The sequence below is a fragment of the Sphingomonas yantingensis genome, from assembly GCF_014199325.1.
In the GTDB taxonomy this organism is placed as follows: domain Bacteria; phylum Pseudomonadota; class Alphaproteobacteria; order Sphingomonadales; family Sphingomonadaceae; genus Sphingomonas; species Sphingomonas yantingensis.
In genome coordinates this window covers 394,545-506,959 of record NZ_JACIJJ010000002.1, presented here as the reverse complement: position 1 = coordinate 506,959, position 112,415 = coordinate 394,545, and the positions used below count along the sequence as shown (strand labels likewise).

The following is a 112,415-nucleotide window of genomic DNA, read 5'->3' as shown; positions in this document are numbered from 1 at the left end:
TCGCCCATCTCGCCCTCGATCTCCGCACGCGGCACCAGCGCGGCGACCGAGTCTACCACCAGCACGTCGATCGCGTTCGAGCGGACCAGCGTGTCGACGATCTCCAACGCCTGCTCGCCGGTATCGGGCTGCGAGACGATCAGTTCGTCGATGTTGACGCCCAGCTTCTTGGCATAGACGGGGTCAAGCGCGTGCTCGGCATCGACGAACGCGGCTGTGCCACCCATCTTCTGCGCCTCGGCGATGCAGTGCAGCGCCAGCGTCGTCTTGCCCGAGCTTTCCGGCCCATAGACCTCGATCACGCGACCGCGCGGCAGACCGCCAACGCCGAGCGCGATGTCGAGCCCGAGCGACCCGGTCGAGATCGCCTCGACCTGCATCGTCTCCTTCTGCCCCAGCCGCATCGCCGATCCCTTGCCGAAAGCCCGGTCGATCTGCGCCAATGCGGCGTCGAGCGCCTTCTGCCGGTCCGTATTCGCGGTTGCCATGTCGTTCCCGATCACCTTGAGCTGCGCTGCCATTTTCCGCTTTCCTCGCTAGAGCAACCGCGCGCGGCGTTCAACGCGCTGATCTCCCTGTACCCGATTCGTTCGATGAGAACAAGAGTGGAACGGGAACCGTATGCCGCCGGCCGCGTAACGATTCCCCGCGCATTTGGCCCGATGCACCCAAAAGCGCTTTCATGTGTTGGCTCATGCTGCATCGCACCATCATGCGAATACTCAAAGGAACGAACGCCGTGCGCTTCCTCCACAGTCCCGCGCGGTTCCTTCTGCATTACCTGGCCGAGCGACCGTGGAGCTTTCTGCTCCTCGGCATGATCGTCGTGGCGGCAAGCGCGGGGTCGATCGGCACCCAATATGCGATGAAGCTGCTCGTCGATGCCATGACGATGCGGTCGGCGCTCAACCTCGTCTACGCCAGCCTCGCGCTGTTCATCGGCCTGGTCGTCGCCGAAAGCCTGCTTCAGCGGGCGGCGGCGTTCCTGCTTGGGCACCTGACCGTCAAGTCGGGTATCCAGATCCGGCTCGACATGTTCGACTATCTGACCGGGCACCAGATGCCCTTCTTTCAGCAGCAGCGCGCGGGCTCGCTCGGCCACCGGATCGGGTCGCTGGCGGGCAATTTCGGCGCGCTCGTCCACCGGCTGGTGATGGAGGTGACGCCGCCGATCGTCGCCTTCGTAGGCGCGCTCATCATCTTCTTCACGATCGATGCGCGGATGGCGGCGGTGCTGGGCCTCATTTTCCTCGCCGTCACCGCGATACTCGTGCGGCATGGGCTGAAGGGCCACGTCCACCACCGCGCCTTCGCGCAGAAGGCGGGCGTCGTCGGCGGCGAGCTGGTCGATCTGATCGGCAATATCTGGGTGCTCAAGGCCTTTGCCGCGCGCCGGCGCGAGCTCGATCGCCTCGGCGGCATCCTAGAGGACGAGGCGAAGGCACAGCGCAAGGGCTGGTTCTTCGTCGAGCGGGTGCGCGGGCTCTACGACATCGCGATGGCGGCGATGGTCGCGGGGACGCTGATCTGGGCGATCGGCCGCTGGTCGGCGGGCGCGGTGACGACGGGCGACGTCGTCGTCATCACGACACTGACCTTCCGGATGCTCCACGGCGCGCGCGACCTTGCCATGGCGCTGATCGATACCAGCCAGCAGTTCAGCTATCTGGACGAGACGCTGGAAATCGTCGGCGTGCCCCATACGCTGACCGATGCCCCCGATGCGCCCGCGCTGGTGCCGGGCGCGGGCACGGTGCGGTTCGAGGGAGTGAGCTTCGGCTATGACAAGGCACGCCCGATCCTCCACGACCTGAGCTTCGACGTGCCTGCCGGGCAGAAGGTCGGCATCGTCGGCCCGTCGGGCGCGGGCAAGTCGTCGATCCTCCAGCTCGTCCAGCGCTTCTACGACGCGCAGGCGGGTCGCGTGCTGATCGATGGTCAGCCGGCGGCGGGCGTCACGCAAGAAAGCCTCAACCAGGCGATCGCGATGGTGCCGCAGGAGGTGCTGCTCTTCCACCGCAGCGTCATGGAGAATATCCGCTTTGCCCGCCCGGACGCCAGCGACGCCGACGTGCAGCGTGCGGCGGAGGCGGCGGGCTGCGCCGAATTCATCGCCGACCTTCCACAAGGTTACGACAGCATCGTCGGCGAGCGCGGCACCTCGCTCTCGGGCGGGCAGCGCCAGCGGATCGGCATCGCGCGCGCGTTCCTGAAGGACGCGCGGATCGTGCTGCTCGACGAGGCGACCAGCGCCCTCGACACCGAATCGGAACTGGCGGTGCAGGCGGGGCTGGAGCGGCTGATGGTCGGGCGCACCGTCCTCGCCGTCGCGCACCGGCTGTCGACCATCGCCGAGTTCGACCGCGTGCTGGTGGTCGAGCGCGGCCGCATCGTCGAGGACGGCGCGCCGCAGCACCTGCTGATGCGCGAGGACGGCGAGTTCCGCCGCCTGTGGACGATGCAGGCGCAGGGCCTGGAACTCGACGACAAGCCGCAGCCGCGGCTGCGGCTGATCGGCGGCAATGCGGTAATGGGGCTCAACGACCGGGTACAGGCGGCATGGCGGCGGGCGTCGGGGAAGGGGTGAGGCCGATCTCACTTCCTGGCCGGGCGCTTCCGCGATACAATAAGGGCGATCAGAACGACGGACTCATGCCATGGCCTCAATCGTCATCGCGCTTTTTCTCGCTGCAATGCTTGTCTTGGTGGCCGTCCGTGCGGAAAGTCGATTTGCCCCTGCACCGATGATCCCGATGCAATGGGGATTTTCCGGAGCGGTGAACTGGTGGGCGCCGCGGCGGATCGGGTTGGCGCTGATCCCCGCGATTGCTGTCCTGGCTCTCTTCGGTCTGCTGATGGCCGACCGGCACCTCGAACCCAAGCCGGGTCAGGCCGGCATGGTCCTGCCGACATTTGTTGCCATCGGCGTGACGATGCTGGCGATCCAGCAGCTTCACCTATGGCTGGCGGGCCGCACGCTCAGGCGTTGACCACCAGCTCCCGTGCCGCCGGGTGCCCCAGGAACAGCCCTGGGCTCGCCGTGAGCCCGTACGCCCCGGCGAGAAACACCGCGATCACGTCGCCGACCTCGATCGGGGGCAACCCCACCTTGTCGCCCAGCCGGTCGAGCGGGGTGCAGAGGCTGCCGACCACCGAAACCTCGGCAAGCTCGCCCGTCATCCGCCCCGCGACCGCGATCGGGTAATTGCGACGCACGACCGTCCCGAAATTGCCGCTGGCGGCGAGTTGATGGTGCATCCCCCCGTCGACAACGACGAAGCGTTCGCCCTGGCTTTCCTTCACGTCGACGACGCGGGTCAGGTAAACCCCGCATTCGCCCACGATCCAGCGGCCGAGTTCGATCGCATATTGCGTCTCGCCCACGCCGTCGCGGTCCAGCGTTTCGGCCAGCGCCGCGCCGACCGCCTCCACATCGACGGGCTCGTCGCCCGTGAAATAGGGGATGCCGAAGCCGCCGCCCAGATTGACGTGTGGCGCCGCCGCCCCCGCCTCGTCCGCCAGCCTTCGCGCGAGGGCCACGGTCGCGGCCTGCGTCTCGATGATCGCCGCGGCCGACAGCGCCTGCGACCCGGCATAGATGTGGAAACCGCGCCAGTCGGCGCCGCTGGCGACGATCTCGCGCACCAGCGCCGGCACGCGAGCGGCATCGACGCCGAAGGGCGACGCCCTCCCGCCCATCTTCATTCCCGACCCTTTGAGGTCGAAGTCGGGATTGACCCGCACCGCCAGCCGTGGTCGCTTGCCCAGCCGCTCGCCGATCGCCAGCGCCCGCCGCGCCTCCCCCTCGGACTCGAGGTTGAGCGTCGCGCCCTCGCGGATCGCCAGTTCGAGCTCGTCGTCGCGCTTGCCCGGTCCGGCGAAGCTGACGAGCGCGGCATCCTTGACCGCCAGCGCCTTGACCAGTTCCCCGCCCGAGGCCAGGTCGAACCCGTCGACCAGCGGCGCGATCGCCGCCAGCACCTGAGGGTGCGGATTGGCCTTGATCGCATAGTGAATGTCGAGCCGCGCCGGCATCGCCGCGCGCAACCGGGCTAGCCGCGCGCGCACCTCGCCCATGTCATAGACGAACAGCGGCGTGTCGCCGGCCTCGGCGATCCAGTGCTCGGCGTCCTGCCCCGCGATCGTCAGCGTCTCGCGCCCGGCGAAATGCGGCGGGATCGGCCCCATCGGCTTCATGACAGCACCTCCGCCTTCAGCCCCGATCGGTCGAGCTTGCCATTGGCGTTGCGCGGGAGCGCCTCACGCCACACGTAACGATGCGGCTGCATGAAGCCGGGCAGCTCGCGCTTCAGCCGGTTGCGCAGCCGTGCCTCCACCTCCACGGCGTCGCCCTTTGCGCTCACGACAACGACGATCGCCTGTCCCAGTCGCTCGTCGGGCACGCCCATCGCCACGGCCTCTCCCGCCTCGCCGCCGGCCAGCACCGCTTCCTCGACCTCGGTCGGGCTGATGCGGTTGCCGCTCGACTTTATCATCTCGTCGTCGCGCCCGACGAAGCGGAGCAGCCCTTCGCGGTCGGCAACGACGGTATCCCCCGACCACACCGCCATACCCGGATAGGCGGAGAAGGCCGGCGCCGGCTTGAAGCGGATCGACGTCCGCTCCGGGTCCTGCCAATAGCCTTGCGCGACCAGCGGCCCGGCATGGACGAGTTCGCCCGGCTCGTCGGCGTCCGCGCGGCTGCCGTCGGGGCGGACCACCGACACCTCGGCAAAGGGGATCGCGCGGCCGATCGAGTCCGGGTGCGCGTCGACCAGATCGGGATCGAGGTAGGTCGACCGGAACGCCTCGGTCAGGCCGTACATCGGGAACAGTCGCGCCGCCGGGAACCGCTCGCGCAAGCCCCGCACCAGCCGCGGCGTCAGCGCGCCGCCCGAATTGGTGAGCCGCTTCAGCCGCGCCGCCGTGTCGGCCGGCCAGTCGGCGTCGAGCAGCTGCACCCAGAGCGGCGGCACGCCGGCAAGGCTCGTCGCCTCGAACCGGTCGATTGCCTTGATGACGTCGCGCGCGGTCAGATAGTCGAGCGGGATCACCGATCCCCCCGCCGCCCAGGTCGAAAGCAGCTGGTTCTGGCCATAGTCGAAGCTCAAGGGCAGCACCCCCAACACGCGGTCGGCGGGCGTCACGTCCAGATAATGCGCCACGCTGATCGCGCCGAGCCAGAGGTTGGCGTGGCTCAGCATCACCCCCTTGGGCCGCCCCGTCGAGCCCGAGGTATAGAGGATCGCGGCCAGCGCCTGCGGATTGGCATCCGATGGCGCAAGGCCGCCGCCCGCGAGCGGCAGTTCGCTCTCCTCGATCGTCCGGCACGCTGCGAGGACGTCCCCCGCCTCCAGCGTCGCCAGCCGCGGGCCACCCGCGATCAGCAACCGCGCGCCGCTATCGGACAGGATGTGCGCGACCTGCGCACGCTTCAGCAGCGGGTTGACCGGGACATGCACCAGCCCCGCCCGCACCGCCGCCAGCGGCAAGACACAGGCCGCGCGCGTCTTCGCAAGCCAGCTCGCCACCCGGTCGCCGGGCGACAGGCCCTTTGCCGCCAGCCACGCCGCCGCCGCACCGACCGCGCCCTCCAGCTCGGCATAGGTCCAGCTGCCACCCTTGTCGTTGAGCGCGGGCGCGTCTGCCGCGCCCATCATCGTCAGATGGTCGAGCGGGCGCGGATCGGGGTTTAACGGGATGCTCATCGGTGCTGGCCATAAGCCTGCACGGTAAACAAGCCGATTACGAGGGGCCGCGTGCGCGCCGACTGCGCTCTTTTCACCAATCTGGAGGCAGTCGCGCGCGATGCGGGCGACGCGCTGACCCGCGCCCGCCAGCCGCGCCTGTACGATCGCCTCGACTGGTTCGCGCGGACCGCGGCGCATTGCCCGCCCCCCGGCACGCCGCTGGTGGCCCGCGCGCGGGATGCGAAGGGCACGGCATGGCTGTTCCTCTCCCGCCGCGGCGCGCGGGCACAGGCGCTGGCAAGCTGGTACACGCTCGCCTTCGACGCTGTGACGACGGGCGAGGCCCCGGTCGCCGCCCTTTCCGGCGCGCTCAAGGGTATCGGCCATGTCGAACTGTCGCCGGTCGAGGCGCCCGATGCGCTGGCGGGCGCCTTTCGCGCCGCGGGCTGGCGCTTGTCGGTCACGCCGATGAGCGTCAACTGGCGCATCGTCCCCGGCCCCGACTTCGCCGCCTTCTGGGCCGCGCGTCCCGGCAAGCTGCGCTCGACCGTCGAACGCAAGGGCAAAAAGGCAAAGCTCGACATCGCCATCCACCGCGCGTTCGCGCCGGAAGCCTGGACCGCGTATGAGGAAATCTACGCCGCAAGCTGGAAAGGCGAGGAAGGTTCATGGCCGTTCCTGCGCGCGATGGCCGAAAACGAGGGTGCGGCGGGCACGCTCCGCCTCGGCATCGCGTCGAAGGGCGGGCAACCGCTCGCCGCGCAGCTCTGGACCGTCGAGCACGGCCGCGCGACGATCCACAAGCTGGCGTACCGCGAGGATGCGAAGGCGCTGTCGCCGGGCTCGATCCTGAGCCACGCGATGTTCCGCCATGTGATCGAGCACGACCGCCCCGCGCTCATCGACTACGGCACCGGCGATCAGCCGTACAAGGCCGACTGGATGGACACGCCCCACCCGCTCTGGCGGATCGAGGCGTCGAACCCGCGCCACCCGATCGGCCTCGCGATGATCGGTCGGCGTGCAATGGGGGCGCTTGTCCGCGGCACGGCGGGCCGCTACGCGCGCGCAAAACGATCTGGGGATAGTGCATGATTTCCGAACAGCATGGTGAGATCGAGGCGACCGTCCGCGCGGTCCTGCGCGACGTGCTCGGCCTGTCCGACGCACAGGTCGAGGGCTTCGATCCGACGACGCCGCTGTTCGGCGCGCTGCCCGAACTCGACTCGATGGCGGTCGCCGGCGTGCTGACCGAATTGGAAGACCGGCTCGGCATCGTCATCGACGACGACGACATCGACGGCGATACGCTGGAAACCTTCGGTTCGCTCACCCGCTTCGCGGTGGGCAAGGTCTCGTCCTGATCGACGACTATGCCTGGGGCGGCGGGCGCGAGCCGATGCTGCGCTTCGGGCCGCAGTCGCGCGAGGTCGTGCTGGCCGCGATGCCGCCGTTCGAGGAGGCCAACCGCTTGCGCGCCTTCTTCGTCACGCTGCTTCGCGCGCTCGGCGACCACGGCATCGGCGCGGCGCTGCCCGACATACCGGGCCAGGGCGAGAGCCTGCGCCCGACCGAGGATGCCGCGCTCGACGACTGGCGCGATGCCTTCGCCGCCGCGGAGGAAAAGCTGACGCGCGAGGGTGCGCGCGTCCACATCGCCGCAATGCGCGGCGGCACGCTCTACGACGGGCGCGCCAATTGCCAGTCGCGCTGGCACTTCGCCCCCGTCACCGGGGCCGCGCTCGTCCGCGACATGGTCCGCGCGCGACAGGCGGCGGCGAAGGAATCGGGCGAGGCGTTCGATGCAAAGGCGATTGCCGGCGACGGCCCGCCGGTCGAGCTCGCCGGCAACCTGATCGCGCGCGCGATGCTGACCGACCTGCAGGGCGCGGTGCCCTATGCCGGGCCGGGGCTGCGCACGCTCCGCCTCGACACCGACGCCGCGCCCGCCGATCGGAAGATCGTCGCCCGCCCGCTCTGGCGCCGGGCCGAGCCCGACAACAACCCCGCGATGGCGCGCGAGCTCGCCGCCGACCTCGCCGACTGGGTGAAGCAGTGCGCGAGCTGATCGCCTTTCCCTGTGCGGGCGACGCGCTGGTCGGCACGCTCGATCGCGCGCCGTCGACACGCGGTCTGCTGATCGTGTCGGGGGGCAACGAGCTACGCATCGGCGCGCACCGCGGCATGGCGCTGATGGCGCAGCGGCTGGCCGCGGCGGGGCATCCCGTCTTTCGCTTCGACCGGCGCGGGATCGGCGATTCGACGGGCGTGAACCGCGGTTTCGAGGAAAGCGGCCCCGACATCGCCGCTGCGGTCGCCGCATTCCGAACGGCGGTCCCCGCCCTCACCCGGATCGTCGCGTTCGGCAATTGTGATGCGGCAAGCGCGCTTGCACTTCAGGACATAAGCGGGATCGACGCACTCGTCCTGGCTAACCCCTGGGTGATCGAGCCGACCGCCGACGCGCTGCCCCCCGCCAGCGCGATCCGTGCGCGCTATGCCGAGCGGCTGCGCGATCCAAGGGCGTGGGCGCGGTTGCTCACAGGCGGCGTGAACCTGAGGAAGCTCGCCGGCGGCCTGTCGAAGATCAGCGGCGGCGAAGCGGCAGCGCCCGAGGGCTTGGCCGCGCGCGTCGCCGCGGGTCTAGCGGACAAGCGCGCGACGATCCTGATCGCAAAACGCGACAATACCGCCATCGCCTTTGCCGAGGCATGGCAGACGCCGGCCTACGCCGCCCTTCGCGACCGGATCGAGCCTGAAATCCTCGATACCGACAGCCACAGCTTTCACCGTTCGGACGACAAGGCGTGGCTGCAAGCGCGATTGCTAGCGGCGCTGAACGGCTAGCGCACCACACCCGTCGTCCCAGCGAAGGTTGGGATCGCTGAGGGATAGCGCGCCTAAAAGGTCAGCGGCCCAGCCTTCGCTGGGGCGACGTAGCTGGCATTGGCGCACGCTGTTTCGCGAAGCGGGGCGGCAGCGCCAACGGCCGGTGCCGCCGCCCCCTCACCTCACCGGCAGTAGCAGCGCTTCGCCGCGTGCCACTTGCGCTTCACGACCTTTCGCGCGGGCGCGCGATAGGTGACGTATTCCTCCGTCACTGTCGTCGTCGTGACCGGCACCGAATTGACCGTCACCACCGTCGTCTGGGCCGGCGGATAATACCAGCCGCCCGCGACATAGCCGCCGCCGGTGGTCGTCACCGTCGTCCCGCCCGGTGCATAGGTGGTGTAGCCGCCGCCGTGATGGCGCACAGTGCGCACCTCGCGCTCGTCATAGCCGCGGTCGTCGTAATAGCCGTCGTCGCCCGGCACCGCCTGCACCACCTCGCGCGGCGGGGCGTAGGGTGCGCCGCGGCCGTCATAGCCTGGCGGAGGCGGCGGCGGACCGCGGCGATCGTCCTCGGCCCGGTCGATGGCTGCGCCCGCAACCGCGCCGACCCCGCCGCCGATCAGCGCGCCGGGCAGGCGATTGCCGCGGCCGGCGATCGCCGCGCCCGCGACCGCACCCGCCGCACCGCCGATCACGGCACCGCCGACACCGTTGTCGCGGCGGCGTTCGGCATAATCGCGATCGTAATAGCCCTGATCGTACAGGTCGGGGCGGTAATCGTCGTCATAATCGTAATAGGCATCGCCGCCGCGATCCCAATCGACCCCGCGCACGCTGTCATAGACGCGCCCGTAATTGTCGATCATCACCGCATCGTCGTAATAGCGATACCAGCCATAGCCCGGCTGCGGCGCCGAAAGCCCATAGGCACCGAAGTCGGAGATGAAGAAGCTCGGCGCGATCCAGTATTGCGGCAGCGTCCAGCCGCGATACGCCTGGCGATACGCGCCCCATCCGCCCGGCGCGCGCCAGCCGCCGACCCAGCGATTGTTGAAGCGATAGCCCCAGCGCTTGCCGTTATTCCAGTGACCGCCGCCGGCCCACTGGCCGCCCGGCCGCTGCCAGTTGCCGCCGGGACGGACCATCGGGCGATGCTGCCAGCCGCCGGGGCGCATCATCGGCCGCTGCATCCCGCCGCCCATATGCCCGCTGCGGACGGCGACCTGCGCCCCGGCCATCGAAAGCGGCGTGGCGGCGGTCGTCGCCGCCAGCGCCAGGATCAGCATCGTTCGCATCGGCCCCGCGGCCTCCCTGTTAAGTCGCCATGTTCCTGCGCTGAACGGCGCAGATGGTTCATGGTTTCTTAACCCATCGCGAAACGAGTCGCGAATCCGGGGGGCGGCGCGAACTGTCCCGCTGCGGGTCAGGTCAGGCGGCGATCCGCGGGCCGAGCAGCGCCATCAGCGCCTCGCACCCCTCTGCATCCTCCGCATCGAAGCGCGCGGGCTTGGGGCTGTCCAGATCGAGCACGCCGATCAGCCGCCCGTCGACGACGATCGGCACCACGAGTTCGGAACGGCTGGCGGCGTCGCAGGCGATATGGCCGGGAAAGGCGTGCACGTCCTCGACCAGCTGCGTCTCACGGGTTTCGGCGGCCGTCCCGCACACGCCCTTGCCCAGCGGAATGCGGATGCACGCCGCCTTGCCCTGGAACGGTCCCAGCACGAGCTCGCTGCCGACCATGCGATAGAAGCCCGACCAGTTGAGATCGGGCAGATACTGGCCGATCAGCGCGGCGGCATTGGCCATGTTGGCGATCGCGTCGGGCTCGCCCGCGGTCAGCGCGTCGAGCGCGGCGTGAAGGTCGCGGTAAAGCTCGGCCTTGCTGCCGGCGGCGATGTCGAAACTGTACATGCCCCGCCAGATAGGCGCGGGCGATGCCATGCGAAAGCGTCAGTTAATCCAGTGCGCCGCCGCGTCGGCATAGCGGTCCTGCTGCGCATATGCGACCGCGGCCGGCTGGATCGCATCCGCATTGTCGGCCGAGCGCAGGTTCGCGCCCTCCTCCGGCAGCATCGTGCCCGAATTGTAGCTGTAAAGCGTCTCGCCCGTCGCGAATGCCCCCAGTGCATAGCCAGCGGGCACGCCGAGAATGACGCCCGGCATCGCGACCATCATGAGCAGGCGAAGCGTGCGGATCATGTGACCATCTCCCTCGATGATCGCACAACCGTCCGCTTTCGTACCGGTTCCCCGCGCGTTACTTCAACAGCGTCGGCGCGGTCTCGGCCAGCTTCGCCTTGATCTTGCCGGCGAACATCGCGAGCATCGGCGGCAGCGCGAGTTCGGCGCGCACCCGCCCCTCCAGCAGTTCGATCTTCGCGCCCACCCGCTGGCCCATCGCCTGGAGCGTGAAGGTCATTAGCCGGTCGTTCTCCCAGTGATGCTCGCACACCTCGCCGCCGGGGATCATCGAGCCAAGCTTGCCGATGCCGCGGTCGATGCGGCCGTGCAGGTCGTCGTTGGAGAGGTTGTGGGGGACCTCGACGGTGACGGGTTCGCTCATCATCCTACTCCGTGGCAAACAATTGCGCGTCGTCGGCAAACGCCTTGAACTCCAGCGCGTTGCCGCTGGGGTCGCGAAAGAACATCGTCGCCTGCTCGCCCGGCTGCCCCTCGAAGCGGATATGCGGCGCGATGCCGAAGGAAATGCCCGCCGCCTCCACCCGTGCCGCCAGCGCCTGCCAGTCGGGCATCGTCAGGACGATTCCGAAATGCGGGACGGGCACGTCGTGACCGTCGACGGGGTTAGTGACGCCCGCGGGCCTCGCCGCCGGGTCGAGATGCGCGACGATCTGATGCCCCTGAAAGTCGAAGTCGATCCACCGATCGCTCGACCGCCCCTCCCGGCAGCCCAGCACGTCGCCGTAAAAGGCGCGCGCGGCGGCGAGGTCGTGGACGGGAAAGGCGAGGTGGAAGGGGCGCAGGCTCGTCATCCCCCGCCCATGCCACAGCGGATGCGCAAAGGGGAGGCCGCGCGCGCGACCTCTCCTGCCCTGTCGCCCTTGGCGGACCTCAGTAACGGGGGACCGCGACCAGCGCGGCGATCTCCGGCTCGACCGTTACCGTCCCGCGGCGCAGGACCACGCCGTCCTCGGCCATTTCCTTGATGAAGTCGCTCTCGGCATCGGCGACCTCGCGCTCGAACTCGGCAATGACCTCCGCCCGGTCGGCCGGCGTGCTCGCGCCCTCCAAATCGTTCTTCAGTTCGCGACGCGCCTCGGACAGGTCGGTCTTGTAATCGAGATAGTGCGAGTTGCTGTCGTCGAACACACCCTCATACTTGTCGCCCGCAAACGCGGCGGGGGCAGTGGTGATCGCGGCAAGTGCGGCAGCGGCGGTAAAGATCGGCTTGAACATCGTCTCGGCTCCTCTTTCGTTCGAGGGGCAGAACGGGAAGCGAGCGGACGGCGTTCCTTTATCGAGGGTTCAGGTTAGATGCGACCGGGATTGGGGCGCAGGCACGAAACCGCTTTTTGTCAACCCCTTACGGCGAACCCTCACCTCAAGATGTGCGCGCGGCCGATCGATCAACCGTGCCGCGCCCCCGTTCGTCCGATGACTACCTAACCCTTGTACAGTGCGTCCAGCCGCTCCCCATACGCCGCCTTCAGCACATGGCGGCGGATCTTGAGACTCGGTGTGAGCTGCTCGTTCTCGATCGCGAAGGGCGCGTCGGCGATGATGAAGCGGCGGACGCGCTCGATCTGCGACAGGTCCTTGTTCACTCGCTCGACCGCCGCCGACAGCGCCGCGCGATAGTCGGGATTGCGCGACAACGCGGCGAAGTCGCAGCTCGCCCCGCCCTTCGCGCAGAATTCCTGCGTCCATTCAGGGTCGGGGACGAGCACCGCGACCATGTACGGCTTGCGGTCGCCATAGACCATCGCCTGCACGATCTCCGACTGGAGCGTCAGCATACCCTCAATCTTCTGCGGCGCGACGTTGTCGCCCTTGTCGTTGACGATAATGTCCTTCTTGCGGTCGGTGATCTTGATCCGGCCCTTGTCGTCGATCAGGCCGATATCGCCGGTGTGCAGCCACCCGTCCTTGAGCACCCGCGCCGTCTCGGCCTCGTTGCGCCAATAGCCGTGCATGACCAGTTCGCCGCGAACCAGGATCTCGCCATCCTCGGCGATCCGCACCTCGGTGTTCGCCAGCGGCGGGCCGACCGTGTCCATCTTGAGCCCCGCCGAGGGGCGGTTGCACGAGATGACGGGCGCCGCTTCGGTCTGGCCATAGCCTTGCAGAAAGGTGAGGCCCAATGCCTGAAAGAAATTGCCGACTTCCGGATTGAGCGGCGCGCCGCCCGACACCATCGCCTTCATCCGCCCGCCGAACCGCTTGGCGATCTTGGGCTTCAGCAGCCGCGCGACCGCAAGGCTGGCGGGCATGTCGAGGAGCGCCGTGCGCCCGCTCGCCGCGCGCCGGCCCTCGATCGCGACCGCGCGGTCGAGCAGCCAGTTCGGTACCTTGCCCTGCTTTTCGATCGTCTTGGAAATGCGCTGGCGCAGCACCTCGAACAGGCGGGGGACGACGACCATGATCGTCGGCCGCGTCTCCTCGATGTTGGACGCCAGCTTGTCGAGGCCCTCGCTGTAATAGATCTCCGCGCCCAGCCCGATCGGGAAATGCTGCCCGCCGGTATGCTCATAGGCGTGGCTGAGCGGCAGGAAGGACAGGAACACCTCGTCCTCCCACCCGAAATCCTCCGAGATGACGGTGCAGCAGCCATTGACGTTGTGCAGGATCGCGCCGTGGTGCTGCATCACCCCCCGCGGGCTACCGCCGGTGCCGCTGGTGTAGATGATGCAGGCAAGGTCCTCGCGCTTGAAGAACGCATGCGCCGCCATCGTATCGGGTTCGGTCGGGTGTGCGGCGATCAGCGCCTGATACTGGTGATATTCGAGCGCGCCCTGCTGCCCGCCGCGCAGCTCGTCGATGCCGATCACGATCTGCGCCGTGCCGGTGCGGATCGCGGCCGGCAGCAGCGTCTTGGCCAGCCGCGCGTTCGATACGATGATCGCGCGCGCGCCCGAATTCTCGATGATGTGCTGGTGATCGCGCTCGGTATTGGTGGTGTAGGTCGGCACCGTGACGCAGCCCGCCGCCATGATGGCAAGGTCGCTGATGCACCATTCCGGCCGGTTCTCGCTCACCAGCATCACCCGGTCGCCGCGCTCCAGCCCCAGCTTCTTCAGCGCGGTCGCCAGCGCCGCGACCTGGCGCGCCGCCTCGGCCCAGCTCGTCGACACCCATTTCCCATTGCTCTTCGCCCACAGGAACGGGCGGTCGCCGCGCTCCTTGGCGCGCACGAAGAACATCGTGACGAGATTGGGGAAATGTTCGAGCTTGCGCGCCATTCGTCGTCCTTCTCCTGCCCGCACGCGCATCATCGTCGCGCGCTGTGGCGTGACCCAGCCTTCTAGTGCGATCGTTCGCCGGGGCAAACCCTCGGGTGGTTGGACAGGCGCCTATGCTCGGCTATCGCCAGGGATCAACGGTTCTGGAGCCCCCTGGATGCGCATCGCCGCTTTAATTGCAGCCGCCACGCTGTCGGCCTGTGCCCCCGCCCCGCGCGCGGCCAGCCCTGCGCAGACGGCCGCTCCCGCCGCGCGCGAAATGTTCGTCGTCGCCGCGAACCCACTGGCGGCGGAGGCGGGGATGGCGGTGCTGCGCAAGGGCGGCAGCGCAGTCGATGCGGCGGTGGCGGTGCAGGCGATGCTGTCGCTGGTTGAGCCGCAAAGTTCGGGCATCGGTGGCGGCGCGTTCATGACCTATCTCGACGCCGCCGCCGGCAAGGTGCGCGTCTATGACGGGCGGGAGGTCGCGCCCGCCGGCGCCACCCCGTCGATGTTCATCGGCAACGACGGCAGGCCCCTGCCCTTCGGCCAAGCGGTCGTGTCGGGCCGCGCGACGGGCGTGCCGGGCGCGGTCGCGATGCTCGCCCTTGCCCACCGTCAGCATGGCCGGCTGCCCTGGGCCGCGCTGTTCGGCGATGCCGAGCGGACCGCGCGCGAGGGGTTCACCGTCTCCCCCCGCCTCGGCAGGTTCCTCGGCGGCAGCTTCCCACAGCTCCAGTCGCCCGACGCCCGCGCCTATTTCACCAAGCCCGGCGGCGGCCTCGTCGGTCCCGGCGACCGGCTGACCAATCCGCTCTACGCCGACTTTCTCACCCGCCTCGCCGCGCAAGGCCCCGACGCGCTCTACAAGGGCCAAACCGCCGCGCGGATCGTGCAGAAGACGCGCGCCGCCCCGCTGGAGGGGACGATGACGCTCGCCGACCTCGCCGCCTACCGGCCGGTCGAGCGCGAGGCCTTGTGCGACGCCTGGGCCGGCTACCGCGCCTGCGTCCCGCCGCCGCCCTCGTCGGGCGTGGGCATGCTGATGCTGCTCAAGCTCCTCGAACGCACCGACATCGCCGCGCGCGGGCCGACCGACCCGCAGGCGTGGTTCGCATTTGCCGAGGCGAGCCGAGTGATGTTCGCCGACCGCGATCGCTATGTCGGCGATCCGGCGTTCGTGCGCGTGCCGGTCAAGGGCCTGCTCGATCCTGCCTATCTCGACGCGCGCGCGAAGCTGATCGGCGAGCGGGCGGGCAATCCGACCTTCGGCAGCCCTCCCGGCGCGCCCGCGCGCGGTGCCGACGCGACGAAGGAACCGGCGGGCACCACCCACTTCATCGTCGGCGACGCGGCGGGCAACGTCGTGTCGATGACGACGACAGTCGAATCGATCTTCGGCACCGGGCGGATGGTCGACGGCTTCTTCCTCAACAACCAGCTCACCGATTTCAGCTTCTCACCGATCGAACCGGACGGCGCTCCCGCCGCCAATGCGGTCGCAGCAGGCAAGCGGCCGCGATCGTCGATGACACCGATGATCCTGCTCGACGCGCAGGGCCGCTTCGCCGGCGCGATCGGGTCGGCGGGGGGCAATGCGATCCTGCCCTATGTCGGCAAGTCGCTGATCGCGTCGGTGTGGTGGAAGCTCCCGATGCAGCAGGCGCTGGCGCTCCCCAACCTCGTCGCGCGCGGACAATCGATCAGCGGCGAGGTCGGCAAGTTCGCGCCCGGCGTGGTCGGGGGTCTGGCGGCCCGGGGCATGACGCTGAAGCCCGGCCAGGGCGAGGATTCGGGCGTCCACGCGGTGCTGGTGCGCGACGGCCGGATCGACGGCGGCTACGATCCCCGGCGCGAGGGGCGGGTGCTGATCGAGGCTTCCGGAAAGTAAGAAGAAGCGGGACCCCGGCTCGGAGGCCGGGGTGACGATATTTGGAAAGGTGGCAACCCACCGAAACCGTCATCCCGCACTTGATCCGGGATCTCGCTTCTTCCTTCTTCTACCCCCTCAATAAGGCGGCGCGACCTTCGCCCGCTGCGCCATCGCCGCCTCGACCCACCATTCGAGGTCGGCGGCGAACCGCGGGAAGCTCCTCGTCAGCGCCGCACCGCCTTCGCCCAGTGGCTGCGCCCCTTCGTCAAGCGCCGCGCCGATCTGCCCGACGCCGATCGTGCTCGACGTGACGACCATCCCCATTTCCGACAGCATCCCGTGCCACGCTGTCGCCGCACGCGCACCGCCCAGCCTTCCGGCCGAATAGCTGGCGATCGCCGCGGGCCGCCAATACCATTCCTCGAGGAAATGGTCGGTCAGGTTCTTGAGGCCGGGCTGCACGCCCCAGTTGTATTCGCCGGTGACGAACACGAAGCCGTCGGCGGCGACGATCTTGTCCGCCAGCGCCTGCATCGCCGCGGGCGCCTCGCCCTTTGCATATTCCTTGTACATCCGGTCGAGCATCGGCAGCCCGGCAGCTTGCGCGTCGATCAGTTCGACATCGTGCCCGCGCGCGGCGAACCCCGCCACCAGATAGTCGGCCAGCCGGATGCCCATCCGGTCCCGCCGGTAGGATCCATAGAAAACCAGCAGCTTCGCCACGCTCACATTCTCCAAAAATGAAAGAGGCTGCCGGACCCTTTCCCAAGGGCCCGGCAGCCTCCGACATGGTCAGCGGCCGGATGTTCCGACGCGGGAGACCATGCGGGCCGCGCGGCTTGGCGTCAGCGCCGGCGTTGATTGGGAAGGAATATTCCCCGCCGGCGGGCCGACAAGCCTTAGCGGCGCGTCTCCCGAACGAACTGAACCGACCTCACTGCTGAACCATGAGACATCGGATCACCTCCTTTCGCTGGTTGAAGAACGAGTGTGGCATCTGCCACCCCCGATACATGAGTCATGCGGGGCCGCAGAACAAGTCTTGTAATCACGCTTCGATTTTACGAAGCTTGAGTTTCCGGCCTGTGCCGGGCGGCTTGCCAGCGCGCCGCCCCTCGGCCAATCATCCCGCCCGTGCCGCCGCCCCCGCCCCCGATCCGCCTCGTCATCTTCGACTTCGACGGGACGCTGTCCGATAGCGGGCACTGGTTTCTCGGCATCGTCGATCACCTTGCCCAGCGATACCGCTTCCGCACGGTCGAGGCGGGGGAGGTCGAGGCCTTGCGCGGTCTGCCGACGCGCGACGTCATCCGCCACCTGCGCATTCCCGCATGGAAGCTGCCCTTCATCGCCCGCTACGTCCGCACGCTCTTTGCGCTGCACACGCACGAGGTTCATCTGTTCGACGGCGTGACCGACATGCTCGAACGGCTGGAGGCGGCGGGGGTGCAGCTGGCGCTGGTGAGCTCGAATGCGGAGATCAACGCGCGCCGCATCCTCGGCCCCGACAATGCCCGGCGGTTCACGATCTGGGAATGCGCCTCCTCGCTCTACGGCAAGGCGCCGCGGTTCCGCCGGGTGCTGAAGGCGGCCGGCGTCAGCGCCGCGCAGGCACTCGCGATCGGCGACGAGACCCGCGATATCGAGGCGGCGCAGCGTTGCGGCATCCGATCGGGCGCGGTTCATTGGGGCTATGCGCACCGCGAGGCGCTGGCGGCGGTCAGCCCGGATTTCGGCTTCGAAAGCCCCGATGCGGTGGTCCGGCTGCTGCTCGGTCACGCGTAGGTCGCCTCGACGCTCACCGGGAAGGTGACCGACCGCGCGATAAAGCAGACCTTGTGAATCTCGCCATGGAGCCGGTCGGCGCGGTCCGCATCGCCCGGATCGGCCAGCGTGATCGTCGGCCGCAGCACCGCGGCGACGAAGCGGCCCGCCCCCGACGCCTCGCTCTCGCCGATCCCCAGCGGTTCGTCGCGATAGCCGGTGACGGTGATCCCCGCATCGCTGGCCAGGTGCAGGAACCACAGCATGTGGCACGCCGACAGCGCCGACAGCAGCATATCCTCGGGATTGTGCAGCCCCGGATCGCCGCCGAGCGCGGGGTCGTTGGAGCAATGGATGACGGGCTTGCCGGGCGTGGTCACGCGCCACGTGCGGTCATAGGCGCGATAGCCGCTGGTGCCCGCCCCCCGGTTGCCGGTCCATTCGATTGCCGCCGTGAAATCGTGCCGCTTCGCCAACCCTGCTCCCCTCAGATTTCGGGCAGCACCTGATCCGCGATCCCCCACCCCTTCAGCAAGCGGCTTTCGGCCCGCTCGATCAATTCGTCGGTATCCCTCAGCGTCCATCGCCCGGCGGTGTCGAGGCGCTTGAACTCGCTCCACGCGACCGGCGCCGCCACGGGCGCGCCGGGTCGCGCACGCACCACGTAGGGGAGCACCGCTGTCGCCCCCCGCTGATTGCGCAGCCAGTCGATGAAGATGCGGCCCTTGCGCTTCGCCTTGGTCGCGGTCGCGACGAAGCGGTCGGGGTCGTCGGCGGCGAGCGCGCGGGCGAAGCGGTCGGCGAACGACTTGACCGCGGGCCACTCGGCGTGCGGAGTCAGCGGCACGATCACGTGCACGCCCTTGCCCCCCGACAGCATCGGAAAACTGGTCAGCCCCATGTCGGCAAGGACGGTCTTGATCTGCTCGGCCGCGCGTTTCACGTCGTCGAAGTCCAGCCCCTCGTCGGGATCGAGGTCGAAGACGAGGCGGTCGGGCTTCTCCACATCCTCGACCCGCGCGCCCCAGCCGTGAAACTCGATCGTCCCCATCTGGACGCAGGCGAGCATCCCTGCAGCATCCTCGACATAGAGATAGGGTTCGGTGCCGCCGTCCTTCTCGCGGATGTCGACGTGGTGCACCTGCTCGCCGAAACTGCCGGCATCGTGCTTCTGGAAAAAGCATTGCTTCGCCCGCCCCTGCGGACAGCGGACCAGGCTGATCGGGCGCCGGCCCAGCCAGGGCAGCATGACGCCTGCCATCGCCCCGTAATAATCGGCCAGCTCGCCCTTGGTAATGCCGTCGCCCGGAAACACCACGCGCTCGCGGCTGCTGATCTTCACGGTGGAGGCCGGCGGCGGGGCGGTAGGCGTTTCGGCGACCACAGCCTTTGCCGGCTTATCGCCGCGCAGGCCAATGAAGCTGGCGTGCCGGACGACGTTTTCGGCGGTGAACTCGGCAAACGCGACTTCCGCCACCAGCGTCGGCCGCACCCACATCGCGCCCTTGGCCGCGGCGCGGGGCACCTCGACCGGCGCGGTCTTGCGGGCCAGCTTCTCCAGCCTGTTCACCAGCGTCGCTTGCGTATCGGCGTCGAACCCCGTGCCGACCTTGCCCGCATAGCGCAGCTTGCCGTCCTCGTTGAGCCCGAGCAGCAGCGAGCGCAGCCCCCGCCCCTTCGCGCTCGACGGCAGCCAGCCGATAATCACGAACTCCTGCCGGTGCGTGCATTTGACCTTGAGCCACGCCTTCGTCCGGCCCGCGCGATAAGGGGCGTCGATCCGCTTGGAGACGATGCCCTCCAGCCCCTCGGCGCACATCGCGTCGAACAGCTTCTCGCCGCTCCCCACGACATGCTCGGCGAACTGGAGGCCAAGCTCGCCGGGTGGCAGCAGCGCGGCGAGCCGCTGCTTGCGCTCGACCAGCGGGAGGGGTCGCAGATCCTCGCCCGCCGCCAGCAGGTCGAAGGCGAAGAGCACCATCTCGCCGCCGTTCGAAATCGCGTCCTGAAGCGTCGAGAAATCGGGCTTACCGTCCTTCATCGCGACGATCTCGCCGTCGATCAGCGCGGGGCCTTGGATCGCCGCAGCCGCCTCGGCGATGCCGGGGAACCTGTCCGTCCAGTCGAGGCCGGAGCGCGTGAACACCCGCGCCGCGCCGCCGCCCACCGCGACCAGCGCGCGATAGCCGTCATATTTGACCTCGTGCAGCCAGCCATTGCCCGCCGGCACCGCGTCGACCAGCGTCGCCAGTTGAACGTCCTGCGCCTTCGGCCGGGTGCCCTTTCGCGGCCGGGCGGCCTTGCGCGCCGGTCGCTTGCCCTCGGCGATCTCGTCCATCGTCCGGCCGGTGTCGATGCTGGTCAGCGCGGCTTCGACCAGCGTGTCGGCCCCGCCCGCATGCGCATCGTCGATCTTACGCAGCAGCCAGTTCTCGCGCGTCTCCTTGCCCCGCGGTTTCAGCCGGATCAGCAGCCACTCCCCCTTCATCCGCTCGCCGTCGAGAACAAAGTGGAGATGGCCCTTGTCGAGGTCCTTCGCCGACTTGCCCTCGATCGGCGCCCAGGTACCGCGGTCCCACAGCATCACGGTGCCGCCGCCATATTCCTTGGCGGGGATCGTCCCCTCGAACCCGGCATAGTCGAGCGGGTGATCCTCGGTCCGCACCGCCAGCCGCTTCTCGCCGGGGTCGAGGCTAGGACCCCGCGTCACCGCCCAGCTTTTCAGCACGCCGTCGATTTCGAGGCGGAAGTCCCAGTGGAGGCGGGTCGCGTCGTGCTTCTGGACAACGAAGGCGTTGCCGTGCCCGGGCGCGAGCGTGCCCGCGGGTTCGGCAGTGCGCGTGAAGTCGCGCTTGGCGTTGTAGGTCGCTAGGAGGTCGGAGCGCTTGGCCACTAAGCCCTCCCGTCACCCTCACCCTCACCCCGGACTCGTTCCGGGGTCCACTGACCCGCAAGCGCCGCGGTCGGCTTTCTTGGCGGCACTGTGAACCACGGAACAAGTCCGGGGTGACGGACGGAAGTCACGCCCGCTTCCTCGCCGCCGGCTTCCTTGCGGGCGTCGCCTTGGTCGCGGCCTTCTTCGCCGGCGCCTTCTTCGTCTCGGGCTTCTTCGCCGCCCCCTCGCCCGGCTTCTCTAGGCTCTTCTTCAGCGCCGCCATTAGGTCGACGACGTTCGACCCGCGCCGCTCGGCAGCGCTGCCATCATCCTCGATGATCCGGCCGCCGCCCTTCGCCTTCTTCTTGCGCTCGATCAGACCCTTCAACGCATCGACATAGCGGTCGTGGAACACCTTTGGATCGAACTTCCCCGCCTTCTTGCCGATCAGCGTTTCGGCCAGGTCGAGCAGGTCGGCGTCAGGCTCGTCGTCGGGAATGTCGCGGAAATAGCCCTGCGCCTTGTGCACTTCGTCGGCGTAGCGCAGCGTTTCCAGGACCATGCCGCGGCCGCAGGGCTTTAGGCTCACGACATATTCGCGCCCGCGCATGGCGAGCTGCCCCAGCCCCACCTTCTTCGTGCGGCGCAGCGCCTCGCGCAGCACGATGAACGCCTCCTCGGCCAGATCGTCGGCAGGGACGACGAAATAGGGCTTTTCGTAATAGAGCACGTCGATCTCGTCGGCATCGACGAACTGGGTGAGCTCCAGCGTCTTCTTCGATTCGAGCTTCACCGCCTCGATCTCTTCGGAGTCGAGCAGCACGTAGCTGCCCTTCTCGAACTCGTATCCCTTCATGATGTCCTCGGCATCGACGGGGCCGACGCCAGTGACGGCCTTTTCGTAATGGATGGGCTTGCCGGTGGGTTCGTGGATCTGCCGGAAGCTGACGCTCGCGCCGCTCCTCGTCGCCGAATAGATCTCGACCGGGATCGACACCAGCGCCAACCGGATCTGTCCCTGCCAATAGGCGCGCGCGGCCATCGCCATTCCCCTTTGTTGCGGAGCCGATTCAAAGCATGAGGCGGGGACTCGTTCCTCGACAGTCAACGCCCCCACGCTTATGTCGCGGGCATGGCCGGCCAAGACCCTTTCACCCTGTTCGACACCTGGTTTGCCGAGGCACGCGAACAGGAAATCAACGATTCGAACGCGATGGCGCTCGCCACCGCCGATGCCGAGGGGCGTCCGTCGGTACGCATGGTGCTGCTCAAGGGGCACGGCCCCGACGGCTTCGTCTTCTACACCAACCGCGAGAGCCGCAAGGCGAGCGAGCTGGCCGAGAACCGCGACGTCGCTCTCCTTTTCCACTGGAAGTCGCTGCGCCGCCAGATCCGCATCGAGGGCACCGTCGGCCTCGCCACCGATGCCGAAAGCGACGCCTATTTCGCGACGCGCAGCCGCGATTCGCAGCTCGGTGCCTGGGCCAGCGACCAGTCGCGCGCCCTCGACGCGCGCGAGACGTTCGAGGCGCGGTTCGAGGCGATGAAGGCGCGGTTCGAGGGCGGCGACGTGCCCCGCCCGCCGCACTGGGGCGGCTATCGCGTCACCCCGCGCGTCATCGAATTCTGGCAGGACCGTGCGCATCGTTTGCACGAACGGCGCGTCTTCACCCGCACCGATGACGGCTGGACCGAAGGCACGCTTTTCCCGTGACCGAAACCGAAAAGCGCCGCATCCTCCTTAATAACGTCGCCGCGCGCGCGGCGCTGGCGAGTGTCGCGACGGCGATCTTCCTCATCTGCCTCAAGGGCTATGCAGCGCTCACGACCAGTTCGGTCGCGTTGCTCGGCAGCCTTGCGGACTCGGGCCTCGACCTGCTCGCCTCGCTCGTCACGCTCTATGGCGTGCGGCTGGCGGCGACGCCCGCCGATCACGACCACCGCTTCGGCCATGGCAAGGCGGAGGCGCTGGCGGCGCTGTTCCAGGTGGCGCTCGTCACCGCCTCGGCGCTGGCGATCGGCTGGCGCGGGGTGAGTGCGCTCGGCGATCCGGCGCCAGTCGCCGATGTCGAGCTTGGCATCGCCGTCTCGGGCGCGGCGATCGTCGCGACGATCATGCTCGTCGCCTATCAGAAGCGGATCATCGCCGCGACAGGATCGGTCGCGGTGCAGGCCGACAGCCTTCATTATCAGGGCGACGTGCTGCTCAACCTGTCGGTGATCGCCGCGCTGGTGCTCGACCGCTATGTCGGGCTGCCGGGCGTCGATCCGCTGTTCGGCATCGCCATCGCCGGCTGGCTGGGCTTCGGCGCGTTCAAGGCGTCGGCTCAGGCGATCGACCAGCTGATGGACAAGGAATGGCCCGAGGACGACCGCCAGCGCTACATCGCGGTCGCCGTCGCCAACCCCGACGTGCGCGGCATCCACGACTTTCGCACCCGCCGATCGGGCACCCGCGACTTCGCGCAGTTCCACATGAACGTCGACCGCGACATCACCGTGGCCGAGGCACACGACGTGGTCGAGGCGGTCGAAATGGCGCTCCACAAGGCCTTCCCGAAGGTCGAGGTCCTCATCCACCTCGATCCCGAGGGGCATAGCGATACCGACGACCCGCTGGTGGAGGAGGACGTGACCCCCCATTGGTTCAGGAAGCGCCTGTGACGACGATCCCCTTCGCCCAGATCGACGCCTTCGCCGACCGCGCGTTCGCAGGCAATCCGGCGGCGGTGATGCCGCTCGACACTTGGCTCGATGACGCGGTGCTGCAAGCGATCGCGGCGGAGAACAACCTCGCCGAGACCGCGTTCGTTATTCGCGATGCGAGCGGCGCGGCGGATTACGAATTGCGCTGGTTCACCCCCGCGGTCGAGGTCGCGTTGTGCGGTCATGCGACGCTGGCGAGCGGGCATCACCTGTTGACCCGTGACGGGGCCAAGCGCGTGACGTTCCGCACCCGTCGCGCAGGTATCCTCGAGGTGGCGCGCGAGGGCGAAGGCTACGCAATGGCGCTCCCCGCCTACCCACCCTTAGCGGCCGACGTGCCCGGCCTGCTCGATGCGCTGGGCACGACGCAGGGTGAGGTGCTGCACCATCCGAATGGCTACGATCTTGTCGTGCTGGCGGACGAAGCGGCGGTCCGGGCGCTCACCCCCGACTATCGCGCGCTCGCCGCGATCGGCGACACGCTCAACATCGTCACCGCGCCCGGCACCGACACCGATGTGGTCAGCCGCGTCTTCGCCCCCGCCGCGGGGATCGACGAGGACCCGGTGACGGGCTCCGCCCACTCGGTCCTCACCCCCTATTGGGCGGCACGCCTCGGCCGCCCCCGCTTCACCGCGTTCCAGGCGAGCGCACGCGGCGGGCAGGTCGATTGCGAGCTGGCCGGCGACCGCGTGATCCTGCGCGGGCAGTGCGTGACGGTGATCGAGGGGGTGTTCCGCCTCTAGCCCTAACGCGGCGTCGGGATGCCCTGCCACAAGATCCAGGGCAGCATATAGTCTACATACTCGGCCTCGCCGACCCGGCCGTCGTCGTTACGGTCCATCTTGGCGAGCCATTTCCGTTCAGCGGCCGGATCAGCCTGTCCCGCCGGCGGCGCCGGGGGCAACGTCGCGTCGCGCGCCGCATCTCTTGGCTCGAGCGCCGACAATTCGCGCGGATCGAGATCGCCCGAGCGATCGGTGTCTTCGGCGCGAAACGCGTCGCGAAGGAACGTCGCCGCCTCGTTCATGTCGACCTTGCGCATGGTGGGGGCAGTCGACGGCATGTCCTGGGCAAGCATGGCAAGCAGTGCGAACGCAGCGATCATCATCATTCCTCTGGCAAGCGGGCGGCGCACCGGACGGTCCGCTGCGCCGTCGCTACCATCGGCAGACGATCCTGCGCCGACGAGCTCCGAAGGATGGGGTACCAGCGGCTGGTACCCCTCCGACTCCGCGAGCAGCCGTGCCGCTGCCAGCGACGACGAGACGCCCAGCTTGGTCCGCGCCATCTTGAGCCGCTTTTCGACCGCGTGGGGCGAGATGCCGAGGTCGAGCGCCATTTCCTTCGCCGTCTGCGGGACCAGCCGCCGGCGCAGGCAGACCTTTTCGTTTTCGGTCAGGCGTCGAAGCGCCGCTTCGGGCGCCGCTGCCAGCGCCCCGTCGCTCACCGCCGCACCAGCGTACCCACGCCCTGCCGGGTGAAGATCTCCAGCAGCATCGCGTGCGGCACGCGGCCGTCGAGGATGACGGCGGCGTCCACCCCCGCCTCGACCGCTGCGACGCACGTCTCGACCTTGGGGATCATCCCGCCGGAGATTGTGCCGTCGGCGGTCAGCTCGGCGATGCGGGCGGGATCGAGGTCGCTCTGGAGCTCGCCCGACTTGTCGAGCACGCCCGCCACGTCGGTCAGCAAGAAGAACCGCGCCGCACCAAGCGCGCCCGCGATCGCGCCAGCCATCGTATCTGCGTTGATGTTGTACGTGTGGCCGTCCACCCCCAGCGCCACGGGCGCCACGACGGGGATGACGTTCTGGCTCGCCAGCATCGTCAGGATCGAGGGATCGACCGCGACCGGATCGCCGACGAAGCCAAGGTCCACGTGCCGCTCGATCCCCGAATTGCGGTCGGGTTCGGTCCGCTGCACCTTCTCGGCGACGACGAGGCGGGCGTCCTTGCCCGAAATGCCGATCGCGCGACCGCCGGCCGCGTCGATCCAGGCGACGATTTCCTTGTTGATCTTGCCCGCCAGCACCATCTCCGCGACTTCGGCGGTGGCGGCATCGGTGACGCGCAGGCCGCCGACGAACTGGGACTCGACGCCGAGGCGCTTGAGCATCGCGCCGATCTGCGGCCCGCCACCATGGACGACGACGGGGTTGATGCCCACCGCCTTCAGCAAGACCACATCCTCGGCGAAGTCGCGCGCGAGTTCGGCGTCGCCCATCGCATGGCCGCCGTACTTGATGACGAACGTCTTCCCGGCATAACGCTGGAGGTAGGGCAGCGCCTCGGTCAGCGTCTCCGCCTTGGCGAGGAGCGCGGCGGGCGGGCGATAGTCGGTCATGCCAGCGCCTCCTTGCCGTCGAGCTTTCGGCCCAGCCCGACGAAGACATAGATCAATGCGGGCACGAGGACGATCGACAGCGTCACCTTGGCGATCATCTGTCCGACGATCAGCTGGCCAACCGGGAACACGCCGTAGAACGCCACGGTGACGAAGATGAAAGTGTCGAGCACCTGGCTCAGCACGCTCGAAATCCCCGCGCGCAGCCACAGGAGCTTGCCCCCCTGCCGCTTCAGCGCGTCGAAAATCGTGACGTTCAGGATCTGCGACAGGCCGTATGCGGCGATGCCGCCCGCCCAGATGCGCCACGTGCTGCTCATCATCAGCGTGAACGCCTCGATCCGCGCGGGCTCCATGCTGGGTGCCGAGGGGAGCTGCACGACGATCCACGACAACGCCATCGACACGAGCAGCGGCACGAAGCCGATCAGCACCAGCCGGTTGGCGACCGCGCGCCCGTGCAGCTCGGCGACGGACGACGACACGACGACCAGCAGCAGGAAGGCGAAGATCCCCGCCTCCACGGCGAGCGGCCCCAGCGCAACCTGCTTGTTGCCGAGCACGCCGGCGATGCAGACCATGCCGCCATAGAAGATGGCGAGCGCGAAGAGCGAGCGGGAGATCGGCGCGGGCGTGGCGGAGTCCATCGGCGGCGGTTAGCGGAAGGCGCCCGCGGGGGAAAGGCCCAGCCCCACCCCGCACATAGGCACTGGAAACGAAGCCCATGCTGTGCCACCTCGCACGGCCATGCGTCCGGGCCGCGATCGGCCTGCCATGGAAAGCCCATCATCTTGCTGACCCGTTTCCTGATCGGCCTTGCCGGTATCGCCGTCATCCTCGGCTTCGCCTTTGCGCTGTCGACCAATCGCCGCGCCATCCGGCTGCGCGTGGTCGGATCGGCGTTCGCGCTTCAGGCGGGCATCGCCTTTCTCGTCCTCTACGTCCCCGCGGGCCAGGCGGCGATCCGGACGATGGCGACCGGCGTCACCGCATTGCTGGGCTATGCCAAGGCGGGCACCGACTTCATCTTCGGCCCGCTCGCCAGCCCGACCATGGGGGGGCAGAGCTTCGCCATCTCGGCGCTTCCGGTCATCATCTTCTTCGCCAGCCTCGTCTCGGTGCTCTACCACCTTCGCATCATGCAGTTCGTGATCCGCTGGGTCGGCGGCGCGATCGAGAAGGTGATTGGCATCAGCAAGGTCGAGTCGCTGTGCGCGGCGGCCAACATCTTCGTCGGCCAGTCCGAGTCGCCGCTGGTCATCCGCCCCTATCTCGCCAGCCTCACCCCCAGCCAGCTCTTCGCGGTGATGTCGGTCGGCATGGCGGGCGTCGCAGGCACGATCCTCGCCGCGTACGCCTCGTTCCTGGGGCCGCAATCGCTGCCCTATCTGCTCGCCGCCAGCTTCATGGCCGCGCCGGGTGGCATCCTGATGGCCAAGATCATCATGCCCGACGTCGCGCCCGAGCCCGTGCTCCAGGCCGAGGGCGTCGAGGAAGCCGCCGTCCTCGCCGTAGCCGAACCCGATCCGGAGGACGAGCGGGCCGCCAACATCATCATGGCCGCCGCCATGGGTGCGCAGACCGGCGTCAAGATCGCCGTCGCGGTCGGCGCGATGGTGCTCGCCTTCGTCGCGCTCGTCGCGATGGCGAACGGCCTGCTCGGCGTCGTCGGCGGCTGGTTCGGACACCCAGAGCTGAGCTTCCAGATGCTGATCGGCAGCGTCTTTCAGCCGGTGATGTTCCTCCTCAACATTCCCTGGGACGAGGCGGGGCGCGCCGGCGGCCTGTTCGGGACCAAGCTCGTCCTCAACGAATTCGTCGCCTTCATCGAACTGGGCAAGATGAACGACGTGCTGAGCGTGCGGACGCATGCGATCATCACCTTTGCCCTCTGCGGTTTCGCCAATTTCAGCTCGATCGCGATCCAGATGGCCGCGACCGGCAGCCTGGCGCCCAATCAGCGGCCGATGATCGCCCGGCTGGGCGTGCGTGCGCTGCTGGCCGGCAGCCTCGCCAACCTCATGTCGGCGGCGCTGGCGGGGTTGATCCTTCCCTGAAGAAACCCACCGCAACGTTCGTGACATAAATGCGACACAAATCGGCTAATCACCCCAAAGGGTCAAAAAACTAGTTACAAGCGCATCTTTGGTACGCAACTTCTCTCAACCGGGCACTTTTCGATCCGGTCGCCAAGGCCGCCACGAGCGCGGCCAGCCGAAAAGAGGGAACATAGATGCGAACGATGAGCCGAATTGCGCGGGCGTTGCTGCATTCCGGGAGCGCCCTTCCCCTGACCGGCGCCGCGATCGTCGCGGCCGCCGCCATCGCCGCCCCTGCCCATGCGCAGGACTATCAGAACGTCACCGCCTCGGGCCGTATCATCTCGACCGACGGCAAACCCGTCGCCGGCGCGACGGTGACGATCCGCTCGAACGAGCAGGGCTTCTCGCGCACCGCCACGACCAATGCGTCGGGCGCCTATCGCATTCCGCAGGTACCGACCGGCCCCTATACCTTCACCATCACCGCCGACGGGTTCGACACCTTCACCGATGAAAGCGTGGTCCTGTCCACCGACGCGGCGGGCAACCAGTTCGCGCTGGCGCCTGCGGGCACGGGCGGCAATCGCGGCAACACCACCGCCGAAGCGGGCGAGGATGGCGAGATCGTCGTGACCGCCGGCCGCGTGAAGGTCGCCGATTTCGAGCGAACGACGACCGGCGCAGTTATCGACATCGGCGATCTGGCCACCCGCGTCCCGGTCCAGCGTTCGCTGCGCGACGTCATCCTGCTGGCCCCCGGCACGACGCAGGGATCGTCCTCGCAGAACACCCGTTTCGCCAACCAGGCGCAGATCGGCGGCTCGTCCTTCAGCGAGAACGCCTATTACATCAATGGCCTGAACGTCACCGAATTCCGCCAGGGCTTCTCGCCGTCGAACGTGCCGTTCGACTTCTACCAGACGATCGAGGTCAAGACCGGCGGCTTCCAGGCCGAGTTCGGCCGCGCAACGGGCGGCGTCGTCAACGCCATCACCAAGTCGGGCGGCAACGAGTTTTCGGGCAGCGTCCTGTTCAACTGGGAACCGGATGCGCTCCGCTCGAATGCGCCGAACACCTACGAAGCGGACAATGACGGCGACCGCTCCGAGCGGCTCGACATGGTCGCCACGCTGTCGGGGCCGATCATCAAGGACAAGCTGTTCTTCTTCGCGCTCTACAACAACCGCAAGGTAACCTCGTTCGACGGCAGCGCGAACAGCGGCACCGGCACGTTCCAGAGCACGGACGACCCGTTCTACGCCTTCAAGGTCGATGCCGTGCCGTTCGACGGGCAGCGGCTCGAATTCACCTATTTCAACAGCACGTCGACGACGACGTCGCGCTTCTACGAGTACAATCCCGACGACAACACGTTCGGGGCATATCTCGACGAGTCGCGTAACCGCACCGGCGGTGAAAACTATGTCGGTCGATATACCGGCACGTTCACCGACTGGTTCACCCTGTCGGCGGCTTACGGCGTCAACAAGAACCAGAACACGACGATTCCGGCCGACACGACGCGGCCGTTCGTCCAGGACACGCGCAGCGGTACGCCGATCTTCCTGGCGGGCAGCAATCCGGTTTCGTCGTTGACGACGAACGAGGATAAGCGCGAATTCTATCGCGTCGACGCCGACCTTTATTTCAGCCTGCTCGGCTCCCACCATATCCGGTTCGGTTATGACCAGGAAAATCTGACCTCGACGCAGATTTCGACGCCGACCGGCGACGGCTCTTACGAACTGTTCACTTCGACTGGCGCGAACGACATCTCGAACCTGGCCGCGGGTACGCAATATGCCCAGCGCCGCTATTTCGAGAATGGCGGTGTGTTCAAGACCAAGAACGAGGCGTTCTACATCCAGGACAACTGGACGCTGTTCAACGACCGCGTGAACCTCCAGCTCGGCATCCGTAACGACCGCTTCCTCAACCGGACCGCCGACGGCCTGCCCTTCTACGAATCGGGCGATCAGTGGGGGCCGCGCCTCGGCGTATCGTTCGACGTGTTCGGGGACAAGCGGACGAAGCTCTACGCCAATTTCGGCCGCTACTTCCTGCCGATCCCGACCAATACCAATATCCGCCTGGCGGGTGCCGAGCTCGACTATAGCTCCTATTTCATCCTGAACGGCATCAACGACGGCGTGCCGGTCCTCGGCGCACCGGTGAACGGCGTCGACAATGCCGTCGCCTGCCCCGACGGCACGGGCAACAACTGCACGCTGATCGCCGACGGGACTGCCGCCGATCCGTCGACGGTGGTCGCGCAGAACCTAAAGCCACAGAGCCTCGACGAGTACATCATCGGCGCCGAGCAGCGATTGGGCGATCGCTGGCGCGTGGGCATCAACTACACCCACCGCAAGCTCAACCGTTCGCTGGAGGACAGCGCGATCGATCTCGCCGTGCGCGACCTGTGCGCGGCAGAGGGGATCGCGGGCTGCGAGAACATCTGGATCGGCTTCCACCAATATGTGTTGCTCAACCCGGGCGAGGATGCACAGATCCTGCTCGACACGCCGCTACCGGGCGAGACCGAGCGACGCACCGTGACGCTGACCGCCGACCAGCTCGGCTATCCGGCGGCGCGGCGGACCTACGACGCGGTCACGTTCGAGTTCGAGCGCGAATATGACGGCGTCTGGTCGCTCCAGGGCTCGTACACCTGGGCCAACCTCAAGGGGAATCTCGAGGGCGGCGTGAAGTCCGACATCGGCCAGACCGACAGCGGCTTGACCCAGGACTTCGACAGCCCGGGCCTGACCGTCGGCTCCTACGGCTTCCTGCCGGGGCATCGTCGCCACACGTTCAAGCTGTTCGGCAGCTACACGATCAGCGACGCCTTCACGATCGGTGCCAACGCCTTCATCCAGTCGCCGCGCAAGTTCGGCTGCATCGGCGTCGTGCCCGATACCGTCGATCCGGTCGCGGCGCTCTATGGCGCGGCGGGCAATTTCTGTAACGGCCAGCAGGTCGACCGCGGCACCGCCTTCCAGAGCGACTGGCGCAAGGAGATCAACCTGACCGCACAGGTTCGCGTGCCCGTCGACGGGGTCGATGCCTCGGTCCGGTTCGACGTGTTCAACGTCTTCAATTCGAAGTCGGCGCTCGAGTTCGACGAGTTCGGCGAGGCGGGCAACGGCTCGCCCAACCCGAACTATCGTGCGCCGCTCGGCTACCAGACGCCGCGTTCGGCCCGCATCCAGTTGCGCGTGGGCTTCTAAGGCGTCGTTACGGGGAGGCGGGCGCCCTGAACGCCCGCCTCCTTCTTTTCAGGCGACGCTCAACGTCAGTGCGCCGTCGCCCTCGTCGACATGGACCGTCTGCCCGTCCTTCACGTCGCCGCGCAGGATGAGGTCGGCGAGCGGATCCTGCAGATAACGCTGCACCGCACGCTTCAGCGGCCGTGCGCCGTAAACGGGATCGTATCCGACCCGCCCCAGCCACTCCCGCGCCGCATCGGTCAGCTCGATCGCAATCTTGCGATCCGCCAGCAGCTTTGCGACGCGTGCCACCTGGATATCGACGATCGGTGCCATGTGGTCGGCCGCCAGCCGGTGGAACAGGATGATCTCGTCCAGCCGGTTGAGGAACTCGGGCCGGAAGTGGCTGCGCACCACGTCCATCACCTGCGGCTCGACGCTTTCGACGTTTTCGCCGTCGCCCAGGGCCGTCAGATACTGGCTGCCGAGGTTCGAGGTCAGGATGACGATCGTGTTCGAGAAGTCGACCGTGCGCCCCTGCCCGTCGGTCAGCCGCCCGTCGTCGAGCAGCTGGAGCAGCACGTTGAACACGTCGCCATGCGCCTTTTCCACCTCGTCGAACAGTACCACCTGATAGGGGCGGCGCCGGACGGCTTCGGTCAGGACGCCGCCCTCCTCGTACCCGACATAGCCCGGCGGCGCGCCGATCAGCCGGGCGACGGCGTGCTTCTCCATGAACTCGCTCATGTCGATCCGGACCATCGCGTTGGGATCGTCGAACAGGAACTCGGCGAGCGCCTTGGTCAGCTCGGTCTTGCCGACGCCCGTGGGGCCGAGGAACAGGAACGAGCCCAGCGGCCGGTTCGGATCCTGCAAGCCCGCGCGTGAACGTCGCACGGCAGTCGCGACCGCACGCACGGCGTCGGCCTGGCCGATCACGCGGCGACCAAGCTGCGCCTCCATTTGAAGCAACTTCTCGCGCTCGCCGGTCAACATCCGCTCGACGGGGATGCCCGTCCAGCGGCCGACCACCGCGGCGATGTCATCGGCGGTGACTTCCTCGCGCAGCATCGCGCTTTCGGATGCCTGCTCGGCCTCCGCCATCCGCTTCTCGAGCGCGGGGATGGTGCCGTAGGAAAGCTCCGCCATCTTCGCGAGGTCGCCCTCGCGCTGCGCCTGTTCGAGCGCGGTGCGCGCGGCATCCAGCTCGCCCTTCAGCGAGGTCGCGGACTGGAGCTTCACCTTTTCTGCCTGCCACCGCTCGGTCAGCTCGGCCGACTGCGCCTCCAGATCGTCGAGTTCCCCGTTCAGCCGCTCCAGCCGGTCGCGCGAACCCGCGTCGCTTTCCTTGCGCAGCGCCTCCGCCTCGATCTTGAGCTGGATGATGCGGCGGTCGAGGTTCTCGATCTCCTCGGGCTTCGATTCGACCTCCATCCGCAAGCGGCTGGCGGCCTCGTCCATCAGGTCGATCGCCTTGTCGGGCAGGAAGCGGTCGGTGATGTAGCGGTTGGAGAGCGTCGAGGCGGCGACGATCGCGCCGTCGGTGATCCGGACGCCGTGATGCAGCTCGTACTTCTCCTTCAATCCGCGCAGGATCGAGATCGTGTCCTCGACGGTGGGCTCGCCGACGAACACGGGCTGGAACCGCCGCTGGAGCGCAGGGTCCTTTTCGACATATTTGCGATACTCGTCGAGCGTCGTCGCACCGATGCAGTGCAGCTCGCCGCGGGCGAGCGCGGGCTTGAGCAGATTGCCCGCATCCATCGCCCCCTCCGACTTGCCCGCGCCGATCAGCGTGTGCATCTCGTCGATGAAGAGGATGATGTCGCCCTCGCCCGCCTTCACCTCGTCGAGCACACCCTTCAGCCGCTCCTCGAACTCGCCGCGATATTTCGCGCCCGCGATCAGCGACCCCATGTCGAGCGACATGAGCGTGCGATCCTTGAGCGTGTCGGGCACGTCGCCGTTTGCGATGCGCAGCGCGAGGCCCTCGGCGATCGCGGTCTTGCCGACGCCGGGTTCGCCGATCAGGACGGGGTTGTTCTTGGTCCGCCGCGCGAGAATCTGAATCGTGCGGCGGATCTCCTCGTCGCGGCCGATCACGGGATCGAGCTTGCCGTCCTTAGCCGCCTGCGTCAGGTCGCGCGCGAACTTCTTGAGCGCGTCATAGCGGTCCTCGGCCCCCGCGGTATCGGCGGTGCGCCCGCCGCGAAGCTGGTTGATCGCGGCATTGAGCGCCTCGGCCTTCACCCCCGCCGCCGCCAGTGCGCGACCCGCGGCGGTGTTCTGCGCCAGCACCAGCGCCAGCAGCAGGCGCTCGACGGTCACGAAACTGTCGCCCGCCTTTTGCGCGACCTGTTCGGCCTGGTCGAGGACGCGCACGGCGTCGTTGTCGAGGCCCGGCGTCGACTGTGCCCCCGACCCGCTGACGCTCGGCACCTTGGCGAGCGCCGCGTCGGTCTCGGCGAGCGCCCGCCGCGCATCGCCGCCCGCCGCGCCGATCAGGCCTGAGGCCATGCCCTGCTCATCTTCGAGCAGCGCCTTCAACAGATGCTCCGGGCTGATCCGCTGGTGGCTGTTGCGGATCGCGACGGTCTGCGCCGATTGCAGGAAGCCCTTGGCGCGGTCGGTGAATTTTTCGAGGTTCATGTTGTCCCCTGTCGGATGATGGCAAAGAGATAGTGTTGCCTTTCGGCCACACAAGCCATGTCACACTCTGATCTTCGTTCGGTCACGCGTGCGTCATCGCTTCGGCACCGTCGTGACATGCCAAAGCGCTAGCGCCGCCCGTCGAACCCGACCGCCATCGTAGCGGCGGGTGCGGGGGAAACCATCATGAAGCGTTGCGCTGCCTTGCTTGCCGGCACCATATTCGCACTGCCCGTCGTCGCTCATGCCGACGATCGCGTCGCCGCGGCGTCGACCGCCGCCGAGGATCCGACGACCGAAGACCCGCAGGACGACATCATCATCATCGGCAAGGGCGAGACGCGGCAGGTCCAGCAGCTCTCGGAACGCGACTTCGCGCTGCTGACGCCGGGCACCAGCCCGCTCAAGGCGATCGAGAAGCTGCCGAGCGTCAATTTCCAGGCGGCCGATCCCTTCGGCGCGTACGAATGGTCGCAGCGCGTGTCGATCCGCGGGTTCAACCAGAACCAGATCGGCTTTACGCTCGACGGCATCCCGCTGGGCGACGGCAGCTATGGCAACACCAACGGCCTGCACGTCAGCCGCGCGATCTCGTCCGAGAATATCGGCCTGACGCAGGTGTCGCAGGGCGCGGGCGCGATCGGGACGCAGGCGACGAACAACCTCGGCGGCACGATCGAGTTCTTCTCGCGCGATCCCAGCGACACGCCGCTCGTCACCGCCAACGGCACCTATGGCAGCGAGAACACCGTCCGCGGCTTCTTCCGGTTCGACACCGGATCGCTCGGCGACAACGGCCCGCGCGCGTACTTCTCCTACGGCTATCTCGACATGGACAAGTGGAAGGGCGTGGGGTCCCAGCGCCAGCACCAGGCCAATTTCAAGGCGGTCGCCCCGGTCGCGCCCAATGCCGAGCTGTTCGGCACCTTCAACTTCTCCGACCGGCGCGAGAACGACTATCAGGACCTGTCGCTCGAGATGATCGGGCGGCTGGGCTATGACTGGGACAATATCTCGGGCGACTATCCCCTCGCCATCCGCCTTGCCGACATTGCCGCCAATCGCGGCGACACGGGCCAGCCGCGGTTCAATCCGGCGGCGGGGACGACCTATCCCGCGCCGTTCGCGACCATCGACGACGCCTATTACGATGCCGCGGGCCTTCGCGTCGATTATCTCGCCTCGGTCGGCATCCGCAGCACCGGTGACGCGCCGCTTCGCTACACGCTGACCGGCTATTACCATAACAATCGTGGTCAGGGTGTCTGGTACACCCCCTATGTCTTTTCCGCGCCCACCGGCGTGCCGATCTCGATCCGCACGACCGAATACGACATCAAGCGAAAGGGTGTGTTCGGGTCGGTGACGGGCGATCTGGGCTTCAACGAACTGACGGTCGGCGGCTGGTACGAGCGCAACGACTTCCGCCAGGCGCGTCGCTTCTACGCGCTGTCGAGCCGGCTCTATCCGACGCGCGACAGCCTCGACTTCCAGGCATTGCCGTTCGCGACGCAGTGGGACTTCGACTACACGACCGAGACGGTGCAGTATTACGTCCGCGACAAGCTCACGCTCGGCGCGCTCACCGTCAATCTCGGCTGGAAGGGGTTCGAGGTCACGAACGAGGCCGATCCGAACGTGCGCGGCGGCTTTGCCGCCGGGCGGATCAAGGTGCGCGACTGGTTCCAGCCGCACGCCGGCGTCGCCCTCGCGCTCGATGACAATGCCGAGCTGTTCGGCGGGTTCACGCAGGTAAAGCGCGCCTTCACCGCTTCCGCCACCACCGGCCCGTTCGCGACGACACAGGCCGGGTTCGACAATCTGGGCGGCCTGAAGCCCGAGGAATCGGACACGTACGAGGTCGGCGGGCGGCTGCGCGGGCGCGGCTTCAACCTCAGCCTTGCCGGCTACCTCGTCGACTTCCGCAACCGCCTGATCGCGCAGTCGGTGGGCGCGGGGATCCAAGGCAATCCGGCGATCCTCCAGAATGTCGGCTCGGTCCGGTCGCTGGGGTTCGAGGCGGCGGCGGAAGTGAAGCTGCCGATGGGGTTCGGCGCATTCGCGTCGTACAGCTATACCGACTCGACCTATCAGGACGACGTCTTCAACCGCGCCGGCGCATTGATCGCCCGCACCGCCGACAAGCAGGTCGTCGATACGCCCCAGCATCTGGTGAAGGGCGAGGTCACCTATGACGGCGAGATGTTCTTCGGCCGGGTCGGCGCAAACTACATGTCGCGCCGCTACTTTACGTACGAGAACGACCAGTTCGTCGACGGCCGCGTGCTGGTCGACGCGTCGATCGGCGTGCGCGTCCGCCTCGACGGCGATCGCGGGTTCGAGGTGCAGGGGAATGCCACCAACCTGTTCAACGAGCGGTACGTCGCGACGATCGGCTCCAACGGCTTCGGCAATCGCGGCGACAACCAGACGCTCCTCGCCGGCGCGCCGCAGCAGTTCTTCGTGACGCTGAAGACGGGGTTCTGACGTAGCTATCGGCACCCCGGCAATAACCGGGGTGCCGATAACCGCTTACTGCGCCGGTGCCGCCTGCCCCGCCGGCCGGTCGGCCTTGGGCGCGGTCGGCGCGAAGAGCTGGCCGAAGCTCGAATCCTTGTACCAGCGCGGCGCCTCCGGCGCGTCCGCCAGCGCACGGGCGATGTTGTAGTTCACCCGCGCGAACTTGGCGCCCGCATTCCAGTTGATCGGCAGCGTCACTTGGTCGCTCGGCTTGTGGTAATGCGTCGCGAGGAAGTCCTTGAACGCCTTTTCCCCGCCATTGGCGAAGCCGGTGACGAGGAACACCGACGGCACCCCTTCGGTCACGAAGCGATAATGGTCGGAGCGGGTGAACAGATTCTCCTCCGGCATCGGATCGGGCGACAGCTTGATGCCCATGTCGCCGGTCGCCTTGGCGACGACCGGCCCCATCGTCGAATGCTCGGCCCCGAACGCGACGACGTCGGTGAAGTCGTAGAGCAGCACCGGCATGTCGAGATTTACGACGCTCGTCACCTTGGCACCGGGCAGCGGATGCTTTGCGAGATATTGCGAGCCGAGCAGCCCGTCCTCCTCCGCCGTCACCGCCGCGAAGATGACCGTGCGCTTTGGCTTGGGATTGGACTTGGTAAAGGCGCGCGCCGCCTCCAGCATCGTCGCGACGCCGGCGGCATTGTCCATCGCGCCGTTGAAGATCTTGTCCTCGCCCTTGGCCTTGGGATCGACGCCCACGTGATCGAGATGGGCCATCAACAGCACCGCCTCGCCCTTCAGCGCCGGATCGCTGCCGGGGATCATCGCGACGACATTGGGGCTGGTGAACCGCTCGGCGGTCGAGGTGGCCTCGAACTTCACGGTGGGCTTCAGCGCGAACGCCTTGACCTTATCGCCCTTGTCGATCGCGGCCAGCGTCTCTGCATAGCTTTGCGGCGCGCCGGCAAACAACGCCTCGGCAGCAGTGCCGCGGACGATGCCCGACGCCTTGACGCCCGCGGCGGTGCGATAGGGTTCGCCGTTCTCGGTCGCCCAGCTCATATAGGGATCGTCGCCGTGGTCGGCGATCTCCTTCCACGGAAAGCGCTTGGCTGTCTCGCTGTCCAGCACGGTGATGACGCCCACCGCGCCGTGCTCCTCGGCAATCTTGGCCTTGCGGTTGTTGAGCGCGGCGGCGACATCGCTCGGCAGGCCCTTGGGCACGCCGTAGAACATCACGACCGTCTTGCCCTTCACGTCGACACCCGCATAATCATCCAGCCCGCGTGCCTGGTCGACCACGCCGCGACCGACGAACACCGTCTGCGTCTCGACCGGCACCTTGCCCGAGCCGTAGAGCGTCGCCATCGCATCGGCCTTGTGCGGAAAGACCTTGCCGCCGATGGTCAGCCGGCGCGGCGCCTTTGGATCGGCGGTGACGGTGACGAACGGCACCTGCTGATACCACTGGCCATTGTTGGCCGGCGTCAGCCCCAGTTCGGCGAAGCGGTCGGCGACGTACTTCGCCGCCGCGTCATAACCGGGCTTGCCCGCATCGCGTCCCTGCCGCGCGTCGTCGGCAAGCCACGTCACATCGGCCTTTACCCGGTCGGCGGAGAAATCCGCCGCGGTCTGCGCCAGCGCCGAGGTCGAGAGCAGTCCGGCGCCAAGAATGGCGGCAAAGGTCATGCGCATGCGGTGTGAAGTCCCGGAAAGAAGTTGCAGCAGCGACGATAGCAGCGGCACGAGCCGCCGCAAGGGCCGCTCAATCGGCGCGGACCGCGTTCCAGTTGAACAGGAAATTGCGGTGCTCGGCCCAGGTCTGGCCCTCCACCCGGTCCCCGCGCAGGCAGGCAGCAGAGTGATACGGGCCGGCGCCGTCGGTCGTACGGAAACTGACACAGGTGCGGCCGCGATCGGTCTTCCATCGGCCGGCCTGAATCTCACTGTCGTAGAAGGTGCCCGTCACCCCGCCATCGGGCGCGAGGGTCAGGACCATCGTCTTGGTATAGGGCTTGGCCGGATCGGTCGACAGGTCGACGGTCCAGCGGCCAGCCAGCGGGTTCGGCGCCTGTGCCGCCGCCGGTACGCCCATCAGTGCCAGTGCCAGCATCGACCGCATCGCCCGCCCTCCCCGTTTTGGCGAAGGCTAGCGCGGATCAGAGCAGCAGCCAATCCGCCGCATCACGCCCCACTGCGCCGCCACCGCGCCGGCGGGTCAGCTCGGTCTGCGCGGTGAAGCGGACGTCCTCATCGCGGTCGGTCAGGAACTTGGCCAGCGATTCATTGTCGATCTCGCGCCATTCCTTGCCGCGATCGGGGCCATAGCGGACGCGCGGCAACAGGCCGGGCTCCTTCGACCACTGGACAAGCTGCGCGACGCTCGCCTCGTTCAGCATGTCGCGCAGGTGGTGCGCGGTGACATAGCTGTCGGGAAACGCCCGGTGAGCGGGGAGGCCGCGCTCGTGGATCAGGCCGTCGGGCTTGCGCCAGTAGCGCAGCGACTGGTTGGAAAAGCTCGGGGAATCGGGCCAGAGCCGGAGCGCGCACTTCCAGGTGCAGATCCAGTCGGCCCCGCGCGTCAGCGACGCGGTGCAGAATTGCTGCTCGAAGCTCGCCCGGTGCGCGGCGAGCGCGACACGGCGCGGCCAGGGGTCGAGGATCGGGCGGGCAAGGTCGTGGAAGAAGGGCGCATCGGCGACCTGTTCCTCAAGGATGTGATGCACCGCCTGTGTGATCGGCGGGATGGGGCGGCCCGGATTGACGAACCGCGCGCCCCCCTCGCCCATCAGTTCCCAGCGCCCGTCCTCACCCAGCGCCACGTCCTGCCACCCGATCTCGACCACCGCATGCGCGGGCGGCGCATTGCCGGTGGTCTCGAGATCGATAACGCGAACGATGCTGGGCTGCGGCTTGGGAGGCATGATGCCTATGTGGCGATCCGTGCTTGGAAAAGCGAGGGACGGAAGCGTCGACGGGCAATCGACGCTCCCATGTCAGTTCCTCAGTGCCCCGCCTGCGGCCCGCGCTCCAGCCCGCTGGCGGCAAGCTGCGCGTCGATCATGCCCATCAGGCGATCAAGACCCGCTTGGTCCTTCGCCTCGGCCCGCGCGACGAGCACGTCCTGCGTGTTCGAGGCGCGCAGCAGCCACCAGCCGTCGGGCGTATTGACGCGGGCGCCGTCGGTGTCGTTGACCTCCGCGCCCTCGTGCTTCAGCCGCTCGAGCACTTCGGTCACGACCGCGAACTTGCGGCTCTCATCGACCTGAAAACGCATCTCGGGCGTGTTCACCATCGCCGGCATTTCGCCGCGCAGCTCGGTGATCGACTTGCCGATGACGTGCGCCGACCGGATCAGTTGGATCGCGGCATAGAGCGCGTCGTCGAAGCCGTAGTAATTGTGCGCGAAGAAGATGTGCCCCGACATCTCGCCGGCCAGCGGCGAGCCGGTTTCCTTCATCTTGGTCTTGATGAGGCTGTGGCCGGTCTTCCACATCAAGGGGTGGCCGCCAAGCTCGGCGATCCGGTCGTAGAGCGCCTGGCTCGCCTTCACATCGGCGATGATCGTCGCGCCGGGCACTTCGCGCAGCACAGGTTCCGCCAGAATGGACAGAAGCTGATCGCCCCAGATCACCCGGCCCTGCCCGTCGATCGCGCCTATCCGGTCGCCGTCACCGTCGAAGGCCAGTCCGAAATCGAGCTGCTTCTCGGCGACGAGCGCCTTCAGATCGACGAGGTTCTTTTCCTCGGTGGGATCGGGATGATGATTGGGAAAATTGCCGTCCACATCGGTGTAGAGCGTGTGATGCTCACCCGGAATGAGTTGCACCAGCTTTTCGATGATCGGGCCGGCGGCGCCGTTGCCCGCATCCCAGCCGATCTTGTACGTGCCGCCCGAATAGCCCGCCATCAGCCGGCCGACATAATCGTCGACGATATCGTGATCGCTGACCGTCCCCTCGCCCTCTTCCCAGTCGCCCTCGGCCGCCAGCTTGCCGATATCCTGAATATCGGCGCCGAAAAACGGCTTGTGCTGCAGCACCATCTTGAAGCCGTTGTAATCGGCGGGATTATGGCTGCCGGTTATCTGGATGCCGCCATCTACCTCTAGCGTCGCTTCGGCGTAGTAGAGCATCGGCGTGGGGCCGAGGCCGACGCGCACCACGTCGACGCCCGATGCCGTCAGGCCGGCTACCAGCGCGGTTTCCATGTCGATCGAGCTCATCCGCCCGTCGCGCCCGACGACGACGCGCGTGCCGCCCGCGCGGCGCACGCGGGTACCGAACCCGCGCCCGATCGCCTCCGCATCGGCGGGATGCAGTGTTTTTCCGACGATCCCGCGGATGTCGTATTCGCGAAGCGAAGTCGGGTCGAAGTTGTGCGTCATGTCGGTCCCCCAGATTCAGGCGTAGCGCCGATAATCCTCGTAGGATGCGAAAGTTGCATTCTTTCGCAGGTGCAACAAAAATCGGTCAGCGCGTACGCAGCAGGATATCCCGCGCGGCATTGATGCGCCGCGTGAGGTCGGCCGAGCCGCCCTTGTCAGGATGTACTGCGGTCACCAGCCGGCGATGCGCGGCGCGGATCGCCTCGGCATCCGCGCCGGCATCGACGCCGAGCACCGCCCGCGCCTCCGCCTCCGACAAGGCGGGGCGGCGGGGCGGCTTGCCCTTTTTGAGCAGCCACCAGATCGCCGCCATGAGGGCGAGCGCAAAAAGAAGCTTGCCCATCAGGCGGAGACGGGCAGCGCGGCGGTATCAGGCAGGGCGAGGCCGGCCATCATCTCGCGCAGTTCCTGCCGCGCGGCGACGTGGCTCAGCGCCATCTCGCCGAACTCGCGCGAGTCGAGCATCGTCAGCCCCTGCGGAAACAACTCGCGATAGATGACGCGCTCGGAAAGGCCGGGGACGACACGGAACCCGACGCGGCGCGACAGTTGCTGGATCGCCTCCGACACGCGGCGCATGTTGCGCGCCTCGATATGCTGAAGGCGGTTGCGCAGGACTACCCAGTCGATCGTCGCGCCATCGGCACGCGCCCGCTTCTTGCGCGATTCCCAGATGAGCTCGGAATAGAAGCTTGGCCGCGTCACCCTGAAATCGTCGGGATCGACCTGACCGATCAGGTCGAAGTCGACGAAGCTGTCGTTCATGGGGGTGACGAGCGTGTCGGCGTTGGTGACCGCGATCCGCGCGAACGGATCGTCGCGGCCCGGCGTGTCGATGACGAGGAAGTCGGACCCGGCGCTCATTTCGCCGAGCAGCTCGTCGAACCGCGCCTGGCTTTCCCCGTCATGCGTCGCGTGGCGCGGCATCGGCAGGTCGCGCCCCATCCGCTTCATCGTCGCGGCGCGGTTGTCGAGATAGCGCCCCAGCGTCCGCTGGCGATGGTCGAGGTCGAGCGCGGCCACGCGCGCGCCCTTCGCGGCGAGCGCGATGGCGACGTGGACGGCGGTGGTGGACTTGCCCGTGCCGCCCTTTTCGTTGGCAAAGACAATGACGTGCAAGCCGTCGGCGTGGCTGGCCAAGACGCGTACTTCCCCTGTTGATCGGCCACGTCCCCCCACATAGAACGCGCGCCCCAAGGGTCATTATCGCAAGGGACCGGCCGTGCAAACCATCCGTGACAAGGCCGCGCTCGCCGCCCTCATCGACTCGTGGAAATCGGCGGGGGATCGGATCGCGCTCGTGCCGACGATGGGCGCGCTCCACGCCGGCCACATGGCGCTGGTGGCCGAGGCGCGGCGGCGCGCACCCCGAGTCGCGGTGTCGATCTTCGTCAACCCGATGCAGTTCGGGGCCGGCGAGGATCTCGAGCGCTATCCGCGCCGCGAACAGGCGGACAGCCGGATGCTGGCCGACGCCGGCGTCGACCTGCTGTGGCTGCCGCCGGTGGAGGCGATGTACCCGGCGGGCTTTTCGACCACGGTATCAATCGCGGGCGTCAGCGACGGCCTCGACGGCGCGGCGCGGCCGGGCCATTTCGACGGCGTGGCGACGGTCGTCACCAAGCTGTTCAATCAGGTGCGCGCCGACGTCGCGCTGTTCGGCGAAAAGGATTTCCAGCAACTGGCGGTCATCCGCCGGATGGTCGCCGACCTGGACATGGGGATCGAGATCGTCGGCGTGCCGACGCAGCGCGACGACGACGGCCTCGCCCTCTCCTCGCGCAACCTCTATCTCGCGCCCGAGGATCGCGCGGCCGCGGTTGCGCTGCCGCGTGCGCTCGGCGTGGCGGCCGGGGCGATCGGAAAGGGCGGCGATCCGGCGGCCGCGCTGGCACAGGCGCGGGCGGCACTCGCGGCGGCGGGCTTCGCCGTGGACTATGTGACGCTGGTCGATGCCGAAACGCTGTCCGAAGCGATCGAGCCCGGCCGGCCGATGCGCCTGCTGGCCGCCGCAAAGATCGGCTCGACCCGCCTGATCGACAACATTCCGGTCATCACCCGATAGTATGAGCGGCGTTAACCATTTGTTGGGCCTTCGCATCGCATCCTGACCTTGCCCGAAAAGGGGGCAAAAGGGGTGAATGCGACATGGGCAACAGTCTCAAGAGCGCGCAATTCCTGATCGAGAGCAGGATGCGCGAAGCCGCGCGCGGCGATGCCGACGCGCTCTACGACCTCGGAATGGTCTACGCGAGCGGCGCGCAGGGCGCGATCGTCGACCTGATCGAGGCACATAAATGGTTCAACCTTGCCGCCATGTCGGGCAGCAGCGCCGCCCAGGCGTGCCGCGCCGAAGTGGCCGACGAGATGAGCGCGCCCGAAATCGCCGCCGCGCAAAAGGCGGCACGCGCCTGGCTTCAGACCGGCCGCGCGAACTGATCCGACCCGAGGGCAGCAGTTGACGCTGCCCCGCGACGCTTTCCAAACATCTTCCGTCACCCCGGACTTGATCCGGGGTCCCGCTTCTTCCTTCTTCCAAGGCAGCGGGACCCCGGATCAAGTCCAGGGTGACGTGTCGCGTTGCAAAACATCTGATTCCTTTCGCGCGAGTCCACACCGCCGGCTCGAGCCGGTAACCGCCAACTCGCCGGCATAAAGCACAGCATAGCGGGTCCGCATCATATCGCGCCCGAGCTTCAGGCGGCCGCGCGAACTGATCCGATCCGAGGGCAGCGGTTGACGCTACCCCGCGACGCTTTCCAAACATCGTCAGTCATCCCGGAGTTGATCCGGGGTGACGCTTCTTCCTTCTTCCAAGGCAGCATCACACCGGTTCAAGTCCGCGGTGACGATTGTCCTTTGGTCGCTTGCCGTCACGCCGCCAGCACGAGCCGGTCGCGCCCCGCCCGCTTGGCGGCATAGAGCGCGGCGTCGGCGATGCGCATGACGTCGGCGCGGCTGTCCTCACCGCCGATCGCGGCGATCCCCGCGCTGACCGTCGTCCAGACATGGCTGCCGTCCTCCAGCACCAACGCTGCGCCCGCGAACTCGGCGCGCAGCCGCTCGCAGATCGCTTGTGCCTCTTCGCGGCCTGCGCCGGGCAGGACGAGGCCGAATTCCTCGCCGCCCAACCGTGCGACCAGATCCTTCGCGCGCGTCACGCCCTGAGCGATCTGTGCGAAGCGCGCGAGCACGCGGTCGCCTGCATCATGGCCGAAGGCATCATTGACCCGCTTGAAATGGTCGATATCGAAGATCGCGATGCACGCCTTCGCCCGCTCGTCCCGCGCCACGCGCTCGAGAACGAGGTCGAGCGCGTCGTTGAACAGCCGCCGGTTGGCGAGGCCGGTGAGCGGGTCGGTGCGCGCCGCGCGCTGCAACTCGGCCTCCACCGACTTGCGCTTGGAAATGTCGCGGATCGCACAAACGAGCTCGATCGTCGTGCCCGCCGGCCCGCCCTCGATCGCGCGCATTCGCATCTCGATCCAGCGCTGGGCGCCCTCGGCATCGGGTCGGGTCTCAACCTCCACCACCTGCGAGGTTCCGGGATCGCGCAGCGCGTCAAGATGCGCGCGCGCCGCCGCGGGGCGATGCTCGGGCGCCAGGAGGTTGCCCGCCGGCGTGCCGAGCAGTGCGGCGACGCGGTAGTCGCCCAGCCCCTCGATCGAGGGCGAGACGAACCGGATGCGTCCTTCGGCATCGAGCGTCAGCACGACGTCCGACGCATTCTCCGTAACCAGCCGATAGCGCGCCTCGCTCGCCGCCAGCCGGCGCAGCACGTCCTTTCGCCGGCGCAGATCGGCCGCGGCGGGCAGCACCGTGATGACGACGGTCGCGAGGTAGAACTGTACGAGGTGGATGCGCAGCGACGGATCGGGCGGCATCAGCGTCACCGGCCCCACCCCGCGCAGCGAAAAGAAGATCGCGATCATCGACAGGATCAGCGTCGAGACCGCCGCGCCGATCCGCCCGAGCCGGAACGTGGCGAGCGTGACCGGCAGGATCGGCAGGAACGACAGCGGCAGCACCGACTGGGCAAAGGTTCCCGCCGACACCAATGTCACGAACGCGGCATGGACGCCCGCCTCAATCCGCTCGCCGCGGGTCGCGCCCGTCCACCAGTGGCCGAGATCGCCGCTGAGCAGCAGCAGCCCGATAGGCGCCAGCGCGATCGTCCCCAGCGCGTGACCCGTCGTCCAGTTGGTCCAGTTGTGCCAGAAGCCCGTCTGGGTGACATGGGCGGCGACGAACGACGCCGGAAACGCGGTCAGTCCGGCCGCCAGTATCCCGCCGCCGATCACCACCGCGACTTGGCCGATGCTACGCAGCGCACCGTCGTCGACGGGGGCGAACCGGCGCAGCAGCAGCGCGAGGATCGACGCTTCGATGAAGTTGAGCGGCGCGAGCGGGATGGCCGCGACGGGGCCGAGGCCCGCGACGGCGGTGAGCACCGCACTGACGCCGATCGCAACGATCGCGACGCGCCACCAGTCGCGCACCGGCACCTTCGCCAGATAGGGCGACAGGACACCCATGGCGAGCCACATGCACGCCACGCCGCCGCCGAATCGGGTCAGCAGCGACACGCCGATCGCCGCGGCATAGCCCGCGCCGAACAGCAGCAGGGGGCCGGTTCCCGTCAATGAACGAACATCGCTACGCGCCATGCCCAACGGCTAGCAGCGCGAGGTTAACGGACCTTTTTACAACGCGGCGATCAGCGAGGCCCAAGCGTCGATTTCGTCGCTTCGCTTGGCGGTCACCGCCGCGGACACGAGCGTCCCGGTGGCCAGGTCGACCTCCGCGATACCTTCATGGGTGAAGGTGGCGTTGCCCGCGATCGCGACGGCTTCGACCCCGTCCGCTCCGCGCTCGGTACGGGCGCGGACCATGCCGCCGCGGTTGCGCACGACAACGTCCTCGCCCCAGCCGATCCGCCCGGTGCGCGCCGCCGCCACGGTCGACGCCGCCATCGCGCTGCCGCAACTGTCGGTCAGGCCGACCCCGCGCTCGTAGGTGCGCACGTAGAGGCCCGCCGACCCGGCCGTCACGAAGCTCACATTGGCGCGGCCGGGGATCAGCGCGGGCGCCGCCTCGCACCAATCGCCCAGCGCGACCAGTTCGGCCTCGTCGATCGTCTCGACGAAGGTGACGAGATGCGGGTTGGGCATCGCCAGCGCGGTAAAGCGCCGGTCGCTCGCCAGGCCGGGGATCGTCGCATCGACGAAGGGCTCGTCACCCACCGTCAGTCCGACCCCCGCTGGCGAATCGTCGATCGAGGTCACGCGCGTCTCGATCGTGACGACGCCCGGTGCAATGTCGGGCACGCGTGCGGCGAGCGCGTCGCTCTTCGGCAGGCCGACCAGCGCGTGGTCGAGCCCCGTCGCCTCGAACCCCGCGCGCGCGGTGCAGCGCAGGCCGTTGAGGCAGGTCTCGGCCTCGCTGCCGTCGGGGTTGAACATCCGCTGCCCGAACGCCGTCTCGCCGCGGCCGGGGACGAGCAGCAGCAGCCCGTCGCCCCCGACCGGCCCGGTCCGGTCGGCAAGCGCGCGGGCGACCGCCGCCCACTCGGCATTGCTCAACGACAAAGCGCGGGCGTCGATCAGCGGGAAGTCGTTGCCGGAGCCGTGGCAATGGATGAAATCGAAGCGCATGGGCGCGACCTAGGCGTCCTCGCCCGCGGATACCAGCGGCCGGATAATTGCGGGCGCAGAAGCCCGGCTATTCCGCTCCGCACCCTGGCCTCCGCCGGGATAGGTCGATGGTCGGGCAACGCGTTGCCCCCCCACCGAACGGCCGCGAAAGGTTCGACTTTCGCCGCACGCCCGCTATGCCTTGCGCTCGGCGCGCACCGCGCGCGAGGGTCGGAGCGTATCGTTGGAGCTGTTGCTGCTGATCGCCGTCATCGGGCTGGGCCTCATCGTCGCGAATCTGCGCCGCCGCCTGATCCGTGCCGAAGGCGAGATTCGCGCGCTCCTTGTCCGGACGACCGCGCCGGAGCCCAAGAATTTCGCCCCGCGCGAGGCCGATCTCGAAGTGGTCGTGCGCCGCCGCCCGCCCCCCTTCGCCCCGCCCCCTGTGGCCCCACCCCCCGTCACGACGCGCGAAGCGGACGAACCGCCGCCCGCCATGTCCGAACCCACCCCGGCGCCGCGTGGTTTCGATCTCGAAAGCCTGATCGGCGGACGGCTGCCTGTCTGGATCGGCGGCGCGGCGCTGGTGCTCGCGGGCTTCTTCCTCGTGCGCGCGGCGATCGACGCGGGCTGGTTCGGGCCGGGCGCGCGCACGCTGCTTGCCTGCCTGCTCGCCTTCGTCCTGATCGCCGCGAGCGAGGCCGCGCGACGCCTGCCCGCGACGCGCGACGATCCGCGCATCGGACAGGCGCTGGCGGGCGCGGGCGTCGCCAGCCTCTATGCGACGCTCTACCTCGCCGCCGCGCTCTATCACCTCGTCGCGCCGCTGCCCGCGTTCGTGCTCTTGCTGGCGATCACCGGTGCGGGCCTCGCGCTGTCGCTCAGGCAAGGGCCGCCGACCGCGATCATGGCGCTCACCGGCGGCTTCCTCGCGCCGCTGGTCGCGGGTTACGACGCGGCGGGAACCGCGCCGTTGCTCGTCTATCTCGCGCTCCTGCTCGCGGGCCTGTTCGTACTGTCGGTGCGGCGCGGCTGGGGCTGGCTGGCACTGGCGAGCGCGGCAGCCGGGTTCGGCTGGACCGCCTTCCTCGCGGTGATGCTGGACGCGGGGGACCGGCCGATCGTCGGCGGCTTCGTCGTCTTCCTGTCGATCGGCGCCGCGCTCGCGCTGCCCGCCAGCGGCACCCGGTCGCAACCGCTGCGCGTCGCTCCGCTCGCACTCGGCCTGATCCAGTTGTTCGCGCTCGCCCCGACGCTCGACTTCTCCCCGCTCGGCTGGGCCTTTTATCTCGTCCTCGCCGCCGCCGCGGTCGTGCTGGCGTGGCGCGAGCCGAGCCTGTCGCCCGCGCCGCTGATCGCCGCCGGGCTGCTACTCGCGCTCTTCGCACTCGCCCCCGCGCGTGCCTCGACGGGGATCGCGGCGGTCGTCGCGACGCTGATCCTCGGCGGCGCGGGCCTTGCGCGGTCGCGCGTCCATCGCGACTGGGCGCTGCTGGCGATCGCGGGACTAATCGGGCCGCTCGCCGTCCTGCAACTCGGCACGCCGCAACTGCTGCCGCGCGCCGCCTGGGCACCGTTCGGTCTCGTCATCGCCGCCGCCGCTGGCTGGCTAGCGTGGCGGCACCGCGACCGGATCGAGGGACGCGACGCCGGGCTCGTCGGCGGCACGCTCGCCGCGGTGGGCGCTGTCGTCCTCGGCGCGATGGCGTTGTTCGGCGAAGATGCCGCCGGCCTTGCGCTCGCCGCCGCGATCGTCGCCGTGGCGGAGGCCGCCCGCCGCCTCGGCGCGCGTTCGCTGGCCGGCGCGGCGATCGTGCCGCTCGCGCTCGGCCTGATCGCCGCGCATCGCGAGGTCGGCGCGCTGATCGAGGCGCTGGCCCGTTCGCTGCCCGGGGAGGAACTCATCTACCCCGCGCTGCCGCCACTTGCGGCGATCCTCATGCGCCTGCTCCCGCTCGCGCTTGCCGCACTCGTGCCGCTCCGCACCGCCGAAGGCTATGGGCACTGGCGCCGCCCCGCCGCGATCGTCGCTGGCGTGCTCGCCGCTGCGACGGCCTATGTGCTGATGAAACGGCCGCTCGCCATCGCCGACGCCGGGACGTTCATGACCTGGGGCTTTGTCGAGCGCGCGGTCATCACGCTGGTCGCGCTTGGGACCGGATGGGTTTTGAGGACCCGTGCCCCGCTTGCCGCACGCGCCCTCGCAATCTTGGCGCTCGCCCGGATCGTCTGGTTCGACCTCCTGCTGCTATCGCCGGTGTTCGCGCCGCAAGCGGTCGGCGCGATCCCGCTATTGAACGCCGCCGTCCTCCTCCCCGCCGTCGCGGCCGCGATCCTTTGGACCTGGGGCGAGCGACGCTGGCGCATCCCCGCGCTCGCGCTGATGCTCGTCGCCGCGCTCGCCGCGGTGCGACAGGGCGCGCACGGCAGCATCCTGACCGGTCCGGTCGGCACGGGCGAGAACTGGGGCTATTCCGCCGCGATGCTCGCGCTCGGCCTCGTCTGGCTGTGGCGCGGCCTGATCGGCGGCGCGCGCGACCTGCGCTTCGCCGGGCTTGGCCTTGCGATGATCGTCGCGCTCAAGGTGTTCACAATCGACATTGCGCTCGACGGTATCCTGCGCGTCGTCTCGTTCCTCGGCATCGGCGTCACGCTGATCGCGATCAGTTGGGCCTATACGCGGTTCCTGAAGACGCCTGCCGAGCAGGCCAGCGGCACCGGTCCCTCGGCGTGAGCCGAACAAAAGACTCACCCGCTCAGCCCAGCGCGTAATGATCCGCCAGTCGGTCCAGCGCGAGGTCCAGCACCACCCGCCCCGCCCGCGCCGGCCAGCCGAGCGCCCGCTCCGCCGCCGGCACCCCCTCGCACGCACAGACCACGCGCCAGAGGATGTCGGACAGCCCCGGCCCCACCCCCGCGATCGCCGCATCGAAGCGGCGCTTGGCCGCGATCTGCGCGCTCGAGGGGTCGAGCGCCGCGGCGCGCGCATGCCGCCCGGTCGGCGCGGCATCCCAGCGCATCGTCAATGAAGGGGCCATCTGCGCGCGTTCGTAGTCCGTGCGCAGCCGCTCCCCAGCCTCGACCTGTCGCGCACTCAACAGCCCGCGCGCGGCGAGCCAGCCGAGCGGCGATTCGGCGAGGTTTACCGTCACCGCCCGCCGCCCGCGCGTCGGTGCCTTGCCCGTCAGCTGCCCGTCCTCGAATCCCCGCTCCGCCAGTTCGCGCATCCTGCCTCCCGTCGCTGAAGCCGGCGCTTGCCACAACGGCGCGATTGTAGGACAGACGACGAACCGATCCGGTTAGAAAAGGGCAGCCGATGATTACTGCGATCCGCGAAGTCCGCCGGGCTAAGGGCATGACCCTCGACGACGTGGCGCGCGCCTGTGTGCCGCCGACCACGGCGCAGACGATCGGCCGGCTGGAAACGGGAACGCGCACCGTCTCCGTGGGCTGGCTCAATCGTATCGCCGCCGCGCTAGGCGTGGAGGCATCGGCCCTCGTCCGCCTGCCCGAGCGGCCCGACCTGCCGGTCGCGACGCTTTTGGGCAGCGAAGGCGCCCGCGCGCCGCAGCGGCCCGAGCATTTGGTACCGCCCGCGCTTGCCCCCGGTCTGATCGCGGTGCGCGTCGTCGCCGGCATCGGCGACTATCGGACGGGCGACGAGATCTGGTGCGAGCGCCTCGCCCGCGACCGCTTCGCCCGCGCGCTCAACCGCGATGTGCTGGTCCCGCGCCCGGCGGGCCGCTTCGCGTTCGGGCGGCTGATCGACCGCGACGGGGGGAAGCTCCACCTGCTGCCCACGGGCCATGGCGCGCGCCAGATCGTGATCGCCGACCCGCCCTGGCTCGGCCTCGCCATCCGCCTCGTGCGCGGGCTTTGATTAGAGTTGCGGTACCGGCCCGCTCCCCCACCCGGCCACCCAATCAGGATACGCTATGGGTGGCCGGGTGGGGGAGCGGGCCGGTACCGCCACACGCGTCGAGAGGCGCGTCGCAAAAAACCCTGACATAGTTCTGCGACAAGCGGGGCCTAGTCGCCGGTGAAGCGTTCGCCGGAGTGACCATGCGTATCCTTGCCCTGCCCCTCATCGCCTTTGCCGCGCCCGCGCTCGCGCAGGCGCAATCCGCCGGCACTCCCGCCGATGCATCCGCGGACGAGGCAGAGGCGGCCGATACCGGCGAGATCGTCGTCACCGGCCAGCGTCCGCGCGGATCGGTGCGGGGCGACATCACCCCAGAACAGACGCTGACCCCTGCCGACGTGCGCGCCTACGGCGTCAACAGCATCGCCGAGCTCCTGACCGAGCTTGCGCCCCAGACGGGCAGCGGGCGGGGCCGTGGCGGCGAGGCACCGGTCGTGCTGCTCGAAGGACGGCGCATCTCAAGCCTGCGCGAAATCCGCGACATTCCGACCGAGGCGATCGCGCGGGTCGAGATCCTGCCGGAGGAAGTTGCGCTGAAATACGGCTACCCCGCCGACAGCCGCGTCGTGAACATCGTCCTGCGCCGCCGCTTCCGCGCGATCACGGCCGAGGTCGAAGGCGGCGGCCCGACCGCGGGCGGCAGCGCGCAGGGCGGGGCGGACGTCAACTATCTGCGCATCCGCCGCGACGGCCGGCTGAACGTCAAGCTCGGCGTATCGGGCGAAAGCGCCCTGACCGAGGCGGAGCGCAACCTCGCGCCGAACCCCTCCGGCCTGCCCACCTCGCTGGCCGGCAACATCCTCGGCATCCGGCCGGGGGGTGAGGTCGATCCGGCGCTGTCGGCGCTTGCCGGTCAGCTCGTCACCGCCGCGCCGGTGCCGTCCGCCAATCCCACGCTCGCCGATTTCGCCGCAGGCGCCAATCAGCCCGGCACCACCGATCTTGCCCCCTTCCGAACGCTCCGCCCGCGCACCCGCGCGGTCGACGGCAATGCCGTCTATTCGCGCACGATCCTCGGCGACGTCGCCGCGACCGCGAATCTCGGCTTCAACCTCAGCGACAGTCAGGCGCTGGTCGGCCTGCCCGTCGTCGACGTGATGCTGCCGGGCGCCAGTCCCTTCTCCCCCTTCGACAGCGACGTGCGGGTGCTGCGCTACGACGGCGCGCTCGGGGCGCTCACGCGCGAGACGCGGGCGCGCGGTGCCGATGCCGGGTTCAGCGCCAATGGCGAGGCGGGCAAGTGGCGCTGGACGCTCACCGGCGCGTACAGCTATTCGGCGAGCGACACCGAAACCGAACGCCGTCTCGACCTCGGCGCTTATCAGGCGGGCATCACTGCCGGCACGCTGAACCCGTTCGCCCCGCTGCCGTCGCTGGCACTCGCCGCGCCCGATACCGCGCGGTCGGTCAGCAATACCGCCGACCTCAACGGCATCGCCAATGGCGACCTGTTCAAGCTGCCCGCGGGCGACGTGGCAGCGACGCTGCGCGTCGGCATCGGCAGCCGCGACCTCGATTCGCACGCACAAAGGCTGGCGGGCGCGACGGCGAGCGATATCACCCGGCGGAGCGCCAATGCGCAGGTCAATCTCGACCTGCCGATCGCCAGCCGGCGGCGCGACGTGCTGGGTGCGCTCGGCGACCTCACGCTCAATGTGAACGGCGCGGTCGAGCAATTATCGGACTTTGGTACGCTGACGACGCTGGGCTATGGTGCCAACTGGTCTCCCACCCCGCGGCTTCGCCTCATCGCCTCGCGCACGCATGAGGAGGGGGCACCGACACCGCAGCAACTAGGCGCGCCGTTCCTGCTGACGCCGAACGTGCGCACCTTCGACTATGTGCTCGGCACAACGGTGGACGTAACCGCGATCGAGGGGGGCAATCCGGGCCTCCGCTCCGACCGGCGCGACGCGCTGAAGCTCGGCGCGAGCTATCGGCCCGTCGCCGCCCTCGATCTCGACCTGCGCGCCGATTATACCGCCAACACGATCGACGGCGCGATCGCCAGCTTCCCCGCCGCGACCGCCGCGATCCAGGCGGCGTTTCCAGACCGGTTTGTGCGCGGCGACGGGGGCCGGCTGGTGCAGATCGACACCCGCCCGATCAATTTCGCGCGGACGGAGCGGTCGCAGTTCCGCTGGGGCTTCAACCTGTCGCTGCCCGTCACCGGCACGCTCCAGCGCCGCATCCGCGCTGCGCGCGAGGCGGGCGAGGACTCGCGCGCGATCCTGCGCGAGGCATTCGGAGACCGCGCCGGCCAGCGGCGACCACGGCCCGAGGGCGAAGGCCCGCGTCCCGAACGCGGCGAGGGCGCGCGCGGCGGCGGCGAGGGCGGCGCGCGCCGCTTCGGCGGCGGCGGGGGTCGCGGTGGCGGTGGCGGGGGCTTCGGCGGCGGCGGGCGCTTCCAGTTCGCGATGTTCCACACCGTCCGGCTGGAGGATCGCGTGCTGATCCGCGACGGCCTGCCCGAACTCGACCTGCTCGGCGGCGACGCGATCGGCGGGCGCGGCGGACAGCCGCGGCATCAGGTCGAGGTGCGGAGCGGCTTCACGAAGGATGGCCTGGGCCTGCGCGTCAATGCCGACTGGCAGTCACCGACGCGGGTGAACGGCGTCACCGCCGCCGACGACCTGCGCTTCGGCAGCCTGTTCACGCTCAACCTGCGCGCGTTCGCCGATCTGGGCCAGGTGGCGCGGCGGACCGAATGGCTGCGCGGCGCGCGGGTGTCGCTGCGGCTCGACAATCTACTCGACCAGCGAGTTCGCGTGACCGACGGGACGGGCGAGACGCCGCCGGGGCTTCAGCCCGCCTTGCTCGACCCCATCGGGCGGTCGGTACGGCTGGAGCTGCGCAAGATCTTCTGATCCGCCCGCTGATCCAGCGCCTTGATCGGCCCGGCGGGCGCGTCCTCGCCGAAGCCGGCGCGGCGATAGAGGAGCGTGATCGCCACGCGCCGGTTGCGCGGGTCGCCGGGATTTTCGGCGATCATCGGCTGGCGGTCGGCCACGCCCTCGATCCGCTCGAAGCGCCCCTCGCCCACGCCGCCGCGCGCCAGGCGGCGGCGAGTCGCCTCGGCCCGGCCGCTCGACAGGATCCAGTTGTTCATGCGGAGCGGATCGTCATAGCCGAGCGAGTCGGTATGCCCGCGGATCATGATCGGGTTCTCCATCCCCGAAATGCTCTCGGCGATCAGGCCGATCAGCTGATCCGCCTCCGGCACCAGTACCGTGGTGCCGAGGTCGAACATCGAGTAATTGGCATCGTCGACCAGGTCGATCCGCATCCCGTCGCGCGTCTGGACGAAGCGGACATGCTTGGCGAGCTTCGCCATCTTGCCGTCCTGCTTCATCTTGGCCTGAAGCGTCGCGCGCATCCGGCTGAAGTTCCGGCGATCCTCCGCCATGCGCTGCGTTTCCTTCAGCGACCCCTTCTCGCCGGAACCCACATTGGTGCCGCCCTCGGCGCTCGCCGGCACCGTCAGCGCGCGCGTGCCGGTCTGGCCGGCCCGGTTGGGATAGCTGTCGACATCGGTCAGCGACGCGCCGCCGAACGGCCCGTAGGAGCCGGCGGAATTCTGCTTCAGCTCGATCAGCGTCGGCGCGAAATAGTCGGCCAGCGCCTTTCGCTGCTTCTCGTTGGTCGCGCCCAGGAGCCACATGAGGAGAAAGAAAGCCATCATCGCCGTCACGAAATCGGCATAGGCGACCTTCCACGCGCCGCCGTGATGGCCGCCATGACCCTCGATATAGATCTTCTTGACGATGATCTTGGGCGGCTGGTTGTTGCCGTGCGGTGCCCGTGCGGCGGCCACCTTACCTTCCCCTCAGCCCGTCGAAGACCTCGGCGAAGCCCGGCTGGTTGTGATGCGCGATGCCGCTGCGCGCGGCCTCGATCACCAGCGGCTGCGGATGGCCATGGAGCGAGGCGATGATGATCTGCTTGACCGTATGATAGATCGCGGCGTCCGCGTCGATCACCTGCTGAAGCCGGGTCGCGAGCGGGCCAACGATGCCATAGGCGAGCAGCACGCCGAGGAACGTGCCGACCAGCGCCGAGCCGATCATCGCGCCCAGGATCGACGGCGGCTTGTCGATCGAGCCCATCGTCTTCACGACGCCCAACACCGCGGCGACGATCCCGAGTGCGGGCAGCGCGTCGGCCAGCCCCTGAAGCGTGGTCTGCGGCCCCTGCACCTCGTGGTGGTGGGTCTTGATCGAATTGTCCATCACCTCCTCGACCGCATGCACGTCGAGCGTGCCCGACGAGACGACGACGAGGCGCAGCGTATCAGCGATCAGGCCGGTCAGCGCGTGATCGGCCAGGATGCGGGGATATTCGGCGAATAGCGCGGAGGACTTGGGGTCCTCCACATGCGGCTCCAGCGCGATCGGCCCTTCGACGCGCAGCATCTTCATCAGCTTCGAGACGAGGAAGATGACGTCGAGATAATCCTGCTTCTTGTATTTCGGGCCCTTGATGACCTTCATCACCCCGCCGCCCATCGCCTTGAGCTCGCGGCCAGAATTGCCGATGATGAGCGCGCCGAGCGCCGCGCCGCCGATGATGAGCATCTCGTGCGGGAGCGCGTGCAGCACCGGGCCGAGCGCACCGCCGGTGAAGACGAAACCGCCGAACACCATCGCGATGAGGACGACGAAACCGATCGCAGGAAACATCGACGTTGGGCCCCCGGGGTTCACACATGGCCGCAACGGCGGCCCTGTCCCATGTTGTGACGCCGAAGCGTCGAGAAATGGTTACCGTGCTTCCACTTTATGCTGCGGGAAATACGGAGGGATTGGCGCCGCGCCGATGCGGCGCCAGGCGTTAGCGCAGCTGCTGGAAGAGATTGAGGCTCGTCAGCTTCGAAAAGCTCGCCTGCGTCGCCGACAGGATCGTCAGCGTCTTTTGCAGCTCGGTGATCGCGGCGGTGACGTCGGTATCCTCGATCGCCGAGCGCGCTTCCTCGCGACCGACGCCCACGTCGCTCAGCCGCTCCATCTCCATGTCGAGCCGCATCGCGCGCGCGCCGATGCTGCCGCGCATCCCCGATACTGTGTCGATCGCGGTCGTGACCTGGTCGCCGGCCTCGCCGATGCCCTTGCCGCTCTTGACCGCGGTCGACAGCGCCGAAAGCGTGTCGAACATCGCCTGAAGCGTCGTCCCGTCTTCGGTCACCTGGACCGTCGTGTCGTTGCCGGTGGGGATCACTCCGGGCTTCGTCCCGCCGACATAGGTAACGCGCCCGTTACCGTCAGTTGCGAATGCCGCGTCCCCGCCGCCCCCGAAGATCGGCACGCCGCGCGCGTCGGTCTGATTGGCGAGGCTGGCGACATCCTGGAGGATGCCGTCGAGCTGGCCCGCGATCGTCGCGCGCTGATCGGCGGTCAGTGTCCCGCTGTTGGCCTGCACCGCCAGTTCCTTGGCGCGCTGGAGCTGGTCGGTGATGCCGGCAAGCGCGGTGTCCGACTGCGCCAGGATGCCAGCGGCGAGATCGAGATTGCCTTTCGCGGCCTTATCCGCCGACGCATCGCGCTTCAGCGTCGCGAGCCGGGTGAAACCCGCCGCATCGTCGGACGCGACGGTCAGCTTCTTGTTGGTCGAAATCTGCGTCTGGAGCTTGTCGGCCTGGACGTTCAGGCCCGACATCTGGGTCAGGCTGCGCGAATAGAACTGGCTAGTGGAGACGCGGTCCATGAGGCTCACCGGATCTGGAAGATCGTGTCGAGCGTTTCGCGCGCGACCTGGATGACGCGGGCCGACGCCTGATAGGCCTGCTGGAACTTGAGGAGGTTCACCGCTTCCTCGTCGAGGTTGACGCCGCTTACCGAATCACGCGCGGCCACGGCGTTCTCGTGGATCGAGCCCTGTGCGTCGATGACGTTGCGCTTCGCCGCGATCGCCGCGCCGGTCGCGCTTTGCAGCGTCGTCAGCCGGTCCTCGAACCCGCCCGACTTGCGCACCGCCGCCAGCATGGCGAGGTTGCCGTTGCCCTGCTTGCCAGCGCCGGGGGTCGAGGCGGCGATCTGCGCGCCATCGGTCAGCGTCATGGTCATCGTCGCGGCGCTCGCCGCGCCGAACATCGCCGTGCCGCTCGCGCCGTTCAGATCCTGTCCGCCCGCCTGCACCGCGTTCACCGCTTCGGCAAAGTCAGTGGCGAGATCGTCGAGCGAGGCGCGTGATGCCGCCACCTGCTGCGCGCCGTCGACGATGCCCGCAAGGGTACCGCCCTGCGCGGGAATCACCGCCGCCTCGCCGTTCAGCGAAAGATGGAATTGGATCGCGCCCTGTCCGTTGAGCGAGACGCCCACCGTGGCGGCCTGGTCGCCGGTCACCAGGGTCGGACCGCCCGCGGTCCCCGCCTTCACCGTCGCGCGGCCGGCGGCATCGAAGCTTACCGACACGTCGACCATCGCCGACATCGATTCGAGGATGCGGTCGCGCTCGTCGAGCAACGCCGGCGAAGGCCTGCCCCCCGACTTGCCGAGCGCGCCATTGATCTTGGCCAGCGCTGCTGCCTGTCCGGTCAGTTCGTTCGCCGCGCCCTGCGCCGACGTGGCGATCTCAGCCTCTGCCGCATCAAGCGACGCGCCGGTCGAACGGAACGCCGCCGCCACCGCGCTCGCCTGCTCCAGCATCACCGCGCGCGGTGCGGGTGCGGCGGGGTTGGCGGCAAGGCTCTGCGCGGCGTTGAAGAAGTCGCCCATCCGGGCGGAAAGCTGACTGCCGTCCAGCGTCTGTTCGATCCGGTCGAGCCAGACCATGCCGGTCTTGCTGCGCGACAGTTCGGCACTGCTGGTACGGACCGCATTGGATCGGAACGCGTCGGCGGCGCGGTCCACCAGGCCGAGCGCCACGCCCGCATGGGTCTCGCCGTTGACGGCGCCGCTCGATACGACTTCGCGCAATGTGGGCGTGCGCCGGACATAGCCGACGGTGCCCGCATTGGCGATGTTGTCCGACGTCGTCGCGAGCGCGCCCTGATAGGCACGCACGCCGCTCGCACCGATGGCGAGCAGGTCGCTCATTTGAGCGTGCTTCCGGCGTTCTTGGACAGGAACTCGGTCATCGCCTTGCCGATGCCGAGCGGCGCATGCTCGGCCATCGATTTAGAGAGCTGCTGGTCCTGCATGTCGCGAAACTGCGTCAGCGCGTTCGATTCGAACAGGCCGTCGGCCAGCTTGGTCTTCCGCATCGCCCCCAGCATCATGCCGGTGAAGATCGATTCGAACTTCTTGCCCGCCGAGTCGAGATTGGCCTTCGTGCCCAGTCGCGACGTGTCGGACGACACGCCGGACAGGTTCACGCCGGGAAGATTGGGAAGATCGCTCACAGCACCACCAGCTCCGCCTTGAGCGCGCCAGCCTCCTTAAGTGCCTCGAGAATGGCGACAAGATCCGCGGGCGAAGCGCCGATCGCGTTCACCGCCTTGACCACGTCGGCCAGCTTCGGGCCCGGATCGAGGAGGAACATCGGCTTCACTTCTTCCTGCACCCCCACGTTGCTGCGCTGTTCGACCGCGGTCTGACCCTGGCTGAATGGCGCGGGCTGGACCACCTGCTGAGCCTCGTCGATACGCACAGTTAGTTTACCGTGTGTTACCGCGGCGGGCGCGACGCGCACGGCCGAGTTAATGACGACGGTGCCGGTGCGGGCGTTGACGATGACGCGCGCCGCCGCTTCCGCTGCCTCCACCGGCAGGTTCTCGATCTGGCTCATCATCTGCGTGCGCAGGTCCGCGCCCGGCGGGGCGGCGACGCTGACCGACACGGCATCGGTCGCGCGCGCGGTCATCATGCCGAAGCGGCCGTTGATCGCCGCGGCCACGCGCTGCGCCGTGGTGAAGTCGGCGCGGGCGAGGTTGAAGGTCAGCTGCGGCGCGGTGTCGAATCCGGTCTCGACCGCGCGCTCGACGGTGGCACCATCGGGAATGCGGCCCGAGGAGGGAATGTTGACGACGATCTTCGACCCGTCCGCGCCGTCGACGCCGAGGCCGCCGACTGCCAGATTGCCCTGCGCCATCGCGTAGATCTGGCCGTCCGCGCCGTAGAGCGGCGTCAGGATCAGCGCGCCGCCGCGCAGGCTTTTGGCCTTGCCCATCGAGGCGACGGTGATGTCGATCCGCTGGCCGGGCTTGGAAAAGGCCGGCAGCTCGGCGGTAATCATGACGACCGCCGCGTTCTTCAGCGCCGGATTGATCCCCGGTGGCAGCTGAAAGCCGAAGCGCGACGTGACACCCTTCATCGACTGGACGGTGTATTCGAGGTTGTCGTCGCCCGTGCCCGGCAGCCCGACGACGATGCCGTAGCCCGTCAGCTGGTTGGCGCGGATGCCCTGAAAGGTGCCGAGGTCCTTGATCCGCTCCGCATGCGCAGGTGCGGCCAGCGCCGAGACGAAGGCGAGCGCGATCAGCGTCCACAGCGGCACCGGCCGCGCGGGGAACAGGCGTCGAAGCATGGCGGGCAGGTCCATCATCAGAAGGGGCTCACGACCTGGAAGAAGCGGCTGAGCCAGCCCTGGCGGCTGGCGCGGGCGACGTCGCCCTTGCCGGTGTAGCTGATCTTGGCATCGGCGACGCGGGTGGAGGCGACGCGGTTGCTCGCATCGACGTCGATCGTGCGCACGATCCCCTTGATCTGCACGAACTCGTCGCCGCGATTGAGCGTCACGCGCTTCTGCCCCTGCACCAGCATCGTACCGTTGGGATAGACTTCGGCGACGGTCACGCTGACCTCGCCCGACAGCGCGTTCGATTGGTCGCTGCTGCCCTGCCCCTTGAAGCCGCGATTGCCGCTGACGCTGGCGTCGGTCTGGTTGAACAGGTTGAGCGCGCCGGTCGACGGCGGGGTGATGCCGAAGCCGCCCTTGCTGTCGAGATTCGAGGTCGCCGACTTCGACGCCGCGGTCCGCTCGACCAGCACGATCGTCAGCGGATCGCCGACGCGGCGCGCGCGCTGCCCCTCGTACAGCGCGGCATAGCCGTCGCTGGCCTGAAAGATCGATCCATTGGGCGCACGCGCCGGCTGGGCGGCGGGCATCGTCGCCGAATAATCCTCGCGCGGGCCCTTCTTGCCGAAGATTTGCGCATGCGCGGGCGCGGCGCCGAGGCCGATCATCGCCAGCGCCGCGGTGCCGAGCGCGAGCCCGGCGACGAACTCGACCCAGCCCGACTTCGACGGCGCCGGACGACGGCGAACGATCACGGTGCGCACTTCAGAGGTTCTGGTTGACATATTTCAGCATCTCGTCCGTGGCCGAGATCATCTTGGAATTGACCTCATAGGCGCGCTGCGTCTCGATCATGTCGACGAGTTCCTCGACGACGTTGACGTTCGATCCCTCGAGCATCCCCTGGCGGATCTGGCCGCGGCCGTCCTGGCCGGCGATGCCGAGGTTGACGGGACCACTCGCGGCATTCTCCGTCAGGTAATTGTCGCCCGCGGCCTGAAGCCCGGCGGCATTGGGGAAAGTCGCGATCTGGATCTGACCGATCTGCGCGGCGTCGGTCTGGCCCGGCACGGTCGCCGACACGGTGCCGTCGCCGCCAATCGTAATCGACGTCGCGCCCTCCGGGATCGTGATGCCGGGCATCACCTGATACCCCTCGGAAGTGACCAGAAGGCCTTCGGCCGAGCGCGAGAAATTGCCTGCGCGGGTGTAGCCGAGCTGGCCGCCCGGCATCTGGACCTGGAAGAAGCCGTCGCCGTCCAGCGCCATGTCGAGGCTGTTGCCCGTCGTCTGGAGCGACCCTTGCGTATTGATGCGCGCGGTGCCCTGTACCCGCACGCCGGTGCCGAGGTTGAGGCCGGTGGCATAGCGCGTCTCCGATGTGCTCGCCGACCCGGCGGCGGTCACGACCTGATAGGCCAGCGTCTCGAAGCTCGCCCGGTCGCGCTTGAAGCCCGTGGTGTTCACGTTGGCGAGGTTGTTCGAGATGACGCGCATCCGCATGTCCTGGGCATCGAGCCCGGTGCGTGCGATGTGCATGGCGGCGTTACCCATCGGGGCGTCTCCTTAACCCTGGATGCGCATCAGCGATGCGCTCTGTTCGTCCATCTTCTTGGCTTCGGCGAGCAGGTTGGCCTGCACCTCGTAACCGCGCTGGTTCTCGATCATGTCGACCAGCGATTGCGTCAGGTTCACGTTCGACTGTTCGAGGCTGCCGGAGGCGACGCGCGCCGCCATGTCGGTCGGCAGCACGCCGCCGTTTTCGACGTGGAGCAGATTGTCGAGACCCTTCTTGGTTTTCGACCCTTCTGCGCTTACCAACTTGAGACGACCCACCTCCTGCATCGGCGCGCCGGGTTCGGCGCCTTTGGGCTGGATCGTGATCGACCCGTCGTCGGAAATCATGATGCGGTCGTGCGGCGGGATCGTGATCGGCCCGTTCTCGCCCATCACCGGAAAGCCGTCGCCGGTTTCGAGCACCCCCGACAGCGCGACCTTCATGTCGCCGCGACGGGTATAGGCCTCGGTCCCGTCCACCGCCTGCACCGCGATCCAGCTGTCGCTGGTGACCGCGACGTCGAGGTTGCGGCCCGTCGACACGATCGCGCCCGAGCGCCGGTCGAAATCGGCGACTTCCTCCGCCGCAGGCGAGCGGGTCTCGAGCGCCTGGCCCTTGAGCATCAGCCGCTCGAAACTGACCCGGTCCTGCCGGTATCCGATGGTCGAGGCGTTGGCGATGTTGTTGGCGATCACGCCCTGCGCGGCCATCTGGCTCTTCAGCCCCGACAGCGCCGTATAGACCATCTTGTCCATCGCCTAAGCCCCTGCCCCCGTCTTCGCTTACGAACGGATGTTGAAGATCGTCTGCGAAATCTGGCTCGACGTATCGAGCGCCTTCGCATTCGCCTGGAAATTGCGCTGCGCCGCGATCAGCGCGACCAGCTCCTCGGTGATGTCGACGTTCGAGCCTTCGACGATGCCGCTCATCAGCCCGCCGAAGCCGCTCGATCCCGCCTCGCCCAGCGTCGGCTGGCCGGAGACGCCGGTCGCCGCCCAGTTACTGTTGCCCATCTGGCGCAGGCCGGTGGGGTTCGAGAAATTGGCGAGCGCGACCTTGCCCAGCGCCTTGGTATCGCCGTTCGAGAAGGTGGCGCGCACGGTGCCCGCCTCGTCGACCGCGACCGATTGAATCTTGCCCACCGCCGAGCCGTCCTGGCTGCGGTTGACGACCGAGAAGGGCGAGGCCGACTGCGCGGTGCCGGCGAAATTGAGACTCAGCGTCTGCTCGGCGCTCGACCCGGCCGGCGTGAAAGCACCGAATTGCGTCGCCGCGGTCGGCGCAGTCATGACACCCGTGCTGTCGAAGGAGAGTGTGACCGGCTGCGGATTGGCGGGATCGGTGCCGAGCTGCGTGTCGCCGACGAAGCTGTACACCTTCCACTCGCTGGTGGGATCGGCGACGGTCGGCGCCTTGGTGCGGACCATGTAGTTGGTCATCGTCACGGGATTGCCGTTGCCGTCATAGATCGTCGTCTGCGTCGACTGGTTGTAGGTCGAGGCATCGAGGCGATCGAACGCCTTGGCCGGCAGCGATGCACCGGCGTTGAGGTTGAGGTCGAGGCCGACATTTCCTGTCGCCTTCGGCGTGCCGCTCGATTCCGGCAGGCGCAGGTTGACGAGGCCGTCGATCCCGCTGGCGATCACCGCACCCGACCCGTCGACCGGATAGACCTGAAGCCGGCTGCCGTTGCCGTCGACGACGTAACGCTCGTTATCGACGTTGAAGCCGCCGTTGCGCGTGTAGGTGGTCTGGCTGCCTTCGCTGGCGGGCTTGGTCATGAAGAAGCCGTCACCCGATACGACCAGGTCGAACGCCCCGCCGGTCTGGATGAGGTTGCCCTGCCCGAACTGCTGGCGGATCGCCTTGGTCACGACGCCCGAGCCGACCTGGGCGTTGGGGCTGACCGTCACGCTGGAGGCGATGACGTCGGCGAACTCGACGCGGCTCTTCTTGAAGCCGTCGGTCGCGACGTTCGCCAGGTTGTGGCTGATCGTCGACATTTCCTTCTGGCTGGCCTGAAGCCCGCTGAGCGAGGTGTAAAAGGACATGTGCTTCTTCCTTTTTGAAACGGGTTCAGCCGACCGAGCGGACGGCGCTTGTCTTGATTTGACCGATGCCGGGGAGCGTCAGCATCGGCTCCCCGTTCGAAAGCGAAACCGACGCGACCGGCGACCAGACGAGGCCGCGCGCGGTGACCGGGGCGGCGCCGTCGCTGGCGGCTACCGACACCTTGAACGGGCCGTTGCCGGCGGCGTCGCCCGCCTCGGTCTTGCCGTCCCAGTCGAAATTGGCGGTGCCCGCCTTTTGCGCGCCGAGGCTGATCGTCTTGAGGACGCCGCCGTTCATGTCGCTGATCGTGACGGTGACGTCGCTCGCCGGCTTGTCGAGCTCGACCCCGCCCTCCAGCCCGCCGGTGGCTCGCGGGAAGGCGACCGACCCTTCGGTCAGCACCGTCTTGCCCGCCCAGCCGAGCGCGTCGCCCATCGTCGTGCCGCCGAGCTTGTCGGCGATCGCCTTCAGCGTCGACGACATCTCGGTGATGCCGGCGAGCGACGAGAACTGCGCCATCTGCGCGACCATCTGGGTGTTGTCGACGGGCGAGAACGGATCCTGGTTCTTGAGCTGCGCGGTCATCAGCTGGAGGAAGTCGTCCTGCCCCATCTTCTGCTGGTCGGCGCGGGTGATCGTTTTCACATCGGTCGTGCCAGTGCGGTTGATGCCAAGACCGGCAAGCGTGCTGTCGAAGGTCGTCGCCATGATTTAGCGTCCCAGCCGGAGGGTTTCGGTGATGAGCGACTTGGCCGTCTGCATCACCTCGACATTGTTCTGATAGCTGCGCGCCGCCTCCATCATGTCGACAAGCTCGCGCGTCTCGTCGACCGCGCTTTCCCAGACATTGCCCTCGGCATCGGCCAGCGGGTTGCCGGGATCGTAGCGCTTGGTCGGCGCCTCGCCCGCGGTCTTGACCTGCTCGACGTCGACGGTCGCCATCTGGCTCGCCGCATCGAAATGCGTGCGGAAGACCGGCTTCATCGTGCGATAGGCGGCCGCCTCGCTCGAGGAGACGGCGCCCGCATTGGCGAGGTTGGAGGCGGTGGTGTTCATCCGCACGAGCTGCGCCGACATGGCGCGGCCCGAGACCTGGAAGATGTTCATCGGATTGCTGCCGGGAAGCGCCATCGTCATTCGCCCTTCAGCGCGCGGGTGATGGTGTTGATGCGGCCGTTGAGGAACGCCAGCGTCGTCTGATAGGCGACGGCGTTCTCGGCAAAGGCGGTCTGCTCGGTCGAGAGCTCGACGGTGTTGCCGTCGATCGACGCCTGAAGCGGCACGCGGTACTTGGTCGCGGCGGTCACCGCCATGTCGAGCCGCCCGCCCGGTGCCTCCGCCCCGCGCAGCGCCGCCTGGAAGTCGATGTCCTTGGCCTGATAGCCGGGGGTCGAGGCATTGGCGATGTTCGACGCCAGCGTCCCCATCCGCTGCGACCGCAACTGGAGGGCGGTGCCGTGTACGCCGAACAGTCCTTCATTCGCCATGGTCCGCCTCCTTTCGTGGTTCGCGGGTTTCGTCGGCGGGTTATCAGCAAGGGGCGTGCCAGTTTTGGCGAGGTCATCGTCGACGAGTTTTCAGCAGCCAAACCGGCAACGATTTGCCGCCGGGCCGGCAAAAGCGGCAAACCGGCAACGCGCCGGCAATGGCACGGCTCTTGCTGCACCGACGCGCATGAACCCGCTCGCGACCTTTGCCGATCCCGTCGCCGCCGCCATCGTGCTGGGCGGTGTCGCGGTCGCCAGTCTCGTCCGCTTCCCGTCCGCGCTGCTCTTGCGTGCGGTCGGCGCGCTTCGCGTGCTCGCCCGACGCGCACCGCGGATGGACGTCGAGGTCGAGCAGATCGCCGCGCTCGCCCGCATCGCGCGAAAGCACGGGCCGATGGCGCTCGACCGGTCGGTGATCGACGATCCCGACGTCTCGCTGGCGGTCCGGATGATCGTCGATGCCGACCCGGCCGAAGCGGTGCAGGCTGCGATCGTCCGCGCGCGCGAGGCCCGGATCGAGCGCCACCTCGCCGTGGTCGAGGTCTGGTCGAGCATCGCCGAGGCGGCGCCCGCCTTCGGCCTGATCGGCACGATCGTCGGCCTCGTCCGCATGTTCACCGCGATGCAGGACCCGTCGGTGATCGGCCCGGCAATGGCCGTCGCCCTCCTCGCCACACTCTACGGCGCGGTGATCGGCAACCTCATCGCCCAGCCGATCGCCGGCCGACTGCGCCGCCTCGCCCGCGTCGAGGCGTTCGAGCGCGAGCGGCTTGAGGCGCCGCTGGTCGCGCTCGCCCGGCGCGAGCGCCCGCGCGCGAGCGTCGCGGCATGACCCGTTTCGACGACATCGAGCGCGGCCGCCCGCTCTGGCTGGTGACGCTCGCCGACCTCTGTCTGCTGCTCGTCGGCTTCTTCGTGTTCGTTCAGGCGACGCAGCTCGACAAGCAACAGCTTGCCGCCGCGATCCGCAAGGGCTTCGACGCCCCCCTGCCCGAGGCGGAGCCGATCACGCTGGAGCGTGCGGCGGTGCGCGGCTTCGCGGTCGCAGACGCCGGCCTGCCGCCGATCGGGCACCTGATCGATTGGGCGCGCGAGGCCGCGGCCGATCCGCGTACCACGATCACCGTCACCGGATCGACCGAGGGGAGCGAGGCGGATCGCGACCCGCTGACGCTCTCGGCCCCCATCCTCGCCGCCGATCGCGCGCGCGCCGTCGCTGCCGCGCTCGTCCGCGCGGGTGCCGTTTCGCGCGATCGCATCGCCATTTCCACCGACGCGGGCGCCAATGGCCGCCACGTCCTTCTCTCGGTCGGCTTTGCCGGCGGGCGGCAAGCGATTGCCGCCCGGCAATTGCCGGTTGCCGCACTTCCCGGAGTAGCCCGATGACCCCTGCCCTCCTGCTGCTGGCGCTCGCCGGCGCATCCGATTTCCAGTCGACCGCGCTGATCGACACCGCCGTCCAGCAATTCACCGGCCGCGCGATCGGCGAGGAGGGCGGCGCCGTTACCCGCGTCGATGCGCGGCTGAAGCTCGCCGCCTGTCCGATGCCGCAGTTCGAATGGCGGGGCAGCAACAAGGACGCCGTCGTCGTCAGCTGCATGTCGCCGGTCTGGAAGATCTATGTGCCGGTGAAGATGGCGCCCGCCGCCGCGCCCGTGCCGATCGCGCCCGCGCCCAAGCCGGAGATCGTCGTGAAACGCGGCGATCCGGTCACGGTCGAGGCGGGTGCCGCCGGCTTCTCGATCACCCGCGACGGCATCGCGATGGGCGACGCGGCAAAGGGTGCGCGGCTGTTGGTCAAGGTCGATCCGCAGAAGCCGCCGATCCAGGCGGTGGCGGTCGACATGGGCCGGGTGACGCTACCCGGCTGGTGACGCCTCCGCGCGGTGCGGCTTGAGCTGCGCATGGCCGAGCGCCAGCGCGACCACCATCCCGCCGATGAGGTTGCCGAGCGTCGTGAGCGCCAGGTTGCGGCCGATCCCGTCGATCCCGATCGCCTGCCCCGACTGCAGCAGCCAGCCGATCGACAAGAGCGACTGGTTGGCGATCGAATGCTCGAACCCCGCCGCCACGAACACCGCCACGGGACCGACGATCGCCACCACCTTCGACGGGATCGACTTGCCTCCGATCGCCATCCAGACCGCAAGGCAGACGAGCATGTTGGCAAGCATCGACGAGGCGAAGAGCGCCAGCGCGCCCTTGCCGGTCTTGAGCGTCGCGGTCGCGACCGCGGCCTTCGCCACGCCGTCCTCGACCCCGTGCCCGCCGCCCGCCGCAACGAACAATGCGGCGATGGCGACGCTGCCGACGAGGTTACCCAACCACACGACGACCCAGGAGCCGAGCATCCGCCCCACCCCAATCTCGCCCCGCTCGGCCGCGAGCACGAACATCGCATTGCCGGTGAACAGCTCCGCCCCCGTCAGCGTGACGAGGATCAGGCCCACCGAAAAGGCGAGGCCGGAGGCGATCTGCTTGGCGCCCGATGCCGGCCCGCCCGCCTGTACGACGAGATATGCGATCGACCCGAACGCGATGAACGCGCCGGCCAGCACCGCGAGCAGCGCCATGCGCCCCACCGGCTCCTCCGCCTTGCGTTCGAAAGCGTCGGGCGCCGCCTCTGCGATCTGTGCCCCGATCAGGTCGTCGGCCATGCCCCGCTTCTCCCTTGTCGTTCGGACCGACAACGCAGAACCGCCATTTCCGGGCCGAAGGCGGCAGATGAAAAAATTCCTAAAGCCGTATCGCCGTCGGTCGTTACTCGCTGTGTCACCCCTCGTGGATAGTGGACGCCGCCATGGACCCGATCGGTTCGAAACCCATTGCCAAGCTCGGCCTCGCGCCGATCGCCCCGACCTCTCCGGCGGCGCGCATCAGCACGGCCGCCTCGCCGCAGGCGAGCGAGACCGCGCGCTCGTCAATGGTATCGATGACGCGCGAGATGGCCGCCAAGCCACCCGTCGATGATGAACGCGTGGCCAAGATCCGCAAGGCCGTGGAGGACGGGCGTTTTCCGATCGTCCCCGCCACCATTGCCGACCGCCTGATCGCCTTCAAGCTCAACTGGAAACCCGATGACGCGGCGTGACGCACTGGTTCAGGTGATCGACTGCCTCCATGCCGAGATCGCGGCACTGAAGGCCAACGACACCCGTGCGCTCGAACGCGCCACCGCTGCCAAGCTCCGCCATATCGAGGCAGTCGCCGCCTGCGAGGGCGAGGCGCTGACCGACGAAACCCGCGCGCTGGCGCACGAGGCGCAGCGGCTCAATGAGACCGCGCGCATCTACGTCAACCTGATGGCGGCAAATGTCCGCCGCCGGCTGCAATCGCTTGCCGGCACTGCCGTCGCCCCATACCGGGCCGGCGCCTACGCCTGACCCTCACGTCAGCCCAGCGGAAGCTGGGATTGCTCGCAGTGATGCCCCGCACTGAAAGCAAGCGACCCCAGCATTCGCTGGGATGACGGATATAGTTGGCACGCCCCTTGCTGCTGCGCCTCCGAATACGGGGGCCTGACTGCAATGAACATGCGCGCCGCAGCCGCGGCAGACATACCGATGATGGCATCGAGCCCGCACTCGGCGATCGCCGAGGCGAGCCGGCGCACTGGCATCGACTTCGGCTATCTCCTCGGCCAGGCGCAGATCGAAAGCGGGATGCGCAGCGGCGCCCGCGCCCGCACCTCCTCGGCGACGGGTCTCTATCAGTTCATCGAACAGAGCTGGCTGGGCGTCATGAAGGAGCATGGCGCCGAGCACGGCATGGGCTGGGCCGCCGACCGCATCCAGCGCGGCGGCAACGGGCGCTACTACGTCACCGACCCCAATGCCCGTCAGGCGATCCTCGGCCTGCGTACCGATCCCCGCGCCGCCAGCCTGATGGCCGCCGAGCACGCCGCTGACAACAAGGCCGAGCTCGAAGGGATGCTGGGCCGCGAAGCGACGGGAACCGACCTTTACATGGCGCACTTCCTGGGGATCGGCGGCGCCAAGAAGTTCCTGTCGCAGATGCAGGCCAACCCCGGCCGTAGCGCCGCGGGCATGTTCCCCGCCGCCGCGCGCGCCAATTCGAGCATCTTCTTTGCCGAGGGCGGGCGCCCGCGCAGCCTGTCCGAAATCTACGACCGCTTCGCCGGCAAGCTGGATCGCGGTGCCGAAACCGCCGCGCGCGCGCTGCCCGAGGGGATGCAGTTCGCCATCGCCGACACCGCCGCCCCGCGCATCCCCGGCATCGACGTGATCCTGGGCAGCGAGGCGCAGGGCGGGGACGATGCGTGGCTCGAAACCACGCTCGCCAACCTCAACGTGGTGCGCGGGCAGAAGCCCGGGCGCGTCGACGGCGTCAGCCCCTATCGCCCGACGCCCGAAACCGCGCGTCTCGCCTATCTCATGCTCGCCAATCTGGGGGCCTGATGTTCGCTTCGCTTTCCAAGGGCGGCCTTGCCGGCGCCTCGCGGTCGATGGCGCTGCCCGGCGCGATCTTGCTCCTTGTCGTGCTGATGGTGGTGCCGATTCCGGCCGCTTTGCTCGACGTGTTCTTCATCGCCAACATCATGCTCAGCCTCGCGGTGCTGATGGTGGCCCTGAACGCACAGAAGCCGCTCGACTTCTCGTCCTTTCCCACCGTCCTCCTCTTCGTCACCCTGTTCCGCCTCGGCCTCAACGTCGCCTCGACGCGCGTCGTGCTGGTGCACGGGCATGAGGGCGAGGCGGCAGCGGGGCATGTGATCGAGGCGTTCGGCACCTTCCTGATCGGCGGCGACTATGTCGTCGGCATCCTCGTCTTCGCGATCCTGATGATCATCAACATGATCGTCGTGACCAAGGGCGCGGGCCGCGTGTCGGAAGTTTCCGCGCGCTTCACCCTCGACGCCTTGCCCGGCAAGCAGATGGCGATCGATGCCGACCTCAACGCCGGCCTCATCACCCCCGACGAAGCGCGCGCGCGCCGCGTCGAGGTGTCGACCGAGGCCGATTTCTACGGATCGATGGACGGTTCGTCGAAGTTCGTGAAGGGCGACGCGGTCGCGGGCCTGCTGATCCTCGCGATCAACATCGTCGGCGGCGTCATCATCGGCGTGGTCAGCCACGCGCTGTCGTTCAAGGACGCGGCGTCGCACTATATCCTGCTGGCGATCGGCGACGCGCTGGTCGCGCAGATCCCGGCGCTGATGCTCTCGATCGCCGCCGCCGCGATCGTCACCCGCGTCACCTCTGCCCACGACCTGTCGGGCCAGATTGGCAGCCAGTTCGCCTCGCACCGCACCTGGACGCCGGTCGCGGCGATCCTCGGCCTGCTCGCGCTGCTGCCGGGGATGCCGGCGATGGTGATCCTGCCCGCCGCCGCCGCCGCGGGCTATGGCGCCTGGCGCCTCAAAAAGGCTGCCGACCGCCCGCCCCCGCCGGAACCGGCGCCGCCCGCGCCCGACCTGTCGCGCATTGGCTGGGAGGAAGTGACCGACGGGATGCAGGTGATGCTCGACATCGGCTACGGCCTCGTCCCCTTGGTCGACGAGCGCAAGGGGTCGCCGCTCATGAGCCGGATCACCGGCGTGCGCCGCCAGCTGTCGAAGGATCTGGGCTTCGTCGTGCCGCAGGTGCGCGTTCGCGACGACATCAATCTCGCCCCCTTCACCTATCGCATCGTCGTCGGCGGCGTCGTCGTCGGAGAGGATCAGGTGAGCCCGGAGGAAATGCTCGCGCTTAATACCGGCACCGGCGTCGGCCAGCTTCGCGGCAAGAGCGCCAAGGACCCGACTTTCGGTCTCGACGCCACATGGATCGCCGCGGGCGATGCCGATGCGGCGACCGGCATGGGTTATCTGGTGGTCGATCCGGGCACGGTCATCGCCACCCACCTCAATCACCAGCTCGTCCAGCATGCCGCCGATCTGCTCGGCCCGGATGAAGTACAGTCGCTGCTCGACGGCCTCAAGGAACGCGCCGGCGCCTTGGTCGCCGCGCTCTGTCCCGCGCCGCTGCCGCTCACCACGCTGACGCAGGTGCTGCGCGGGCTGCTTGCCGAGAACATCCCGCTCAAGGAATTCCGCCGCATCGCCGCCGCGATCGCCGTCGCCGCGCAGCGCACGCTCGACGCCGAGGAACTGATCGAGGCGATCCGCCCCGAACTTGGGCCCCTGATCGTCCAGAAACTGTGCGGCGTGCGCGAGCCGCTGCGCGTGATGACGCTGGAGGGGCAGCTCGAGGCCTTGCTGGGTCAGGCAATGCGCGCCGACATGCACCGCCGCCACACGATCGAACCCGATCTCGGCCGCCGCATCGTCGACGCGCTCCAGCACGCCGCCCAGCCCTTGATGGCAGAAGCCAAGCCCTTCGCGCTCGTCGTCCAGCCCTCGATCCGGCTCGCGATCCGCAAGCTCGTGCGCTCCTGCCTGCCTGATACGCCGGTGATGAGCTTCTTCGAGGTGCCCGAGGACAAGGCGGTCGAGGTCGTCGCCGTCATCGGCGCGCCGGGGGCGCTGCCGGCATGACCGACATGACGCCTTTCGCCGCCGGCCTTACCTATCGCCCGACCACGCCCGCGGTCCGCGATGTCGAGGCACAGGTCCGCGCCGAACTGCCGATGGTCCGCCGCGTCGCCTGGCACGTCCATGGCAGCATGAGCAGCCTGATCGACATCGAGGACCTGATCCAGATCGGCATGGTCGCATTGGTCGAGGCGGCGCGCAGCTTCGTCGATCGCGGCGAGACGAGCTTTCGCAACTTCGCGATGACGCGCGTGCGCGGCGCCATGATCGACGAACTGCGCCGACAGGCGACGCTGACCCGCGGTGCGATGAAGCGGCGGCGGCGGTATCAGGACACGCTGGCCGCGCTCACCCACACGCTCGGCCGCGCACCGACCGAGGAGGAGGTCGCGGGCAAGCTCGGCATCACGATCGAGAAGCTGCGTACCGAATACACGACGGCCGAGGCGGTCCGCTTTGATTCGATCGACGAGGTGTATTCGGACGAGGCATCCTGGTTCGCCGACGACAGCGCCGACGCCTTTTCCGCGCTGGCCGAGGCGGGCACCCGCGACGCGCTCGCCCGCGCGATCGCCGACCTGCCCGAACGTGAGGCGCTGGTGATCCAGCTTTATTATGTCGAGGAACTCAATCTCGAGGAAATTGGCCAGGTGCTCGGCGTCGGCTCGGCGCGGGTCTGCCAGATCAAGGCGAGCGCCCATGCCCGGCTGAAGAAGGCGCTCAAGGGCCGGGTCTGAAAGCGCCCTCTCGCCAATGACATAGCAACCGATTAGCCTTGCCGCCCGAAGCGGAAGCGAATCGGGAGCGTGCATGTCCAATCCGGTGATCTTCGTCGCGGCGACCACGCTCGCCATCGGCCAGGCGGCCCCGTCGATGCCCCCCGCGCCCCCTGCCCCGTCGTTGCCCCCGCCGATCGTCGAAGGGCCGGGGAACATCGTACTTCCCTCCACGATGGTGCGGTGGATGCCGGGTGCGGTGCAGTGCGCCGACGGGCCGGTCGCCGCCGATCCGATCCGCCGGCCGGGCAACACGCTGCGCTACACCCAGATCCCGGCGCCGCTGCAACCAGCGACGCTGCGCTTCCGCATCGCCGCGGATGGTCGCCCGCTGTCGATCGAGCCGGCAACGGAGAGCCAGCTCTATCGCCCCGACGACCTGATGCCCGCGCTTGCCGCCAGCCGTTTTCCGGCGCGCGCGCGGACCGACTGCTCGGTCACCTACACCCCGGTCCAGACACCGCTGGCCGAGGTGCCGGTCGCCGATCTCGTCTCCTACACGATGAATCCGCGCTCGGGTCGGCTCCCGCGCATTGGCTGGGATCGCATCCGCCCCGCCGGCACCTGCGCCGACGCGCCGCGCCCGGCTGCGCTCGTGCGGGTGATGCCCGACTTTCCAAAGGTCGCGGGCACGCCGGGGGTGCGGGACTGGTCGCTCATCGCCTATGATACCGACGCGCGCGGCAAGCCCGTCAACGTCCGTGCGGTCGACGGGACGAGCAACCGCGCACTCGACGCCGCGGCGATCCGGGCGATGCGTGCCTCGCGCTTTTCGGGCGGCGCGCGGACGGGCTGCGTCTATCCCTATTGGCGCGCGCCCGATACGTTGCCCGCGCCGCCCGTGCCCGCCGGCATGGGCGCGCCCTCGCCAACCTGCCCGGACGGCCGCGACTGGGCAAAGACGCCGACGCTCACCTTCCCCGAGCCTTATGGCCGCCGCCGGATCGAGGGATGGGCGGTCGTTCGCTATGACGTCGCGCCCTGGGGCGAGATCGGCAACCCGACCGTCGTCGCGGCCGAGCCGACCGCCGAGTTCGGGCAGCAGGCGGTCCGAATCCTTCGCGGCGCGCGGCTGAAACCGAGCGCGCAGGGTCAGAGCGGCTGCATCGACCGGGTGAGGTTCGTGATGGCGCCGACCGACACCCCGCCCGCCGACCCGGACGACGCCGCACGCTTTTATTGAGGATTAGGACCGGACCAGCGCCAGCGCCGCCGCCATCGCCGGATCGCCGCCCTCGGCGATCGAGCGAGGGGTGCGCGGTGCCGCCACGTCGGGGACGATCCCGGCATCCGGCGGCATTACCCGCGGGAAGGTGCCGATCAGCGGAAGGTCGACCTCCAACCCCGTTTCCGGCAGCCGCAGGAAATAGAAGCAGCCGCCGTTGATCCCGCGCCGGTTGCCGCCGGTCGGCTCCCCCACCAGCGTGCCCAGCTTCTCGCGCTGCACCGTCTGGATGAAGGCGAAGGTGGCCGAGCTGTTCTCCGGCCCGGTCAGCACGATCAGCTTGCCGTCATAGCGCTTGCCCCGCGGGGCGATAACGGCGGCATCGCGATCGGTGCCGGTGAGTTCGAGGAAGCGGTCGTCGTAGCGCCTGGCGTTCACCCCCAACTTGTCGAAGCTGCGGTCCCAGGTATCGCAATAGGGGCGCAGATCCGCGGGCAGTTCGCGATAGCGGACCAGCCGCCGTGCCGGATCGGCGGTGACGCCCCGTTCGACGATGCGCTCCAGCAGCACGTCGCCGCAATCCTCGCCGCCCTCGTTGGCGCGGATGTCGACGATCAGCGCGGGGACGCGGTCGGCGATTAGCCGGTCCATCTCGTCGTCGATCCAGTCTCGCCAGTCCCATTTGGAATTGTAGAGGCCCCAGCCCGGCATCGTCATCACCGCCGCACGGCCGCGCCGCTCGACACGCCAGCCGGGATTGTCGGTGTCGTTCGTCGGCGTCGCGACCGATCGCCGCGTCTTGAGGTCGATCCCCTCGACCACCGCGCGCCGCGTCCGGCCGTCTGGCGCACGCAGGTCGAGCGTGTAGCGCGGGCCGCCGCTGAAGCGCAGGCCGTACAAGACGTCGAACGTCTCGTACCCGTCCTCGCCGCCCACCGACAGCAGCTGCCGCCGCTTGCCGTCGTTATGCCCGTCGGCGCGCGTCAGCGGGATCAGCGCCGCGAGGATCGCGCGTGCCGGATGCCCGTCGATCGCGACGACCTCCGTTCCCCGCGCGATGCCCGTGCCGTGCGGATCGGCGGTGACGATCATCCGCTCGCCCAGCCACACGAAGTGGAGCGGCAGGCGCGGACGCGCGTCGAATAGGGCGGCGGGGATCGCATCGGATTGGTTGTAGAAATTGGCGTAGCTGTGCCCGCAGCGCACCGCGCTCAGGCAGCGGGCGAGCGCCAGATAGAAGTCGCCCGTCGCCAGCGGCTGCGCGGCAGCCAGCGCGTCGAACCGCGCGGTCGCCTGACCCGCGGTCTGGTAGCGGAGGAGGCCGGGGTGCAACGTCTCGTAGGCCCGGCGCAGCAGCGCGGCGTCGCTTTGCATCGCCGCGGGGCTGAGGCGCGGCGACTGCCCCGCCCACACGGGGACCGAAACGGCCGCGCCCAGTCCCGCCACGCCCATGCCGGTCAACAATGTCCGCCGCCGCATCGCCCCGCCTCCCCCAACGCGCTGCACCGTCTCACGGCGAACGGTCCGCCGCAATGCAATCGGCTCGTGACAAGCCGCATGCCGCTTTTTAGGAGTATAGCCGCAAATCCTATAGGAGAGCGACGATGACGGGAGGATGGCGAAAGCTGCGCCTGATGGCGACAGGACTCGCGATGGTAGCGGTCACACCGGCCCATGCCCAAAACGACAAGATGGCGCCGATACCGATCCCGGCGCAGCCCACTGCGATCACGCTTAACACCGGCGAACTGCCCAACGCCCCGGTCAAGGAAAGCTGGCACAGCCAATATGGCAGCGTCTTCGCGCGCAACGTGACGGTCGCGACGCTGACGCCGTTCCTGCCCGATCCGGCCAAGGCCACAGGCGCGGCGGTGGTGGTGACACCCGGCGGCGGCTTTCGCACGCTGTCGATGGAGAATGAGGGCTGGGACGTTGCCAAGGCGCTGAACGCGCGCGGGATCGCGGCGTTCGTGCTGAAGTACCGGCTGAACCAGACGCCCGCCGACCTCGCCACCTTCGCCGCCCCCCCCGCGCCGCCGGGTGCCGGGCACCCGCTGCGCCGGCCCGACCCGGCGGCGATGATGGCGAACCTCGCGCCGCAGATCGCTGACGCACGCGCCGCCTTCGCGCTCATTCGATCGCGAGCCAGGGAATGGCGCGTCGATCCCGACCGCATCGGCATGGTCGGATTCTCCGCCGGCGCGATGCTGACGATGGCGACGACGCTGAACGGCGGGGATGCCAAGCCCGCCTTCATTGGCAACATATACGGTCCGCTCGGCGCGATGCCCGCGCCGGCCGACGCGCCGCCGATGTTCGTCGCGCTCGCCGCCGACGATCCTCTGTTCGGCGAGCCACAATACGGGCTGATCGACGCGTGGCGAAATGCCAAGCGCCCGGTCGAGTTCCATCTCTATGAACAGGGCGGACACGGCTTCGGCATGTATCCGAAGTCGACGACGAGCACCGGCTGGTTCGACGCCTTCACCCGCTGGATGGCCATGCACGGCTATCTTGCGCCGAAGCGGTAAGTTTCTTCTCCCCTCCCTGGAAGGGAGGGGCTTGAGACCGGGGCCACTTTCGCGTCCAGCAAACAAAAGATAGACCCAATCCGTGAAGAATGGGGCACGCGGCGCGCGGGGCGCGACGATCATCGACGTGGCGGCGGCGGCGGGGGTGTCGCCGATGACGGTCAGCCGCGTCATCAACGGCAAGAGCGGCGTCGCCGCCGACACCCGCGCAGCCGTCCAGCGCGCGATCGAGGCGCTGGACTATACCCCCAATGTCGCCGCCCGCAGCCTCGTCACCTCGTCCGAGCTGCGCGTCGGCATCCTCTATTCCAACCCCAGCCGCGCGTTCATGAGCGAGTTCCTGACCGGCGTGTTCGAGGAAGCCTCAACCCGCGGCGCGCGCCTGATCCTCCTGCGCGGTGAGAACGGTCACCCGCCGCCCTTGTCCGCGATCGAGGAGCTGGTGGCCTCGGGCCTAGCCGGAGTCGTCGTCACCCCGCCGCTGGGTGAGGCGCTGCCCGTCCTCTCGATCCTGCGCGCCGCGGGCGTGCCGATCGCCGCGGTCGGCGCGCACGGCGTCGCCGGCGCGACCTGCGTCCGCATCGACGACCGGCTGGCGGCGTACGAGATGACGCGGCACCTGCTGGCCCTCGGCCATCGCCGGCTGGGCTTCATCCTCGGCAACCCGGACCAGGCCGCGAGTGCCGAGCGCATGGCCGGCTTCTACGCTGCCGTGCGAGAGGCCGGCGGGGTCGAGGTCCGCGTGGCGCAGGGCGATTTCAGCTATGCCTCGGGCCTCGCCGCGGGCGAGCAACTGCTGGCCGCCGACAACCCGCCGACGGCGATCTTCGCGAGCAACGACGACATGGCCGCCGCCGTCGTCTCGGTCGCGCACCGCCGCCACCTCGACGTGCCGGGCGAATTGTCGGTCGCGGGCTTCGACGACACGACGGCGGCGGTCACGCTCTGGCCCCCGCTGACGACGATCCACCAGCCGGTCCATCGGCTGGCGGCCGAAGCGCTGGCGCGCGTGCTGGGACATGGCGAGCCGGGGGATTGCATCCTCGACCATGCGATCGTCGAACGGCAGTCGGTGGCAGCGCCGCGGAGGTGAAGGGATTGCTTCGGCCAAGTCGGCTTTGCCCCAATTGCAGACCCGGCGTATTCGACTAGGCTGCTGACCATGCAAAAAATTGTAACGCGCGACTGGTTTGCCCTAAGCGTTCCTGTGGTCGGGTTGGTGATTATGGGCTTCTTCACAGCCCGCAATCGCGGCTGGTTTGCAGCTGTCATCGTATGCGGACTTGGGCTGGCTTTCGTTCTTTGGCAGTGGCTCGATCGAATACGCAAATATCCTAACGATACTTGGCGCCCTCGGCTCTGACCGTTGGCATTGGTCCGCTCTTCAGCCCAAAGCCGACATTTCAGCCTCTCCGCGGCGCTTCAGCTCACCGCCAATCGCCCCTACCCCCGCCCCGCATACCGGAACCACGCGAAATCCGCCGGCGTCCCCCGCCCGCTCATGTCCTGGCACGCCATCCCAACGAACGTGCCGGTGAAGTTGGGCAGGCCCGGCAGCGTCGCCTCGTCCGACAGGATGCTGGCGTCAAGCGGCTCGCCCGCCGCCTGCCATTCGCCCCCGTCGGCGCGCCAGAAGAAGCGGAGGGTCACGCCGTTGACCTCGACCGCCAATTCGATCGGGCCGGCGGGGAGTTCGCCCAGCACGACCATCTCGACCGCGCCGCTTTCGGGGCTGGCGGTCATGCGCTGGAGCACGCGCGCGTCGCCGTCGCGGCTCAGGTGCAGGTAATGGAACTTGGTGCTGTTGTAGTAGCAGATCAGCCCCGCCGCCGCCTGAAAGTCGCGCGGCTCGAACTCGACGCGCGTTTCGGCGCGATAGGCGAAGTCGGTTTGGCGGCGGGCGACCAGCGCCTGCTCGAACAGGCTGCCCACCGTGTCGCGGCCATGGAGGCGCAGGAACCCCGGCCGCTCGGTCAGGCTTAACAGCCGCTCGGGATACGGACTGCGCAGCCATTGCAGCGGCGCCGGCAGGTCGGGGCCGTCGAAGCCGCCGTCCCACCCTGCCTCGTCCCACGGTGCGGGCGGAAGCGGCGATTGCGGCGCGGGATCGGGCACGGCATCGCCCGCCACCGTGCGCAGCCAGCCGTCGGCACCCCACGCCATCGGCTGGATCGCGGTCTCGCGCCCCAGCGTGCAGCGTTCGCTGTCCCCCACCGGCCGACCGCAAAGATACGCCATCCACGGCGTCCCGTCCTCGAGGTGGACGATATCGGCGTGGCCCGCCCGCGTCAGCGCCCCCTCGCGTCGGCCGCCCGCGGTCAGCACCGCGCCGTCGGGGTGCACCTCGTATGGGCCGAACAGGTTGCGCGAGCGCGCCATCACCGCGGCGTGGTTCCAGCCCGTGCCCCCCTCGGCCACGAGCAGGTGGTACCAGCCGTCACGCTTGTAGAGATGCGGCGCCTCGGTGAAGCCGCGGTCGGTGCCGGGGAAGATGTTGCGGGGCTCGCCCACCAGCGCGCCGGTCGCATGATCGTACTCCTGCACGACGATCCCGGCGAAGCGGCCATGGCCGGGGCGATGGTCCCACAGCATGTTGACGAGCCATGTCCGCCCGTCATCGTCGTGGAACAGCGCCGGATCGAACCCGCTGGCATTGAGGAACACCGGGTCCGACCACTCGCCGTCCACGGTCTCGCACGTGACGAGGTAATTGCGGAAATCGCGCAGCGACACGCCGGTCGCGCCGTCGACCGTCGTCGTCCCGTATCGCTTGACGTCGGTATAGACGAGCCAGAAGCGGCCATGCGCGTGCGTGAGATCGGGCGCCCACACCCCGCACGAATCCGGATCGCCGCGCATGTCGAGCTGTGCGGGCCGGACCAGCGGCCGGCCCGCCAGCCGCCAGTGGATAAGGTCCCGGCTGTGATGGATCTGCACGCCCGGAAACCACTCGAACGTCGAGGTGGCGATATAGAAATCCGCGCCGACGCGCACGATCGAGGGATCGGGATTGAAGCCCGGCAGGATGGGATTGCGGATCAGGCTCATCGCGGCTTGCGTACCAGCGTCCAGAGGAGCAGCGCGCCGATCAGGTCGAGCACGCCGAGGATGACGAAAAAGGGCTCGTAGCCGACATCGTCGACCATCTTGCCGAGGAGGAGCGAGAAGACCAGCACGCCAAGGTTACCGGCGAACCCCGCCAGCCCGGCTGCGGTCGCCACCTCGTTGCGGCGGAACAGGTCGCTCGCCATCGTGATGACCGTCACCGACAGCGTCTGGTGCGCGAACCCGCCCAGGCACAGGAGCGCGATCGCGGCATAGGGGTTGGTCACGATACCGACGAACGCCATGCCCGTCATCAGGAGCGCGCCGACCGTGAACGCGGCGCGGCGCGCGTCAATGAGGTCGATGCCCCGCCGCTGAAGCGCAGCCACGATCGCCGGCCCGAAGAGACAGCCGAGGTCGGCGGCGAGAAACGGCAGCCACGCGAACAGCGCGATCGCCGCCAGATCGAAACCCCGCTCGCGCGCGAGGTAGAGCGGCATCCAGAAGCTGAGCATGCCCCAGACCGGATCGGCGAGCATCCGCGGCAGCGCGATGCCCCACAGGTCGCGGCGGCGAAGCATCGCGGCGATCCGCGGCCGCTCGGCGGTGGCGGCCAGCCGCGCTTCCTGGCCCGAAAGGATATAGTCGCGCTCGGCGGCGCCCAGGGCGAAGTGGCGCTGCGGCGTGCGGAACCACGCGAACCAGAGCACCGCCCAGACGAGGCCGATGCCGCCCGCGACGACGAAGGCGAGCCGCCAGCTCTGCGTCATCACCGCCCATGCGACCAGCGGCGGCGCGAACACCGCTCCGAACGAGGCGCCGATATTGTAGATGCCGCCGGCAACCCCGCGCTCCTTGGCGGGAAACCACTCGGCGATCAGCTTCTGACCAGCCGGCTGCGCCGATCCTTCTGCAAGTCCCAGCGCACCGCGCAGCACCGCAAAGCCCATCCAGCCGCTGGCAAAGGCGTGCGCCGCGGTGATGAGCGACCACACCGCGACGAACATCGCGAAACCCGTCCGCAGCCCGATCGCGTCGAGGACGTAGCCGGCCAGCGGCTGGAACATCACGCCGATCTGAAAGGCGCCGGTGATCCAGCCATATTGCTCGTTCGATATCTTCTGCTCGGTCAGGATGACCGGCGCGGCGACGCCCAGCACCGATCGCGCCAGATAGTTGATGACCATCGCGCCGACGAACAGCCCGATGATCGTCCAGCGAAGTTTGGGAATCCGCCCGACCTTCATCACCCCTCCCGTTAACGTCAACATCGATTCGCTTGCGGCCGAAACCGAGCGCGGCGATTCGCTCTCGACGTAACCCTTGCCTGTAAAGGCTGGCTTTTATCGCTCGCCACCCGTGACGACGCTATTTTCGATTACGCTTATAGTCGTAGTATTGACAAGCGGAAACGACTCTCGCATGAAGCGGATGGTAGCGTTATCTATCGAGTTTGATACGAAGCGACAACGGCCGGAATGAGTGCCTCTCGCGCACCCGTAGGGAAACGATCGCTTGGCATCGGCATAGATCATATAGTATATGATCATGAGTGACCGCGAAAAGCGGCGCCCGGGTCCGGGGGACTGGTCCCGCAAGACAAGCCTTTCGGGGTTCAGGGAGAGAGAGATGTCTGGAAGCGATTACACCTTGTCCGCGCGATCGTGGCGCCGCGCCGGCGTTGCCAGCCTTGCGGCGCTCGCCACCTGCATGCTCGCCGCGCCCGCCATGGCGCAGGATACCGCCCCGCTGCCCGAGCCGCAGGCGACCCCGCCCTCGGACCAGGCCGACGATCGCGCGCAGGACATCGTCGTCACCGGCTCGCGCATCCAGTCGAGCGGCTTCAACGCGCCCACGCCGACGACAGTGATCGGCGAGGAACAGATCGCCGCCAACGCGCAGCCCAACGTCTTCACCACGATCGCCCAGCTCCCCTCGCTTCAGGGGTCGAGCGGCACGCAGACCAACACCTTCTCGACCTCGTCGGGCCAGCAGGGCCTCAGCTCCTTCTCGCTGCGCGGCGTCGGCGCGATCCGCACCCTGACGCTGCTCGACGGGCAGCGCGTCGTCGGCGCGAACGTCACCGGCGTGCCCGACGTCAGCCTGTTCCCGCAGCTTCTCATCAAGCGCGTCGACGTGGTCAACGGCGGTGCCTCGGCGTCCTACGGCTCTGATGCGGTCGGCGGCGTCGTCAACTTCATCACCGACACCCGGTTCGAGGGGATCAAGGGCAACGTCCTTGGCAGCATCACCGACTATGCCGATGACGAGACCGTCCTCGTCCAGCTGGCCGCCGGCAAGAGCTTCCTCAACGACACGGTCCATTTCGTCGTCAGCACTGAATATGGGAACGAGGCGGGTGTCGGCCCCGGACCCTATGGCATCGGTCTTGCCGGCGGGCGTGACTGGTTCACGCAGCGAACGCTGGTCAATCGCAACATCACCAACGACGGCAACCCGCAGCTCGTCCTGCGCGACTTCGCCCAGTCGATCGGGTTCACCAAATACGGCCTCATCACCGCCGGCCCGCTTCAGGGCATCGCCTTCGACCAGGCGGGCAATCCGTTCCAGTTCCAGTACGGCTCGAACGGCGTGCCGGTGCGTGACGCGGCGGGCACCGTGCGCGGTTGCGACTTCGGCTTCTGCCAGGGCGGCGACGTGTCGGGCAACGTCGACTCGGGTCGCTCGATCAAGTCGAGCATCGAGCGCCTCAATACCTACACCCGTCTGGGCTGGGACTTCGCGCCGGGCAACGAGCTCTATTTCAGCGCCAATATCGGCCAGGTGAAGACCCAGAATCAGCCGATCAACGGCCAGAACCGCCCGAACCTGACGATCCAGTGCGCAAATCCCTTCGTGCCGCAGATCGTCCGGAACCAGTGCGCAGCGGCGGGCATCACCAGCTTCCGCTACGGCACCAGCAACGCCGCGCTCGGCAGCACGCAGGTCCATACCGACCGCCGCCAGTACCGCTTCGTCGTCGGCGCCAAGGGCAAGACGCCGGTGTTCGGGACCGACTGGAACTACGACATCTATTTCGAGCACGGCACGAACTATTCCGACATCGACGTCAGCAACATCCACCTGTCGCGCCGCTTCAATCAGGCGATCGACGCGATCAGCCTTGACGGCACGATCGTCTGCCGCGATCCCGTCGCGCGGGCGAACGGGTGCCAGCCGCTCAACATCATCGGCGGCAATCCGTCCGAGGCGGCGATCCGCTACGTCCAGCCGGAGAACGGCCCGTTCCAGCGGACGCGACAGACGCAGGACGTGGTCAGCCTGAACTTCTCCGGACAGCCGTTCGAGTCGTGGGCCGGGCCGGTTTCCTTCGCGTTCGGCGGTGAGGCGCGGCACGAATATTACCGGGTTTACGGCGATCCCTATGGCGGCGGTGTCGTCGATGCGCCGGCCAACGCGAACTATCCCGTTGATCCGGTGCTGCTACCGGGCGGGGCCAACTGGTACGCCGGCAACTACTATCCCGGCACTGGCGCCTATAGCGTGGTCGAGGGGTTCGTCGAAGTCGACCTGCCGATCATCAACTCGGACGCGCTCGGCCGCGCAAACCTGAACGGCGCGGTGCGCGTCACCGACTATTCGACCTCGGGCACCGTCTGGGCGTGGAAGATCGGCGGCACGTGGGAGCTGCCGATCGACGGCCTGCGCATCCGCGGCGTGACGTCGCGCGATATCCGCGCGCCCAACCTGTCGGAGCTCTTCGCAGCACCCGTCACGACGACGCTGCCCAACTTCTTCGACCCCTTCAACAACCGCAACGTGCTCGCGCTCCAGTACACCACGGGCAACCCGGCGCTGACGCCGGAACTGGCGCGCAACACGACGGCGGGCATCGCGCTGTCGAACCCGTCCTGGTTCCGCGGCTTCAGCGCATCGTTCGACTGGTACAAGATCAAAATCGACGACGTGATCGGCAGCCTGGGGGCGGGCGACATCGTCAACTACTGCTTCGGCAACATCCTTCCGCAGACGTGCAACGCGTTCAACCTGAACAACCCCAACGGCCCCAACTTCATCAACGTCCAGTCGTTCAACTTCGCGTCGATCGAGACCGAGGGCTTCGACATCGAGGCGAGCTATCAGTGGCGCAATCCGCTGGGCCTGCCGGGTCAGTTCGTGCTGCGAGGCCTGGCCACGCACGTCGCCAAGTACGTCAGCGACACCGGCCTGCCCGGGACCATTCCCGGCGACTCCGCCGGCCAGAACTTCGGCGCGACGCCGAACTGGAAGTGGCTGGTCACGCAAAGCTATTCGAACGACCAGTTCTCGCTCCTCCTTCAGGAGCGCTGGTTCACGAGCGGCAAGATCAACAACAACTATGTCGAGTGCGAACCCGGCAGCTGCCCGGTCTCGACGCCCGTCAACCAGACGATCAGCCCCCAGGACAATTTCGTCCCCGGCGCCTTCTACATGGACGTGGGCGGCACGTATAACCTGACCGAAGAGGTCACCGCCTATTTCAAGGTCGACAACCTGTTCGACGAGGATCCGGCGCTGTCGCCCTTCTTCTCGAACCCTGCCCTCTACGATGCGCTTGGCCGCACGTACCGGGTCGGCGTCCGCTTCAAATTCTGAGCCCCCGCCGCACGGCGAACCTTGGAGGGTGGCAGCGCTTCGGCGCCGCCACCCTTTTTTCTGGACCCGGTGGCGGCATCGTGCACATTGATCCTATAGGATATGGAACGGGAGAGCGAGATGAAGGGCTTGAACCTCGATCGGCGGGCGCTGCTCGGCGCGGCACCGGCGGGCCTGATGCTCGCGGGCGGCAGCGATGCGGCGGCGTCGGACAGCGTCAAGACCGGCGCACATAGCGGCCCGGGCGGCTGCTCGACGCCGAAATCGGCGATCGCCCGGACGCGCTACGGCCCCGTCCGCGGCTTCGTCGCGGGCGACGTCTTCCATTTCAAGGGCATCCCTTACGGCGACGATACCGGCGGCGCGAACCGCTGGCTGCCCGCCAAGCCGCCCCGACCGTGGACCGACCCGTACATGGCGCTCGTCTACGGCGCCAACTGTCCGCAGACGCTGCACAGCTGGCGCGCGATCGAGCATACCTTCCTTCAGGACTGGGACGACGGCTTCCTCGGCGAGGATATGCTCAAGCTCAACGTCTGGACCCCGTCGCTGTCGGGCAAGCGGCCGGTGATGGTCTATTTCCACGGCGGCGGCTTCGCCTTCGGCTCGGCCTATGAGCTGCCCAGCCACGAGGGGGCGCAGATGGCGCGCAACCACGACGTGGTGCAGGTGTCGGTCAACCATCGGCTCAATGTCCTCGGCTTCTTCGACGTGGCCGAGCTCGGGGGTGAGGCCTATGCCGACAGCGTCAATGTCGGCATGACCGACCTGACCGCCGCGCTCGCCTGGGTGCAGGAGAATATCGCCCAGTTCGGCGGCGATCCGGCTCTGGTGATGATCTATGGGCAGTCGGGCGGCGGGTCGAAGGTGACGACGCTGCTCGGCATGGAAAGCGCCAGGGGCCAGTTCGGGCGCGCCGCGATCATGTCCGGCGGCGGCGGCAATATCCCGAGCGGCGAGCAGTCGCGCGACTTCGCCCGCGCAGTGATCAAGCGGCTGGACATCGGTACCGGGCGCGCGGCGCTCGAAGCGTTGCAGAAGATGGAGTGGAGCCGGCTGATCGAGGCGGGCAACGCGGTGGCGGGCGAGATCAACGGCCCTGCCCGCGGCCTGCCCGGCCCCGGCGCGCCGCCCCCCGCCACACCGCGCGTCGGCTGGGGACCGACGATGGACGGCCGCCTCATCACGCTGCGCAGTTATTTCGACGCCGCGCCCGACGCCTCGCGCAACGTGCCCGTCATCATCGGCGGGACCAGCGAGGAGGGCATGCGCTTCAGCCAGAACCCGACCGAGGCCGAATGGCGTGCGCAACTGGCGACGACGATGGGTGGGACCCGCGCCAACGCACTGGTGGATGCCATGAAGACGGCGCATCCTGAAAAAGCGATCCGCACGCTCAGCTACGGCGTACAGGGACTCACAATGCGCAACAACGTCCAGCGGATGGTCAAGCTGAAGCACGACCAGGGCGGTGCGCCGGTCTATCAATACCACTTCCAGTGGCAGTCGCCTCAGCTCGATGGCGTCGCCGGCGCGTGGCACACCGCCGAGCTCGCCTTCTTCTTCGACAATACGAAGCGATGCGAACAGGGAACCGGCGACACGCGCGAGGCGCGGGCACTCGCCACGAAGTGCGCGCGATCGTTCGCCAATTTCGCGCGGACCGGCGATCCGAGCCAGCCGGGGCTTGCCTGGGCACCCACCGATCCGACCCGTTGCCAGACGATGGTGTTCGACGACCGCAGCCGCATGGTCGACGATCCCGAGGGCGACGTGCGCCGGCTGCTGCTCGCATGAAGCGGCTGTTCGCCCTAGCGGCGCTCGCCGCCGCACCGCTCGCCGCGCAGAACGCGCCGAAGCCCGAGCCCGCGACCACGCCGGGGTCGGGCAACTGGCCGGCCTTGTTCGAGGCAGTCCCCGCCCTGCCCGCGCATGTCGTCTATCGCCCGCGCGACCTGTCCGGGCTCGGCCGTCGCAAGCTCGGCATCTATGTCTTCGGCAATGGCGGGTGCAGCGCCGACGGGACGAGTTCGCGCAACCACCTGCTCGACATCGCCTCGCGCGGCTATCTGGCGATCGCGCCGGGGACGATCCCCGGTGCGGCCCCGGCGGCGCCGCGGACCGGCCCGCCGGGCAGGCTGACCGCCGCGACTCCAGCCTCGGCGCTCCGGCAAGCGATCGACTGGGCGATCGCGGAGAACGGCCGCACCGGCAGCCCGCTGAAAGGTCGCATCGACCCCGCCCGCATCGCGATATCCGGCTTCAGCTGCGGCGGACTGCAGGCGCTGATGAACGCCGACGATCCCCGCGTGAAGACGATCGTCGTCATGAACAGCGGCGTCTTCAACGACGGGCCCGGCCCGATCGAGGGCATCCGCGTCGGCAAGGATGCGATCGGGCGGCTGCACGGGTCCGCGCTCTACGTCCTCGGCGGGCCGACCGACATCGCTTATGCCAACGGCATGGACGATTTCCGGCGGATCGGCACGATCCCCGCCGCCGTCGTCAACATCCCCGTCGGCCATGGCGGCACCTACATGCAGCCCAATGGCGGCATCGCGGCAGAGGTCGTGGGCGCGTGGCTCGAATGGCGGCTGTTCGGCGACAAGGCAGCCGCGCGGCGTTTCACGGGGCCGGACTGCGGCCTCTGCCGCGACCCGCGCCTGACGATCGAGCGCAAGAACATCCGGTGACGTGCGGGGGATCAGCCGCCGCCGATCCCCTCGATCACCCGGCCCGTCCCGTCACAGGTCGGGCAGTCGCCCCCGTCCACCTGTCCCGACCCGCCGCAATCGCGGCAAAGATTCTCGCCGGTGCCGGGGGTGCCGGGTTCGGCCTGGTCGCCGGGGCGCAGTGGATTGTCCATCGCATCGTCTCCTTTGGATGCGCATCGAACGAAGCGGGGGGCCGCCGGCTCCCTGCCGGGTTGGCAAGCGCGGCGCGGCGCGGCATGGGAAGCGCCCCATGACCCCACCCCGTTTCTCCTTCACCATCCAGGCTACCGACGGCCGTGCGCGGCTCGGCGAGATCGCGATGCGTCGCGGCACGATCCGCACGCCCGCCTTCATGCCCGTCGGCACCGCCGCCACGGTCAAGGCGATGAAGCCCGCCGACGTGCGCGCTTCGGGCGCCGACATCCTGCTCGGCAACACCTATCACTTGATGCTGCGCCCCACTGCCGAGCGGGTGAACCGGCTGGGCGGGCTGCACGGCTTCATGGGCTGGGACCGCCCGATCCTGACCGACAGCGGCGGCTATCAGGTGATGAGCCTCGCCGAACTGACCAAGCGCAGCGAGGAGGGCGTCGCCTTCAAGAGCCACCTCGACGGCTCCCGCCACCTCATCAGCCCTGAGCGGTCGATGGAGATCCAGCGCCTGCTCGGCAGCGATATCGTCATGGCGTTCGACGAGCTCGTCCCGACGACCTCGACGCGAGAGGTGCAGGCCGCGGCGATGGAACGATCGATGCGCTGGGCGCAGCGCAGCCGCGAGGGCTTCGACGCAGGCGGCGACCATGCCGAACGCGCGGCGCTATTCGGCATCCAGCAAGGCGCGCTCGACGAGGGGCTGCGCCGCGAGTCCGCCGACGCGCTCAAGCATATCGGCTTCGACGGCTATGCGGTCGGCGGCCTTGCCGTCGGTGAGGGGCAGGAGGCGATGTTCGGCGTGCTCGACTATGCGCCGGGCCAGCTCGACCCCGCCAAGCCGCGATACCTGATGGGTGTCGGCAAGCCCGATGACATCGTCGGCGCGGTCGAGCGCGGCATCGACATGTTCGACTGCGTGCTGCCCACCCGATCGGGCCGCACCGGCCAGGCGTTCACGCGCGGCGGACCGATCAACATCCGCAACGCCCGCTTTGCCGAGGATCAGGGGCCGCTCGACCCCGCCTGCCCCTGCCCCGTCTGCGGCACGTGGAGCCGGGCGTATCTCCACCATCTCGTCCGCGCCGGCGAGATCCTGGGCGCGATGCTGATGACCGAGCATAACCTCTGGTTCTACCAGACGCTGATGGCGGACCTTCGCGCCGCGATCGGTGCGGGAACGCTAGCGGACTTTGCCGCGACGTTCCGTACGAATTACTATGCGGAGCGACCAGCAGCGGCAGGCGTTTCGAAAGCTTGAGGAGAGGAGCCCAAATGGCCGACAGCGACGATTTGCCCGAAAACGAGATTTTGGCCGCGGCCAAGCATGCGCGCGCGGTCAAGGATCGCCGTTCCGCCACCGGCGCCAATCCGCCGCTGCCCAGCGAGGGCAAGAAGTGGCAGATCGCGACCGTCGCGGGGGTCGGCATCGGCTCGGCGGCGCTGGCCGCGGCGCTCATCTATTCGAACCGCGGCAGCCGCCGGAAGGGCTGATCCCCTCCGGCGGCCGGCGACTTACTCGCCCGTCTGGCGCTCGACCTCGGCCATCGCCTCGTCGAGACCGGCCAGTGCCTCGCGCCGATCGGCATCGCTCCGGCTGGGTTCGGCCTGGATGTGGGCGCGAGCGCTCTGGATCGAGGCGCGGGCCGTCGCCATCGCAAACGCCCGCGTCTGCCCGGCTTTGGCAGCGGCACGCGCGCCCTCACTCGCTGCGCGCTCGATCCGGTCGGTGCAGATCACCGTGCGGCTGATCGAACGGCCGCCGGCGGTCGCGACGCTGTAGCTCGTCGGGCCGGCACCACCACAGCGCATTTCCTTGATCTCTGGCACGCGGATCGTCGCAGCCATGCGCTCTGCGTCGGCGGCGAGACGCTCGGTATCAGCCGACAGGCGCGCCATCTCGGCGGGATCGACAGGGTCGCCGCGGCGAACGACGATCGTGCGCTTGCCGTCCTTGACCTTGTATACATGCACCCGGTGTGCGGGCGGCGCACCGGGCGCGTCGGGCGCGTCGGGCGCGGCCGCCGCGGCGGGCGCCTCCGCTGCTTCGGCCGGGGCTGGCGGTGCCGGCGGTTCGGGCAGCTGCGGCAGCTCGATATCGGCGATGCGCACGCCGATGCGATCCTCGACCTTGGCCTTCAGGTTCTCGGCCGCGCGGGTCCCCGACGCGGTGAGCGCGAGGCCCGTGAGCGCGAGGGCGGTGATGCCGGCAAGCCCGACGCGGGTGGTACGACGGGTCGGTTTCTGGTGGTGGGTCAACATGCGGAGCCTCCCTTTGATCTCGTTGATCGTGTGCAGGTGACAAGCTGCCGAGACCGCGCCCCCATGCGCGCTCTTGACGATGGCGCGACCATAGGCATGGCGCAGCGCCGGGTGACGACCGGCAAGCACGAGCGCATCGCAGGCCATTTCTTGATCGGCGCGAAAGGCACGAAACGCGCGCCACGCGACCGGATTGAACCAGTGGAACGCGAGCATCGCCAGCGCCGCCCAGTTGGCGGCAAGGTCGCCGCGGGCATGATGGCCAAGCTCGTGTGCGAGCGCGAGGTCGCGCTCCATCTCGTCATAGCGTTCGGCGAAATCCGCCGGGAACGCGACATATTTGCGCCAGATGCCGAAGGCGAGCGGCCCGGCGGCGGCATTGCTCTCGATCATCGCGACACGCCCATCGACCAGCGCGGCGCGCCGCCGCCCGCCTGCCTTGATCCGTGCGCAGAAGCGCGAATAGACGATAAGGTGCCAGCCGGCGAACCCGATCGCGCCGATCGCCCAGATGCCAATCACTGCTGTCGGCCAACCGATGCCCGTCTCGGGCACCGCGGGCAGCACCGCGACGGGATGGCCCAGCGAGATGACGATATCCTCGGGAACCGGCAGGGTCGGCACCATCCGCCCGCGCCATTCGGCGGGCATCGGCGGCAGCACCATCCGCAGCAACGGGATCGCCCATAAAGCATAGGCGATTTGTGGCCCTACCCAGCGTCGCACCGGCGCGCGGATCACCAGAACCAACGCCATCAGGAGCGTGGTGGCGACGACCGTCTCAATAGCCCAGGCGATCATTGCTTGAGCTCCCGGAGCAACGCCTCGATCTCGGCGATGTCGTCGCGGCTCAGTTCATCGCGCTCGGCCAGATGCGCGACCAGCGGCGTCAGGCGGCCACCGAACAGCCGGTCGATCAGCTTCTTCGACTCGCCCGAGACATAATCCTCGCGCGCGACGAGCGGACGGTATCGATAGCGCCGGCCATCCTCCTCATGCGCGATGATGCTCTTGCCGAGCAGCCGGCCCAGCAGCGTCTTGACGGTGTTGACGCTCCAGTCGCGATCGACGGGCACCCGCTCGGCCACTTCCTGCGCGGTGAGCGGACTCTCATCCCACAGCACCTCCATCACCGCATGTTCGGCATCGCTGATTCGCTCGGTCATCACACGCCCTTTCGACTACGGATGTAATCGCAGCGATTACAGATGTAGTCAAGCGGTTGGACCGACTGTCGGAACAGCTTACAACCAGCGATCGAGGTGAAGAGCCGTTAACGAAAGAAACGCTGCATTTTCGCGGGTTGGCGTAACTGGCACGCCAGGTGCTTATACATCTGCGCATCCGACGAACGTCAGTCCGACGCTTCAAACCCGGGCGAGCCGCCCCGTCCAAGGCGGCTCGCCCACCCGGATTTCCTTCAGGCAGTCACCAGACCCGCGGGCAGCGACGGCCGCGCCGAGGCGAAGCGATTAGCGGTCCGGCGCGCGACGCGATCGGCACTAACCGCCATCGCGGCCGGATAGATCTCGCCCAGCAGCCGCTCGAACGTCCGGTCCCAGCCGAAACCGGCCACCACCACGTCGCGCGCGGCGCGGCCCATGCCGGCGGCGTCGCCCGCCCACACCGCCTCGACGTTGCGCGCCATCGCCGCCACGTCGTCGACGGGACCGAGCATCCCCAGCCCCGCCGGCACGCGGTCGGGCATCGCCCCGCCGGTCACGCCGACGACGGGCAGCCCGGCCGCCTGCGCCTCGAGCACGGAGACGCCGAACGTCTCGTCCGCCATCGCCGAGACATAGATGTCCGACGAGGCGAGCGCGCGGGCGAGTTCGGCGCGGTCCTTTTCGAACCCGGTGAAGGCGATCGGCAGATCGGCTGCGGCCGCCGCCAGCGGCTCGCGCAGCTTGCCGTCGCCAATCATCACCAGCGCGGCGCCCAGCGATCTCGGCAGGCGGCGGAACATGTCGACCAGCCGATCAGCGCGCTTCTCGTTGTCGATGCGGCCCGCATAGACGAGCAGCGGCCCGTCACCCGGCAGGCCGAGTTCCGCACGATAGCCCGGATCGCGCCGACCCGGGTTGAACAACGTGGTATCGACGCCCAGCGGCAGGACCGAGGTCTGGTGGATGCCGCGCTTGCCCAGCGGCTCGCGAGCGGCTTCGCTCAGCGTATAGACCCAGTCGAACTCGCGATAGGTGATCTCGGCATAGCCATAGGACAGCCAGCGAAGCCCGCGGCCGATCGTCTCGCCCAGCTTCTCGGCCCCGACGCGATAGACGTGAGCGTTGGGGAAGTCGGTGCGATAGCCCGCGATCAGCGTCGTGTCGGGAAACGCGCGGCGATGATGGATCGCCGTCCAGGGCAGCACCCACGGACACAGCGATTCGATCACGTCGGGCCGATACTGCGCGAGCAGGTCTCGAACGACCCCGGTGCGCAGGATGAAGCGATAGTTCGGGCTGCCGTGCACGGGGTCTGCGCCGACCTCGGCAAAGATGTGGCGGCCGTTCACCGTCACCCGGTCCTCGGGCCCCGGCACGATCTGAAGCAAATGGTGCGGCGTCTCGCGCAGCACATAGTCGCGCTTTTCGCGCAGGTATGTGCTGATGCCGCCACCGCCGGCCGGCGAATAGCTTTGCGTAAGATCGCACAGGATCATCGGCTTGTTCGCGCGCGAACGAGCCTCCGCCGCGAACGCGGCGCCGGTCTGCTGGAGCATGACGCCCCTTTCGTATCTATGGGCGGGGCGCGGGCCCCTTTATTCAGGCCTGCGCCGCGCCGGTTTCGTCAATCAAGGTCTTGAGTTCACCAGATTCGTACATTTCCATCATGATGTCCGAACCGCCGATGAACTCGCCCTTCACGTACAATTGAGGAATAGTCGGCCAGTCGCTGAACGCCTTGATGCCCTGACGTATCCCTTGATCCTGAAGCACGTCGACACTCTCGAAGTCGGCGCCCAGATGATTGAGGATCGCGACTGCCCGGCTGGAGAAGCCGCACTGCGGAAACAGCGGGCTGCCCTTCATGAACAGGACGACGTCGTTGGCATCGACGATCTCGCGGATGCGCGTCTGGCTTTCGTCAGTCATTCTACTTACTCCTTGGGCGCGGCGGTCGTCAGTTGGAGCGCGTGCAGCACGCCCCCCATCCGGCCACCCAGCGCCGCATAGACGGTCTGGTGCTGCTTGACGCGGCTCAGCCCCTTGAACGCGCCCGATACGACGTGCGCGGCATAATGATCGCCGTCGCCCGCCAGGTCGGTGATCGTCACCTCGGCATCTGGCAGTTCGGCGCGGATCAGCGCCTCGATCTCTTCGGCAGCCATCGGCATGGGTCAGGGCGCCTCAATAAGCTGGCGTCGCGCCTCGACGGTCTGCTCGTCCAGCGCCTTGCGGACCGCGCTCTCGTCGACATCGACATTGGCGGCGATCAGGTCGCCGTAAAGCTTGCGGACCACGTCCTCGTCGCCCGCTTCCTCGAACTCGGCCTGGACCACCGCCTTGGCATAGGCCTCGGTCTCTTCCGGGGTCAGCTTCATCAGGCCGGCAGCCCACTGCCCGAGCAGACGATTGCGGCGCGCGACGACGCGGAACAGCATCTCCTCGTCGCGTGCGAACTTCGCCTCGAACGCGCGCTCGCGATCGTCGAACGTGGTCATTGGTTCCCGGCCCCTTCGTCAAATTTCGTGACCAGCGAGATAGGGGGGCGGTTGCGGCAGCGCAACGGGCCGCGATTTCAGTCCATTTCGACGACGACCTTGCCGATCACCTCGCGCGTCGTCAGCGCCGCGATCGCCTCACCGCCGCGCGCCAGCGGAAAACGCTGCGTCACGCGCGGGGAGATCCGCCCCGCTTGCCAGAGCGCGAACAGCCGCTCGACATTGGCCGCATTCGCCTTCGGATCGCGCGCGGCGAACGCGCCCCAGAAGACGCCGCACACGTCGCAGCTCTTCAGCAGCGTCAGATTGAGCGGCAGCTTCGGGATGCCGGCCGGGAACCCGACGACCAGATACCGCCCCTCCCACGCGACGGAGCGGAGCGCCGGCTCGGCATAATCGCCGCCGACCGGGTCATAGATCACGTCGGCGCCCTTCGGCCCGACCGCCGCCTTGAACTGCTCGGCCAGCGCCTTCGACGCGTCCTTGTCGAACGGCCCGCGCGGATAGACGATCACGTCGTCCGCCCCCGCCGCTCGCACCGCCGCCGCCTTTTCCTCCGACGACACTGCGCCGATCACGCGTGCGCCCATCGCCTTGCCGAGCTCGATCGCCGCGAGCCCCACCCCGCCCGCCGCGCCGAGCACCAGCAGCGTCTGCCCCTCGGCCAGCCGGCCGCGATCGGCGAGCGCGTGGATGGTGGTGGCATAGGTGAGGAGGAGCGCCGCGCCCTCGGCAAAATCGCGGCCGTCGGGCAAGCGGTGGAGCTGTGCGCCGGACACCGCGACCTTTTCGACCAGCCCGCCATTGCCGATCACCGCGATCACCCGGTCGCCGGGTGCCCAGCCTGTCACGCCCTCGCCCACCGCCTCGACCACGCCGGCGATCTCGCCGCCCGGCGCGAACGGGCGCGGCGGCTTGAACTGGTACTTGTCCTCGATGATGAGGACGTCTGGATAGTTGATCGCGCACGCCCTCACCGCGACGATCACCTGCCCCGCGGCGGGGACGGGATCGGGCAGGTCGGCGAGCTCTAGAGCTTCAGGTCCGCCCGGCGCCCTCGACAGCAATGCCTTCATTCCGGCTTCCTCCCGCGATCCACGGGCGGTCCGAACCGACGGCCGCCTCGTATTTCGAAATCGCGGTATCCTGTGCCAGCGTCATGCCGATCTCGTCCAGCCCCTCCATCAGGCACTGCCGACGAAAACCGTCCATCTCGAAGACGAACCGATCCTGATAGAGCGTGGTGACGCTCATGCTCTCGAGGTCGACGGTGATTGCCGCCCCTTCCCGCGCGACCTCGAGCAGCCGATCGATCGCCTCCTGCGGCAGCAGGACGGGGACGATCCCGTTCTTGACCGCGTTGCCCGAGAAGATGTCAGAATAGCTCGGCGCGATCACCGCGCGCACGCCCATGTCGTCCAGCGCCCAAGCGGCATGCTCCCGGCTCGATCCGCAGCCGAAATTCTCGCCGGCGATCAGGATCGGACTGCCGGCATAGGCCGGGTCGTCGAACACATTGCCATCCTCGCGCCGCAGCGCCTCGAACGCGCCCTTGCCCAGTCCCTCGCGCGTCACGGTCTTGAGCCAGTGGGCGGGGATGATGATGTCGGTGTCGATGTTCTTCGCACCGAAGGGATAGGCGCGCCCTTCGACGCGGGTGACGGCTCGCATGGTCAGTCGAGTTCCTTGGGGAAAGCGGGCATGGCGGCGATGTCGCGCGGATCGTGCTGGATGACGACACGCGCCTTGAGGTTCTTCGCGATCCCCTCGAACCGGTCGTGGCTCGCCAGCGTCTCGGCGCGGCTGGTGTTGAAGGTGGGGACGCCGCGAACGGGCCGGTTCTCGCGGAAATGATATTCGTCGCCGGAAATAAGGACGGGGCCGTTCTTCGCGGTGCGGACGAGCAGCGCCGAATGACCGGGCGTGTGGCCGGGCATGGTCAGCATCATCACGCTGCCGTCGCCGAACACGTCGCGGTCGCCCGCCACCGGCGTGACCTTGGCCGGGCCGTCGATCCATGGGCGGAGCGCGGCGCGCTGCGGATCGTCGCCGCCCATCGCCTGTACCGCCGCCCAGTCCTTGGCGCCGATCAGCAATTCGGCATCGGGAAAGGCCTTGGCGCCGCCCGTATGGTCGGCGTGATAATGGCTGATACCGATATATTTGACGTCGGCGGAGGTCAGGCCCAGCGCCTTCAATCGGTCGGCGATCGCGATCCCCGCCTTCATCCGGTCGGGCGACTTCGCCGCCATCTCCACCGACAGCCCGGTATCCCAGAGCAGCACGCCCTTGGGGTGGCGGATCAGGAAACAGCCCGCGACGAACTCGCGCCGCTCGCCCGCGAACAGCATCGTGTCGTTGAACCGCCCGAGATCGGGCTGGACCAGCCGACCGCACTCGAACGCGGCGATGCGGACGCTGGCGGGTGCCTGGACCGGCGGCGCGGCGCCGGTGGTGGCGAGCGCGACGAGCGAAGCGGCGATCAGGCGCATGGCATCAATTCCCCTGTTGGTTGGGGACGATGCTGCCTGAGGATCAACCCGCTGTCACTGCGGGCTTTCAGCCCTCGGCGACAGTGACGCTCGCCTGCTGGACGGGGGCTGACCCCTTCTGCCGCACCTTGCCCGACGAGGCATAGGCGGCGGCGAGGCCGCTCATCACGGTACCGGCGATCAGCAGGACCATTACTCGACGCATCAACACGACCCTCCCCGGCATGGTTGCCGGCCCTCATGACCCCGCGACCAGCTCACGCACGTCGGTCAAGCGCCCCGTGACCGCCGCCGCCGCCGCCATCGCGGGCGAGACCAGGTGCGTGCGCGCGCCCGGTCCCTGACGCCCTACGAAATTCCGATTCGAAGTGGAAGCACAACGTTCGCCCGCCGGCACCTTGTCGGGATTCATGGCCAGGCACATCGAGCAGCCCGGCTCGCGCCACTCGAACCCCGCCTCGGTAAAGATGCGGTCGAGCCCCTCGGCCTCCGCCTGCCGCTTGACGAGGCCGGAGCCGGGCACGACCAGGGCCTGTCTGATCCGGTCGGCGACGCGGCGTCCCTCGACCACCTTCGCCGCGGCGCGCAGGTCCTCGATCCGGCTGTTGGTGCAGCTGCCGATGAAGACGTGCTCGATGCCGACGTCCTGCATCCGCGTGCCCGGCGTCAGGCCCATATAATCGAGCGACTTGCGCGCCGCTGCCTGCTTCGACGGGTCGGCGAAGCTTTCCGGCTCGGGCACCGCGCCGGTGATCGGCACCACGTCCTCGGGGCTCGTCCCCCAGGTCAGCGACGGCGCGATCGCGCTGCCGTCCAGCACCACGCGCTTGTCATAGGTCGCGCCCGGATCGGTCGGCAGCGTCCTCCAATAGGCGACCGCCCGCTCCCAATCCTCGCCCGCCGGCGCCATCGGCCGGCCCTTGAGATAGGCAAAGGTCGTCTCGTCCGGCGCGATCAGGCCGGCGCGCGCGCCGCCCTCGATCGACATGTTGCTGATGGTGAGGCGCCCCTCGACCGAGAGCGCGCGGATCACTTCGCCGGTATATTCGATGACATGGCCCGTGCCCCCGGCCGCGCCGATGCGGCCGATGATCGCGAGGATCACGTCCTTGGCGCTGACGCCGAAGCCGAGCGTCCCGTCGACGCGGACTTCCATCGTCTTGGACTGCTGGAGCAGCAGCGTCTGCGTGGCGAGCACATGCTCGACCTCGCTCGTCCCGATGCCAAAGGCGAGCGCGCCGAGAGCCCCGTGTGCGGACGTGTGGCTGTCGCCGCAGACGAGCGTCGTGCCGGGCAGCGTGAAGCCCTGTTCCGGCCCCACGACATGAACGATGCCCTGTGCCGCATCGGTCGCGCCGATATAACGGATGCCGAATTCGGCGGTGTTGCGCTCGAGCATCTCGAGCTGCTGGGCGCTGTCTGGATCGGCGATCGGCAGGCGGTGGCCCGCCGCGTCGACGCGCGCGGTCGTCGGCAGGTTGTGGTCGGGGACCGCCAGCGTCAGCTCGGGCCGGCGCACCGGGCGCCCGGCGGCGCGAAGCCCGGCGAACGCCTGCGGGCTGGTCACCTCATGAACGAGGTGGCGGTCGATATAGATGAGGCAGGTGCCGTCGTCCCGGCGCTCGACCACATGGTCGGCCCAGATCTTTTCGTAAAGCGTGCGCGGATTGCTGGCCATGGCGGGCGCGTTTAACTCTTTGCTGCCAGATCGCAAGCCGCCAAGCAACTTTATGTCGCACTTTCGGGGCCGGTGCGGCTGCGCTAGAGCCGCTTCATGACCCGTCTGACCGTCAACAATCAGCCGATCCAGTACGCGTTGTCGCCCGAAACGCCGCTGGCGGTGGCGCTGCGCGACGCCTCGAACCTCACCGGCACCAAGATCGCCTGCTCGAACGGCGAATGCGGCGCCTGCACCGTCGATATCGACGGGCGCGCGGTGCGGTCGTGCGCCGTCACGATCGCGTCGGTGGAGGGCAGCTTCGTCACGACGATCGAGGGGCTGGCGCGCGATCGGGACCATCCGGTGCAGCAGGCGTTCCTCGCCGGCAACGTCTCGCAATGCGGCTATTGCATCCCTGGCCTCGTCATGGCCGCCGCGGTGCTGATCCGGGAGGTGCGCGACCCCGACGAGGCGGCGATCCGCCGCGCCATGTCGCATCATTGCCGCTGCGGCATTCAGCCGCGGCTGGTCGAGGCGGTCCGCCGCGCCGCCGCGATCGAGCGCGGGGACGAGACGGTCGCCCCCGTCGCCTCCCCCGATATCGACGCGCGCGACGCGGCGAAGGACGTGCCCGCGCTCGCCGCCCCGAAACGGCTTCCGAGAAGCTGACAATTTGCTGTCAACGCAATTCAGGAACGGCTCAACCCGTCTGGCATAGTTCGTGTGGCATGCGGCGATCCCCGGCTCTTCGGGATGCCGCTGGAGGGATTACGATGAAGCGTAAGTGGATGCTCGCGCTTGCCACCGCCACGGCGATGTTGCCGGCGGCCGCCTTTGCACAGGAAGAAGAGGGTCGCGGACGGCCCGGGCGCAGCATGGACGCCGGCTCGCGCGCCGCGGCCCGTGCCGAGGCCGCACGCGACAGCGGCGTGTCGATCGGCGCCCGCGCCGAGCGCCCCGCCCCGCCCCCGCGCGCCGAGGGCGGCGATTTCCGCCGCGGCGGTTTTCAGCGGCCCGAGGGCCAGACCGGCGGCTGGCAGCGCCCCGATCGCCCGCGGGGGGGTGGCTTCCAGCGCCCGGACCGTCCGCAGGGCGGCGATTTCCAGCGACCCGACCGGCCCCGTCCCGAGGGTGGGTGGCAGCGTCCCGACCGTCCGCAGGGCGGCGGTTTCCAGCGGCCGGAGGGTCAGCGCCCGGACGGCGGGTTCCAGCGGCCCGATCGCCCGCGCGGCGACTGGCAGCGGCCGGGCGTGGGCGGACAGCGCCCGGACGGCAACTGGCAGCGCCCCGGCGCCGCGGCCGAGCGCGACCGCTATTTCAACGAGCGCCGCGACCGGATCGAGCGGGATCGTCGCCGCGACGACGATCGGTTCGACCGCCGGAACGGGGGCCAGTGGAACGAGCGCGACCAGCGCTGGAACGGCGGCAACGACTGGCGCGTCGGGCGCGATCGCGATGGCTGGAACGACCGCGGCGGATATGACCGGCGCGACTGGAACCGCGACTGGCGGCGCGACCGCCGCTACGATTGGCGCGGTTATCGCCAGACGAACCGCAACGTCTATCGCCTGCCCCGCTATTACGCGCCGCAGGGCTATTATGGCGGGTATCGCCGGTTCGGGATCGGCTTCACGCTGAGCAGCATCCTGTTCGGGCAAGATTACTGGATCGACGATCCGTACAACTATCGCCTGCCCGACGCGTACGGCCCGTATCGCTGGGTGCGCTATTACAACGACGCGCTGCTCGTCGATCTGGAGACCGGCGAAGTGGTCGACGTCGAGTACGACATCTTCTGGTGATCGCGGCGACCTGAAACCGGGGGACGGTGCGGCGACGCGCCGGCCCCTTGGCTTTTGCGGACCCGCGCGGCAGGAGGAAGCCATGGCAAGCGCAGCGAAATCCCCCGGCCGCCCCTCTGCCCACCGCGCCGCGATCGGCCGCTCTGTCGCAGCGCGGCTGGAAGGCGATCCGCGCATCACCCGCGTGCCGATCGAGCAGGCTGAGGTCTATTACTGTCTCGACTTCCTCACCGACGAGGAATGCGCCGTCCTGATCGAGGTGATCGACGCCGGTCGCCGCCCCTCGACCCTGCTCAGCCAATCGGCCGAGCCCGGCTTTCGCACCAGCGAGAGCTGCGACATGGACCGCTATTCGCCGATCATCCGCCCGATCGACGAGCGGGTGGCCGACCTGCTCGGCCTGGAGCCCGCGCACGGCGAGACGATGCAGGGCCAGCGCTACGCCCCCAGCCAGCAATTCCGCGCGCACCACGATTATTTCCACGAAAGCGAGCCCTATTGGGCGGCGATGCAGGGCCAGGGCGGCCAGCGCACCTGGACCGCGATGGCCTATCTGAACGAAGTCGAGGAGGGCGGCGCCACCTGGTTCCCGCTCGCCGGCATCCGCATCCCGCCGCGCAAGCGGATGCTGTTGATCTGGAACAACATGGCCGCCGACGGCGCCCCCAACGACGCGACACTGCACGAGGGGATGGCAGTGGTGACGGGCACCAAATACATCTTCACCAAATGGTTTCGCGAGAACCGCTGGCTGAAGACGGCGGACTGACCGGGCGGACTCAATCCGGCCAGTGCCGGCGCATCCGCGCTTCCAGGAGCGCAATCAGGTCGGGCGACATGAACGCATAGTCGTCCGGGATATCGAGGTAGACCATCCTGCGCCCGCCCAGCGCGCGGCGAAAATCGCGCTGCACCTTGGTCCGGTGCACCCGCTCCATCACGCCGATGCAATCCGCCCATTCGACGAGCTCGTCGGTAAGCGGTCCGTCCGCACCTTGGTTCGTGCCCGCCGACGCGACCTCGACACCGGGGCGCTGCGCGAAAATCTGTTCGGCGGTTGGGCTACGCAGCCGGTTCTGGCTGCACACGAAGAGATATCGCTTCATCACCGGTCGTCTTTACCCGCCAGTCCCGCAAATGTCCGCTTCCGAACGCCGGCGGCCGATACCGGACGACCCGCATCGCAAAATCCGCCAATGAATGGCGGCTCACTAGGCGCAGATTGCGATGCCACACCTAGCCTCTTCTTAATATCCCCAGAAATCCGCCATTCTTCGAACTTGGCACGCTGGCTGCAACGCATCCCGCAACCAGGCAGACAGCCTGAACATGCAGGGAGAAGCACCATGACCATCCGTTCGATCGCCACCACGACCGCCTTCGCCGCCCTCAGCCTGGTCGCCGGCACCACCTTCTGCGCCGGTGTCGCCAGCGCCGAGGAAGTCACCGCCGCCGCTGCCGCCCCCGTCAAGGCCGCGACCGCCCCCGCCGATAACCGCGTCTGTGCCAAGGTCGAGATCACCGGCTCGCGCATCGCGCGCACCGTCTGCCAGACGCGCGGCGAATGGGTGGCCAAGCAGGGCGTCGATCCGGTCGCGAAGTGAGGCCGGTTCGGCAGGGCCGGCGATCACCCCGCCGGCCCTGCCCCTCTAGCCACCCCCTCTAGCCCACCGGCGCCGGGCGCGCTAATCGGCGGGGAATGTCCCCCGTCTGCAATGTGTCCCGCTCGATCCTCGGCCAGCCATGGCATTGGCGCGGGCTGTCGGGCGACACGATCGATGACGGGTTCGTTGCCGACGACCTGGTGACGCGCCTGCTCCTCGCCCGCGGCTGCCCGCGCGAGGCGCTGGAGCTTCACCGCACCCCCTCGATCCGCGGGTTCATGCCCGACCCGTCGATCTTTCGCGACATGGACACCGCCGCCCGCCGCCTCGCCGACGCGGTACAGTCCGGTGAGCAGGTCGCGATCTTCGGCGATTACGACGTCGACGGCGCCACCTCGGCAGCGCTCATGATCCTCGTGCTGCGCGACCTCGGATTGGAAGCACGCGCCTATATCCCCGACCGGATGAAGGAAGGTTACGGCCCCACCGTCGCCGCGCTCGGCCGGCTGGCGCACGAGGGCGCGAGCCTGATCGTCACCGTCGATTGCGGCGCGCAAGCGTTCGAGGCGCTGGCGAGTGCGCGCGCCGCCGGCACCGACGTCGTCGTTGTCGACCATCATAAATGCACCAGCCTGCTGCCCGAAGCGCACGCAGTGGTGAATCCCAACCGCCTCGACGAGATCGAGGATGCGGCGGCGCACGGCCACCTCGCCGCGGTTGGCGTCGCTTTCCTGCTGTCCGCCGCACTGATCCGCGAGCTTCGTGCGCGCAATTTCTTCGCGGGCCGAACCGAGCCGAAACTGCTCGACCGGCTCGACCTCGTGGCCCTCGGCACCGTCGCCGACGTGGCGGCGCTGCGCGGCCTCAACCGCGCGTTCGTGGCGCAGGGGCTGAAGGTGATGGCCCGCCGCGCCAATCCTGGCCTCGCCGCGCTCGCCGACGCCGCCCGGCTGACCCGCGCGCCCACCTGTACCGACCTCGGCTTCGCGCTCGGACCGCGCATAAACGCAGGCGGGCGGGTGGGGCGCGCCGACCTCGGCGTCCGCCTGCTCACCACCCGCGACCCCGCCGAGGCGAGGGCGATCGCCGAGGAACTCGACCGCCTGAACGAGGAACGCCGCGCGATCGAGGGCGAGGTCCAGGCTGCCGCAGAGGCCATGACCCGCGAGGATTGCAGCGTCGCCGTCGTTTCGGGCGAGGGCTGGCACCCCGGCGTCATCGGCATCGTCGCCGGGCGACTCAAGGAACGCCTCGGCCGCCCCAGCCTCGTCATCGCGATCGGCGAGGATGGCGTGGGCAAGGGATCGGGCCGCTCGATCCCCGGGGTCGACCTCGGCGCCGCGGTGCTGGCGGCCAAGGAAGCCGGGCTGATCGTCGCGGGCGGCGGTCATGCCGCGGCGGCTGGCGTTACCGTCGCGCCGGGCGGCGTCCCCGCGCTCGCTGTGTTTCTCGAGGAAAAACTCGCCGGCAATGTCGCCCGCGCGCGGGAGGATCGCGCGCTGCTGCTCGACGCGGTGCTCGCGCCCGGCGGCGTGTCGGCGGATCTCGTCGACGCGATGGAGGCGGGCGGCCCCTATGGCATGGGCTGGCCGAGCCCGCGCGTCGCCGCCGGTCCGGTCCGCATCGTCCGCGCCGACCGCGTCGGCAACGGCCATGTCCGCGCGATCGTCGCGGGCGAGGACGGTCGCAGCCTCAAGGCGATGGCCTTCCGCATGGCGGACACCGATCTCGGCGCCGCCCTGCTCGGCGCGCCCCCGCATCGCCGCCTGTGGCTGGCCGGCCGGGCGAAGCGCGACGACTGGAGCGGGCGTGCCGTCGCCGAACTGCATGTCGAGGACGCAGCCTGGGCCGACTGATTTCCCACCAAACGGGCTTGACCGCCGCCCCGCCCTCCCCTATCCGCGCGGCCTGCCTCACGGCCCCTTCGTCTAGCGGTTAGGACGCGGCCCTTTCACGGCTGAAGCACGGGTTCGATTCCCGTAGGGGTCACCACTGCCGAACCAGCGGTGGCGCATGGATGGCAATCTCCCCATATCTGCGACCCAGCGGCACCGGCCGGGTGCTTCGAGAGCCGGGGAGATCGATGTCGGAGGATTATGACCATGGCCGGCGGGACGGCCTGCGGCTTGCGCTCTCCATCCTCGCCGCCGAGGAGGCCAAATGGGCGGCGCTGCTTGGCGAGAGTTCGTCGCGGCGGACGAATGTGCTGCGCGAAGTGCGGCACAAGACGCTCCAGGTCGCACAGAAGCGCGTTCAGACCGCGCTCGGCCGGCTCACGGCGCAGCAGGGCGCAGCGATCGATCCGGAAATTACCGCGGCGATCGAGCGGGCGGGTCTGTGACCGCCCGGCCAATGGCCCTTTTCCCTTAGCCCGCGGCGGGACCCGATTGCGGGGGTGCCGAGTTCTGGCGCCATGCCCGATCGAGATGCCCCGCCCGGAACCGTCATAGCCAGCCGCGCGATCCAGGCCGGCGCAGAGGCGCGGTTCGAGCGTTGGGCCGACGAGCTTCAAGCCGCGGCGCGGGACGCGGCCGGCTATCTCGGCGCGATCCAGCTACGCCAGACGCAGGGGCTCCAGCACCTCGTCTTCCGGTTCGAGCGGGAGACCGATGCACGGGCGTGGCGCGAAGGCGATCGCTTCCGCGCGCTTGCCGCGGCGGCGGACGATTTCTCCGCCGGGCTGGATCAGATGCAGGCCGGCGATCCGGTGCGGTTCGAGGCGCCGAACGACAACGCCGCGGTCGGGTGGAAGCGTTTCGTCACCACCTGGATCGCGGTGTTCCCCGTCCTGCTCGCGATCAGCAGCGTGATGCGCTGGTTGCTCGCCGGCCTGCCCCCCGCGCTCCAGTTGCTTCCGTCGTCGCTGATCCTGACCGCGGTGCTCCAGTGGGTCATCCTGCCGCGACTCCAGCGGTGGAGCCGTTTCTGGCTGTTGCAGGACGGCGACGGCAAGCTTCGGACGAACTGAGCGCGGTGGCCCGGCAGCCGCGATCAGGAACCGCGGGCGATGCCGCCGGGTTCAGCGTGCCGCTCCCCCGAAAGGCCCCGCCCCCGCGATGACGCAGTTGCACGATGATTTCTGGAACTTCCGCGGCGACTTTCGCATCGCGGGTGTCGTCAATGTCGGCACGCACCTGTCGCTGGTGCGACGGCCGGACGGGCGGTTCCTGGTGCTCGACAGCTATGATCTGGAAGGCGAGGACCGCGCCCGGCTGATGTCGCTGACCGACAATGGCGCGGCGATCGATGCGATCGTCAACGTCCATCCGTTCCACACGCTGCACTGCGCCGCGATGCATGCGCTGCTGCCGGGCGTAGCCCTGATCGGCACCGCACGGCACCGGCGACAGGCGCCGGACCTGCCCTGGGCGGAGGGCGTGATAGAGGATGCGGGGACGCAGGCGGGGTTCGCCGACACGCTCGACTTCTCGATCCCGGCGGGTGTCGATTTCGTCTGCCCGGACGACAAGGTGCATGTCGCCTCGGTCGTCGTCCGCCACCGGGCGAGCGGGATCGTCCATGTCGACGACACGATCAACGTCCTGGCGCCGCCGTCGCTCCTGAAGGCCGTGCTGCCTGAGCCGCGCCTGCGCTTCCATCCGATGCTTGCCCGCGCGCTCCAGGCTCGACGCGGCGCGGCGGACGAATATGCCGCGTGGGCGCGCGATCTGGCCGATCGCTGGGCGGACACGCGGATCGTCTGCGCCGCGCATTCGGCGGTCCGGCGTCTCGAGCCGGGCGGCTGGCGCGCGGAGATGCTGGGCGCGCTCGACCATGTCCGCCCTGCGCTCGACCGTCACCGGCGCGCCCACGCCTGATTGTCGCCGCCCGCGCTAGCGAAGCGTCAACCCTGTCGCGCTATGACCGGCCCGAAGGAGGGACCGGTGTACAAGATCGTCGTCGACCGGACGCATTCGCTGATCAGGCTGGACATGGAAGGCATGCTGTCGCCGGCCGAGGCCGACCGGCTCGTCGCCGACCTGATCGCCCGCATCACCGCCGAGCGAATGAGCAGCTACGCGCTCATCATCGACGTCTCGCGCTGCCCGGTGCAGGCGCAGGACATGATCGCGGCGATGCGCGGGCATCTGGGCGGCATGAAGAACGCCCGCGCGGTGGCGGTCGTCGCAGGCTCGATGCTCGTCCGGTTGCAGTTGCAGCGCATCTTCGACCAGCCGTTCACGCGGATCGCGAACAGCTATGACGAAGCGCGCGCCTGGGTTCTGTCGGGGCAGGAGCCGCGCAGACCCCTGCCCTGACGCTCAGCGCGCGATCTCGACGGCCGAGACGATCGCCTTGCCCGTCCGCCCGACGAAGCGCAGGTCGAGGCCCTCGTTGCCCACCGACACCATGAAGCGGCGGGTGATCGCCTTGAGCGGGCCGCCCGCTTCCTTCGCGACGTCGAGACCGGTGATGACGCGCCGCCCGTTCGCGGTCACGTCGAAGCGGCGCTTGCCCGACTCCAGCGACGGTTCGGCAAAGGCCAGCGTCACTGTGTAGCGCCCCCGCGGCAGCGGCACGCGATAGGCGAAGTCGCCCTCGCGGTACGTCTGCGCGACGAGGGCCGCGTCGGTGCCGGTCACGACCTTGGGCGGCGGCGGCTTGCCATAGCCGGTCGAGGCGTTCACGTCGCCCGCTTCCCCGCCGTCGAAGAAATCGTCCGAACCGAAGCTCTTTGCTCCAGCGACGAGCGCGCCGCTGTCGATGCGGATCGTCCGTGCCGCCTCTGGCGAGAGGCGCCATTCGATCCGGTCCTCGGTCACCCCGCCGGCGAAGCGGCCGCGCGCCACGACGCTGTTGCCGCCGTCCGCCAGCGCCACCTTGGACCAGACGCAGATGCGCTGCGGGCAATCCTTCATCGTGCCCAGCGACTTGCCGCCGACGATCAGCTCGGTCTCGGGCGCATTGCTGTACACCCGCACGTCGGCGAACGGATAGGCGCGGTCGACATAGCGGCGACCGTTGATGTGGACCGTCGGCGCGTCCGACCAGTTCGCCTTGTAGAAATACCAGGCGTCCTTGCGGATCGCGCGGTCATAGGTGACCAGCCCCTTGGTATTGATGTCGATCGCATCGCCCTCGCGCCGCCGCGTCGTCGCGAAATCGAACGAGTTCCACAGCCACGTCGCCCACAGATAGGGCTTGCCCGACAGCGTCGCCCAGGCGGTTTCGTGGATGTAGCTTTCATACTCCTCGGGCTGGTTGCGCCCGCGCTGGTCGACATCGCCGCCCAGCACATTGTCGGTATGGATGCTGGTCGCACCGCCCGCGCCATATTCGGTGACCGACAGCGGCTGGTTCGGGCGAGCGGCGCGCAGCGCGTCGAGATGCGGTCCCAGCCCCGAGGGATCGCCATAATACCAGCCGAAATAGCGGTTCGCGCCGCTCACGTCCGCCGCACCCGCGGTGATCGGCACCTCCGCATCGCCGAGCAGCCGCCCCTCGCAACAGGTCGCGATCGCGGTCGGGCGCGTTGGATCCTCCGCCTTGGCGATGCCGTTCAGTTCGGCGAGCAGCGGCATCGGGTCGGGCGCGGGGCCGTCCTTGTTGGTGATGAAGATCGGGATCGACTTGCCGAAATCGACCTCATTGGCGATGCCCCAGGTGACGACCGACGGGTGGTTCATGTTCTGGCGGATCAGCTCGCGCATCTGCTGCGCAGCATCGGCGCGCAGCCCGTCACTCGCCGTCGTCGAGGCACCCATCGTCCAGCGCGACACCAGCGGAATCTCGTCCCAGACGAGCAGGCCATAGCGGTCGGCCAGGTCGTGGATCGGCTGGCCATGCTGATAGTGCGTCAGCCGGATCGAGTTCACGCCCATCTCGCGCATGATCGCCACGTCGCCGGCGATGTCGGCCTCGCTCACCGCCCAGCCCTTGCCCTCGCGATCCTGGTGATAGCCGACGCCGTGCAGGCGCAGCGGCTTGCGATTGAGCAACAGCCCGCGCTCGGGATCGATCCTCACCTCGCGGATGCCGAACGACTGCTCGACCCGGTCGAGGACGCGGCCACCGGAAGCGACCAGCTCCACCGACAGGCGATGGAGATAGGGATCGGCGACGCCGTTCCAGAGGTGCGGGTCGGCCACATCGAGTGTCGCCGACGCCTCGCCGCCGGCCGCTCCTGCCAGCGTCATCGAGCGGCGCTGCTCGGCCTTCACCGCGCCGGCCGCATCGATCAGGCGGACGATCGCCTCGACCCGCACCGGACGTGCCGCATCGTTCCGCGCGCGCCACGTCACGTCGATCGTCGCGCGCCCGCCGGCGATCGAGCGGGTCGTCGCATAGACCCCGCTACCGCCGTGATCGAGCAGGTCGAGATGCACGTCGTCGGTGACGATCAGGCTGACCGGCCGATACAGCCCGCCATGGACGAAGAAATCGCCCGCCAGCGGCAGCACATCGGCAGTCGCGGTACCCACATCTGGCGCGGTGTTGTCGACCTTGACCAGCAGCGTGTTCGCCGCACCGGGCTTCAGCGCCGCGGTAGCGTCGAGGCGGAAGCGCGAAAAGCCGCCCGCGTGGCTGCCCAGCCGTTTGCCGTTCAGCCACACCTCGGCCGTGCGGCTGGCCGCGTCGAACTGAAGATAGACGCGCTTTCGATCGAGGTCGCGCGGGCCGGAGAACGACAATCGGTACCAGCCGACCCCCTGATAGTCGTCGAGCGTCTCCGGCCGGTTCGGGTGAACGCCGGGGTTGGTATAGTGACCGACGCGGTTCCAGCTGTGCGGGACCGAAACCCGCACCCAGTCGGACGAGCCGGTCGCCGGTGCCTCGGCCCCCTTGGCGAACACCCAGCCCTCGCCCAGCACCTGCGTCGAACGGACGTCCTGCGCGGCGGCGGGCGTGGCCGTCACAGCGGCCATGATGGCAAGGGTCGATGCGCGCATTTCCAGGTTATCCTCTGCCGATCGAGTCAGGCTGCCTGACGATGTTTCCATATTGGTAAAGCCAGTTTGCGACGGCGAGCAACCCCAAAATGTCCCAGGCTCTTCTGTGCACTGGCATGCACTTACGGCACGACCATCTACAAATCCAATCGATTATCCACCATCAATTCAATTGGTTTTGCCGATTCAACGCCGGTTGATAAGCCCCCGCCATGAGGCTTGGTCAGGCCTCTTAGAGACCTGCAATCAGGCAAATTACGGAGGGGCGCCATGCGCACGACTTTTGCATCACTGCTGCTGGCGGCCACCATCTTCCACGCGCCCGCGGCGCTTGCGCAGAGCAACGATCAGGCCGCTTCGACAGCGACGCCGAACGGCCAGCAAGCCGACCCCGCGCAAGGGGAAGAGGCGGCGCCCGGCGACATCATCGTCACCGCCCAGCGTCGCAGCGAAAGCTTGCAGCGCGTGCCGGTCAGCCTGACCGCGGTCAGCGGCGACACGATCGCCAACCGCAATCTCAACGACCTGACCCAGGTCGCGCGCGCCGCGCCGACGCTGCAGGTCGGCATCGACAACACCTTCGCCGTCCGCGGCGTCGGCACGCTCAGCTTCGCCGGGACGATCGACAGCAGCGTCGCGCTGGCGATCGACGAGGTGAATCTCGGGCGCCCGCTCCTCAACAGCCCGCTTCTCAACGATCTTCAGCGGGTCGAGGTGCTGAACGGACCGCAAGGGCTCCTGTTCGGCAAGAACGCCTCGGCTGGCCTCCTCAACATCGTCACCACCCGGCCGGCGATCGGCGAATATTCGAGCGTGACGAATATCGAGGCCGCCGCGCGCGAAACCCCCGGCGCCGACCGCAACGCGCCCAGCATCATCGTACGCGAAACCGTCAATATCCCGGTGTCGGCCAATTCGGCGCTGCGGGTGAGCGGGCTCTATTCGTATCAGGAACCGGGGACGACCTATGTCGGGCGCCCCAATCCCGGCACGCGCCACGACCTCAACCTGCGCACCTATTCGATCAAGGGCAAGTATCTGCTCCAGGCGGACGCGCTCGAACTCTACGTCATCGGCGACTATAACGAGAACCACGGCATCGCCGGCATCTTCGACAACACCTATCGCCAGATCGACCCGACCAGCGTCAGCACCGCCGCCATCGCCGCCGAGGGGCTGCGCCCGGCGCCCGACAATCTGAAGTTCGGCGGCGAAGCCAACCAGTTCCGCGACATCACGACCGGCGGCGCACAGGCGCGCGTCGCCTATACGCTGGGCTCGGGGTTCGAGATCAGCAACCTTTTCGCATGGCGCTTCTACGATCAGGACCAGTCGGTCGATGCCGACTATCTGTCGCAGAACGCGTTCAGCCAGAATGCGACCCAGGGGCACTATGACCAGTATTCGAACGAATTCCGCATCGCGCTGCCCGCGGGCAACCGCCTGAGCGGCCAGGTCGGCCTTTATTATTTCAAGTCGGTGCTCGACATCGCGCGTCAGCTCGGCGGCAACAACTATCTGACCGGGGGCGCGGCGAGCGGCTATCCGTTCTGCATCGGCGCGATCGCGGTGCCGGGCGCGCGCCCGCCCGTCTGCGCGGTCAGCAACGTCGCACAGATCGGCGGCGACGCGACCTACCGCCTCAACACGCAAAGCTATGCCGCGTTCGGCCAGCTCACCTACGACCTGACCGACGCGCTCAAGGTGATCGCCGGCGGGCGCGTTACCCGTGACGAAATCGATCTTCGCCTGACGCAGAACCAGCGCAACTATTTCAGCGCGCTGGGCGGCCCGCGCGGCAGCTATAGCTCGGACTACGACAACACCGATTTCAGCTGGAAGCTGGGCGCGCAGTATCAGGCGACGCCGACGATCATGGCGTACGGCTTCTACGGCCGCGGCTACAAGGGACCGGGCTTCAACGACGGCTTCCCGACCGCGACCGCCGACGTGGTGGTGCGCGAGGAGACGTCGAGGACCGCGGAAATCGGCGTAAAATCGTCGTTTCTCGACCGGCTGCTGACCGTCAACGTCTCGGCCTTCCACACCAAGTTCGACAATTTCCAGGTCCAGTCGTTCAACCCGACCACGGTGTCGTTCCAGGTCCAGAATGCCGCCAGCGTGACGTCCAAGGGGATCGAGGCGACGGTCATCCTGGCGCCCGTCACCGGGCTGACGCTGACCGGCTCGGCCTCTGCGCTGCGATCGAAGTTCGACGATTTCCCCGGCGCGCAATGCTATCCGACGCAGGCGACGCGCGGTTGCTCGGCGACGGTATCGACCTTCAACGCCGCCGGCCTGACGCTGCCCGCCGCGCCCGAGTTCACGTCCTCGCTGGAAGTCCTGTATCAGTTCGATGCCGGCGGCGGCGTGCGCCCGTTCGTCCAGGGCGACTGGTATCACCGCTCGTCGATCTTCTACACCGTCAACCAGGCGCCGGGCACCCGCGTCGGCGGGCTGGACGTGTTCGGGGCGAGCATCGGTGCCAAGGTGGGCGGCGTTCGGGTCGCGTTGTTCTGCAAGAACTGCACGAACGAGATCTATCCGACCGCGATCGGCATCGATTCGGGCGACGCCAACGCCCGCAACAACCGTGGACAGGCGACGCCGAAGCTCAGCTATCTCCAGCAGTTCGGGCTCGATTCGGTGCGGACGATCGGCCTCAACCTGGGCTTCGCGTTTTGACCTCGCGCCGCGCGCTGCTGGCCGGCGCCGCGGCGGGGGCCGCGCTGCCGGCGCTCGTGTCGGCACGGGCACCGCGCCGTGCGCCGCCCCCCGGCTTCCTGTGGGGCGCGGCGACGGCGGGGCATCAGGTCGAGGGCGGCAACGTCAACAGCGACAGCTGGGTCGCCGAACATGTGAAGCCCGGTGCCTTTGCCGAGCCATCCGGCGACGCGTGCGACAGCTATCACCGCTATGCGGAGGATATCGCGATCGTGCGGGCGATAGGGCTCAACACCTATCGCTTCGGCATCGAATGGTCGCGGATCGAGCCCGAGCGCGGCGAGATTTCGCGCGCCGCACTGGATCATTATCGCCGGATGATCGACGCCTGCCATGCCGCGGGTCTGCACCCCTTCGTCATTTATTCCCATTTCACCGTGCCGCGCTGGTTCGCGGGGGCGGGCGGGTGGGAGGAGATGGCGAACGTCGATGCGTTCGTGCGCTTCTGCGAAACCGCCACCCGCGCGCTGGGTGACGGGATCGGCCATGCGCTGACATTCAACGAACCCAATATCGCCGCGCAGCTGCGCTGGATGCCGTTTTATCGCCGGATGGCGCCAGGGTTTGCTGCAGCCAATGCCGCCGCCGCCCGCGCGATCGGTGCCGACCGCTTCGTCTCGACCCCCACCTTCGACGTCCGCCGCGCGCTGCCCGTCCAGCTCGAGGCGCATCGCCGCGCGCGGGAAGCGATCAAAAGCGTGCGTCCCGACCTGCCCGTGGGGCTCAGCCTGGCGCTCAACGACGAACAACCCGGCGGTCCCGACAGCGGCGTGAAGGCCAAGATCGCCGAGGTACATCAGCCCTGGTTCGAGGCGGCCCGAGCCGACGACTTCATCGGCGTCCAGACCTATGGCCGCACACTGGTCGGTGCCGATGCCGACCTGCCGCCGCCGCCGGGTACCGAAACGACGCAGACGGGCATGACCTTTTCGCCCGAGGCGCTGGGCGCCACCGTACGGCTCGCCGCGCGGATGACCGGCCGCCCCGTCATCGTCACCGAGAACGGCATCGCGACCGAGGACGACGCCCGCCGCATCGTCTATATCGACCGCGCGCTGTCGGCGCTGCGCGGAGCGATGGCGGAGGGGGTCGACGTGCGCGGCTATATTCACTGGTCGCTGCTCGACAATTTCGAGTGGAACAGCGGCTATCGCCCCAAATTCGGCCTCGTCGCGGTCGACCGCGCGACCTTTCGGCGCACCCCGAAGCCGAGCGCCCGCCATTTCGGCGCGCTCGCAGGCGCATCGAAGGGTCGAGGCCCCGCACCGCGATAGTTACCCACAGATTGCTGCGCCCGCGCGGTGGACAGGCGGGGCCGCGGCTGGATATCAGGCGGCCATGCCGATCATCGCGACCATCATGAACTCGACCACGGGCCAGCCCATCCAGAAGATGTCGTTCGGGCGGATGCCCAAGCCCTGGGCGTCCTTCACGCTCGAAAGCGGCGAACTGGTCAAGGCCGACCGCGTCGACGTGGGCAAGCCTGCGCCGGGCAAGGTCGTCGTCCCCGTCTCGGTCTGGGTGACGCCAAAGGCCTGAGGAAACACCCGCCCCGCCGCCGAAGCGACAGGGCGGGTCCTTCCGTTACTTGGCGGGTGTCGCCGCCGCCGGCTGCGCCGTCCCGTCGCTGACCGCTGCGCCCGCCGGCTCGGCGGCGATACGCGTGCCGTCGGCGTTGAGGCCGAGGTCCTTGAGCAGCGGGCCGACCTGAGGATCGGCACCGTTGAAGGCGCGGAACATCGGCGCGTAATCCTCCGTATGCCCCTTCGACAGGATCATGTCGCGGAAGCGCTGGCCGTTGGCGCGCGTCATCCCGCCATGCTGCTCGAACCAGTTGAACGCATTGGCGCTCAGCATCTTGGTCCAGCTATAGGCGTAATAACCCGCCGAATAGCCATTGCCCCAGATGTGGAGGAAATAGCTCGACCGATAGCGCGGCGGCACGTCGGTCACGTCGAGGCCGGTGGCGGCCAGCGCCTTTGCCTCGAACGCGTCGGGGTCCTGCTTGCCGTCCGCTTCCGAAAGCGAGTGCCAGCTCATGTCCATCTCGGCCGCGGCCAGCGCCTCGCCGAAGGAATAGCCCGAGTTGAACGTCCCCGCCCGCTTGATCTTGTCGACCAGCGCCTGCGGGATCACCGACCCGTCCTTGTAGTTCACGGCATAGTGCGGCAGCACCTTGGGATCGAGCGCCCAATGCTCGTTGAACTGCGACGGGAACTCGACGAAGTCGCGCGCGGTGTTGGTGCCCGACACGCTCGGATAGGTCTGGTTCGCGAACAGGCCGTGCAGCGCGTGGCCGAACTCGTGGAACATCGTCGTCACATCATCGAAGCTGATGAGCGCGGGCTGGCCCGCCGCCGGCTTCGTGAAGTTCGAGACGTTGTAGATGACAGGCTTCGTCCCGATCAGCTTCGACTGATTGACGAAGTTCGACATCCACGCGCCGCCATTCTTGTTGTCGCGCTTCCAGAAGTCGAAATACATGAGGCCGACGGGCGCGCCATTCTCCTCGTTCACCTCGAACACCATCACGTCGGGGTGATAGACGGGAATGTCGGTACGGCGCTTGAAGGTGAGGCCGTAGAGCTGGTTGGCGGCGTAGAACACGCCGTCGGTCAGCACCTTGTTGATCTCGAAATAGGGCTTCAGCTCGTCCTGGTTGAGGTCGTACTTCGCCTTGCGCACCTGCTCTGAATAGAAATCCCAGTCCCACGGCTTGAGCTGGAAATTGCCGCCCGTCGCCTTGATCTGCGCCTGAAGCTCGGCGGCCTCGCGGCGCTGTTCGGCGGCGACCGGCGTGCCGAGCTGCTGCATGAAGCCGAGCGCCGTCTTCGGGTTCTTCGCCATCTGGTCCTGAAGGACGTAATCGGCCCAGGTGGGGAAGCCGAGCAGCTTGGCCTTCTTCGCGCGCAGTGCGGCGATCTCGGCGATCGTCGCGCGGGTATCGTTGGCGTCGCCCTTTACCGCGCGCGTCCAGCTGGCGTTGAACAGCGCCTCGCGCGTCGCGCGGTCCTTGAGTGTCGCGAGTTCCGGCTGCTGCGTCGTGTTCTGGAGCGTCAGGACATATTTGCCGGGCAGGCCGCGCGCCTTGGCCGCATCGGCGGCGGCGGCGATCTCCGCCTCTGACAGGCCGGCGAGCTTGGCCTTGTCGTCGACGACCAGCGCACCGGCTTTTGCTGCCGCCAGCAGCTTCTGCTGGAACGCGGTCTCGAGCGTCGACAGCTCGGCGTTGTACTTGCTCAGCGTCGCCTTGTCGACGGGCGACAGCTTCGCACCGGCACGGACCATGTTGTCGTAGGTGAGCGTCAGCACCTGAAGCTGCTCGGGGTTCAGGCCCAGCGACGTGCGCTTGTCGTAGAGCGTCTTCACCCGCGCGAACAGCGCGGGGTCGAGGTTGATCGCGTCCTGATGCGCGGCGAACTTGGGCGCGAGGTCGGCCTGCGTCTTTTGCAGCGTGTCGTCGGTGTTCGCGCCGACCACGCCGTAAAAGGCAAGCGCCGCACGCTCCAACAGCCGGCCCGACTTCTCCAGCGCGGCGATCGTGTTGTCGAACGTCGGCGCCGAGCGCGCGCGCGTGATCGCGTTGATCTCGGCGCGCTGCGCGGCCATGCCGGCGATCAGCGCGGGGCCGTAATCGGTGCTCTTGATCCGGTCGAAGGGCGGTGCCTGAAGCGGCAGCGTGCTCGCCTGTGCAAAGGGATTGGCGGCGGGCAGGCCCGATGGCGCTTCGGCCGCGCGGGGCGGGGTCTGGGCAAGCGCAGAGGTCGACATCAGCAGGATCGTGGCGGTAGCGGCAAGAACGCGCATGGGAACTCCATCACTGTAACGCGCCGCGTGATGCACCCGCGCGCGGGCGGACGCAATTCGCAGACTCGGGGCGGCGGCGCTATTGCGGATCGAGCGCGATGACGTCGACGGTCGCCACCGGAAACACCTTTGCCCCCGCCAGCGCCGCCGACAGGTCGGTCGCGCGAAACGGCTTGGGCAGGTGGGCAAGGTCGGGCGACAGCGTTGCGACGTCGGCATAGCCCGACACGATCAGCACCCCCATCGCCGGCAGCCGCCCGCGCAGGTGCCGGGCAAGCTCGGTCCCGGTCATGCCGGGCATCAGATGGTCGGAAACGAGCAGGTCGGGCGCCAGCCCTTCCTCGACCAGTGCGATCGCCGCCGCCGCGCCATCGGCCTCGATCACGTCGTAACCGATCTCGCTCAGCATCTGCGCGGCGGCACCGCGCACCGCCTCCTCGTCATCGACCAGCAGCACGCGGCCGAGGATGACGGGGGCGGCCTGCACCGCCGGGGTGTCGGCGACGGTCACGGGCGCGGCGCTGGCGGGGAGCAGCAGCCGCGCGGTGGTGCCCACGCCGGGCGCGCTTTCAAGCTCGAGCGCGCCGCCAAGCTGGCGGGCCAGACCGTGGACCATCGATAGACCAAGGCCGCTGCCGCGCCCCACCCCCTTGGTCGAGAAGAACGGCTCGACCGCCCGCGCCGTCGTCT

Annotated in this window: 107 protein-coding genes and 1 tRNA gene (2 of these 108 cut by a window edge); 48 read left to right on the top strand and 60 right to left on the bottom strand. The window is 68.4% G+C overall.

Annotated elements, in window-relative coordinates:
* Positions 1-521: the beginning of a recombinase RecA gene (gene recA, locus FHR19_RS08625; protein WP_184027002.1), read on the bottom strand. 553 nt of this gene lie to the left of the window's left edge; the window shows 521 of its 1,074 coding nt (coding positions 1-521); the start codon lies at positions 519-521; the stop codon falls past the left edge of the window.
* A gap of 218 nt (positions 522-739) precedes the next feature.
* Between recA and FHR19_RS08620 the strand changes: the two genes are divergently transcribed.
* Entirely contained in the window at positions 740-2,587 is a 1,848-nt protein-coding gene (locus tag FHR19_RS08620; protein ID WP_184027000.1) for an ATP-binding cassette domain-containing protein, read from the top strand.
* A gap of 70 nt (positions 2,588-2,657) precedes the next feature.
* Positions 2,658-2,990, top strand: coding sequence for a hypothetical protein (locus FHR19_RS08615; RefSeq protein WP_184026998.1), 333 nt, complete (start codon positions 2,658-2,660; stop codon positions 2,988-2,990).
* On the opposite strand, the gene FHR19_RS08610 is transcribed toward FHR19_RS08615, so the two are convergent.
* Together FHR19_RS08610 and FHR19_RS08605 are read right to left on the bottom strand one after the other, a co-directional pair.
* A complete protein-coding gene (locus FHR19_RS08610; protein ID WP_184026996.1) occupies positions 2,980-4,197 on the bottom strand; it encodes a pyridoxal-dependent decarboxylase, exosortase A system-associated in 1,218 nt (405 codons plus the stop codon). The two genes, FHR19_RS08615 and FHR19_RS08610, sit on opposite strands and share 11 nt — an antisense overlap.
* Entirely contained in the window at positions 4,194-5,708 is a 1,515-nt protein-coding gene (locus FHR19_RS08605; protein ID WP_184026994.1) for an acyl-CoA ligase (AMP-forming), exosortase A system-associated, read from the bottom strand. Before FHR19_RS08605 ends, FHR19_RS08610 begins: the two co-directional genes overlap by 4 nt.
* Before the next feature lie 51 nt (positions 5,709-5,759).
* Here FHR19_RS08605 and FHR19_RS17965 point away from each other — a divergent pair, with 51 nt between their 5' ends.
* The 4 genes from FHR19_RS17965 to FHR19_RS08585 are packed head-to-tail and all read left to right on the top strand — an operon-like array spanning position 5,760 to position 8,537.
* Positions 5,760-6,785 (top strand): GNAT family N-acetyltransferase, encoded by a 1,026-nt coding sequence (locus FHR19_RS17965; RefSeq protein WP_184026992.1) that lies wholly within the window; start codon positions 5,760-5,762, stop codon positions 6,783-6,785.
* Complete coding sequence (locus tag FHR19_RS08595; protein ID WP_184026990.1) at positions 6,782-7,054, top strand: acyl carrier protein; 273 nt, start codon at positions 6,782-6,784, stop codon at positions 7,052-7,054. The genes FHR19_RS17965 and FHR19_RS08595 overlap by 4 nt, the downstream gene beginning before the upstream one ends.
* Before the next feature lie 35 nt (positions 7,055-7,089).
* The gene (locus tag FHR19_RS08590) at positions 7,090-7,758 is read left to right on the top strand and encodes an alpha/beta hydrolase family protein (protein WP_184026988.1); all 669 of its coding nucleotides are present in this window, start codon (positions 7,090-7,092) and stop codon (positions 7,756-7,758) included.
* Positions 7,746-8,537 (top strand): hydrolase 1, exosortase A system-associated, encoded by a 792-nt coding sequence (locus tag FHR19_RS08585; protein ID WP_184026985.1) that lies wholly within the window; start codon positions 7,746-7,748, stop codon positions 8,535-8,537. The genes FHR19_RS08590 and FHR19_RS08585 overlap by 13 nt, the downstream gene beginning before the upstream one ends.
* 164 nt (positions 8,538-8,701) lie before the next feature.
* Here FHR19_RS08585 and FHR19_RS17675 read toward each other — a convergent pair whose 3' ends face one another.
* The 7 genes from FHR19_RS17675 to FHR19_RS08550 form a co-directional block, all read right to left on the bottom strand.
* Positions 8,702-9,817 (bottom strand): RcnB family protein, encoded by a 1,116-nt coding sequence (locus FHR19_RS17675; protein ID WP_246359410.1) that lies wholly within the window; start codon positions 9,815-9,817, stop codon positions 8,702-8,704.
* Between the two features lie 133 nt (positions 9,818-9,950).
* Positions 9,951-10,436 carry a GAF domain-containing protein gene (locus tag FHR19_RS08575; RefSeq protein WP_184026982.1) on the bottom strand — a complete coding sequence of 162 codons (486 nt, stop codon included), beginning with the start codon at positions 10,434-10,436 and terminating at the stop codon, positions 9,951-9,953.
* 39 nt (positions 10,437-10,475) lie between these two features.
* Complete coding sequence (locus FHR19_RS08570; RefSeq protein WP_184026980.1) at positions 10,476-10,724, bottom strand: hypothetical protein; 249 nt, start codon at positions 10,722-10,724, stop codon at positions 10,476-10,478.
* A 58-nt stretch (positions 10,725-10,782) separates the two neighbouring features.
* Positions 10,783-11,088: a polyhydroxyalkanoic acid system family protein gene (locus FHR19_RS08565; protein ID WP_184026978.1), complete on the bottom strand. Its 306-nt coding sequence runs from the start codon at positions 11,086-11,088 to the stop codon at positions 10,783-10,785.
* A 4-nt stretch (positions 11,089-11,092) separates the two neighbouring features.
* Positions 11,093-11,518 (bottom strand): VOC family protein, encoded by a 426-nt coding sequence (locus tag FHR19_RS08560; protein ID WP_184026976.1) that lies wholly within the window; start codon positions 11,516-11,518, stop codon positions 11,093-11,095.
* Positions 11,519-11,597: 79 nt separating this feature from the next.
* Entirely contained in the window at positions 11,598-11,942 is a 345-nt protein-coding gene (locus FHR19_RS08555; protein WP_184026974.1) for a hypothetical protein, read from the bottom strand.
* 206 nt (positions 11,943-12,148) lie between these two features.
* The gene (locus FHR19_RS08550; RefSeq protein ID WP_184026972.1) at positions 12,149-13,945 is read right to left on the bottom strand and encodes an AMP-dependent synthetase/ligase; all 1,797 of its coding nucleotides are present in this window, start codon (positions 13,943-13,945) and stop codon (positions 12,149-12,151) included.
* A 157-nt stretch (positions 13,946-14,102) separates the two neighbouring features.
* On the opposite strand from FHR19_RS08550, the gene FHR19_RS08545 reads away from it, so the two are divergent.
* The gene (locus FHR19_RS08545; protein WP_184026970.1) at positions 14,103-15,815 is read left to right on the top strand and encodes a gamma-glutamyltransferase family protein; all 1,713 of its coding nucleotides are present in this window, start codon (positions 14,103-14,105) and stop codon (positions 15,813-15,815) included.
* A gap of 117 nt (positions 15,816-15,932) precedes the next feature.
* Here the strand turns inward: FHR19_RS08545 and FHR19_RS08540 are convergent, their stop codons facing one another.
* Complete coding sequence (locus FHR19_RS08540; protein WP_184026968.1) at positions 15,933-16,520, bottom strand: NAD(P)H-dependent oxidoreductase; 588 nt, start codon at positions 16,518-16,520, stop codon at positions 15,933-15,935.
* A 411-nt stretch (positions 16,521-16,931) separates the two neighbouring features.
* On the opposite strand from FHR19_RS08540, the gene FHR19_RS08535 reads away from it, so the two are divergent.
* A complete protein-coding gene (locus FHR19_RS08535; RefSeq protein WP_184026966.1) occupies positions 16,932-17,582 on the top strand; it encodes an HAD hydrolase-like protein in 651 nt (216 codons plus the stop codon).
* On the opposite strand, the gene FHR19_RS08530 is transcribed toward FHR19_RS08535, so the two are convergent.
* From FHR19_RS08530 to ku, 3 genes are all read right to left on the bottom strand, one after another.
* Positions 17,573-18,037, bottom strand: coding sequence for an OsmC family protein (locus tag FHR19_RS08530; protein WP_184026963.1), 465 nt, complete (start codon positions 18,035-18,037; stop codon positions 17,573-17,575). The two genes, FHR19_RS08535 and FHR19_RS08530, sit on opposite strands and share 10 nt — an antisense overlap.
* 11 nt (positions 18,038-18,048) lie before the next feature.
* On the bottom strand, positions 18,049-20,454 hold the full coding sequence (ligD, locus tag FHR19_RS08525) for a DNA ligase D (RefSeq protein WP_184026960.1): 2,406 nt from the start codon (positions 20,452-20,454) through the stop codon (positions 18,049-18,051).
* A 127-nt stretch (positions 20,455-20,581) separates the two neighbouring features.
* Positions 20,582-21,478 (bottom strand): non-homologous end joining protein Ku, encoded by an 897-nt coding sequence (gene ku / locus FHR19_RS08520; protein ID WP_184026957.1) that lies wholly within the window; start codon positions 21,476-21,478, stop codon positions 20,582-20,584.
* A 90-nt stretch (positions 21,479-21,568) separates the two neighbouring features.
* On the opposite strand from ku, the gene pdxH reads away from it, so the two are divergent.
* Genes pdxH through FHR19_RS08505 form a run of 3 tightly spaced genes read left to right on the top strand, consistent with a single transcriptional unit; the run spans position 21,569 to position 23,888 of the window.
* The gene (gene pdxH / locus FHR19_RS08515) at positions 21,569-22,150 is read left to right on the top strand and encodes a pyridoxamine 5'-phosphate oxidase (RefSeq protein ID WP_184026954.1); all 582 of its coding nucleotides are present in this window, start codon (positions 21,569-21,571) and stop codon (positions 22,148-22,150) included.
* Positions 22,147-23,100, top strand: coding sequence for a cation diffusion facilitator family transporter (locus tag FHR19_RS08510; protein WP_184026952.1), 954 nt, complete (start codon positions 22,147-22,149; stop codon positions 23,098-23,100). Before pdxH ends, FHR19_RS08510 begins: the two co-directional genes overlap by 4 nt.
* Positions 23,097-23,888, top strand: a complete 792-nt coding sequence (locus tag FHR19_RS08505; RefSeq protein ID WP_184026950.1) for a PhzF family phenazine biosynthesis isomerase — start codon at positions 23,097-23,099, stop codon at positions 23,886-23,888. The genes FHR19_RS08510 and FHR19_RS08505 overlap by 4 nt, the downstream gene beginning before the upstream one ends.
* A 2-nt stretch (positions 23,889-23,890) precedes the next feature.
* Here the strand turns inward: FHR19_RS08505 and FHR19_RS08500 are convergent, their stop codons facing one another.
* Genes FHR19_RS08500 through FHR19_RS08490 form a run of 3 tightly spaced genes read right to left on the bottom strand, consistent with a single transcriptional unit; the run spans position 23,891 to position 26,135 of the window.
* On the bottom strand, positions 23,891-24,592 hold the full coding sequence (locus FHR19_RS08500; protein WP_184026948.1) for a hypothetical protein: 702 nt from the start codon (positions 24,590-24,592) through the stop codon (positions 23,891-23,893).
* Positions 24,589-25,488 (bottom strand): acetylglutamate kinase, encoded by a 900-nt coding sequence (gene argB, locus FHR19_RS08495; protein WP_184026946.1) that lies wholly within the window; start codon positions 25,486-25,488, stop codon positions 24,589-24,591. Before argB ends, FHR19_RS08500 begins: the two co-directional genes overlap by 4 nt.
* Positions 25,485-26,135, bottom strand: coding sequence for a queuosine precursor transporter (locus FHR19_RS08490; protein ID WP_184026944.1), 651 nt, complete (start codon positions 26,133-26,135; stop codon positions 25,485-25,487). Before FHR19_RS08490 ends, argB begins: the two co-directional genes overlap by 4 nt.
* A gap of 147 nt (positions 26,136-26,282) precedes the next feature.
* Between FHR19_RS08490 and FHR19_RS08485 the strand changes: the two genes are divergently transcribed.
* Together FHR19_RS08485 and FHR19_RS08480 are read left to right on the top strand one after the other, a co-directional pair.
* Positions 26,283-27,545, top strand: coding sequence for a NupC/NupG family nucleoside CNT transporter (locus FHR19_RS08485; protein ID WP_184027665.1), 1,263 nt, complete (start codon positions 26,283-26,285; stop codon positions 27,543-27,545).
* A 185-nt stretch (positions 27,546-27,730) separates the two neighbouring features.
* Positions 27,731-30,760, top strand: a complete 3,030-nt coding sequence (locus FHR19_RS08480; RefSeq protein ID WP_184026943.1) for a TonB-dependent receptor — start codon at positions 27,731-27,733, stop codon at positions 30,758-30,760.
* A 48-nt stretch (positions 30,761-30,808) separates the two neighbouring features.
* Here FHR19_RS08480 and clpB read toward each other — a convergent pair whose 3' ends face one another.
* Entirely contained in the window at positions 30,809-33,388 is a 2,580-nt protein-coding gene (gene clpB / locus FHR19_RS08475) for an ATP-dependent chaperone ClpB (protein ID WP_184026941.1), read from the bottom strand.
* A gap of 186 nt (positions 33,389-33,574) precedes the next feature.
* On the opposite strand from clpB, the gene FHR19_RS08470 reads away from it, so the two are divergent.
* Positions 33,575-35,875 (top strand): TonB-dependent receptor, encoded by a 2,301-nt coding sequence (locus FHR19_RS08470; RefSeq protein WP_184026938.1) that lies wholly within the window; start codon positions 33,575-33,577, stop codon positions 35,873-35,875.
* Between the two features lie 45 nt (positions 35,876-35,920).
* On the opposite strand, the gene FHR19_RS08465 is transcribed toward FHR19_RS08470, so the two are convergent.
* The 6 genes from FHR19_RS08465 to FHR19_RS08440 all read right to left on the bottom strand — a co-directional run bounded on the left by FHR19_RS08465 (position 35,921) and on the right by FHR19_RS08440 (position 41,387).
* Positions 35,921-37,549 carry a M20/M25/M40 family metallo-hydrolase gene (locus FHR19_RS08465; protein ID WP_246359409.1) on the bottom strand — a complete coding sequence of 543 codons (1,629 nt, stop codon included), beginning with the start codon at positions 37,547-37,549 and terminating at the stop codon, positions 35,921-35,923.
* Between the two features lie 76 nt (positions 37,550-37,625).
* Positions 37,626-37,982 (bottom strand): hypothetical protein, encoded by a 357-nt coding sequence (locus tag FHR19_RS08460; protein WP_184026932.1) that lies wholly within the window; start codon positions 37,980-37,982, stop codon positions 37,626-37,628.
* A 37-nt stretch (positions 37,983-38,019) separates the two neighbouring features.
* Positions 38,020-38,784, bottom strand: a complete 765-nt coding sequence (locus FHR19_RS08455; RefSeq protein ID WP_184026929.1) for an exonuclease domain-containing protein — start codon at positions 38,782-38,784, stop codon at positions 38,020-38,022.
* A gap of 80 nt (positions 38,785-38,864) precedes the next feature.
* Positions 38,865-40,247 (bottom strand): phosphoglucomutase/phosphomannomutase PgmG, encoded by a 1,383-nt coding sequence (gene pgmG, locus FHR19_RS08450; RefSeq protein WP_184026927.1) that lies wholly within the window; start codon positions 40,245-40,247, stop codon positions 38,865-38,867.
* 85 nt (positions 40,248-40,332) lie between these two features.
* The gene (locus FHR19_RS08445; RefSeq protein ID WP_184026924.1) at positions 40,333-40,590 is read right to left on the bottom strand and encodes a J domain-containing protein; all 258 of its coding nucleotides are present in this window, start codon (positions 40,588-40,590) and stop codon (positions 40,333-40,335) included.
* On the bottom strand, positions 40,590-41,387 hold the full coding sequence (locus tag FHR19_RS08440; RefSeq protein ID WP_184026922.1) for a division plane positioning ATPase MipZ: 798 nt from the start codon (positions 41,385-41,387) through the stop codon (positions 40,590-40,592). The genes FHR19_RS08445 and FHR19_RS08440 overlap by 1 nt, the downstream gene beginning before the upstream one ends.
* Before the next feature lie 82 nt (positions 41,388-41,469).
* Between FHR19_RS08440 and panC the strand changes: the two genes are divergently transcribed.
* Entirely contained in the window at positions 41,470-42,312 is an 843-nt protein-coding gene (panC, locus tag FHR19_RS08435; RefSeq protein WP_184026920.1) for a pantoate--beta-alanine ligase, read from the top strand.
* Positions 42,313-42,395: 83 nt separating this feature from the next.
* Positions 42,396-42,686, top strand: a complete 291-nt coding sequence (locus tag FHR19_RS08430) for a sel1 repeat family protein (RefSeq protein WP_184026917.1) — start codon at positions 42,396-42,398, stop codon at positions 42,684-42,686.
* Positions 42,687-43,120: 434 nt separating this feature from the next.
* Here FHR19_RS08430 and FHR19_RS08425 read toward each other — a convergent pair whose 3' ends face one another.
* Both FHR19_RS08425 and dapF read right to left on the bottom strand, forming a co-directional pair.
* A complete protein-coding gene (locus tag FHR19_RS08425) occupies positions 43,121-44,914 on the bottom strand; it encodes a sensor domain-containing diguanylate cyclase (protein ID WP_184026913.1) in 1,794 nt (597 codons plus the stop codon).
* Between the two features lie 36 nt (positions 44,915-44,950).
* Positions 44,951-45,901 carry a diaminopimelate epimerase gene (gene dapF, locus FHR19_RS08420; RefSeq protein ID WP_184026911.1) on the bottom strand — a complete coding sequence of 317 codons (951 nt, stop codon included), beginning with the start codon at positions 45,899-45,901 and terminating at the stop codon, positions 44,951-44,953.
* Positions 45,902-46,124: 223 nt separating this feature from the next.
* Here dapF and FHR19_RS08415 point away from each other — a divergent pair, with 223 nt between their 5' ends.
* A complete protein-coding gene (locus tag FHR19_RS08415) occupies positions 46,125-48,614 on the top strand; it encodes a DUF2339 domain-containing protein (RefSeq protein WP_246359408.1) in 2,490 nt (829 codons plus the stop codon).
* A 22-nt stretch (positions 48,615-48,636) separates the two neighbouring features.
* On the opposite strand, the gene FHR19_RS08410 is transcribed toward FHR19_RS08415, so the two are convergent.
* Complete coding sequence (locus FHR19_RS08410; protein WP_184026907.1) at positions 48,637-49,107, bottom strand: DUF6456 domain-containing protein; 471 nt, start codon at positions 49,105-49,107, stop codon at positions 48,637-48,639.
* 89 nt (positions 49,108-49,196) lie between these two features.
* On the opposite strand from FHR19_RS08410, the gene FHR19_RS08405 reads away from it, so the two are divergent.
* The gene (locus tag FHR19_RS08405) at positions 49,197-49,760 is read left to right on the top strand and encodes a helix-turn-helix domain-containing protein (protein ID WP_184026905.1); all 564 of its coding nucleotides are present in this window, start codon (positions 49,197-49,199) and stop codon (positions 49,758-49,760) included.
* 182 nt (positions 49,761-49,942) lie between these two features.
* Positions 49,943-52,669 carry a porin family protein gene (locus FHR19_RS08400; protein ID WP_184026903.1) on the top strand — a complete coding sequence of 909 codons (2,727 nt, stop codon included), beginning with the start codon at positions 49,943-49,945 and terminating at the stop codon, positions 52,667-52,669.
* Here the strand turns inward: FHR19_RS08400 and FHR19_RS08395 are convergent.
* The 13 genes from FHR19_RS08395 to flgB form a co-directional block, all read right to left on the bottom strand.
* On the bottom strand, positions 52,606-53,616 hold the full coding sequence (locus FHR19_RS08395; RefSeq protein ID WP_184026900.1) for a flagellar motor protein MotB: 1,011 nt from the start codon (positions 53,614-53,616) through the stop codon (positions 52,606-52,608). The two genes, FHR19_RS08400 and FHR19_RS08395, sit on opposite strands and share 64 nt — an antisense overlap.
* 1 nt (position 53,617) lies before the next feature.
* Complete coding sequence (gene motA / locus FHR19_RS08390) at positions 53,618-54,481, bottom strand: flagellar motor stator protein MotA (protein ID WP_184026898.1); 864 nt, start codon at positions 54,479-54,481, stop codon at positions 53,618-53,620.
* Positions 54,482-54,632: 151 nt separating this feature from the next.
* Positions 54,633-55,502 carry a flagellar hook-associated protein FlgL gene (gene flgL / locus FHR19_RS08385; protein ID WP_246359443.1) on the bottom strand — a complete coding sequence of 290 codons (870 nt, stop codon included), beginning with the start codon at positions 55,500-55,502 and terminating at the stop codon, positions 54,633-54,635.
* A gap of 5 nt (positions 55,503-55,507) precedes the next feature.
* Positions 55,508-56,833, bottom strand: coding sequence for a flagellar hook-associated protein FlgK (flgK, locus tag FHR19_RS08380; protein ID WP_184026894.1), 1,326 nt, complete (start codon positions 56,831-56,833; stop codon positions 55,508-55,510).
* Positions 56,830-57,138, bottom strand: coding sequence for a rod-binding protein (locus tag FHR19_RS08375; RefSeq protein WP_184026892.1), 309 nt, complete (start codon positions 57,136-57,138; stop codon positions 56,830-56,832). Before FHR19_RS08375 ends, flgK begins: the two co-directional genes overlap by 4 nt.
* A complete protein-coding gene (locus tag FHR19_RS08370; protein WP_246359407.1) occupies positions 57,135-58,262 on the bottom strand; it encodes a flagellar basal body P-ring protein FlgI in 1,128 nt (375 codons plus the stop codon). The genes FHR19_RS08375 and FHR19_RS08370 overlap by 4 nt, the downstream gene beginning before the upstream one ends.
* A 17-nt stretch (positions 58,263-58,279) precedes the next feature.
* Positions 58,280-58,921 carry a flagellar basal body L-ring protein FlgH gene (locus tag FHR19_RS08365; RefSeq protein WP_184027660.1) on the bottom strand — a complete coding sequence of 214 codons (642 nt, stop codon included), beginning with the start codon at positions 58,919-58,921 and terminating at the stop codon, positions 58,280-58,282.
* 97 nt (positions 58,922-59,018) lie between these two features.
* Positions 59,019-59,807: a flagellar basal-body rod protein FlgG gene (gene flgG, locus FHR19_RS08360; RefSeq protein WP_184026890.1), complete on the bottom strand. Its 789-nt coding sequence runs from the start codon at positions 59,805-59,807 to the stop codon at positions 59,019-59,021.
* 12 nt (positions 59,808-59,819) lie between these two features.
* Positions 59,820-60,566 (bottom strand): flagellar basal-body rod protein FlgF, encoded by a 747-nt coding sequence (flgF, locus tag FHR19_RS08355; RefSeq protein WP_184026887.1) that lies wholly within the window; start codon positions 60,564-60,566, stop codon positions 59,820-59,822.
* A 27-nt stretch (positions 60,567-60,593) separates the two neighbouring features.
* Complete coding sequence (locus FHR19_RS08350) at positions 60,594-61,862, bottom strand: flagellar hook protein FlgE (protein WP_184026885.1); 1,269 nt, start codon at positions 61,860-61,862, stop codon at positions 60,594-60,596.
* Between the two features lie 25 nt (positions 61,863-61,887).
* The gene (locus FHR19_RS08345) at positions 61,888-62,571 is read right to left on the bottom strand and encodes a flagellar hook assembly protein FlgD (RefSeq protein WP_184026883.1); all 684 of its coding nucleotides are present in this window, start codon (positions 62,569-62,571) and stop codon (positions 61,888-61,890) included.
* A 3-nt stretch (positions 62,572-62,574) separates the two neighbouring features.
* Entirely contained in the window at positions 62,575-62,994 is a 420-nt protein-coding gene (gene flgC, locus FHR19_RS08340) for a flagellar basal body rod protein FlgC (RefSeq protein WP_184026881.1), read from the bottom strand.
* Positions 62,995-62,996: 2 nt separating this feature from the next.
* Entirely contained in the window at positions 62,997-63,350 is a 354-nt protein-coding gene (flgB, locus tag FHR19_RS08335; RefSeq protein WP_184026879.1) for a flagellar basal body rod protein FlgB, read from the bottom strand.
* Between the two features lie 187 nt (positions 63,351-63,537).
* Here flgB and FHR19_RS08330 point away from each other — a divergent pair, with 187 nt between their 5' ends.
* From FHR19_RS08330 to FHR19_RS08320, 3 genes are read left to right on the top strand one after another with little or no spacing between them, the layout of a single operon-like run.
* Positions 63,538-64,182, top strand: a complete 645-nt coding sequence (locus FHR19_RS08330) for a motility protein A (protein ID WP_184026877.1) — start codon at positions 63,538-63,540, stop codon at positions 64,180-64,182.
* Complete coding sequence (locus FHR19_RS08325) at positions 64,179-64,736, top strand: flagellar motor protein MotB (RefSeq protein ID WP_184026875.1); 558 nt, start codon at positions 64,179-64,181, stop codon at positions 64,734-64,736. The genes FHR19_RS08330 and FHR19_RS08325 overlap by 4 nt, the downstream gene beginning before the upstream one ends.
* A complete protein-coding gene (locus FHR19_RS08320) occupies positions 64,733-65,224 on the top strand; it encodes a flagella basal body P-ring formation protein FlgA (RefSeq protein WP_184026873.1) in 492 nt (163 codons plus the stop codon). The genes FHR19_RS08325 and FHR19_RS08320 overlap by 4 nt, the downstream gene beginning before the upstream one ends.
* Here FHR19_RS08320 and FHR19_RS08315 read toward each other — a convergent pair.
* Positions 65,210-66,007 (bottom strand): formate/nitrite transporter family protein, encoded by a 798-nt coding sequence (locus tag FHR19_RS08315; protein WP_184026870.1) that lies wholly within the window; start codon positions 66,005-66,007, stop codon positions 65,210-65,212. The genes FHR19_RS08320 and FHR19_RS08315 overlap by 15 nt on opposite strands.
* Positions 66,008-66,150: 143 nt before the next feature.
* Between FHR19_RS08315 and flgM the strand changes: the two genes are divergently transcribed.
* From flgM to FHR19_RS08285, 6 genes are all read left to right on the top strand, one after another.
* Entirely contained in the window at positions 66,151-66,441 is a 291-nt protein-coding gene (flgM, locus tag FHR19_RS08310) for a flagellar biosynthesis anti-sigma factor FlgM (RefSeq protein WP_184026867.1), read from the top strand.
* Complete coding sequence (locus FHR19_RS08305) at positions 66,428-66,733, top strand: flagellar protein FlgN (RefSeq protein WP_184026864.1); 306 nt, start codon at positions 66,428-66,430, stop codon at positions 66,731-66,733. Before flgM ends, FHR19_RS08305 begins: the two co-directional genes overlap by 14 nt.
* A 183-nt stretch (positions 66,734-66,916) precedes the next feature.
* The gene (locus FHR19_RS08300) at positions 66,917-67,768 is read left to right on the top strand and encodes a lytic transglycosylase domain-containing protein (protein WP_246359406.1); all 852 of its coding nucleotides are present in this window, start codon (positions 66,917-66,919) and stop codon (positions 67,766-67,768) included.
* Positions 67,768-69,846: a flagellar biosynthesis protein FlhA gene (flhA, locus tag FHR19_RS08295; protein WP_184026859.1), complete on the top strand. Its 2,079-nt coding sequence runs from the start codon at positions 67,768-67,770 to the stop codon at positions 69,844-69,846. The genes FHR19_RS08300 and flhA overlap by 1 nt, the downstream gene beginning before the upstream one ends.
* Positions 69,843-70,580: a FliA/WhiG family RNA polymerase sigma factor gene (locus FHR19_RS08290; protein WP_184026857.1), complete on the top strand. Its 738-nt coding sequence runs from the start codon at positions 69,843-69,845 to the stop codon at positions 70,578-70,580. The genes flhA and FHR19_RS08290 overlap by 4 nt, the downstream gene beginning before the upstream one ends.
* A gap of 73 nt (positions 70,581-70,653) precedes the next feature.
* Complete coding sequence (locus tag FHR19_RS08285) at positions 70,654-71,802, top strand: energy transducer TonB (RefSeq protein ID WP_184026855.1); 1,149 nt, start codon at positions 70,654-70,656, stop codon at positions 71,800-71,802.
* A 3-nt stretch (positions 71,803-71,805) separates the two neighbouring features.
* On the opposite strand, the gene FHR19_RS08280 is transcribed toward FHR19_RS08285, so the two are convergent.
* A complete protein-coding gene (locus FHR19_RS08280) occupies positions 71,806-73,263 on the bottom strand; it encodes a S41 family peptidase (protein ID WP_184026853.1) in 1,458 nt (485 codons plus the stop codon).
* Positions 73,264-73,418: 155 nt separating this feature from the next.
* Here FHR19_RS08280 and FHR19_RS08275 point away from each other — a divergent pair, with 155 nt between their 5' ends.
* Positions 73,419-74,315 carry an alpha/beta hydrolase gene (locus tag FHR19_RS08275; RefSeq protein ID WP_246359405.1) on the top strand — a complete coding sequence of 299 codons (897 nt, stop codon included), beginning with the start codon at positions 73,419-73,421 and terminating at the stop codon, positions 74,313-74,315.
* Positions 74,316-74,397: 82 nt separating this feature from the next.
* Positions 74,398-75,408 (top strand): LacI family DNA-binding transcriptional regulator, encoded by a 1,011-nt coding sequence (locus FHR19_RS08270; RefSeq protein ID WP_343053212.1) that lies wholly within the window; start codon positions 74,398-74,400, stop codon positions 75,406-75,408.
* A gap of 350 nt (positions 75,409-75,758) precedes the next feature.
* Here FHR19_RS08270 and FHR19_RS08265 read toward each other — a convergent pair whose 3' ends face one another.
* Positions 75,759-77,363: a glycoside hydrolase family 43 protein gene (locus FHR19_RS08265; RefSeq protein WP_184026849.1), complete on the bottom strand. Its 1,605-nt coding sequence runs from the start codon at positions 77,361-77,363 to the stop codon at positions 75,759-75,761.
* Entirely contained in the window at positions 77,360-78,607 is a 1,248-nt protein-coding gene (locus FHR19_RS08260; protein WP_184026847.1) for an MFS transporter, read from the bottom strand. The genes FHR19_RS08265 and FHR19_RS08260 overlap by 4 nt, the downstream gene beginning before the upstream one ends.
* Positions 78,608-78,989: 382 nt before the next feature.
* On the opposite strand from FHR19_RS08260, the gene FHR19_RS08255 reads away from it, so the two are divergent.
* The 3 genes from FHR19_RS08255 to FHR19_RS08245 all read left to right on the top strand — a co-directional run bounded on the left by FHR19_RS08255 (position 78,990) and on the right by FHR19_RS08245 (position 84,649).
* Complete coding sequence (locus tag FHR19_RS08255; protein ID WP_184026844.1) at positions 78,990-81,956, top strand: TonB-dependent receptor plug domain-containing protein; 2,967 nt, start codon at positions 78,990-78,992, stop codon at positions 81,954-81,956.
* Positions 81,957-82,076: 120 nt separating this feature from the next.
* On the top strand, positions 82,077-83,753 hold the full coding sequence (locus FHR19_RS08250) for a carboxylesterase/lipase family protein (protein ID WP_184026841.1): 1,677 nt from the start codon (positions 82,077-82,079) through the stop codon (positions 83,751-83,753).
* Positions 83,750-84,649: an alpha/beta hydrolase gene (locus FHR19_RS08245; protein ID WP_184026838.1), complete on the top strand. Its 900-nt coding sequence runs from the start codon at positions 83,750-83,752 to the stop codon at positions 84,647-84,649. Before FHR19_RS08250 ends, FHR19_RS08245 begins: the two co-directional genes overlap by 4 nt.
* Before the next feature lie 11 nt (positions 84,650-84,660).
* Here the strand turns inward: FHR19_RS08245 and FHR19_RS08240 are convergent, their stop codons facing one another.
* Positions 84,661-84,822 (bottom strand): hypothetical protein, encoded by a 162-nt coding sequence (locus FHR19_RS08240; RefSeq protein WP_184026835.1) that lies wholly within the window; start codon positions 84,820-84,822, stop codon positions 84,661-84,663.
* A gap of 98 nt (positions 84,823-84,920) precedes the next feature.
* Here FHR19_RS08240 and tgt point away from each other — a divergent pair, with 98 nt between their 5' ends.
* Together tgt and FHR19_RS08230 are read left to right on the top strand one after the other, a co-directional pair.
* The gene (tgt, locus tag FHR19_RS08235) at positions 84,921-86,081 is read left to right on the top strand and encodes a tRNA guanosine(34) transglycosylase Tgt (protein ID WP_184026833.1); all 1,161 of its coding nucleotides are present in this window, start codon (positions 84,921-84,923) and stop codon (positions 86,079-86,081) included.
* A 14-nt stretch (positions 86,082-86,095) separates the two neighbouring features.
* Positions 86,096-86,314 carry a hypothetical protein gene (locus FHR19_RS08230; RefSeq protein ID WP_184026831.1) on the top strand — a complete coding sequence of 73 codons (219 nt, stop codon included), beginning with the start codon at positions 86,096-86,098 and terminating at the stop codon, positions 86,312-86,314.
* Between the two features lie 21 nt (positions 86,315-86,335).
* Here the strand turns inward: FHR19_RS08230 and FHR19_RS08225 are convergent, their stop codons facing one another.
* The 11 genes from FHR19_RS08225 to leuC form a co-directional block, all read right to left on the bottom strand.
* On the bottom strand, positions 86,336-87,883 hold the full coding sequence (locus FHR19_RS08225) for a M56 family metallopeptidase (RefSeq protein ID WP_184026829.1): 1,548 nt from the start codon (positions 87,881-87,883) through the stop codon (positions 86,336-86,338).
* Positions 87,880-88,248, bottom strand: coding sequence for a BlaI/MecI/CopY family transcriptional regulator (locus FHR19_RS08220; RefSeq protein WP_184026827.1), 369 nt, complete (start codon positions 88,246-88,248; stop codon positions 87,880-87,882). Before FHR19_RS08220 ends, FHR19_RS08225 begins: the two co-directional genes overlap by 4 nt.
* A 254-nt stretch (positions 88,249-88,502) precedes the next feature.
* On the bottom strand, positions 88,503-89,804 hold the full coding sequence (locus FHR19_RS08215; protein WP_246359404.1) for a glycosyltransferase: 1,302 nt from the start codon (positions 89,802-89,804) through the stop codon (positions 88,503-88,505).
* 43 nt (positions 89,805-89,847) lie between these two features.
* On the bottom strand, positions 89,848-90,177 hold the full coding sequence (grxD, locus tag FHR19_RS08210; protein WP_184026825.1) for a Grx4 family monothiol glutaredoxin: 330 nt from the start codon (positions 90,175-90,177) through the stop codon (positions 89,848-89,850).
* Positions 90,178-90,182: 5 nt separating this feature from the next.
* The gene (locus tag FHR19_RS08205; RefSeq protein ID WP_096343839.1) at positions 90,183-90,419 is read right to left on the bottom strand and encodes a BolA family protein; all 237 of its coding nucleotides are present in this window, start codon (positions 90,417-90,419) and stop codon (positions 90,183-90,185) included.
* Between the two features lie 3 nt (positions 90,420-90,422).
* A complete protein-coding gene (locus FHR19_RS08200) occupies positions 90,423-90,746 on the bottom strand; it encodes a DUF1476 domain-containing protein (protein WP_184026823.1) in 324 nt (107 codons plus the stop codon).
* Positions 90,747-90,823: 77 nt separating this feature from the next.
* Complete coding sequence (locus FHR19_RS08195; protein WP_184026821.1) at positions 90,824-91,822, bottom strand: NADPH:quinone oxidoreductase family protein; 999 nt, start codon at positions 91,820-91,822, stop codon at positions 90,824-90,826.
* On the bottom strand, positions 91,785-92,417 hold the full coding sequence (gene leuD, locus FHR19_RS08190; RefSeq protein WP_184026818.1) for a 3-isopropylmalate dehydratase small subunit: 633 nt from the start codon (positions 92,415-92,417) through the stop codon (positions 91,785-91,787). The genes FHR19_RS08195 and leuD overlap by 38 nt, the downstream gene beginning before the upstream one ends.
* A 2-nt stretch (positions 92,418-92,419) precedes the next feature.
* Positions 92,420-93,238, bottom strand: coding sequence for an N-acyl homoserine lactonase family protein (locus tag FHR19_RS08185; RefSeq protein WP_184026816.1), 819 nt, complete (start codon positions 93,236-93,238; stop codon positions 92,420-92,422).
* Positions 93,239-93,305: 67 nt separating this feature from the next.
* Positions 93,306-93,443 carry a hypothetical protein gene (locus tag FHR19_RS08180; RefSeq protein WP_184026814.1) on the bottom strand — a complete coding sequence of 46 codons (138 nt, stop codon included), beginning with the start codon at positions 93,441-93,443 and terminating at the stop codon, positions 93,306-93,308.
* A 33-nt stretch (positions 93,444-93,476) separates the two neighbouring features.
* Positions 93,477-94,916 (bottom strand): 3-isopropylmalate dehydratase large subunit, encoded by a 1,440-nt coding sequence (leuC, locus tag FHR19_RS08175; RefSeq protein ID WP_184026812.1) that lies wholly within the window; start codon positions 94,914-94,916, stop codon positions 93,477-93,479.
* 96 nt (positions 94,917-95,012) lie between these two features.
* Between leuC and FHR19_RS08170 the strand changes: the two genes are divergently transcribed.
* The 3 genes from FHR19_RS08170 to FHR19_RS08160 all read left to right on the top strand — a co-directional run bounded on the left by FHR19_RS08170 (position 95,013) and on the right by FHR19_RS08160 (position 97,469).
* Positions 95,013-95,567: a (2Fe-2S)-binding protein gene (locus FHR19_RS08170; protein ID WP_184026810.1), complete on the top strand. Its 555-nt coding sequence runs from the start codon at positions 95,013-95,015 to the stop codon at positions 95,565-95,567.
* Positions 95,568-95,671: 104 nt separating this feature from the next.
* Complete coding sequence (locus FHR19_RS08165; protein ID WP_184026808.1) at positions 95,672-96,700, top strand: RcnB family protein; 1,029 nt, start codon at positions 95,672-95,674, stop codon at positions 96,698-96,700.
* Between the two features lie 82 nt (positions 96,701-96,782).
* A complete protein-coding gene (locus FHR19_RS08160; protein WP_184026806.1) occupies positions 96,783-97,469 on the top strand; it encodes a prolyl hydroxylase family protein in 687 nt (228 codons plus the stop codon).
* Between the two features lie 10 nt (positions 97,470-97,479).
* On the opposite strand, the gene FHR19_RS08155 is transcribed toward FHR19_RS08160, so the two are convergent.
* Positions 97,480-97,806, bottom strand: a complete 327-nt coding sequence (locus FHR19_RS08155; RefSeq protein WP_184026804.1) for a low molecular weight protein tyrosine phosphatase family protein — start codon at positions 97,804-97,806, stop codon at positions 97,480-97,482.
* A 240-nt stretch (positions 97,807-98,046) separates the two neighbouring features.
* Here FHR19_RS08155 and FHR19_RS08150 point away from each other — a divergent pair, with 240 nt between their 5' ends.
* The 7 genes from FHR19_RS08150 to FHR19_RS08120 all read left to right on the top strand — a co-directional run bounded on the left by FHR19_RS08150 (position 98,047) and on the right by FHR19_RS08120 (position 102,563).
* The gene (locus FHR19_RS08150; protein ID WP_184026802.1) at positions 98,047-98,304 is read left to right on the top strand and encodes a hypothetical protein; all 258 of its coding nucleotides are present in this window, start codon (positions 98,047-98,049) and stop codon (positions 98,302-98,304) included.
* Between the two features lie 95 nt (positions 98,305-98,399).
* Positions 98,400-100,160 (top strand): single-stranded-DNA-specific exonuclease RecJ, encoded by a 1,761-nt coding sequence (gene recJ, locus FHR19_RS08145; protein WP_184026799.1) that lies wholly within the window; start codon positions 98,400-98,402, stop codon positions 100,158-100,160.
* Between the two features lie 61 nt (positions 100,161-100,221).
* A tRNA-Glu gene (locus FHR19_RS08140) sits at positions 100,222-100,296 on the top strand.
* A 25-nt stretch (positions 100,297-100,321) separates the two neighbouring features.
* Positions 100,322-100,645: a hypothetical protein gene (locus FHR19_RS08135; RefSeq protein WP_246359403.1), complete on the top strand. Its 324-nt coding sequence runs from the start codon at positions 100,322-100,324 to the stop codon at positions 100,643-100,645.
* A 72-nt stretch (positions 100,646-100,717) separates the two neighbouring features.
* Positions 100,718-101,272 (top strand): putative antibiotic biosynthesis monooxygenase, encoded by a 555-nt coding sequence (locus FHR19_RS08130; protein ID WP_184026797.1) that lies wholly within the window; start codon positions 100,718-100,720, stop codon positions 101,270-101,272.
* An 88-nt stretch (positions 101,273-101,360) separates the two neighbouring features.
* Positions 101,361-102,122, top strand: coding sequence for a hypothetical protein (locus FHR19_RS08125; RefSeq protein WP_184026794.1), 762 nt, complete (start codon positions 101,361-101,363; stop codon positions 102,120-102,122).
* Positions 102,123-102,188: 66 nt separating this feature from the next.
* Positions 102,189-102,563: a hypothetical protein gene (locus tag FHR19_RS08120; RefSeq protein ID WP_184026792.1), complete on the top strand. Its 375-nt coding sequence runs from the start codon at positions 102,189-102,191 to the stop codon at positions 102,561-102,563.
* A 3-nt stretch (positions 102,564-102,566) separates the two neighbouring features.
* On the opposite strand, the gene FHR19_RS08115 is transcribed toward FHR19_RS08120, so the two are convergent.
* Positions 102,567-105,170: a glycoside hydrolase family 2 TIM barrel-domain containing protein gene (locus FHR19_RS08115; RefSeq protein ID WP_246359402.1), complete on the bottom strand. Its 2,604-nt coding sequence runs from the start codon at positions 105,168-105,170 to the stop codon at positions 102,567-102,569.
* 294 nt (positions 105,171-105,464) lie between these two features.
* Here FHR19_RS08115 and FHR19_RS17670 point away from each other — a divergent pair, with 294 nt between their 5' ends.
* From FHR19_RS17670 to FHR19_RS08105, 3 genes are all read left to right on the top strand, one after another.
* The gene (locus FHR19_RS17670) at positions 105,465-107,879 is read left to right on the top strand and encodes a TonB-dependent receptor (RefSeq protein WP_246359401.1); all 2,415 of its coding nucleotides are present in this window, start codon (positions 105,465-105,467) and stop codon (positions 107,877-107,879) included.
* Entirely contained in the window at positions 107,876-109,192 is a 1,317-nt protein-coding gene (locus FHR19_RS08110; RefSeq protein ID WP_246359400.1) for a glycoside hydrolase family 1 protein, read from the top strand. The genes FHR19_RS17670 and FHR19_RS08110 overlap by 4 nt, the downstream gene beginning before the upstream one ends.
* 64 nt (positions 109,193-109,256) lie before the next feature.
* On the top strand, positions 109,257-109,457 hold the full coding sequence (locus FHR19_RS08105) for a hypothetical protein (protein ID WP_184026785.1): 201 nt from the start codon (positions 109,257-109,259) through the stop codon (positions 109,455-109,457).
* A gap of 45 nt (positions 109,458-109,502) precedes the next feature.
* Here FHR19_RS08105 and FHR19_RS08100 read toward each other — a convergent pair whose 3' ends face one another.
* Both FHR19_RS08100 and FHR19_RS08095 read right to left on the bottom strand, forming a co-directional pair.
* Complete coding sequence (locus FHR19_RS08100) at positions 109,503-111,725, bottom strand: M3 family metallopeptidase (RefSeq protein WP_184026782.1); 2,223 nt, start codon at positions 111,723-111,725, stop codon at positions 109,503-109,505.
* A gap of 79 nt (positions 111,726-111,804) precedes the next feature.
* A protein-coding gene (locus tag FHR19_RS08095) for a GAF domain-containing hybrid sensor histidine kinase/response regulator (protein ID WP_343053211.1) crosses the window boundary here: on the bottom strand, positions 111,805-112,415 show its 3' end. It continues 1,825 nt past the right edge of the window; only the last 611 of its 2,436 coding nucleotides appear in the window; its start codon lies off the right edge, out of view — the gene reads right to left on this strand; it ends in the stop codon at positions 111,805-111,807.

Excerpts from the sequence above, each read along its gene's own strand:
- FHR19_RS08565 (WP_184026978.1), bottom strand. The coding sequence starts at position 11,088 with ATGAGCGAACCCGTCACCGTCGAGGTCCCCCACAACCTCTCCAACGAC.
- FHR19_RS08330 (WP_184026877.1), top strand. The coding sequence starts at position 63,538 with ATGAACCCGCTCGCGACCTTTGCCGATCCCGTCGCCGCCGCCATCGTG.
- pgmG (WP_184026927.1), bottom strand. The coding sequence starts at position 40,247 with ATGACGCACAACTTCGACCCGACTTCGCTTCGCGAATACGACATCCGC.
- argB (WP_184026946.1), bottom strand. The coding sequence starts at position 25,488 with ATGACCGACTATCGCCCGCCCGCCGCGCTCCTCGCCAAGGCGGAGACG.
- flgF (WP_184026887.1), bottom strand. The coding sequence starts at position 60,566 with ATGGACAAGATGGTCTATACGGCGCTGTCGGGGCTGAAGAGCCAGATG.
- FHR19_RS08490 (WP_184026944.1), bottom strand. The coding sequence starts at position 26,135 with ATGGACTCCGCCACGCCCGCGCCGATCTCCCGCTCGCTCTTCGCGCTC.
- FHR19_RS08260 (WP_184026847.1), bottom strand. The coding sequence starts at position 78,607 with ATGAAGGTCGGGCGGATTCCCAAACTTCGCTGGACGATCATCGGGCTG.
- FHR19_RS08365 (WP_184027660.1), bottom strand. The coding sequence starts at position 58,921 with ATGATCGGCCTCGGCGCCGCGCCCGCGCATGCGCAAATCTTCGGCAAG.
- recJ (WP_184026799.1), top strand. The coding sequence starts at position 98,400 with ATGTCCCCCGTCTGCAATGTGTCCCGCTCGATCCTCGGCCAGCCATGG.
- FHR19_RS08240 (WP_184026835.1), bottom strand. The coding sequence starts at position 84,822 with ATGGACAATCCACTGCGCCCCGGCGACCAGGCCGAACCCGGCACCCCC.
- FHR19_RS08320 (WP_184026873.1), top strand. The coding sequence starts at position 64,733 with ATGACCCCTGCCCTCCTGCTGCTGGCGCTCGCCGGCGCATCCGATTTC.
- flhA (WP_184026859.1), top strand. The coding sequence starts at position 67,768 with ATGTTCGCTTCGCTTTCCAAGGGCGGCCTTGCCGGCGCCTCGCGGTCG.
- clpB (WP_184026941.1), bottom strand. The coding sequence starts at position 33,388 with ATGAACCTCGAAAAATTCACCGACCGCGCCAAGGGCTTCCTGCAATCG.
- FHR19_RS08135 (WP_246359403.1), top strand. The coding sequence starts at position 100,322 with ATGGCAATCTCCCCATATCTGCGACCCAGCGGCACCGGCCGGGTGCTT.
- flgL (WP_246359443.1), bottom strand. The coding sequence starts at position 55,502 with ATGGACCGCGTCTCCACTAGCCAGTTCTATTCGCGCAGCCTGACCCAG.
- ku (WP_184026957.1), bottom strand. The coding sequence starts at position 21,478 with ATGGCCGCGCGCGCCTATTGGCAGGGACAGATCCGGTTGGCGCTGGTG.
- grxD (WP_184026825.1), bottom strand. The coding sequence starts at position 90,177 with ATGACTGACGAAAGCCAGACGCGCATCCGCGAGATCGTCGATGCCAAC.
- flgB (WP_184026879.1), bottom strand. The coding sequence starts at position 63,350 with ATGGCGAATGAAGGACTGTTCGGCGTACACGGCACCGCCCTCCAGTTG.
- FHR19_RS08225 (WP_184026829.1), bottom strand. The coding sequence starts at position 87,883 with ATGATCGCCTGGGCTATTGAGACGGTCGTCGCCACCACGCTCCTGATG.
- FHR19_RS08615 (WP_184026998.1), top strand. The coding sequence starts at position 2,658 with ATGGCCTCAATCGTCATCGCGCTTTTTCTCGCTGCAATGCTTGTCTTG.
- FHR19_RS08405 (WP_184026905.1), top strand. The coding sequence starts at position 49,197 with ATGATTACTGCGATCCGCGAAGTCCGCCGGGCTAAGGGCATGACCCTC.
- FHR19_RS08425 (WP_184026913.1), bottom strand. The coding sequence starts at position 44,914 with ATGGCGCGTAGCGATGTTCGTTCATTGACGGGAACCGGCCCCCTGCTG.
- FHR19_RS08265 (WP_184026849.1), bottom strand. The coding sequence starts at position 77,363 with ATGAGCCTGATCCGCAATCCCATCCTGCCGGGCTTCAATCCCGATCCC.
- FHR19_RS08575 (WP_184026982.1), bottom strand. The coding sequence starts at position 10,436 with ATGTACAGTTTCGACATCGCCGCCGGCAGCAAGGCCGAGCTTTACCGC.
- FHR19_RS08305 (WP_184026864.1), top strand. The coding sequence starts at position 66,428 with ATGACGCGGCGTGACGCACTGGTTCAGGTGATCGACTGCCTCCATGCC.
- FHR19_RS08285 (WP_184026855.1), top strand. The coding sequence starts at position 70,654 with ATGTCCAATCCGGTGATCTTCGTCGCGGCGACCACGCTCGCCATCGGC.
- FHR19_RS08290 (WP_184026857.1), top strand. The coding sequence starts at position 69,843 with ATGACCGACATGACGCCTTTCGCCGCCGGCCTTACCTATCGCCCGACC.
- FHR19_RS08180 (WP_184026814.1), bottom strand. The coding sequence starts at position 93,443 with ATGCGTCGAGTAATGGTCCTGCTGATCGCCGGTACCGTGATGAGCGGC.
- FHR19_RS08160 (WP_184026806.1), top strand. The coding sequence starts at position 96,783 with ATGGCAAGCGCAGCGAAATCCCCCGGCCGCCCCTCTGCCCACCGCGCC.
- FHR19_RS08560 (WP_184026976.1), bottom strand. The coding sequence starts at position 11,518 with ATGACGAGCCTGCGCCCCTTCCACCTCGCCTTTCCCGTCCACGACCTC.
- FHR19_RS08410 (WP_184026907.1), bottom strand. The coding sequence starts at position 49,107 with ATGCGCGAACTGGCGGAGCGGGGATTCGAGGACGGGCAGCTGACGGGC.
- FHR19_RS08215 (WP_246359404.1), bottom strand. The coding sequence starts at position 89,804 with ATGCTCCAGCAGACCGGCGCCGCGTTCGCGGCGGAGGCTCGTTCGCGC.
- FHR19_RS08605 (WP_184026994.1), bottom strand. The coding sequence starts at position 5,708 with ATGAGCATCCCGTTAAACCCCGATCCGCGCCCGCTCGACCATCTGACG.
- FHR19_RS08300 (WP_246359406.1), top strand. The coding sequence starts at position 66,917 with ATGGCATCGAGCCCGCACTCGGCGATCGCCGAGGCGAGCCGGCGCACT.
- FHR19_RS08170 (WP_184026810.1), top strand. The coding sequence starts at position 95,013 with ATGACCCGTCTGACCGTCAACAATCAGCCGATCCAGTACGCGTTGTCG.
- FHR19_RS08480 (WP_184026943.1), top strand. The coding sequence starts at position 27,731 with ATGAGCCGAATTGCGCGGGCGTTGCTGCATTCCGGGAGCGCCCTTCCC.
- FHR19_RS08165 (WP_184026808.1), top strand. The coding sequence starts at position 95,672 with ATGAAGCGTAAGTGGATGCTCGCGCTTGCCACCGCCACGGCGATGTTG.
- FHR19_RS08115 (WP_246359402.1), bottom strand. The coding sequence starts at position 105,170 with ATGGCCGCTGTGACGGCCACGCCCGCCGCCGCGCAGGACGTCCGTTCG.
- FHR19_RS08150 (WP_184026802.1), top strand. The coding sequence starts at position 98,047 with ATGACCATCCGTTCGATCGCCACCACGACCGCCTTCGCCGCCCTCAGC.
- FHR19_RS08590 (WP_184026988.1), top strand. The coding sequence starts at position 7,090 with ATGCTGCGCTTCGGGCCGCAGTCGCGCGAGGTCGTGCTGGCCGCGATG.
- FHR19_RS08455 (WP_184026929.1), bottom strand. The coding sequence starts at position 38,784 with ATGCCTCCCAAGCCGCAGCCCAGCATCGTTCGCGTTATCGATCTCGAG.
- flgC (WP_184026881.1), bottom strand. The coding sequence starts at position 62,994 with ATGGCGCTTCCCGGCAGCAATCCGATGAACATCTTCCAGGTCTCGGGC.
- flgG (WP_184026890.1), bottom strand. The coding sequence starts at position 59,807 with ATGGGTAACGCCGCCATGCACATCGCACGCACCGGGCTCGATGCCCAG.
- FHR19_RS08325 (WP_184026875.1), top strand. The coding sequence starts at position 64,179 with ATGACCCGTTTCGACGACATCGAGCGCGGCCGCCCGCTCTGGCTGGTG.
- tgt (WP_184026833.1), top strand. The coding sequence starts at position 84,921 with ATGACCCCACCCCGTTTCTCCTTCACCATCCAGGCTACCGACGGCCGT.
- flgK (WP_184026894.1), bottom strand. The coding sequence starts at position 56,833 with ATGAGCGACCTGCTCGCCATCGGTGCGAGCGGCGTGCGTGCCTATCAG.
- FHR19_RS08250 (WP_184026841.1), top strand. The coding sequence starts at position 82,077 with ATGAAGGGCTTGAACCTCGATCGGCGGGCGCTGCTCGGCGCGGCACCG.
- FHR19_RS08370 (WP_246359407.1), bottom strand. The coding sequence starts at position 58,262 with ATGCTTCGACGCCTGTTCCCCGCGCGGCCGGTGCCGCTGTGGACGCTG.
- FHR19_RS08430 (WP_184026917.1), top strand. The coding sequence starts at position 42,396 with ATGGGCAACAGTCTCAAGAGCGCGCAATTCCTGATCGAGAGCAGGATG.
- FHR19_RS08345 (WP_184026883.1), bottom strand. The coding sequence starts at position 62,571 with ATGGCGACGACCTTCGACAGCACGCTTGCCGGTCTTGGCATCAACCGC.
- FHR19_RS08315 (WP_184026870.1), bottom strand. The coding sequence starts at position 66,007 with ATGGCCGACGACCTGATCGGGGCACAGATCGCAGAGGCGGCGCCCGAC.
- FHR19_RS08570 (WP_184026980.1), bottom strand. The coding sequence starts at position 10,724 with ATGATCCGCACGCTTCGCCTGCTCATGATGGTCGCGATGCCGGGCGTC.
- FHR19_RS08550 (WP_184026972.1), bottom strand. The coding sequence starts at position 13,945 with ATGGCGCGCAAGCTCGAACATTTCCCCAATCTCGTCACGATGTTCTTC.
- FHR19_RS08245 (WP_184026838.1), top strand. The coding sequence starts at position 83,750 with ATGAAGCGGCTGTTCGCCCTAGCGGCGCTCGCCGCCGCACCGCTCGCC.
- FHR19_RS08155 (WP_184026804.1), bottom strand. The coding sequence starts at position 97,806 with ATGAAGCGATATCTCTTCGTGTGCAGCCAGAACCGGCTGCGTAGCCCA.
- FHR19_RS08100 (WP_184026782.1), bottom strand. The coding sequence starts at position 111,725 with ATGCGCGTTCTTGCCGCTACCGCCACGATCCTGCTGATGTCGACCTCT.
- pdxH (WP_184026954.1), top strand. The coding sequence starts at position 21,569 with ATGGCCGGCCAAGACCCTTTCACCCTGTTCGACACCTGGTTTGCCGAG.
- FHR19_RS08195 (WP_184026821.1), bottom strand. The coding sequence starts at position 91,822 with ATGAAGGCATTGCTGTCGAGGGCGCCGGGCGGACCTGAAGCTCTAGAG.
- dapF (WP_184026911.1), bottom strand. The coding sequence starts at position 45,901 with ATGCGCTTCGATTTCATCCATTGCCACGGCTCCGGCAACGACTTCCCG.
- flgM (WP_184026867.1), top strand. The coding sequence starts at position 66,151 with ATGGACCCGATCGGTTCGAAACCCATTGCCAAGCTCGGCCTCGCGCCG.
- FHR19_RS08185 (WP_184026816.1), bottom strand. The coding sequence starts at position 93,238 with ATGCGCCTGATCGCCGCTTCGCTCGTCGCGCTCGCCACCACCGGCGCC.
- FHR19_RS08350 (WP_184026885.1), bottom strand. The coding sequence starts at position 61,862 with ATGTCCTTTTACACCTCGCTCAGCGGGCTTCAGGCCAGCCAGAAGGAA.
- FHR19_RS17675 (WP_246359410.1), bottom strand. The coding sequence starts at position 9,817 with ATGCGAACGATGCTGATCCTGGCGCTGGCGGCGACGACCGCCGCCACG.
- FHR19_RS08220 (WP_184026827.1), bottom strand. The coding sequence starts at position 88,248 with ATGACCGAGCGAATCAGCGATGCCGAACATGCGGTGATGGAGGTGCTG.
- motA (WP_184026898.1), bottom strand. The coding sequence starts at position 54,481 with ATGTTTCCTGCGATCGGTTTCGTCGTCCTCATCGCGATGGTGTTCGGC.
- FHR19_RS08205 (WP_096343839.1), bottom strand. The coding sequence starts at position 90,419 with ATGCCGATGGCTGCCGAAGAGATCGAGGCGCTGATCCGCGCCGAACTG.
- FHR19_RS08105 (WP_184026785.1), top strand. The coding sequence starts at position 109,257 with ATGCCGATCATCGCGACCATCATGAACTCGACCACGGGCCAGCCCATC.
- FHR19_RS08610 (WP_184026996.1), bottom strand. The coding sequence starts at position 4,197 with ATGAAGCCGATGGGGCCGATCCCGCCGCATTTCGCCGGGCGCGAGACG.
- FHR19_RS08445 (WP_184026924.1), bottom strand. The coding sequence starts at position 40,590 with ATGGGCAAGCTTCTTTTTGCGCTCGCCCTCATGGCGGCGATCTGGTGG.
- leuD (WP_184026818.1), bottom strand. The coding sequence starts at position 92,417 with ATGCGAGCCGTCACCCGCGTCGAAGGGCGCGCCTATCCCTTCGGTGCG.
- FHR19_RS08465 (WP_246359409.1), bottom strand. The coding sequence starts at position 37,549 with ATGACCTTTGCCGCCATTCTTGGCGCCGGACTGCTCTCGACCTCGGCG.
- FHR19_RS08280 (WP_184026853.1), bottom strand. The coding sequence starts at position 73,263 with ATGCGGCGGCGGACATTGTTGACCGGCATGGGCGTGGCGGGACTGGGC.
- FHR19_RS08275 (WP_246359405.1), top strand. The coding sequence starts at position 73,419 with ATGGCGACAGGACTCGCGATGGTAGCGGTCACACCGGCCCATGCCCAA.
- FHR19_RS17670 (WP_246359401.1), top strand. The coding sequence starts at position 105,465 with ATGCGCACGACTTTTGCATCACTGCTGCTGGCGGCCACCATCTTCCAC.
- leuC (WP_184026812.1), bottom strand. The coding sequence starts at position 94,916 with ATGGCCAGCAATCCGCGCACGCTTTACGAAAAGATCTGGGCCGACCAT.
- FHR19_RS08255 (WP_184026844.1), top strand. The coding sequence starts at position 78,990 with ATGTCTGGAAGCGATTACACCTTGTCCGCGCGATCGTGGCGCCGCGCC.
- FHR19_RS08470 (WP_184026938.1), top strand. The coding sequence starts at position 33,575 with ATGAAGCGTTGCGCTGCCTTGCTTGCCGGCACCATATTCGCACTGCCC.
- FHR19_RS08125 (WP_184026794.1), top strand. The coding sequence starts at position 101,361 with ATGACGCAGTTGCACGATGATTTCTGGAACTTCCGCGGCGACTTTCGC.
- FHR19_RS08595 (WP_184026990.1), top strand. The coding sequence starts at position 6,782 with ATGATTTCCGAACAGCATGGTGAGATCGAGGCGACCGTCCGCGCGGTC.
- FHR19_RS08545 (WP_184026970.1), top strand. The coding sequence starts at position 14,103 with ATGCGCATCGCCGCTTTAATTGCAGCCGCCACGCTGTCGGCCTGTGCC.
- FHR19_RS08200 (WP_184026823.1), bottom strand. The coding sequence starts at position 90,746 with ATGACCACGTTCGACGATCGCGAGCGCGCGTTCGAGGCGAAGTTCGCA.
- FHR19_RS08230 (WP_184026831.1), top strand. The coding sequence starts at position 86,096 with ATGGCCGACAGCGACGATTTGCCCGAAAACGAGATTTTGGCCGCGGCC.
- FHR19_RS08400 (WP_184026903.1), top strand. The coding sequence starts at position 49,943 with ATGCGTATCCTTGCCCTGCCCCTCATCGCCTTTGCCGCGCCCGCGCTC.
- FHR19_RS08460 (WP_184026932.1), bottom strand. The coding sequence starts at position 37,982 with ATGCGGTCGATGCTGGCACTGGCACTGATGGGCGTACCGGCGGCGGCA.
- FHR19_RS08555 (WP_184026974.1), bottom strand. The coding sequence starts at position 11,942 with ATGTTCAAGCCGATCTTTACCGCCGCTGCCGCACTTGCCGCGATCACC.
- FHR19_RS08130 (WP_184026797.1), top strand. The coding sequence starts at position 100,718 with ATGCCCGATCGAGATGCCCCGCCCGGAACCGTCATAGCCAGCCGCGCG.